This window comes from Roseovarius sp. 10 (assembly GCF_033100315.1).
Taxonomy (GTDB): Bacteria; Pseudomonadota; Alphaproteobacteria; order Rhodobacterales; family Rhodobacteraceae; genus M30B80.
The window spans coordinates 10,001-120,987 of sequence record NZ_JAWLVH010000003.1 but is presented as its reverse complement, the minus strand read 5'-3'; the positions used below and the strand labels follow the sequence as shown (position 1 = coordinate 120,987).

The 110,987-nt window shown below is 55.7% G+C and carries 115 protein-coding genes, 3 tRNA genes and 1 pseudogene (2 of these 119 running past the window's edge); 54 read left to right on the top strand and 65 right to left on the bottom strand.

What is annotated here, in order from left to right; genetic code table 11:
* A protein-coding gene (locus RYZ18_RS11045) for an L-malyl-CoA/beta-methylmalyl-CoA lyase (protein ID WP_317656828.1) crosses the window boundary here: on the bottom strand, window positions 1-666 show its 5' portion. Its footprint begins 294 nt before the window's first position; 666 of the gene's 960 nt are visible here — the first part of the coding sequence; its start codon is at window positions 664-666; its stop codon lies off the left edge, out of view.
* A gap of 212 nt (window positions 667-878) precedes the next feature.
* Between RYZ18_RS11045 and RYZ18_RS11040 the strand changes: the two genes are divergently transcribed.
* Window positions 879-1,775, top strand: coding sequence for a DMT family transporter (locus tag RYZ18_RS11040; protein WP_317656827.1), 897 nt, complete (start codon window positions 879-881; stop codon window positions 1,773-1,775).
* Here RYZ18_RS11040 and RYZ18_RS11035 read toward each other — a convergent pair whose 3' ends face one another.
* A complete protein-coding gene (locus RYZ18_RS11035) occupies window positions 1,776-2,945 on the bottom strand; it encodes a MalY/PatB family protein (protein WP_317656826.1) in 1,170 nt (389 codons plus the stop codon).
* Between the two features lie 237 nt (window positions 2,946-3,182).
* Between RYZ18_RS11035 and def the strand changes: the two genes are divergently transcribed.
* Window positions 3,183-3,707 carry a peptide deformylase gene (gene def, locus RYZ18_RS11030; protein WP_317657294.1) on the top strand — a complete coding sequence of 175 codons (525 nt, stop codon included), beginning with the start codon at window positions 3,183-3,185 and terminating at the stop codon, window positions 3,705-3,707.
* Between the two features lie 2 nt (window positions 3,708-3,709).
* A complete protein-coding gene (gene fmt / locus RYZ18_RS11025) occupies window positions 3,710-4,627 on the top strand; it encodes a methionyl-tRNA formyltransferase (RefSeq protein ID WP_317656825.1) in 918 nt (305 codons plus the stop codon).
* On the opposite strand, the gene rnhA is transcribed toward fmt, so the two are convergent.
* Both rnhA and RYZ18_RS11015 read right to left on the bottom strand, forming a co-directional pair.
* Window positions 4,628-5,077, bottom strand: a complete 450-nt coding sequence (gene rnhA, locus RYZ18_RS11020; protein ID WP_317656824.1) for a ribonuclease HI — start codon at window positions 5,075-5,077, stop codon at window positions 4,628-4,630.
* Window positions 5,070-5,534, bottom strand: a complete 465-nt coding sequence (locus RYZ18_RS11015) for a DUF3429 domain-containing protein (RefSeq protein ID WP_317656823.1) — start codon at window positions 5,532-5,534, stop codon at window positions 5,070-5,072. The genes rnhA and RYZ18_RS11015 overlap by 8 nt, the downstream gene beginning before the upstream one ends.
* A 240-nt stretch (window positions 5,535-5,774) precedes the next feature.
* Between RYZ18_RS11015 and mscL the strand changes: the two genes are divergently transcribed.
* Window positions 5,775-6,200 carry a large conductance mechanosensitive channel protein MscL gene (gene mscL / locus RYZ18_RS11010; RefSeq protein WP_317656822.1) on the top strand — a complete coding sequence of 142 codons (426 nt, stop codon included), beginning with the start codon at window positions 5,775-5,777 and terminating at the stop codon, window positions 6,198-6,200.
* 64 nt (window positions 6,201-6,264) lie between these two features.
* On the top strand, window positions 6,265-6,729 hold the full coding sequence (locus RYZ18_RS11005) for an Lrp/AsnC family transcriptional regulator (protein WP_317656821.1): 465 nt from the start codon (window positions 6,265-6,267) through the stop codon (window positions 6,727-6,729).
* On the opposite strand, the gene RYZ18_RS11000 is transcribed toward RYZ18_RS11005, so the two are convergent.
* Window positions 6,726-7,058, bottom strand: a complete 333-nt coding sequence (locus RYZ18_RS11000) for an AzlD domain-containing protein (protein ID WP_317656820.1) — start codon at window positions 7,056-7,058, stop codon at window positions 6,726-6,728. The two genes, RYZ18_RS11005 and RYZ18_RS11000, sit on opposite strands and share 4 nt — an antisense overlap.
* Window positions 7,055-7,774 (bottom strand): AzlC family ABC transporter permease, encoded by a 720-nt coding sequence (locus RYZ18_RS10995; protein ID WP_317656819.1) that lies wholly within the window; start codon window positions 7,772-7,774, stop codon window positions 7,055-7,057. Before RYZ18_RS10995 ends, RYZ18_RS11000 begins: the two co-directional genes overlap by 4 nt.
* Before the next feature lie 66 nt (window positions 7,775-7,840).
* On the opposite strand from RYZ18_RS10995, the gene mobA reads away from it, so the two are divergent.
* Entirely contained in the window at window positions 7,841-8,443 is a 603-nt protein-coding gene (gene mobA, locus RYZ18_RS10990; RefSeq protein ID WP_317656818.1) for a molybdenum cofactor guanylyltransferase MobA, read from the top strand.
* Entirely contained in the window at window positions 8,440-9,315 is an 876-nt protein-coding gene (locus tag RYZ18_RS10985; protein ID WP_317656817.1) for a molybdopterin guanine dinucleotide synthesis, read from the top strand. The genes mobA and RYZ18_RS10985 overlap by 4 nt, the downstream gene beginning before the upstream one ends.
* Here RYZ18_RS10985 and RYZ18_RS10980 read toward each other — a convergent pair.
* The 4 genes from RYZ18_RS10980 to argH all read right to left on the bottom strand — a co-directional run bounded on the left by RYZ18_RS10980 (window position 9,312) and on the right by argH (window position 12,517).
* Entirely contained in the window at window positions 9,312-10,373 is a 1,062-nt protein-coding gene (locus RYZ18_RS10980; RefSeq protein WP_317656816.1) for a hypothetical protein, read from the bottom strand. The genes RYZ18_RS10985 and RYZ18_RS10980 overlap by 4 nt on opposite strands.
* The gene (gene greA / locus RYZ18_RS10975) at window positions 10,373-10,843 is read right to left on the bottom strand and encodes a transcription elongation factor GreA (protein ID WP_317656815.1); all 471 of its coding nucleotides are present in this window, start codon (window positions 10,841-10,843) and stop codon (window positions 10,373-10,375) included. Before greA ends, RYZ18_RS10980 begins: the two co-directional genes overlap by 1 nt.
* Before the next feature lie 157 nt (window positions 10,844-11,000).
* Window positions 11,001-11,126: a hypothetical protein gene (locus RYZ18_RS10970; protein ID WP_317656814.1), complete on the bottom strand. Its 126-nt coding sequence runs from the start codon at window positions 11,124-11,126 to the stop codon at window positions 11,001-11,003.
* Window positions 11,126-12,517 (bottom strand): argininosuccinate lyase, encoded by a 1,392-nt coding sequence (gene argH / locus RYZ18_RS10965; protein ID WP_317656813.1) that lies wholly within the window; start codon window positions 12,515-12,517, stop codon window positions 11,126-11,128. Before argH ends, RYZ18_RS10970 begins: the two co-directional genes overlap by 1 nt.
* A 41-nt stretch (window positions 12,518-12,558) precedes the next feature.
* Between argH and RYZ18_RS10960 the strand changes: the two genes are divergently transcribed.
* Window positions 12,559-13,119, top strand: a complete 561-nt coding sequence (locus RYZ18_RS10960; protein ID WP_317656812.1) for a TlpA disulfide reductase family protein — start codon at window positions 12,559-12,561, stop codon at window positions 13,117-13,119.
* Here the strand turns inward: RYZ18_RS10960 and mtaB are convergent.
* The 4 genes from mtaB to RYZ18_RS10940 all read right to left on the bottom strand — a co-directional run bounded on the left by mtaB (window position 13,116) and on the right by RYZ18_RS10940 (window position 16,678).
* Window positions 13,116-14,375 (bottom strand): tRNA (N(6)-L-threonylcarbamoyladenosine(37)-C(2))-methylthiotransferase MtaB, encoded by a 1,260-nt coding sequence (mtaB, locus tag RYZ18_RS10955; RefSeq protein ID WP_317656811.1) that lies wholly within the window; start codon window positions 14,373-14,375, stop codon window positions 13,116-13,118. The two genes, RYZ18_RS10960 and mtaB, sit on opposite strands and share 4 nt — an antisense overlap.
* Entirely contained in the window at window positions 14,372-15,217 is an 846-nt protein-coding gene (dapF, locus tag RYZ18_RS10950; RefSeq protein WP_317656810.1) for a diaminopimelate epimerase, read from the bottom strand. The genes mtaB and dapF overlap by 4 nt, the downstream gene beginning before the upstream one ends.
* Before the next feature lie 54 nt (window positions 15,218-15,271).
* Complete coding sequence (locus tag RYZ18_RS10945) at window positions 15,272-15,745, bottom strand: acyloxyacyl hydrolase (RefSeq protein ID WP_317656809.1); 474 nt, start codon at window positions 15,743-15,745, stop codon at window positions 15,272-15,274.
* A 108-nt stretch (window positions 15,746-15,853) separates the two neighbouring features.
* A complete protein-coding gene (locus RYZ18_RS10940; RefSeq protein ID WP_317656808.1) occupies window positions 15,854-16,678 on the bottom strand; it encodes a porin in 825 nt (274 codons plus the stop codon).
* 140 nt (window positions 16,679-16,818) lie between these two features.
* Between RYZ18_RS10940 and RYZ18_RS10935 the strand changes: the two genes are divergently transcribed.
* Window positions 16,819-17,775 carry a site-specific integrase gene (locus RYZ18_RS10935; protein WP_317656807.1) on the top strand — a complete coding sequence of 319 codons (957 nt, stop codon included), beginning with the start codon at window positions 16,819-16,821 and terminating at the stop codon, window positions 17,773-17,775.
* Window positions 17,776-17,787: 12 nt separating this feature from the next.
* On the opposite strand, the gene RYZ18_RS10930 is transcribed toward RYZ18_RS10935, so the two are convergent.
* From RYZ18_RS10930 to RYZ18_RS10915, 4 genes are all read right to left on the bottom strand, one after another.
* On the bottom strand, window positions 17,788-19,167 hold the full coding sequence (locus RYZ18_RS10930; protein ID WP_317656805.1) for a hypothetical protein: 1,380 nt from the start codon (window positions 19,165-19,167) through the stop codon (window positions 17,788-17,790).
* Window positions 19,160-20,854, bottom strand: a complete 1,695-nt coding sequence (locus RYZ18_RS10925; RefSeq protein WP_317656803.1) for a hypothetical protein — start codon at window positions 20,852-20,854, stop codon at window positions 19,160-19,162. The genes RYZ18_RS10930 and RYZ18_RS10925 overlap by 8 nt, the downstream gene beginning before the upstream one ends.
* Before the next feature lie 83 nt (window positions 20,855-20,937).
* A complete protein-coding gene (locus RYZ18_RS10920; protein ID WP_317656801.1) occupies window positions 20,938-21,087 on the bottom strand; it encodes a hypothetical protein in 150 nt (49 codons plus the stop codon).
* Window positions 21,084-21,404 (bottom strand): DUF6626 family protein, encoded by a 321-nt coding sequence (locus RYZ18_RS10915; protein WP_317656799.1) that lies wholly within the window; start codon window positions 21,402-21,404, stop codon window positions 21,084-21,086. Before RYZ18_RS10915 ends, RYZ18_RS10920 begins: the two co-directional genes overlap by 4 nt.
* 741 nt (window positions 21,405-22,145) lie before the next feature.
* On the opposite strand from RYZ18_RS10915, the gene RYZ18_RS10910 reads away from it, so the two are divergent.
* The gene (locus tag RYZ18_RS10910; protein ID WP_317656798.1) at window positions 22,146-22,706 is read left to right on the top strand and encodes a site-specific integrase; all 561 of its coding nucleotides are present in this window, start codon (window positions 22,146-22,148) and stop codon (window positions 22,704-22,706) included.
* Between the two features lie 151 nt (window positions 22,707-22,857).
* Here RYZ18_RS10910 and RYZ18_RS10905 read toward each other — a convergent pair whose 3' ends face one another.
* Window positions 22,858-23,334 (bottom strand): acyloxyacyl hydrolase, encoded by a 477-nt coding sequence (locus tag RYZ18_RS10905; protein WP_317656797.1) that lies wholly within the window; start codon window positions 23,332-23,334, stop codon window positions 22,858-22,860.
* Between the two features lie 90 nt (window positions 23,335-23,424).
* On the bottom strand, window positions 23,425-24,279 hold the full coding sequence (locus RYZ18_RS10900; RefSeq protein WP_317656795.1) for a porin: 855 nt from the start codon (window positions 24,277-24,279) through the stop codon (window positions 23,425-23,427).
* Between the two features lie 298 nt (window positions 24,280-24,577).
* Between RYZ18_RS10900 and RYZ18_RS10895 the strand changes: the two genes are divergently transcribed.
* The 3 genes from RYZ18_RS10895 to holA all read left to right on the top strand — a co-directional run bounded on the left by RYZ18_RS10895 (window position 24,578) and on the right by holA (window position 28,876).
* Window positions 24,578-25,066, top strand: coding sequence for a DUF3576 domain-containing protein (locus RYZ18_RS10895; RefSeq protein ID WP_317656793.1), 489 nt, complete (start codon window positions 24,578-24,580; stop codon window positions 25,064-25,066).
* 91 nt (window positions 25,067-25,157) lie between these two features.
* Window positions 25,158-27,836 (top strand): leucine--tRNA ligase, encoded by a 2,679-nt coding sequence (gene leuS / locus RYZ18_RS10890; protein ID WP_411567111.1) that lies wholly within the window; start codon window positions 25,158-25,160, stop codon window positions 27,834-27,836.
* A 14-nt stretch (window positions 27,837-27,850) separates the two neighbouring features.
* Window positions 27,851-28,876, top strand: coding sequence for a DNA polymerase III subunit delta (gene holA, locus RYZ18_RS10885; protein WP_317656791.1), 1,026 nt, complete (start codon window positions 27,851-27,853; stop codon window positions 28,874-28,876).
* On the opposite strand, the gene RYZ18_RS10880 is transcribed toward holA, so the two are convergent.
* The 3 genes from RYZ18_RS10880 to RYZ18_RS10870 are packed head-to-tail and all read right to left on the bottom strand — an operon-like array spanning window position 28,873 to window position 31,509.
* Window positions 28,873-30,069: a TIGR03862 family flavoprotein gene (locus RYZ18_RS10880; RefSeq protein WP_317656790.1), complete on the bottom strand. Its 1,197-nt coding sequence runs from the start codon at window positions 30,067-30,069 to the stop codon at window positions 28,873-28,875. The genes holA and RYZ18_RS10880 overlap by 4 nt on opposite strands.
* A complete protein-coding gene (locus RYZ18_RS10875; protein WP_317656789.1) occupies window positions 30,066-30,722 on the bottom strand; it encodes an enoyl-CoA hydratase/isomerase family protein in 657 nt (218 codons plus the stop codon). Before RYZ18_RS10875 ends, RYZ18_RS10880 begins: the two co-directional genes overlap by 4 nt.
* 19 nt (window positions 30,723-30,741) lie before the next feature.
* Window positions 30,742-31,509: an SDR family oxidoreductase gene (locus RYZ18_RS10870; RefSeq protein WP_317656788.1), complete on the bottom strand. Its 768-nt coding sequence runs from the start codon at window positions 31,507-31,509 to the stop codon at window positions 30,742-30,744.
* Window positions 31,510-31,614: 105 nt separating this feature from the next.
* Between RYZ18_RS10870 and RYZ18_RS10865 the strand changes: the two genes are divergently transcribed.
* The 6 genes from RYZ18_RS10865 to lpxK all read left to right on the top strand — a co-directional run bounded on the left by RYZ18_RS10865 (window position 31,615) and on the right by lpxK (window position 37,864).
* On the top strand, window positions 31,615-33,015 hold the full coding sequence (locus RYZ18_RS10865) for a hypothetical protein (RefSeq protein WP_317656787.1): 1,401 nt from the start codon (window positions 31,615-31,617) through the stop codon (window positions 33,013-33,015).
* A gap of 89 nt (window positions 33,016-33,104) precedes the next feature.
* Window positions 33,105-34,469 (top strand): TldD/PmbA family protein, encoded by a 1,365-nt coding sequence (locus RYZ18_RS10860; protein WP_317656786.1) that lies wholly within the window; start codon window positions 33,105-33,107, stop codon window positions 34,467-34,469.
* Window positions 34,456-35,268 carry a 3'(2'),5'-bisphosphate nucleotidase CysQ gene (locus RYZ18_RS10855; RefSeq protein ID WP_317656785.1) on the top strand — a complete coding sequence of 271 codons (813 nt, stop codon included), beginning with the start codon at window positions 34,456-34,458 and terminating at the stop codon, window positions 35,266-35,268. Before RYZ18_RS10860 ends, RYZ18_RS10855 begins: the two co-directional genes overlap by 14 nt.
* 56 nt (window positions 35,269-35,324) lie before the next feature.
* The gene (locus tag RYZ18_RS10850) at window positions 35,325-35,561 is read left to right on the top strand and encodes a DUF4170 domain-containing protein (RefSeq protein ID WP_317656784.1); all 237 of its coding nucleotides are present in this window, start codon (window positions 35,325-35,327) and stop codon (window positions 35,559-35,561) included.
* 13 nt (window positions 35,562-35,574) lie between these two features.
* Window positions 35,575-36,885, top strand: coding sequence for a 3-deoxy-D-manno-octulosonic acid transferase (locus RYZ18_RS10845; protein ID WP_317656783.1), 1,311 nt, complete (start codon window positions 35,575-35,577; stop codon window positions 36,883-36,885).
* Entirely contained in the window at window positions 36,872-37,864 is a 993-nt protein-coding gene (gene lpxK, locus RYZ18_RS10840) for a tetraacyldisaccharide 4'-kinase (RefSeq protein ID WP_317656782.1), read from the top strand. The genes RYZ18_RS10845 and lpxK overlap by 14 nt, the downstream gene beginning before the upstream one ends.
* On the opposite strand, the gene RYZ18_RS10835 is transcribed toward lpxK, so the two are convergent.
* From RYZ18_RS10835 to RYZ18_RS10825, 3 genes are read right to left on the bottom strand one after another with little or no spacing between them, the layout of a single operon-like run.
* Window positions 37,836-38,981: a CaiB/BaiF CoA transferase family protein gene (locus RYZ18_RS10835; RefSeq protein ID WP_317656781.1), complete on the bottom strand. Its 1,146-nt coding sequence runs from the start codon at window positions 38,979-38,981 to the stop codon at window positions 37,836-37,838. The two genes, lpxK and RYZ18_RS10835, sit on opposite strands and share 29 nt — an antisense overlap.
* Window positions 38,978-39,601: a DsbA family protein gene (locus RYZ18_RS10830; protein WP_317656780.1), complete on the bottom strand. Its 624-nt coding sequence runs from the start codon at window positions 39,599-39,601 to the stop codon at window positions 38,978-38,980. Before RYZ18_RS10830 ends, RYZ18_RS10835 begins: the two co-directional genes overlap by 4 nt.
* A 19-nt stretch (window positions 39,602-39,620) precedes the next feature.
* Window positions 39,621-40,151, bottom strand: a complete 531-nt coding sequence (locus RYZ18_RS10825; protein ID WP_317656779.1) for a DUF721 domain-containing protein — start codon at window positions 40,149-40,151, stop codon at window positions 39,621-39,623.
* Window positions 40,152-40,217: 66 nt separating this feature from the next.
* On the opposite strand from RYZ18_RS10825, the gene mutY reads away from it, so the two are divergent.
* Both mutY and RYZ18_RS10815 read left to right on the top strand, forming a co-directional pair.
* Window positions 40,218-41,318, top strand: coding sequence for an A/G-specific adenine glycosylase (gene mutY / locus RYZ18_RS10820; protein WP_317656778.1), 1,101 nt, complete (start codon window positions 40,218-40,220; stop codon window positions 41,316-41,318).
* A 78-nt stretch (window positions 41,319-41,396) separates the two neighbouring features.
* Complete coding sequence (locus RYZ18_RS10815; protein WP_317656777.1) at window positions 41,397-42,530, top strand: alkane 1-monooxygenase; 1,134 nt, start codon at window positions 41,397-41,399, stop codon at window positions 42,528-42,530.
* 95 nt (window positions 42,531-42,625) lie between these two features.
* Here RYZ18_RS10815 and RYZ18_RS10810 read toward each other — a convergent pair whose 3' ends face one another.
* From RYZ18_RS10810 to RYZ18_RS10790, 5 genes are all read right to left on the bottom strand, one after another.
* Window positions 42,626-43,732 carry a site-specific DNA-methyltransferase gene (locus RYZ18_RS10810; RefSeq protein ID WP_317656776.1) on the bottom strand — a complete coding sequence of 369 codons (1,107 nt, stop codon included), beginning with the start codon at window positions 43,730-43,732 and terminating at the stop codon, window positions 42,626-42,628.
* A gap of 100 nt (window positions 43,733-43,832) precedes the next feature.
* Complete coding sequence (locus tag RYZ18_RS10805) at window positions 43,833-44,465, bottom strand: ribonuclease HII (protein ID WP_317656775.1); 633 nt, start codon at window positions 44,463-44,465, stop codon at window positions 43,833-43,835.
* A 10-nt stretch (window positions 44,466-44,475) separates the two neighbouring features.
* A complete protein-coding gene (locus tag RYZ18_RS10800) occupies window positions 44,476-45,717 on the bottom strand; it encodes a Coenzyme F420 hydrogenase/dehydrogenase, beta subunit C-terminal domain (RefSeq protein WP_411567120.1) in 1,242 nt (413 codons plus the stop codon).
* An 81-nt stretch (window positions 45,718-45,798) separates the two neighbouring features.
* Window positions 45,799-45,875 (bottom strand) — tRNA-Arg (locus RYZ18_RS10795).
* A 50-nt stretch (window positions 45,876-45,925) separates the two neighbouring features.
* Window positions 45,926-46,861 (bottom strand): site-specific integrase, encoded by a 936-nt coding sequence (locus tag RYZ18_RS10790; RefSeq protein ID WP_317656773.1) that lies wholly within the window; start codon window positions 46,859-46,861, stop codon window positions 45,926-45,928.
* Between the two features lie 162 nt (window positions 46,862-47,023).
* Between RYZ18_RS10790 and RYZ18_RS10785 the strand changes: the two genes are divergently transcribed.
* Both RYZ18_RS10785 and RYZ18_RS10780 read left to right on the top strand, forming a co-directional pair.
* Window positions 47,024-47,839 carry a porin gene (locus RYZ18_RS10785; protein ID WP_317657293.1) on the top strand — a complete coding sequence of 272 codons (816 nt, stop codon included), beginning with the start codon at window positions 47,024-47,026 and terminating at the stop codon, window positions 47,837-47,839.
* Window positions 47,840-48,020: 181 nt separating this feature from the next.
* The gene (locus RYZ18_RS10780; protein WP_317657292.1) at window positions 48,021-49,010 is read left to right on the top strand and encodes a LacI family DNA-binding transcriptional regulator; all 990 of its coding nucleotides are present in this window, start codon (window positions 48,021-48,023) and stop codon (window positions 49,008-49,010) included.
* Between the two features lie 6 nt (window positions 49,011-49,016).
* On the opposite strand, the gene RYZ18_RS10775 is transcribed toward RYZ18_RS10780, so the two are convergent.
* Window positions 49,017-50,429, bottom strand: coding sequence for an L-serine ammonia-lyase (locus tag RYZ18_RS10775; protein WP_317656772.1), 1,413 nt, complete (start codon window positions 50,427-50,429; stop codon window positions 49,017-49,019).
* A 384-nt stretch (window positions 50,430-50,813) separates the two neighbouring features.
* A tRNA-Lys gene (locus RYZ18_RS10770) sits at window positions 50,814-50,888 on the bottom strand.
* Window positions 50,889-51,141: 253 nt separating this feature from the next.
* On the opposite strand from RYZ18_RS10770, the gene RYZ18_RS10765 reads away from it, so the two are divergent.
* Entirely contained in the window at window positions 51,142-51,801 is a 660-nt protein-coding gene (locus RYZ18_RS10765) for a YggS family pyridoxal phosphate-dependent enzyme (RefSeq protein ID WP_317656771.1), read from the top strand.
* Here the strand turns inward: RYZ18_RS10765 and RYZ18_RS10760 are convergent.
* Window positions 51,792-52,259: a L,D-transpeptidase gene (locus RYZ18_RS10760; RefSeq protein ID WP_317657291.1), complete on the bottom strand. Its 468-nt coding sequence runs from the start codon at window positions 52,257-52,259 to the stop codon at window positions 51,792-51,794. The genes RYZ18_RS10765 and RYZ18_RS10760 overlap by 10 nt on opposite strands.
* Window positions 52,260-52,309: 50 nt before the next feature.
* Window positions 52,310-53,407 (bottom strand): GTP cyclohydrolase II, encoded by a 1,098-nt coding sequence (ribA, locus tag RYZ18_RS10755; RefSeq protein WP_317656770.1) that lies wholly within the window; start codon window positions 53,405-53,407, stop codon window positions 52,310-52,312.
* A 173-nt stretch (window positions 53,408-53,580) separates the two neighbouring features.
* Between ribA and RYZ18_RS10750 the strand changes: the two genes are divergently transcribed.
* The 5 genes from RYZ18_RS10750 to RYZ18_RS10730 all read left to right on the top strand — a co-directional run bounded on the left by RYZ18_RS10750 (window position 53,581) and on the right by RYZ18_RS10730 (window position 57,081).
* Window positions 53,581-54,267, top strand: coding sequence for a response regulator transcription factor (locus tag RYZ18_RS10750; RefSeq protein ID WP_317656769.1), 687 nt, complete (start codon window positions 53,581-53,583; stop codon window positions 54,265-54,267).
* A 194-nt stretch (window positions 54,268-54,461) separates the two neighbouring features.
* Entirely contained in the window at window positions 54,462-55,250 is a 789-nt protein-coding gene (locus RYZ18_RS10745; RefSeq protein ID WP_317656768.1) for an exodeoxyribonuclease III, read from the top strand.
* A 71-nt stretch (window positions 55,251-55,321) separates the two neighbouring features.
* Window positions 55,322-56,224, top strand: coding sequence for a co-chaperone YbbN (locus tag RYZ18_RS10740; protein ID WP_317656767.1), 903 nt, complete (start codon window positions 55,322-55,324; stop codon window positions 56,222-56,224).
* Between the two features lie 27 nt (window positions 56,225-56,251).
* Window positions 56,252-56,896 (top strand): LON peptidase substrate-binding domain-containing protein, encoded by a 645-nt coding sequence (locus RYZ18_RS10735; protein WP_317656766.1) that lies wholly within the window; start codon window positions 56,252-56,254, stop codon window positions 56,894-56,896.
* On the top strand, window positions 56,893-57,081 hold the full coding sequence (locus RYZ18_RS10730; RefSeq protein WP_317656765.1) for a Trm112 family protein: 189 nt from the start codon (window positions 56,893-56,895) through the stop codon (window positions 57,079-57,081). Before RYZ18_RS10735 ends, RYZ18_RS10730 begins: the two co-directional genes overlap by 4 nt.
* Here RYZ18_RS10730 and RYZ18_RS10725 read toward each other — a convergent pair.
* Window positions 57,078-58,304, bottom strand: a complete 1,227-nt coding sequence (locus RYZ18_RS10725; protein ID WP_317656764.1) for a UbiH/UbiF/VisC/COQ6 family ubiquinone biosynthesis hydroxylase — start codon at window positions 58,302-58,304, stop codon at window positions 57,078-57,080. The two genes, RYZ18_RS10730 and RYZ18_RS10725, sit on opposite strands and share 4 nt — an antisense overlap.
* 91 nt (window positions 58,305-58,395) lie before the next feature.
* Between RYZ18_RS10725 and RYZ18_RS10720 the strand changes: the two genes are divergently transcribed.
* From RYZ18_RS10720 to RYZ18_RS10705, 4 genes are all read left to right on the top strand, one after another.
* Window positions 58,396-59,748: an amidase gene (locus RYZ18_RS10720; protein ID WP_317656763.1), complete on the top strand. Its 1,353-nt coding sequence runs from the start codon at window positions 58,396-58,398 to the stop codon at window positions 59,746-59,748.
* Between the two features lie 82 nt (window positions 59,749-59,830).
* Window positions 59,831-61,012: an aminotransferase class I/II-fold pyridoxal phosphate-dependent enzyme gene (locus RYZ18_RS10715; protein WP_317656762.1), complete on the top strand. Its 1,182-nt coding sequence runs from the start codon at window positions 59,831-59,833 to the stop codon at window positions 61,010-61,012.
* 8 nt (window positions 61,013-61,020) lie between these two features.
* Window positions 61,021-63,906 (top strand): DNA translocase FtsK, encoded by a 2,886-nt coding sequence (locus tag RYZ18_RS10710; protein ID WP_317656761.1) that lies wholly within the window; start codon window positions 61,021-61,023, stop codon window positions 63,904-63,906.
* Window positions 63,907-63,961: 55 nt separating this feature from the next.
* Window positions 63,962-64,561 (top strand): outer membrane lipoprotein carrier protein LolA, encoded by a 600-nt coding sequence (locus RYZ18_RS10705; protein WP_317656760.1) that lies wholly within the window; start codon window positions 63,962-63,964, stop codon window positions 64,559-64,561.
* Here the strand turns inward: RYZ18_RS10705 and RYZ18_RS10700 are convergent.
* Window positions 64,558-65,142 carry a lytic transglycosylase gene (locus tag RYZ18_RS10700; RefSeq protein WP_317656759.1) on the bottom strand — a complete coding sequence of 195 codons (585 nt, stop codon included), beginning with the start codon at window positions 65,140-65,142 and terminating at the stop codon, window positions 64,558-64,560. The two genes, RYZ18_RS10705 and RYZ18_RS10700, sit on opposite strands and share 4 nt — an antisense overlap.
* Before the next feature lie 191 nt (window positions 65,143-65,333).
* Between RYZ18_RS10700 and hspQ the strand changes: the two genes are divergently transcribed.
* Window positions 65,334-65,660, top strand: a complete 327-nt coding sequence (gene hspQ, locus RYZ18_RS10695) for a heat shock protein HspQ (protein ID WP_317656758.1) — start codon at window positions 65,334-65,336, stop codon at window positions 65,658-65,660.
* Window positions 65,661-65,662: 2 nt separating this feature from the next.
* Here the strand turns inward: hspQ and RYZ18_RS10690 are convergent, their stop codons facing one another.
* From RYZ18_RS10690 to RYZ18_RS10680, 3 genes are all read right to left on the bottom strand, one after another.
* Entirely contained in the window at window positions 65,663-67,243 is a 1,581-nt protein-coding gene (locus RYZ18_RS10690) for a gamma-glutamyltransferase family protein (RefSeq protein WP_317657290.1), read from the bottom strand.
* A 211-nt stretch (window positions 67,244-67,454) separates the two neighbouring features.
* A complete protein-coding gene (locus tag RYZ18_RS10685) occupies window positions 67,455-67,907 on the bottom strand; it encodes an ATP-binding protein (RefSeq protein WP_317656757.1) in 453 nt (150 codons plus the stop codon).
* 40 nt (window positions 67,908-67,947) lie between these two features.
* Entirely contained in the window at window positions 67,948-68,292 is a 345-nt protein-coding gene (locus RYZ18_RS10680; protein ID WP_317656756.1) for an STAS domain-containing protein, read from the bottom strand.
* Window positions 68,293-68,421: 129 nt separating this feature from the next.
* Between RYZ18_RS10680 and RYZ18_RS10675 the strand changes: the two genes are divergently transcribed.
* Window positions 68,422-68,871, top strand: a complete 450-nt coding sequence (locus RYZ18_RS10675) for a GAF domain-containing protein (protein ID WP_317656755.1) — start codon at window positions 68,422-68,424, stop codon at window positions 68,869-68,871.
* A 1-nt stretch (window position 68,872) separates the two neighbouring features.
* Here the strand turns inward: RYZ18_RS10675 and RYZ18_RS10670 are convergent, their stop codons facing one another.
* The 9 genes from RYZ18_RS10670 to RYZ18_RS10630 form a co-directional block, all read right to left on the bottom strand.
* Complete coding sequence (locus RYZ18_RS10670) at window positions 68,873-70,012, bottom strand: DNA recombination protein RmuC (RefSeq protein WP_317656754.1); 1,140 nt, start codon at window positions 70,010-70,012, stop codon at window positions 68,873-68,875.
* A gap of 3 nt (window positions 70,013-70,015) precedes the next feature.
* Window positions 70,016-71,887 (bottom strand): DNA mismatch repair endonuclease MutL, encoded by a 1,872-nt coding sequence (gene mutL, locus RYZ18_RS10665; protein ID WP_317656753.1) that lies wholly within the window; start codon window positions 71,885-71,887, stop codon window positions 70,016-70,018.
* A gap of 48 nt (window positions 71,888-71,935) precedes the next feature.
* Window positions 71,936-73,255 carry a M16 family metallopeptidase gene (locus RYZ18_RS10660; RefSeq protein WP_317656752.1) on the bottom strand — a complete coding sequence of 440 codons (1,320 nt, stop codon included), beginning with the start codon at window positions 73,253-73,255 and terminating at the stop codon, window positions 71,936-71,938.
* A gap of 2 nt (window positions 73,256-73,257) precedes the next feature.
* Window positions 73,258-74,601, bottom strand: coding sequence for a M16 family metallopeptidase (locus RYZ18_RS10655; protein WP_317656751.1), 1,344 nt, complete (start codon window positions 74,599-74,601; stop codon window positions 73,258-73,260).
* Window positions 74,602-74,708: 107 nt separating this feature from the next.
* Complete coding sequence (locus RYZ18_RS10650) at window positions 74,709-75,224, bottom strand: DUF3035 domain-containing protein (RefSeq protein ID WP_317656750.1); 516 nt, start codon at window positions 75,222-75,224, stop codon at window positions 74,709-74,711.
* Window positions 75,225-75,269: 45 nt separating this feature from the next.
* Entirely contained in the window at window positions 75,270-75,743 is a 474-nt protein-coding gene (lspA, locus tag RYZ18_RS10645; RefSeq protein ID WP_317656749.1) for a signal peptidase II, read from the bottom strand.
* Between the two features lie 10 nt (window positions 75,744-75,753).
* Window positions 75,754-77,343 carry a bifunctional phosphoribosylaminoimidazolecarboxamide formyltransferase/IMP cyclohydrolase gene (purH, locus tag RYZ18_RS10640; protein WP_317656748.1) on the bottom strand — a complete coding sequence of 530 codons (1,590 nt, stop codon included), beginning with the start codon at window positions 77,341-77,343 and terminating at the stop codon, window positions 75,754-75,756.
* A 51-nt stretch (window positions 77,344-77,394) separates the two neighbouring features.
* Complete coding sequence (locus RYZ18_RS10635) at window positions 77,395-79,074, bottom strand: heparinase II/III family protein (protein WP_317656747.1); 1,680 nt, start codon at window positions 79,072-79,074, stop codon at window positions 77,395-77,397.
* A gap of 103 nt (window positions 79,075-79,177) precedes the next feature.
* Entirely contained in the window at window positions 79,178-80,461 is a 1,284-nt protein-coding gene (locus RYZ18_RS10630) for an RsmB/NOP family class I SAM-dependent RNA methyltransferase (RefSeq protein WP_317656746.1), read from the bottom strand.
* A gap of 91 nt (window positions 80,462-80,552) precedes the next feature.
* Here RYZ18_RS10630 and RYZ18_RS10625 point away from each other — a divergent pair, with 91 nt between their 5' ends.
* Window positions 80,553-80,738, top strand: coding sequence for a DUF1674 domain-containing protein (locus RYZ18_RS10625; protein ID WP_317656745.1), 186 nt, complete (start codon window positions 80,553-80,555; stop codon window positions 80,736-80,738).
* Between the two features lie 15 nt (window positions 80,739-80,753).
* On the opposite strand, the gene RYZ18_RS10620 is transcribed toward RYZ18_RS10625, so the two are convergent.
* Both RYZ18_RS10620 and dapB read right to left on the bottom strand, forming a co-directional pair.
* Window positions 80,754-81,116 (bottom strand): dihydrodipicolinate reductase, encoded by a 363-nt coding sequence (locus RYZ18_RS10620; protein WP_317656744.1) that lies wholly within the window; start codon window positions 81,114-81,116, stop codon window positions 80,754-80,756.
* A gap of 56 nt (window positions 81,117-81,172) precedes the next feature.
* Window positions 81,173-81,982: a 4-hydroxy-tetrahydrodipicolinate reductase gene (dapB, locus tag RYZ18_RS10615; protein ID WP_317656743.1), complete on the bottom strand. Its 810-nt coding sequence runs from the start codon at window positions 81,980-81,982 to the stop codon at window positions 81,173-81,175.
* 112 nt (window positions 81,983-82,094) lie between these two features.
* On the opposite strand from dapB, the gene rbfA reads away from it, so the two are divergent.
* The 5 genes from rbfA to RYZ18_RS10590 are packed head-to-tail and all read left to right on the top strand — an operon-like array spanning window position 82,095 to window position 85,627.
* Window positions 82,095-82,514, top strand: coding sequence for a 30S ribosome-binding factor RbfA (gene rbfA, locus RYZ18_RS10610; protein ID WP_317656742.1), 420 nt, complete (start codon window positions 82,095-82,097; stop codon window positions 82,512-82,514).
* Window positions 82,498-83,277, top strand: coding sequence for a phosphodiester glycosidase family protein (locus RYZ18_RS10605; RefSeq protein ID WP_317656741.1), 780 nt, complete (start codon window positions 82,498-82,500; stop codon window positions 83,275-83,277). Before rbfA ends, RYZ18_RS10605 begins: the two co-directional genes overlap by 17 nt.
* 33 nt (window positions 83,278-83,310) lie before the next feature.
* Window positions 83,311-84,216, top strand: a complete 906-nt coding sequence (gene truB / locus RYZ18_RS10600; protein WP_317656740.1) for a tRNA pseudouridine(55) synthase TruB — start codon at window positions 83,311-83,313, stop codon at window positions 84,214-84,216.
* Entirely contained in the window at window positions 84,213-84,719 is a 507-nt protein-coding gene (locus tag RYZ18_RS10595) for a DUF1643 domain-containing protein (RefSeq protein WP_317656739.1), read from the top strand. The genes truB and RYZ18_RS10595 overlap by 4 nt, the downstream gene beginning before the upstream one ends.
* A 14-nt stretch (window positions 84,720-84,733) precedes the next feature.
* Window positions 84,734-85,627, top strand: a complete 894-nt coding sequence (locus RYZ18_RS10590) for an alpha/beta fold hydrolase (RefSeq protein WP_317656738.1) — start codon at window positions 84,734-84,736, stop codon at window positions 85,625-85,627.
* On the opposite strand, the gene RYZ18_RS10585 is transcribed toward RYZ18_RS10590, so the two are convergent.
* Complete coding sequence (locus RYZ18_RS10585; protein ID WP_317656737.1) at window positions 85,624-87,120, bottom strand: calcium-binding protein; 1,497 nt, start codon at window positions 87,118-87,120, stop codon at window positions 85,624-85,626. The genes RYZ18_RS10590 and RYZ18_RS10585 overlap by 4 nt on opposite strands.
* Before the next feature lie 354 nt (window positions 87,121-87,474).
* On the opposite strand from RYZ18_RS10585, the gene rpsO reads away from it, so the two are divergent.
* The 3 genes from rpsO (at window position 87,475) to RYZ18_RS10570 (ending at window position 90,936) form a co-directional block, all read left to right on the top strand.
* Window positions 87,475-87,744 (top strand): 30S ribosomal protein S15, encoded by a 270-nt coding sequence (gene rpsO / locus RYZ18_RS10580; RefSeq protein ID WP_317656736.1) that lies wholly within the window; start codon window positions 87,475-87,477, stop codon window positions 87,742-87,744.
* 252 nt (window positions 87,745-87,996) lie between these two features.
* Window positions 87,997-90,132: a polyribonucleotide nucleotidyltransferase gene (gene pnp, locus RYZ18_RS10575; protein ID WP_317656735.1), complete on the top strand. Its 2,136-nt coding sequence runs from the start codon at window positions 87,997-87,999 to the stop codon at window positions 90,130-90,132.
* A gap of 168 nt (window positions 90,133-90,300) precedes the next feature.
* Window positions 90,301-90,936 (top strand): L,D-transpeptidase, encoded by a 636-nt coding sequence (locus RYZ18_RS10570; RefSeq protein ID WP_317656734.1) that lies wholly within the window; start codon window positions 90,301-90,303, stop codon window positions 90,934-90,936.
* A gap of 35 nt (window positions 90,937-90,971) precedes the next feature.
* Here RYZ18_RS10570 and RYZ18_RS10565 read toward each other — a convergent pair whose 3' ends face one another.
* From RYZ18_RS10565 to RYZ18_RS10540, 6 genes are all read right to left on the bottom strand, one after another.
* Window positions 90,972-91,625, bottom strand: coding sequence for a peroxiredoxin (locus RYZ18_RS10565; RefSeq protein ID WP_317656733.1), 654 nt, complete (start codon window positions 91,623-91,625; stop codon window positions 90,972-90,974).
* 114 nt (window positions 91,626-91,739) lie between these two features.
* The gene (locus tag RYZ18_RS10560) at window positions 91,740-92,390 is read right to left on the bottom strand and encodes an RluA family pseudouridine synthase (protein WP_317656732.1); all 651 of its coding nucleotides are present in this window, start codon (window positions 92,388-92,390) and stop codon (window positions 91,740-91,742) included.
* Between the two features lie 7 nt (window positions 92,391-92,397).
* Window positions 92,398-92,613, bottom strand: coding sequence for a hypothetical protein (locus RYZ18_RS10555; protein ID WP_317656731.1), 216 nt, complete (start codon window positions 92,611-92,613; stop codon window positions 92,398-92,400).
* A complete protein-coding gene (locus tag RYZ18_RS10550; protein ID WP_317656730.1) occupies window positions 92,610-93,476 on the bottom strand; it encodes an MBL fold metallo-hydrolase in 867 nt (288 codons plus the stop codon). The genes RYZ18_RS10555 and RYZ18_RS10550 overlap by 4 nt, the downstream gene beginning before the upstream one ends.
* Before the next feature lie 70 nt (window positions 93,477-93,546).
* Window positions 93,547-94,206 carry a ChrR family anti-sigma-E factor gene (locus RYZ18_RS10545; protein WP_317656729.1) on the bottom strand — a complete coding sequence of 220 codons (660 nt, stop codon included), beginning with the start codon at window positions 94,204-94,206 and terminating at the stop codon, window positions 93,547-93,549.
* Window positions 94,203-94,718 carry a sigma-70 family RNA polymerase sigma factor gene (locus tag RYZ18_RS10540; RefSeq protein WP_411567119.1) on the bottom strand — a complete coding sequence of 172 codons (516 nt, stop codon included), beginning with the start codon at window positions 94,716-94,718 and terminating at the stop codon, window positions 94,203-94,205. The genes RYZ18_RS10545 and RYZ18_RS10540 overlap by 4 nt, the downstream gene beginning before the upstream one ends.
* A 337-nt stretch (window positions 94,719-95,055) precedes the next feature.
* On the opposite strand from RYZ18_RS10540, the gene RYZ18_RS10535 reads away from it, so the two are divergent.
* The 4 genes and pseudogenes from RYZ18_RS10535 to RYZ18_RS10520 all read left to right on the top strand — a co-directional run bounded on the left by RYZ18_RS10535 (window position 95,056) and on the right by RYZ18_RS10520 (window position 99,121).
* Window positions 95,056-96,348, top strand: a complete 1,293-nt coding sequence (locus RYZ18_RS10535) for an NAD(P)/FAD-dependent oxidoreductase (RefSeq protein ID WP_317656727.1) — start codon at window positions 95,056-95,058, stop codon at window positions 96,346-96,348.
* A 12-nt stretch (window positions 96,349-96,360) separates the two neighbouring features.
* Window positions 96,361-97,125 (top strand): DUF1365 domain-containing protein, encoded by a 765-nt coding sequence (locus tag RYZ18_RS10530; RefSeq protein ID WP_317656726.1) that lies wholly within the window; start codon window positions 96,361-96,363, stop codon window positions 97,123-97,125.
* Window positions 97,125-98,362: pseudogene (locus RYZ18_RS10525) on the top strand (MFS transporter). The gene RYZ18_RS10530 and the pseudogene RYZ18_RS10525 overlap by 1 nt, the downstream one beginning before the upstream one ends.
* A 30-nt stretch (window positions 98,363-98,392) precedes the next feature.
* The gene (locus RYZ18_RS10520) at window positions 98,393-99,121 is read left to right on the top strand and encodes an SDR family NAD(P)-dependent oxidoreductase (RefSeq protein WP_317656725.1); all 729 of its coding nucleotides are present in this window, start codon (window positions 98,393-98,395) and stop codon (window positions 99,119-99,121) included.
* Here RYZ18_RS10520 and RYZ18_RS10515 read toward each other — a convergent pair.
* The gene (locus RYZ18_RS10515; RefSeq protein WP_317656724.1) at window positions 99,118-100,260 is read right to left on the bottom strand and encodes a saccharopine dehydrogenase family protein; all 1,143 of its coding nucleotides are present in this window, start codon (window positions 100,258-100,260) and stop codon (window positions 99,118-99,120) included. The genes RYZ18_RS10520 and RYZ18_RS10515 overlap by 4 nt on opposite strands.
* 13 nt (window positions 100,261-100,273) lie before the next feature.
* Window positions 100,274-101,317 (bottom strand): saccharopine dehydrogenase, encoded by a 1,044-nt coding sequence (locus RYZ18_RS10510; protein ID WP_317656723.1) that lies wholly within the window; start codon window positions 101,315-101,317, stop codon window positions 100,274-100,276.
* Between the two features lie 267 nt (window positions 101,318-101,584).
* Here RYZ18_RS10510 and RYZ18_RS10505 point away from each other — a divergent pair, with 267 nt between their 5' ends.
* Window positions 101,585-102,112, top strand: coding sequence for a DUF4329 domain-containing protein (locus RYZ18_RS10505; RefSeq protein WP_317656722.1), 528 nt, complete (start codon window positions 101,585-101,587; stop codon window positions 102,110-102,112).
* Between the two features lie 69 nt (window positions 102,113-102,181).
* On the opposite strand, the gene ykgO is transcribed toward RYZ18_RS10505, so the two are convergent.
* Window positions 102,182-102,307, bottom strand: a complete 126-nt coding sequence (gene ykgO, locus RYZ18_RS10500) for a type B 50S ribosomal protein L36 (protein ID WP_012177066.1) — start codon at window positions 102,305-102,307, stop codon at window positions 102,182-102,184.
* Window positions 102,308-102,370: 63 nt separating this feature from the next.
* Window positions 102,371-102,445: transfer RNA gene (locus RYZ18_RS10495), tRNA-Val, on the bottom strand.
* Between the two features lie 174 nt (window positions 102,446-102,619).
* Between RYZ18_RS10495 and RYZ18_RS10490 the strand changes: the two genes are divergently transcribed.
* On the top strand, window positions 102,620-103,504 hold the full coding sequence (locus tag RYZ18_RS10490; RefSeq protein WP_317656721.1) for an N-formylglutamate amidohydrolase: 885 nt from the start codon (window positions 102,620-102,622) through the stop codon (window positions 103,502-103,504).
* Here RYZ18_RS10490 and RYZ18_RS10485 read toward each other — a convergent pair whose 3' ends face one another.
* Together RYZ18_RS10485 and pyrF are read right to left on the bottom strand one after the other, a co-directional pair.
* Window positions 103,505-104,758: a DNA polymerase IV gene (locus RYZ18_RS10485; RefSeq protein ID WP_317656720.1), complete on the bottom strand. Its 1,254-nt coding sequence runs from the start codon at window positions 104,756-104,758 to the stop codon at window positions 103,505-103,507. It abuts the gene before it with no gap.
* Between the two features lie 11 nt (window positions 104,759-104,769).
* The gene (pyrF, locus tag RYZ18_RS10480) at window positions 104,770-105,465 is read right to left on the bottom strand and encodes an orotidine-5'-phosphate decarboxylase (RefSeq protein WP_317656719.1); all 696 of its coding nucleotides are present in this window, start codon (window positions 105,463-105,465) and stop codon (window positions 104,770-104,772) included.
* A 144-nt stretch (window positions 105,466-105,609) separates the two neighbouring features.
* On the opposite strand from pyrF, the gene RYZ18_RS10475 reads away from it, so the two are divergent.
* Both RYZ18_RS10475 and clpB read left to right on the top strand, forming a co-directional pair.
* Window positions 105,610-106,383, top strand: a complete 774-nt coding sequence (locus RYZ18_RS10475) for a hypothetical protein (RefSeq protein ID WP_317656718.1) — start codon at window positions 105,610-105,612, stop codon at window positions 106,381-106,383.
* 117 nt (window positions 106,384-106,500) lie between these two features.
* Window positions 106,501-109,116, top strand: a complete 2,616-nt coding sequence (clpB, locus tag RYZ18_RS10470; RefSeq protein ID WP_317656717.1) for an ATP-dependent chaperone ClpB — start codon at window positions 106,501-106,503, stop codon at window positions 109,114-109,116.
* Window positions 109,117-109,174: 58 nt separating this feature from the next.
* Here clpB and RYZ18_RS10465 read toward each other — a convergent pair whose 3' ends face one another.
* Complete coding sequence (locus RYZ18_RS10465) at window positions 109,175-109,657, bottom strand: fasciclin domain-containing protein (protein ID WP_317656716.1); 483 nt, start codon at window positions 109,655-109,657, stop codon at window positions 109,175-109,177.
* Window positions 109,658-109,961: 304 nt separating this feature from the next.
* Between RYZ18_RS10465 and msrP the strand changes: the two genes are divergently transcribed.
* Complete coding sequence (gene msrP / locus RYZ18_RS10460; RefSeq protein WP_317656715.1) at window positions 109,962-110,867, top strand: protein-methionine-sulfoxide reductase catalytic subunit MsrP; 906 nt, start codon at window positions 109,962-109,964, stop codon at window positions 110,865-110,867.
* 1 nt (window position 110,868) lies between these two features.
* Window positions 110,869-110,987: the 5' end (the start) of a protein-methionine-sulfoxide reductase heme-binding subunit MsrQ gene (gene msrQ, locus RYZ18_RS10455; protein WP_317656714.1), read on the top strand. Its footprint extends 493 nt past the window's final position; only the first 119 of its 612 coding nucleotides appear in the window; it begins with the start codon at window positions 110,869-110,871; the stop codon falls past the right edge of the window.

Sequence of the window (110,987 nt, the reverse complement as noted above, 5' to 3'; positions counted from 1 at the left end):
CCCATCTACGGGCAAGACGCCATGGGTGCGGCAGGCGGCGACAATCGCGGTCTGTGCCCAATGCCAAGGATCAGAATAGTGCCGCGCCCCATCGTGCAGCATATAGTAATTTTCCTGCGTGCCGCCGATGCCTGTGGTCTGCATGCCCATCGAGGCCGCGAAGTCCGCAGCCCCTAGGCTCATGGCTACAAGGCGGGGCGATGCGGCGGCGATTTCTTCGACATGAGCAATGCCTGCCGCAGATTCGATGATCACCTCGAAATTGATCCGCTTTTGGCGGCCTTTGGCGGATTCAATTGCCGAAACAAGCGCATCGACCGCGTAAATATCAGCGGCATTTCCCACCTTTGGGATCATGATCTGATCCAGACGGTCAGACGCGTTTTCCAGCAGATCAACCACCTCCCGATACCAATAGGGCGTATCAAGCCCGTTGATCCGCACGCTGAGGGTCTTTTTGCCCCACTCAACTGCACCGATGGCCTCGATCACATTCGCACGGGCCGCCTCTTTGTCACTGGGGGCAACGGAATCTTCGAGATCCAAGTTGATGACATCCGCTGCTGAGGCCGCCATTTTCTCAAAAAGTTTCACATTCGAGCCAGGCCCGAAAAGCTGACAACGGTTTGGGCGGGCCACAGGTTGGGGCTGGAGACGGAAGCTCATCAGATGTTCCTTCGGCGGATAATGCGCTAGGGTCGCGCAAGGAAGTTTCGTTTTTTGCTGATCTTTGGGTATGATATTACGCGGAGTTTCGCAAGTGCTGCACTGCGGCAAAATAGAAATTTCTGGAAATTAGACCCCGTTTGCCCCCGTGCCGTTGCCGCTGACCCCGATCAGGCCTATAGCGGCGAAGTAAAGATTTTGCGGAGCCACCTATGAAACAGCATCCTGCATATGGCTTATTGCTTGCACTGACGGGCGCGTTGATCATCGCGCCTGATACGTTGCTGATGCGCTTGTCTGGTATGGGTGGGTTCGAGATGTTGGGCTGGCGCGGCACCGCGATGGGTTTGGTGCTGATTGCGGCTTGGTTTATCGCCGCGCGTGGGCGGCATCTTGTTGAAGTGTCAGCCCTTGCCACGGGCGCAGGCGCTTTGTTGGTTTTGTGTCAGGCGTTGAATGGGGCGCTTTTCAGCGTGGCCATCGCGGTGTCCCCTGTCACTGTGGTATTGATGGGCGTGGCGACCGTCCCGATTTTCTCGGCGGTGTTGTCTCATTTGATGTTGGGCGAGCCTACGACCCGCGCCACATGGTTGACGATTGCGGCGGTTCTTTTCGGGATTGCTCTGGCGATATTCGGCAAATCCGATGCAGGCCTGCCCTTTGATTTAGCCACGCTTTGGGGCGGCTTGATGGGCCTGTCTATGGGTGGGTTTCTGGCCATGACCTTTGTTCTGATCCGCAAACACCATCAATTGCCGATTTTACTCGGTATGGGCCTTGGGGCTTTTGTGTCGGGCATGGTGGGGTGGGCCTTTGGCGTGCCAAGCGGGGCAAGCAGCTTTGATGTGTTTTTGATCTTGGTGACGGGCGCGGTGATTTTGCCTGCCAGTTTCTTCCTGCTTACGCTGGCAAACCGATATACGGCATCGGCCAATGTCAGCCTTTTGATGCTGTTAGAAACTGTGCTTGGCCCGATCCTTGTCTGGGTTGGCGTGGGCGAGGCACCGACCCCTTTGATGATGGTGGGCGGTGCGATTGTGGTGGCCTCACTGGCAACATATTTGCTGCATATGCGCTTTGCGCGGGGGCGTGCGGCCCGCGCTGCGTGACTATTGCAAATCAGCAAAAGCCTTTTGCATCCGCGCAACCGCCTCTTCAATCTGCGCATGGGGCATGGCGAGATTAAATCGCAGGAATGGCGCGCCACCCAAGCCGAAGCTTGACCCGTAATTGGTGGCGATCCGCGCGTCCCCTTCCACACGGGCTATGGATTCTTCATGGCTCATGCCAGTTCCCGAAAAGTCGACCCATGACAAATAGGTCGCCTCTAATTTCATGGGCTTTAGGCCTGGAATTTTGGCGATGCCTGCATCAAAGGTTTCTGCGTTTTTTGCGAGATAGGCGCAAAGTGCATCGACCCATTCTGCACCTTCGGGGCTATAGGCCGCCTCGGCCATTGCGAGGCCAAAGGAATTGGCCGAAATCCCCAAAGCGCCCATGCGCGCGGCAAAGTGTTTGCGCAGCTCCGCGTCAGGGATGATCACATTGCCCGAATGGCCACCCGCAATGTTAAAGGTTTTGGTGGTCGCGGTCATCATCACCAAACGATCCATGATCCCGTCAATTTTCGCCATTGGCGTATGGGTATGGCCTGGCATGATCAGGTCATGGTGGATTTCATCTGAAACCAAGATCAGATCATGTCTCCGCGCGAAATCGGCAATTGCCTGCAATTCTTCAACAGTCCAAACCCTGCCGCCTGGATTATGGGGGGAGCAGAGGATCAGCATTTTTTCGCGCCCTGTCATCGCCGCATCCCATGCGGGGATGTCGAGGTGATATTTGCCTTCAATCAGTGCAAGCGGGCATTCGACCACCTGACGATTGGCGGCGCGGATCACACGGGCAAAGGCATGATAGACGGGCGTCATTAGAACCACGCCATCCCCCTCTTGCGTATAGGTATCCACGCAAAGGGCCGTTCCGTTCACCAGACCATGGGTGGTGAAGATCCAGTCGGGCTCAATCTCCCAACCGTGGCGGTTTGCCATCCACCATCCAATGGCGGCGCGATAGGCGCGTTCATCGCCGTAATAGCCGTAAATGCCATGATCGAGCATGTTTTGCAGCGCGGTTTGCACAGATTGAGGGGGGCGGAAATCCATATCTGCCACCCACATGGACAACCCATCTTCTGGGCCAATCCCATAAATTGACGACATCATATCCCATTTCATTGAATGGGTGTTTTGGCGATTGATGATTTCGTCAAAGTTCATCGGTGTTATCCATTCTTTGGCGCATATGCTGCGCGTTCTTTGATATACCATATAAATGGACATATGTTCCAAATCAATAAAATTTACTAGAACAATGTCTTTATATTTCGCATATTGTTAGAACTTTCGTTCTGCATTTATAGGATTTCTCACATGAGCCTATCAGGCGCGCCTGCCCTGTGCAAATCCCAGCCGCGCTGGTTGCGCGGGGCGCAGAATTCGCTTATGGCACAGGCCATGATTTACCCAATATTAATCCATCCTGATCCTCGTCTGAAAAAGGTCGCACAAGATGTGCCCGACCTCTCGGATGAGTTGCGCGCTCTTGCAGATGATATGCTCAAGACGATGTATCACGCGCCCGGTATTGGTCTGGCTGCGCCACAGATTGGGATTGATCAGCGCGTGATCGTGATGGATTGCGTCAAAGAGGAAGGGGCAACACCCCGCCCGACCGCGATGTTCAACCCCAAGATCGTGGAATCCTCGGATGAAAAAAACATCCACGAGGAAGGCTGTTTGTCGATCCCAGATGTTTATGCTGATGTCGAGCGTCCGCGCGATGTGACCGTGGAATGGTTGGATCGCGATGGCGTTTTGCAGCGCGAGACATTTACGGGGCTATGGGCCACTTGCGTGCAGCATGAGATTGACCACCTCGATGGGGTTCTCTTTATCGATTATCTCAAGCCCTTGAAGCGGCAATTGATTACTCGAAAGATGCAAAAGCTTAAGCGCGACATCGCGCGCGATAAGGTGTAGATTTGCGTATTGTTTTCATGGGCTCGCCCGAATTTTCTTGTGCGCCTTTGCGCGCCTTGATTGCGGCGGGGCATGAGATTGCTGCGGTCTATTGTCAGCCCCCCCGTCCCGCAGGGCGCGGCAAAAAACCCCGCGCGACCCCTGTTCAGGCTTTGGCCGAAGATCTGCACGTGCCGGTGCGCCATCCCGAAACCTTGCGCAATGCCGAGGCACAGGCCGAATTCACGGCATGGGCTGCCGATATTGCCGTGGTTGTGGCTTATGGTTTGATCTTGCCTCAGGCGGTGCTTGACGCGCCGCGCTTGGGCTGTGTGAATATCCATGCTTCGCTTTTGCCGCGTTGGCGTGGCGCGGCCCCTATTCATCGCGCGATTATGGCGGGGGATGATGAGACAGGCATTTCCATTATGCAAATGGAAGCGGGGCTTGATACGGGGCCAGTTTTATTGACCCGCACCCTGCCAATCGGCGCGGAGGATACCACCGCCGCACTGCATGATCGTCTTTCGCAGCTTGGCGCTGAGGCGATTGTTGCCGCGCTTGCCGATTTTGACAGTCTCACCCCTGTTCCGCAGCCGCAAGAGGGCGTGACCTATGCCGAAAAGATCGACAAGGCCGAGGCTGCCATAGACTGGTCGAATGATGCCGCAGAGATTGACCGCCAAATTCGCGGCCTTTCACCCTTGCCTGGTGCATGGACAACGCATTCGGGGCGGCGGTTAAAATTCCTTGCCTGCCGAAGGGCGCAGGCGCGGCCCGATGGGGCTGTGGCAGGGTCGGTCATTGATGGCCTGACAATCGCGTGCGGCAGGGGCGCGATTGAGATCACCGAACTGCAACCCGAGGGCAAGCCGCGCATGGCCGCTGCCGATTTCTTGCGTGGCACAGACCTGCCTGCAGGGACAATTTTGGGCTTGTGATTATTTGAAGGGGGCCATGCCCGCACGGGCCAAGGCATCCGCGCGTTCGTTCTCGGGATGGCCTGCATGGCCCTTGACCCATGTCCACGTTACCTGATGGCGCGCTGCCGCCTCATCCAAACGCCGCCAAAGGTCTTCGTTTTTGACAGGCTTTTTTGTGGCGGTGCGCCAATTATTGCGTTTCCAACTGCGCAGCCATTCGGTGATGCCGCCTTTGACATAGGCGCTGTCTGTCACCACAGTGATCGTGCTTGGACGCTCCAGCGCCTCAAGCGCGTTAATCGCGGCTAAAAGCTCCATTCGATTATTGGTGGTGTCTGCTTCACCGCCTTTGAGCTCGCGTTCCTTGACAACGGTATGGCCAGCCTTGGCCTGCAGCAGCGCACCCCATCCACCAGGGCCAGGGTTGCCTGAACAGGCCCCATCCGTATAGGCGAATAGCTCAGGCATAGAGCACGCCCAGTGTTAGGCACAAAATGACAAGGCTGCTCAAAAGCCCGCGCAATCGCAGCCACCAGTTCGGTGCAAGGCCCGCACGCATCGCCCATGCATCAAGGGGCAAAAGCGCCAAGAAGCCCATGATCAGGATGGGCAAAGCCTGATGGGTTGGGCCAAATCCAAGGAAAAACGCCACCAATGCGGGGATCGTGGATGCCGCAAAGCCATATCCCATCATCTGCGGTGATGGCGCATGCACAGCAAAGCCCCATATGACCCCCGCCATAAAACACAGGATCACGATCCCATAATTGCGCAGCAGTATATCGGGTGCGAAATTCGGCAGAAGCCAGTCGCCAAGGGGAGCGGCGGAAGGGACGATCAAGCACAGCGCGGCGTAGGCAAAGGGCAAAACCCCCGCCAAGCCTAAATATAATGCCGCCTTTGGTATGTGATCCCTGCTGCTCATATCTCAGCTTGTCCCGCATCTTTGCGCAGCGCGCAAGCGCATTTGGGCCATCTATGGCTGAGCATTCGATTGCCAGTGGCGGGCATCGCGCAGCTTTTGGAATTCTTTGAAACTTTGAACAAACCCATTGTTCCATCGGCACCGCTGTCTCTAATCTGACCCTATCTGCCGAACGCTTATGCGGCGGCGTGATGGGTTCAAAATCGGAGAGGGCGCTCTGCGCCCAAGAAGGGGAAAGATATGTTTGCAGAATTCAAAAGCTTCATTGCCCGTGGCAATGTTATGGATATGGCTGTGGGGATTATCATCGGGGCAGCCTTTACCGCGATTGTAACGTCACTCGTGGGCGACTTGATCAATCCATTGATCGCTATCTTCACGGGCGGGATTGATTTCTCAGGTTGGTTCTACGCCTTAGACGGAAATGACTATGCCTCGCTTGCCGTGGCGCTCGAAGCAGGCGCGCCTGTTTTTGCGATTGGGAAATTTGTGATGGCGGTCATCAATTTCTTGATCGTAGCTTTTGTGGTTTTCATGCTGGTGCGTTTGGTCAACCGCATCAAATCTATGACAGAAGCAGAGAAGGAAGAAGCCGCTTCAGCCCCCGCAGGCCCAAGCGAATTGGACATTCTGATTGAAATCCGTGATGCTCTGGCCAAGAAGTAAGCACGAATAAAACATGCGTCCCCGTCACCATGGCGGGGCGCAAGCCGTTTTAGCGAGAGATGATATGGGTTTTGAGTTGGACATCACGGATCGCAAAATCTTGGAAGTTTTGCAAAAGAACGGCCGCATCACCAATGCGGAGCTATCCGAACAGGTGAATTTGTCCGCCTCGTCCTGTCATCGGCGGATCGCGCGCTTGGAGCAGGAGGGAATCATCCGAGATTATGTCGCCTTGGTGGATCACCGTGCGATTGGTCGGATGACAACCGTCTTTGTGGAAATTAGCCTGTCAGGACAGGCGGACGAGGTTTTGCAGGCCTTCGAGCAGGCTGTGAAGCGGGTGCCAGATGTGTTGGAATGCCATCTTATGGCAGGCAGCGCGGATTATCTTCTAAAGGTGGTGGCACGCGACAGCGAAGATTTCGCCCGCGTGCATCGCGAATATCTGGCCCGTTTGCCGGGGGTTTCGAAGATGCAATCCAGCTTTGCTCTGAAAAACGTATTTTCAACAACTGCCTTGCCGATTTAGCCGAGGAAATAACCCACGCCGTATAGCGTTGCCATGCCCGCAAAGACAGCTGCAATGGCATTTTTGCGCCAGACCCCCACGCTCAAGGCCACGATTGCCGCACTCAATCGGGGGGCATCTAGCGCGCCGCCTGTCGCTTGCGGCCATAGCACCAAGGGCGTGATCAATGCGGGCAGGATCGCCACGGGCGTATAGCGCAAATGGCGCAAGACCCATTCTGGCAGATCGCGGTTGCCCAAAATCCCCAAAAAAGACAGCCGCACAAGATAAGTGCCGCAGCCAAGCGCAGCGATGATCAGCCAGACCGTGGTTTCGGAATAGGCGCTCATGTCAGCTTCGCCTTTGCAAGGCTCATGCGCCGTTCCACCTCTGCGCCAACGATCATGGCGGAGATCCCTGCGACCATCAACCAAAGGTTATAGGGCATCCAATTTAGCAAGACCGCCATAACCACCGAGGTCATTGCCGCCGCGATATGCGCAAGTGTGCGCAAGGCGGGGGCCACCAATGCAAGAAAGGTAATCGGAACTGCGAAATCGAGTGCAAATTCAGGTGGTATGGTTGCTCCTAAGACTGCGCCTGCATAGGTCGCGCCATACCACAGGGGGCAGATCGGGGTCGCGAGTCCGAAGAAATAGACCACTTTCCATCTGACCGAGCGTTCAGGCTGTGCCTCATAGGTTTGCATGGCCATTGCATAGGTTTGGTCGACCAACATGTAGGATAACAGCGCGCGCTGCCATAAAGGCGCGGCCCCTAAATGTGGGGTGATCGAGGCTGAATACATCGCCATGCGCAGATTAACAGCCAAAGCAGAGGCCAAAACCACGAGGACGGGTGCATTTTCCGTCATCAGCTGCAGCGCGGTGAATTGGGCTGAGCCCGCAATGACAAGGAAAGAAAATCCCATGACTTGCGACAGGGGCAGACCCGCTTCTGTGCCAAGAACCCCAAATAAAAGACCAAATGGCAGGAGCACCAACAGGAACGGCAATCCACCAATGATCCCAGAGAGATAGGCCGAGTCTGAAGGGGTTTTGCGCATCTTGCACCATTGTCGTTTCTGCTCATGCGATCTAGCCTTGATGGGCGAAGGATGCAATCTGCGCGGATGGATAAGGGCAAAGCAATGATCTGTGGCGTGATCTTGGCAGGCGGGGAAGCGCGCCGTATGGGCGGGCAAGACAAGGGACGGCTGCTGCTGCGGGGACAAAGCCTCTATGCGCATGTTATTGCGCGCGCGCGCCCGCAGGTGGATCATTTGATCCTCTCCGCCAATGGCGACCCCGCGCTTTATGCGGATCTTGGACTTGATGTGGTTGCTGATGGCGCATTCGCCGCGATGGGGCCACTTGGCGGCGTTTTGGCGGCCTTGCGCGCAGCCAAGATGCTTGGGGCGCAGCGGGTGATGAGCTTTGCCTCGGACAGCCCGTTTTTTCCAAGCGATATCGTGGCGCACTTATGCGCCGCACAAGGGCATGACGCATTGGTTTTTGCTGAGGATCAAAGCGGGGGCATACATCCAACATTTGCGCTTTGGGATGTGGATTTGGCCGATCCATTGGCAGCAGAATTGCGGGGGGGTGGCCGCAAAATGCGCGAAGTCATGGCGCGATTGGGCGGGGTTTCTGCCCCTCTCAATGCACCTGAACAGGCGTTCTTCAACATCAACACAAAGGCTGATTTGGAACAGGCCGCTGAGATGGCCTTATGAGCGCGGGACGCTTTGATCATATTGTGGTGGTCGATTGGTCGGCACGAGCCACCCCAAGCCCCAAAGCCCCCACGAAGGACGCGATTTTCATTGCTCATTCGGCGCATGGTGCAACGCCACAGGTGAGCTATTATCGCACGCGCGCTGATGCGATGGCCGCGCTTGAGCAGGTGATGACAGACACCCTTATGCGGGATGAACGTATCTTGGCGACCTTTGACTTTTCCTTCGCCTATCCTGCGGGCTTTGCACAGCATCTGACAGGCAAGGCCGATGCGCTATCGGTTTGGCCGCTTTTTGCGCAGATGGTTAAGGATGGGCCAGACAATGCGAATAATCGGTTCGATGTGGCCCGCGCGCTTAATCGCCGTTTTCCAGGGGTTGGCCCCTTTTGGTGCGTGCCCAAAACACAGGCCTGCCCTGATCTGCCCGCGCGCGACCTGCGCCACGGACATCATCTGCCAGAACGGCGCAAAGTTGAATTGGCCTATGGCAAAATGCAGCCGGGGTGGAAGCTTTACACCACGGGATCTGTGGGATCACAGGCGATCCTTGGGATCGCAAGATTGCAGTCCTTGCGCGGGCGGTTTGGGTCGGCGCTTGCCGTGGCACCTTATGACGGGATCGAGCGGCCTATTGTTTTGGCAGAATGTTGGCCTTCGTTGATGGCGAAAGAGATCGCACATTATGCTTTGGCGGGCGAAATCCCAGATGCCGCACAAGTGCGGGTGATTGCCGCGGGTTTGGCCGCTTTGGCCCCTGATGATCTTGCAAAAATGCTTGTCGATGGTGATGCCGAGGAGGGCGGTGTTTTGGGTGCGGGGCATGAGGCACTGTTGCGCTCTGCGATCCATGCGGCCTTGGGGCCTTAGTCAAAAATCCCAGTCACACGCCCGAGCAACATAAAGGCCCGCGCGCTGCGGGTGGCACTGAGTTTGACAATATCTTCATCGGTTGCAGCCTGCTCGAACTGACAGAAAACGCGATCAAATTCGCGCAAATACTGATGAACAGCTTCGCGGAAGGCTGTGTCTTGCCGCATCCGGCCAGTGGAAAGCGCGATGGAAGACCGATCTCGAATACCGCCAAGCGATGCAATCGCGCGGCCCCGCTCGCCTTTCGCGAATTTGCGCCAAATCTCAGGGCGGGCGCGGTCTGGATTGAGATCATCCATGAAAATCCCGTCTTGCGAGAGCAGGGTCAACACATCTTGTGCAGCGCGGATCAAAGGACGGGTTGCAGGGTCTTCTAGGGCCGCGCGAAGGGCGCGAAAGCCCTCCTTGTCCTGATCATTATTCGGGAAATGGAGCGCACGAATAAAGTCAGCGGGCGTGACCGGATGGTTCAAGGCGGGCTCGGCTGCGATAAGCGATAAATCCGATTGTGGCCGATCTGGGGCAGGGGGCGGGCTTAGGGGCACAGCCGCCCGCAGGTCAGGGTCTTGCAGGCGCAAAGATGTAAAACTTGCGAGCTTGGTATCGGTGGCCAATTGTGCCTCTGCCAAAGCCTCTATGCGGTTTTGTGTCTCTCGCAAATCAGCAGGCACAGCCCCGCCGTGAAGCGCGTCCTCAATATTGTTGAGCCTCAGGCGCAGATCTTGGGCCTGAAGACGCAGGCTTTGCGTGATGCGCAGGAGGCTTAGAACAATCCATAACAAAACAAGCGGCAAGATTGCCCCAACCGCAACCATGAGCCCGCTCAGCATCTCGGCCATATTCGGGGTGTCACCGCCAAAGCCCAACGCCGTGAGGCTGAGTGCCCCAATCCAAAGCAAGGCCAAGGCCAGCGCGATGCCTTCGCGCAGTCCAAAGGACATCGCGCCATCGGCGCACTGAAGAAAACCAACCGCACGGCCTACCCAAATCTGCTTGTCCCGCGTGAAGCGATGCGCAAGCGTCAATCTGGGGTGAGGCAATGCTGCGGGGATCATCACACGTAGGTCACCTTCGTGATCTCGTAATCCTTGCTGCCACCGGGCGTTTTGACCTCTACGCTATCGCCTTCATCTTTACCGATCAAAGCGCGGGCCAAGGGCGATTTGATATTGAGCAAACCTTTTTCGATATCGGCCTCAGATTCGCCGACAATCTGGTAGGTTTTTTCTTCCTCGGTATCCTCATCAATCAACACAACCGTGGCGCCGAATTTAATCGGGCCAGACAGGGTCTTGGGGTCGATGACCTGTGCAAGGCCCAAAATCCCCTCTAATTCCTTGATGCGACCTTCGATGAAGGACTGTTTTTCGCGGGCCGAGTGATATTCGGCATTCTCCGACAAATCCCCATGCTCGCGCGCTTCAGCAATCGCCTTGATGACAGAAGGGCGCTCAACACTACGCAGATGCTTCAGCTCGGCATCAAGGGCGCTATACCCTGTCGGGGTCATCGGTATTTTTTCCATTGGAACTCGGGGCCTCAAACTTAGGTCTTGGAATGGTCAATCGTCTTAAAATGAGCAGTCTGACCCCAGACGTTAGGGGCTCTTTGCCCCAGTTTCAACGGGCAAGACGCAGAACGCCACACGCGGTGCAAGAAAATGACCCAAACGCCACGCAGGCTTAGTAGGTCACTGCATTTTCGCTTGGCGGTTCAGGCGGGCCATCTGCGCCGCAGGCGGCCAAAGTTCCACCCAAAGTCAGGGCCAATAGCCCCAGCTTAATCCATGATGCAAAAGAGCGCCCCATCACGCCAACCTTTCTTTCCATCGTGCAATTTGCAGGCGCACCTGATCGGGTGCGGTGCCGCCGTAGGATTGACGCGAGGCAACCGAGTTGTGAACCCCCAAAACATCAAACACGGCCGCAGTGATGTTGGATTGCACTGTTTGCATATCCGCAAGGCTGAGATCAGGTAAATCACAGCCCCGATCTTCGGCCATTTTGACAAGCGCGCCTGTTACATGATGCGCTTCACGGAATGGCAGACCCAATTCGCGCACCAACCAATCGGCGAGATCAGTTGCGGTTGAAAAGCCAGATGCGGCGGCGCGCTCTAGTGCGTCTTTATTGGCGCTCATGTCGCCGAGCATCCCCGCCATTGCGGCCATTGCGATCATGAGGTTGTCGGCGGCATCAAAGACTTGCTCCTTGTCTTCCTGCATATCCTTGGAATAGGCCAAGGGCAGACCTTTCATGACCGTCATCAAGGCCACATTCGCCCCCATGATCCGCCCGATTTTGGCGCGGATCAATTCCGCCGCATCAGGGTTTTTCTTTTGCGGCATGATGGAGGAGCCTGTTGAAAACCGATCCGACAGGGTCACAAAGCGGAATTGTGCCGAAGACCAGATCACCAATTCTTCAGCCAATCGCGACAGATGCATCGCGCAAATGGAGGCCGCCCCGAGATAGTCTAGGGCGAAATCGCGGTCTGAAACGGCATCCAAGGAATTCGCCATAGGCCGATCGAAACCTAGGGCTTCTGCAGTCATGTGGCGGTCAATTGGAAAAGATGTGCCTGCAAGGGCGGCCGCACCAAGCGGGCATTCATTCATCCGCGCGCGCGCATCTTGAAAACGCGATAAATCGCGGGCGAACATCTCGACATAGGCCATCATGTGATGCCCCCATGTTACGGGCTGCGCGGTTTGAAGATGGGTAAAGCCAGGCATCACCCAATCAGCGCCCGCTTCGGCCTGCGCCAATGCCGCGCGGATCAAGGCCTGCAGCCCCTCAATGGCCGCATCCATTTGATCCCGCACCCATAGGCGAAAATCGGTGGCGACCTGATCATTGCGTGACCGCGCCGTATGGAGACGTCCTGCGGGCTCACCAATCAGGGTTTTAAGCCGCGCTTCGATATTCATGTGAATATCCTCAAGGGCGGTGGAAAATTCGAATGTGCCGCTCTCAATTTCTGACAAGATCGTGAGCAGGCCTTCCCTGATCGTCTCGGCATCTTTACTGCTTATGATGCCTTGGGCGGCGAGCATTGCAGCATGGGCGCGTGAGCCAGTGACATCTTGCGCGCTGAGCCTTTGGTCAAAGCCGATAGATGCGTTAATCGCCTCCATCAAAGCATCTGGCCCTGCGGCGAAGCGACCGCCCCACATTGCGTTTGAAGATTTCTGTGCCATGTTCTGTTTTATCCGCCGATCAAAGAAAGGATGCCGCTAGGATGCTCCCGCGCCGTATCATTGCTCTGCTCTACATTGCCTTGGGTTTCTGTGCAAATGCCGCCTTTGCGCAAGATCTTTCGCAGCTGCCCCGTGATGGGGATATGCGCGGTCTGGTGATCGCCTCAGAGCCTGTGCCTGTGTCGGATTTGCCTTTTGTTGATGAGGATGAAGTTGAAGGGCGCTTGAGCGATTATCGCGGGAAATATGTGGTTCTCAATTTTTGGGCCACGTGGTGCGCGCCCTGCCGTGAAGAAATGCCAAGCCTAGAGGCATTGCAACGTCAGTTTGGCTCAGATCAGTTTGAAGTGGTCACGCTCGCCACGGGGCGCAATTCCCCGCAGGCGATCCGCAGGTTTTTTGAGGAAATTGGCGTAGAACATCTCCCGATGTATCGTGACATCAACCAACAGATTGCGCGCGAAATGTCGGTGATGGGCTTGCCGATTACGCTGGTGATTGATCCCGAAGGACGCGAGATTGCGCGGCTGATGGGGGATGCCCATTGGGACAGCCCCGAGGCATTTGCCTTTTTCGAGGCACTTTTGGCGGAAGCAATCTAGGCTAAAAGCCGTCCGTCTTTGTGGCCTGAAATTGTAGCAGTGATGATCTGACCTGTTTCTTGCGCCTCATTGAGGCTGACTTCAGTGAAGTCTTCGGTGCGGCCAAGATGGGGATTTTCCATCAAAATCTGATGGGTTTTGCCAATCTCGCCCGATAAATGTTGGGCGAGGGCCCGATCCCCAGCGGCGCGCAATCGTGCCGCGCGGTCTTTGATGGTGGCGCTTTGCAATTGTGGCATCCGTGCCGCTGGCGTGCCTTGGCGCGGTGAGAACGGAAACACATGGAGCCATGTTAGCCCGCACTCCTCAACCAATTTGAGGGAATTTTCGAAATGTGTTTCGGTTTCTGTCGGGAAACCTGCAATGATATCTGCGCCAAATTTGATCTCAGGCCGCAGGCGGCGCGCCTCCTCGCAAAAGGCAATGGCATCTTCGCGCGCATGGCGGCGCTTCATACGCTTGAGGATCAAATTATCGCCATGTTGAAGGCTCAGATGCAGATGAGGCATCAGGCGGGGTTCGTTGGCGATGGCCTCCATCAACATCGGATCAGCTTCGATGGAGTCGATAGAGGAAATCCGCAGGCGCGCCAGATCAGGAACAAGTTTCAAGATACGCATGACCAAATCGCCCAAATGGGGGGCTTGCGGGAGATCCGCCCCCCATGAGGTCAGATCAACCCCCGTGAGCACCACCTCTAAATAGCCGCGGTCGACCAAGCGTTTGATTTGATCCACTACCACACCCGCAGGCACGGAGCGTGAATTACCGCGCCCAAATGGGATGATGCAAAAGGTGCAGCGATGATCACAGCCATTTTGAACCTGCACATAGGCGCGCGCGCGGGTGCCAAAGCCGTCAATCAGATGCTCGGCTGTTTCGCGCACGGACATGATGTCATCGACCATGACCTTTTCGGTTTGGCCGATGAAATCAGGGCCGCTGAGTTTGGCCCATGTTGCAGGTTCCATCTTTTCGCGATTGCCAATGATGAGGTCAACTTCGCCCATTGCGGCAAAGGTTTCGGGCTCGGTCTGTGCTGCGCAGCCCGTCACCACGATCCGCGCGCTTGGATTGTCGCGCTTCACCTTGCGGATTTCTTGGCGCGCTTTGCGCACGGCCTCGGCCGTTACGGCGCAGGTGTTAATGATCACCGCATCCCTGAGGCCCGCTGCGGTGGCCATATCGGTCATCGCTTCGGTTTCATAGGCATTGAGCCGACACCCAAGCGTTCGAAATTCAGGTGGCTTTGTCATGGGTTTTGTAGGCGACTTATGAAATCTGCGGTCAATTCAGCGGTGAACACATGGGCCGTTGGCCCTGTCATCCAAACGCCATCCTCGCGCCACTCAATCCAAATATCACCCCCATCAAGGGTCAGTTTCACTGCACGACCTGTCAGGCCCCGCCGCGCCGCGGCAACCGCCACCGCACAAGAGGATGATCCTGAGGCAAGCGTGATGCCCGTTCCCCGTTCCCAGACCCGCATCCTCAGATGATCTGGCCCGATGAGTGAGGCGAATTGCACATTGGTGCGCGCAGGGAACAGCGGATGATGTTCCACTTCGGGGCCGCGGGCAGCCAAATCCACCGCTTCGGCATCGTCCACAAAGAAACTGCAATGAGGGTTACCCATGCCTGTCCCAACAGGATCCCCGTCTAGGGGCAGATGCAGCGTGTCCATCGCCGTGGCTAAAGGGATATCTTGCCACTCCAACAGCGGGGCCCCCATATTCACAGCGGTCAGGCCGTTGCCGCGATCCTGCGCAACCAGAATCCCGCGTTCTGTGCGCAGGCGGATCTGATTAAGGCCCTGTGCCGCCATTTCATAGGCAGCGATGCAGCGTGTGGCATTGCCACAGGTTGCAGAGAGGGATCCATCGGCATTGTAAAAGGTCAGTGCTAAATCCGCCTCGTTATCGTTTTGGATCAAGGCCAATTGGTCAAACCCCACCCCACGATGACGATCTGCAAGCGCGCGCGCCAAATCAGCGGTCACGGTGACCTCGCGCTTGCGCGCGTCCATGACGACAAAATCATTGCCAAGCCCGTGCATTTTCATGAAGGGCAGGCCGATATATGTGTGCGGCTCAGACATGGATGCGCCTATAGCGCAAGCGCGCGGTGAATGGGACTCGAATCTTTGTGCGGATTAGTAGCGGCGGGTCAAACGCAGCATGACCATATCCATTCCAGGGTTGCGATCATTTAGGCCACCGTTTGAGATATGGCTGAACGCGAATGAAAGCGCAGCGCTGTCGGTGATCTTGGTGCCAATCCCAAGGGTGCTGCGAAAATGCATATGGCCCCCCAAATCAACGTCACCCTCTTTGTAATATCCAGGCATAAAGCTGGCCTCGATGAAATTTTGACCGCTGATCTGATATTCCGCAGAGACGCCAAACCCCACAAACCCGTTGTGATTGTTATCGGCCAAAACTGAAGTAGCCCAACCTGCGGTAAAGCGATCACCCTCGGCTAACGCGCCTGTCCAATGATACTCGGCCACAATGCCTGAGCCTCTGTTCGTGCCGTCACGCGTCAGCCCGATCACAGAACTATCCGCTAGGGCCGATCCAGGCAGACCAAGGCCACAGGCGAGTAATGAAATGAGGTGCCGTTTCATATCTGCCCCTAGATTATTATGTTATTTATTTATGATAAATAAACGCATTTTTCAAAAGAAAAGAGCGAGCCGAAGCCCGCTCTTTCCCAAGCAAGTAATCCGTGAGGATTAGAAGCTCATGTTCAGACCCAAGTCCCACTTCGTGTCGTCGCCTGCGGAGCCTACACCGCCAGCGAGGCTCAAGCCGCCGCCGAGGTTCATGCTTGCGCCCAAGCCGTAAGCGGCTTCGACTGCAGTGTCGTTGTCGGCGTAAACAGCAGTGATGGTGGTTGCATCGTCAAGCGCGAACGAAGCAGACAGGCCGAAGCTGTCGGTTTCAGTGTTGCTGCCGTCATCGTCAAATACGCTGTAGTATGCAGTCAGACCAACACCGTTTACGTTTGTGCTTGCCTGAATTGCAGTTGTTGTGTCGGTGTCGGCTGCGCCGTTGCGATCGTTTGCAACACCCAAGGACAATGCAACTGTGCCTACGTCAAAGCTGAGGCGTGCAGATGTGTCTTCGTTCACAGAGCTGTAACCAACCAAGATGCTCAGACCGTTTACCGAGTATGCCCAGTTTACGTCTGCGGAACCGATTGCTTTGTTGAGTTCTGCAACGTCATCAATGCCGATGCCCTGATGACCCGCGTCAGCGATACCCATGCCATCGGTTGCTGGGTCAACGCTGCCCATGGTGAGCGTGCCGAAAGAGCCAGAAACGAATGCAGTTGCGTCTTCGGCTGGGCCAGTCGCTGTGCCAGTTTCGCCGTTAACCTGGTTATCAACACCGACTTTAGCGCCGAATGTCCAACCATTGTCTGCAGTGCCGGAGCCAACGATGTTGAAGTCTAGTTCAACGTCATTAACGGTCTGGTCATTCGCGTGGGTCAGACCCATGGAAGCAGAGCCAGTCAAAGTGATGTCTGCAGATGCAACGCCTGCGGTTGCAATCAAAGCAGTAGTAGCGAAGAGCCCTTAGTAATGGTGCCGATCATCGTAGTCGATGATGCTATGTCACTAATATCATGGTATTTTCTGGTCGCAGCTTGAGCGTAGAGATAGTAAATTTATGCGTATAACATGGAGTAGATCACATGTTCGCCGCATTCAAAAGCAGACAGAAGCAACAGCAGAACAATCATCGAAGCCAACAGTCAATCACGCTAAATTGTTTCTTCGATGAGCACTATTTCCCTCATGTAAAAGCAACCAAGCGCAATACCAAAGACACTTGGAGCGCATACAACACGCACCTTCGTGATCAGTTTGGGCGATATAGGCTTGATGAACTTAGCAATCCCTTATTCGATATATGGGTGCGTGAACAGATTGTAGCTGGCTACCAGCGCAGCACCGTCAACAAGCACATATTTCTCGTCAATCGTATGCTCAATTTAGCACGCCACTGGGGCTATATTGATCGTAGTAAAGACCTCAGCAACATTCAGAGGCTTGTGCTGGGTGATTACAAACAACGCTTTCTCACCGAAGCAGAAATTGCACTGATACTCAAACACGCACAGCGCACTACGCATCCTCATATCTACAACGTCATCAGGCTGCTTCTACTTACAGGGGCACGCAAGGGTGAAGCACGGCTGGCGCGGTGGTGTGATATAGACAAGAACAAGCGTGTGTGGACTGTGCCGCGCAGTAAATCAGGGCGCAGCCGCCGCATTATATTAAACACTGCCGCTATGGCGGTGTTGGATGATTGCATAGAGAATGCTGAACGGCTTGGACTGGGAGCTGATGGATCGGCATATGTGTTCACAAACCCCCGCACATATACAGCTTATCACAGCTTTTATGCAGCATGGCACCTAATACGAGAGGCAGCGGGACTGCCAGATGTGCGCATACATGATCTTCGCCATACGTATGCCAGTCTGCTTATCAACAAAGGCGTTAGCCTCTATGAAGTTCAAACGCTGTTGGGGCACAGTAGCGCACAGATGACGCAACGATATGCGCATCTACAGCCAAATTTACTGCATCAAAGAGCGGAGATTGTGGGTGGCATTGTGGGAAAAAATGCGCAGTTTGGTTAGTTGCTTGTACGCTTACTGTAGCTGCTGCAGTTGCTCTTCTTTTTTATTTTGGCGCATATATGGCTCCATCAGCAGGGCAAATTTGGCTTCGACTTCTCCAGCATTTTCACCCGCAAAATAGTCATCCATCAAATCAACAATTTCCAGCAAGTCTTCAGGTACTTTGGTATGATCGCGTTTGTGAGGGTCGAACACCAAATCGCACGCTTGAATGCTGTATTGATGATATGTGTACAGATTGTGGTTTGTTAAAATGTGCTCGCTCCAAGTGTCAGTGAAAAAATCACTATCATCAATGTCGTGGGCATAAAGATCGTGTGCACTCAAGTATTTTTCTAAAGGTGGTGCTAAACTAAATTCTGCGTGCTTTTCTCGTCTCGCAATACGGATGTCTTGCGGCATAGAAAAGCTGCTGATTTTCCATGTATCTCTGTCGCATGTGAAGTTGGGCATCAATGCCAGACTTCGTTGTTTCCCTGCCATCTGAAACGGGCTGCTGCTATCAAAACTGATCGTAAAATTATCTCTGCCCAACAACTTGCGTAGTGAGCGTTGTGCCGCAGTGTATACAACGCTGTTTACAGGTGGCGACTTCATGAGCAAATGCACCCATTCACTTTTGTCTAAATTTTTGTCGTTCAGTATGCGTCTCAGCCACTTCATACTGGCAAGCATACCACCAACTTCACCGCCTAAGCTCCAACCCTCAAAGTTAAAACTTTTTACCGCATCGTACCACGCATCGCCAGTTCCGTTACCTATGTCTTGCAAAACACTCAAAAATTTTGTGCTCGTGCTGCCACGTCCTCGATTGTCCGAAAAATAGCGCAGGTTATCCACGCTCAAATCTATGAGCTGTTGAACAGTTAATTTGCGTAACTGACTGTCTACAGTGTTGCTTTGTCCGTACTCCTCAGCAGCCCAAAGCACCATGTCCAGCGTCATTGCATAGTCAGTGTACTTTTCCAACCAGCGCAAAGTGCGGGCACGAAAATCACAATGTTGCCAATTATTATACTGAGCGACAGGATCGCTCTTATATAGTTCTAAGTGATCCCGTTCAGGTCCATTCGGAAGTTTGCCAGTGCCAAGCTGATAACCGCCACTATCTCCAACAATAATGGTTTTGTTAGGATTACGCTCAGCAACTATGTCTGGTGCACTTATACGCCTGCTTTTAAATTGCCCACTGCTATAAAGTACGTGCTGGCAGTGCCAAAGCTTGCTGTTGTCATCCAAAAAGTTCAGCCAGCGGTTATCGAAATTCTTGGGTATGCAGCTTTTTCTTGAAGTTTCACTATTCCGTTTTATCGCATGCTCAGCATAGTACTTTTGCAGTGACGGCAGGTATAAGGCGTACCCAGTATATCGCTTGGTTAAGTTCTCACTCATTGGGCACATACTTTTTGAAGAATTTTGAGCTGCGTTGCCCTGTTTGGGAGGCGCCAGGTATGTAAATATGAACTTGGGCTAAGTCAGTCTCATACGCAATGTACAACAAATCTGCATTGCCACTGATCGTAATTTTGTTTCCCTTCACGGCTTGCTTTGAAAGTGCTTCAAGCACAGCCAGCATGTCTGTTGGCGCAAAGCTTGTCTTACCGCAGCCTTTTGTGGCTGCATCATCGCCAAAGCTTGTGAGATAACGTATGCCAGTTTGTTCAAAGCACTGTTCTGCTTTGTTCCATTTTTTCTCACACATGATGCCGTCATCAGTGACATCAAATGCGAATACTTTATTGTTTTTTGTATGCAGTCGATGCTTCACACGATGTTGCCAACCATTGAAGTGTTGGTCGTACAAGCGTCGAAAAAACCGCGTGTTGCCTTCAACTACCCAGTCATAATCAATGTTGCTGTCAACGATAGTCGGCTGAAACATAGTCGCGTCATCAATGCGACTGAAGTCATAGAAATATATGCTTCTGTTGTGTTTATAAACAGTGTTGCTTAATGTAATTTGCTTTACTGCTTGAAGCTTTGGGTTTTTTTGATCTTGCAACGCGCCGCTTTGATACAGTGCTATTTCGCCATCATTCAAAAGCTCAGTTTCTATCCAGTGCCTATCACTACCCCGAAGCCACAAGTCTTCGTCGAGCAAACACTTTTCATGTGGAATATGCAGGGTTGTAAGGCTTGCTTTGCTGGATGACTTGGACGTCAAGATCGTACCGTTTCGCTGCAGAACAACACGTGTATTTTCAGATATTGTCGATTTAACGCCATTATCTTCAATTATAAATTTTGTTTTGTTATAGAAGTTCTTTCGACTGCCACTATAATTCTGAAGCTCTTTTGTGATGGTATTGATGTTTATTGCATCACACAGCAAACGCATATCTTTGGAAATGCCATCATGTGTTAAATCGCTGATTTGCATAACCGCTTCGTCAACAAGTGTTTGTTGAGCTGTAGCGCCCACTACTTTCAAGTCGGTGCCATTGCCAGTGGATTTTGCAAGGACAACAATCATGTCATCCTCGCCGGTTCCCACATGTCCAATGTTTATGGTTTGATCGATTTTGGATTTCCCAACAGCAATCTTTTTGAGTGCCAACAGCTCCATGCGCATTCTTTTCTTGCGCGCACTTTCAATTTTTTTAGATTTTGCCTTTGGTTTGCCGACGCCTTTTGGGTCGTAGCCGTTGTATTCGACTTCTTCTTTTTTAGTTCCTGTAATGCCTCTTAAGCCGCCTGTTTCGTATATCCAATCAACCAGTTCGGCAACCACATCTCGATTTATGTAGCGATGGCTGTTGCGGATGTACTCATCATCAATAGCATTCATGGCGGTGGCAAAATTGGAAATTTGAACTCGCTTTGTGGGCTGAACACGCATTGCCAAGCGCACAACTGGGGCAAAATTAGGTCGGTTGAGCTTGTTGCTGTATTTAATGTTTTCTTCGGCAAAACGCTTTTCCAAGTATCCAGGCTTTTGTGATGCTTCCCTCCACCACAAGTATGTTTCTACAAGCGTTTGATGCAGCAATTCTCGGGCTGATTGATAAAACTCGTTCTGAGTTTCGCTTAATCCTCGAAGCCGCGCGAGCCCTTCGTTTAAAACCTGTTCTGTCGTCATAGGATCCTCACCAGAAATGAGTTTGTACGAAAAGGTTAAAAGTTTTTACTCACATAGCAACTATTGTGTTGTGAGAGTTTCAGTTATTGCTGTGTCAGTGCTTGCCGCGCCTTTTGTAGCTTGATCTGCTTTTTTTGCTGCTTGATGCGATCTTGCTGCTGCCGCAGTGCTTTGAGCCTTGCATCCAATGCATCCACTCGCTCGGTCAACTGTCTTTGATTTGGTTGCTTCAATGTATGCTGTGTCCTTGCCACTTGCTTTGCGCTGCCTTGCGAAGTTCATCTTCACAAAGCCGCTGCAGAGCTTGCAAATTGCGCCCTGTGTGCACGGAATAGGGTCTATCACTGGCTAAGAACGCATCAGCGTAAAAACCCAGCTTATTAGCGCACACAGCAAGCGCATCAGCACTGGGTTGCAAGCCCCTAAACCGCAAAGTGCGCATATAACCTTCACCTCTGCACAGCCAACGCTCACAAAAGTCTTGTTCGTTTTCAGCCAAACCCTCAGCAATAACGAGGTTGCAAATGTTTTCGATGATCAGTTTTGACAATGTTTTTGGTCTCCGTTGATAAATAAACACGTGATGCGGATGGGATTAGTCGACCCAACGTATTTATCAACGACAGGCTCTGATGTGTCGTAAGACACTCTGCAGAAGCGAACACAGGTCATGCTGTAGGCGCTGGAGGTGGATAGCCAAGCAGTCAACGTTGAGCTGCAAGACCGACGCCAAGCCATCAATGCGTCCAATAAGTTAGATGGCAGGAGTGGGACCACAAGGCTCGAGAGAGATACCCCACGCCTGTGTGCATTGTCAGCCATAGCTTTGCACACGTAAGGTGCGCTGCTGAAAAGGTGGCGAGTAAAGCTGACACGGCAACCCCAGCTTCCTGTAAAAAGGTTTCGCTTATGGCAGACGGAGCAACTCGTATGATGCCGTCGATACCAAGGCTGCGGATAGCCTTGGTATGACATCACAATCTGTATGATCAGTCGTCATTAGAAATCATTCTCGATCATCCACATTAAAATAAATGACATGAAGCATTACTGCAGAGTGAAGCGATGCAGTAATGCTGAAGTGGCACTTGGGCTGTGCCCAAGATTGAACCTGACTGAAATGTGCTAATGAATACCCATGAGCAAAATATCATAGAATGCATATAGTCTTAGATTATCAGCTAACCGCTTGATCTCATTGAACACATAGTGACCTCTGATTTCGGTCGTCCTGCCAATATCTCATCTCGTAAACTCAAATCACACAGAACATGAGATTATTGGGTGCAACATGCGACAAGCAAAGATCGTCACAGAGGCAGAACTAAAACGAGTGATGGCGTATTTGAGCACTCGCCGCCACGCCTTGAGGGATCAAACAATCTTCGCTGTCAGCTTCAATGCTGGTCTGCGAGCCATGGAGATCGCAGCCCTCAAAATAGAGGATGTTTATACTGCAGAAGGTGGTGTGCGCGAGATCATTCAGCTGCACACAACCAAAGGCGATCAGCCACGTCGTGTATTTGTCAACAAACGCCTCAATGCTGCGCTCCGGCGATACTATCCGACTATAAGCGTCAAAAAACCCTGCACTGCACTGTTCCCCAGTCAAAAGGGTGGGCATTTCTCAGGCAACACCATCGCGCAGCTGTTTTTAGAGGTATACGCTGCTTGCAGGATTGATGGTGCAAGCAGTCACAGTGGTAGACGCACCATGATCACACGTCTCGCAGATCAGGGCATCAGCGTGCATGTGCTGGCAGCTATTGCAGGACACCGCAACATAGCCATCACACAGCGATACTTAACTGTAAACGATGCGCTGATAGCACGTGCAGTAGAGTTGGCATAATGGCTGCACGGGGTCAGCTGGCATTACAACGACAGCTTGAGCGTGAGATCAAACACAGGTCCTGGTTAGAAGCCAACATGGCAGGCAGTGCGCTATTGGAGCAGTGCAAGGTGAGGATAGAGCAGCTTAGACGCTCTCTAAGCAGCTACGATCAATAACGCCGTAGCAAGCGCAGCATCACCATGTCAGTGCCAGGGTTCCAAGCTTCAATACTGCCGTTAGACCAGTGGCTCACTGCTACGGATACGGCGTAAGCATTAGAAACCGCATAGCCAATGCCAACGGTAGTTCTAAAGTGCAGATTGCCACCCAAGTCAGTTGCGCCCTCGCTGTAGTAGCCAGGCATAAAGCTTGCTTCTACGAACACACTGTCAGTCAAGCCATATTCAGCACTGACACCAAAGCCAATCCAACGATCATCGTCAGCTTCTGTGTGTGCAGCACCAGCCCAACCTGCACTCCAATTGGGTTTTGCAGCTAGTGTTTCAGTCCAGTGATACTCAATCATGCCGCCATAGCCACCGCGATGTATGTCGCGCACTGCCCCAACAACTGCAGTGTCTGCGCTAGCAGCGGTCGTCGTGAACAGTAGGGCGATAGTTGCAGCAGAGGCAGGATTAAAGCGCATATTACAGCTCATTTTTGTAAAACGGTGCCTTAATTAAAAGAAAAGAGCGAGCCGAAGCCCGCTCTTTCCCAAGCAAGTAATCCGTTAGGATTAGAAGCTCATGTTCAGACCCAAGTCCCACTTGGTGTCGTCGCCTGCGGAGCCTACACCGCCGGCGAGGCTCAAGCCGCCGCCGAGGTTCATGCTTGCGCCCAAGCCGTAAGCGGCTTCTGTCGCGGTGTCATTGTCACCATAAACAGCAGTAATGGTTGTCGCATCGTCCAGAGCGAAAGATGCTGCCAAGCCAAAGCTGTCGGTTTCAGTGTTCGCGCTGTCATCGTCGAAAACGCTGTAGTAAGCAGTCAGACCAACACCGTTTACGTTTGTGCTTGCCTGAATTGCAGTTGTTGTGTCGGTGTCGGCTGCGCCGTTGCGATCGTTAGCAACACCCAAGGACAATGCAACTGTGCCTACGTCAAAGCTGAGGCGTGCAGATGTGTCTTCGTTCACAGAACTGTAACCAACCAAGATGCTCAGACCGTTTACCGAGTATGCCCAGTTTACGTCTGCGGAACCGATTGCTTTGTTGAGTTCTGCAACGTCATCGATGCCGATGCCTTGGTGACCCGCGTCAGCGATACCCATGCCATCGGTTGCTGGGTCAACGCTGCCCATGGTGAGCGTGCCGAAAGAGCCCGAAACGAATGCAGTTGCATCTTCTGCAGGACCAGTCGCTGTGCCAGTTTCGCCATTAACCTGGTTATCAACACCGACTTTAGCGCCGAATGTCCAACCATTGTCTGCAGTGCCGGAGCCAACGATGTTGAAGTCTAGTTCAACGTCATTAACGGTCTGGTCGTTCGCGTGGGTAAGCCCCATAGCAGCAGAGCCAGTCAAAGTGATGTCTGCAGATGCAACGCCTGCGGTTGCAATCAAAGCAGTAGTAGCGAAGAGAACCTTTTTCATGGTTTTTCCCTCGTAATTGATTTCTAAGGTGCACCTCAAGACGGGGAAGTCCGAATTGAGTATGCCTTTCTCTCTCGCATCAAGCCGCGCATTGCAACGAAGCCGTGACAGACATCTTCATCTTGGGCCAACTCTGATGCACAGATGCCACAGTGTGTTATTTAGGTCTAATTTGACGATAATATCAAAGTCCTTGCCGCAATGGCGGGGCTAAGTTACCAAGAGGCACGCAACGGGCGCAGTCATTTGCCCCCCGCGTTGCACGCAGTGCGCAATATGGACGAAAGGGCAAAGTCACATGGCATTTTCGAGCTTTGGCAAAGCTATCTTGGTTGTTGCGACCGCACTGGCGCTTGCGTCTTGCGGGCGGTTGGGTGGCAGCTTGGGCGGGTCTGAGGCCGCCGAAGAACAGCGCGCCGCGCTAGACGCACAAGAGCCACAGCGCGAAACCATCTGGGATTTGTTCCAGAACGTGGATGACCCGAATGTCACCGTTGAAGTCAATCGATACATCTGGAACGCCACGCTTGAAGTGTTGGACTTCTTGCCGATTGAATCAGCTGATCCATTCTCAGGCGTGATTGATTTTGGCTATGGCACGCCACCAGGCGGCGGCACAGCCTATCGCGCAACCGTCTATGTCAGTGACCCCGCATTGGATGCGCGTGCGCTGCGCGTTGCATTGGCCACGCGCGGTGGCCCTGTCAGCCGCGAAACCACGCGTCAGATCGAAGATGCGATCTTGACCCGCGCCCGCCAATTGCGCATCCGCGACTCGGGCCTGTAATCAGGCGGCGAATTCACGCCATACCCCTAGACCTCTTCAAGCGGGCGGCTTAAACACGCGCCCGACTATACCCGTTTGGCCCGAAAGCCCCATGTTTCAGGAGTTCGCAATGTCGCGCTACGATCCGTCCCAGATTGAAGAGAAATGGCAGCAGGCATGGGATGCGGCCGCAATCTTTCAGGCCAAGCGCGATCCTGCGCGTGAAAAATACTATGTGCTTGAGATGTTCCCTTACCCATCGGGGCGCATCCATATCGGCCATGTGCGCAATTACACGATGGGTGATGTGATCGCACGCTTCAAATCCTCCACTGGATTTAACGTGCTGCATCCTATGGGGTGGGATGCCTTTGGGATGCCTGCCGAAAATGCCGCAATGGAAAATGGCGGCCACCCTGCCGATTGGACATATCAAAACATCGATACAATGCGCGGCCAGATGAAACCCTTGGGCCTGTCGATTGATTGGGATCGGGAATTTGCCACCTGTGACCCTGAATATTACGGACAGCAACAAGCGCTGTTTCTTGATATGCTGGAGCAGGGTTTGGTCTACCGAAAAAACGCGGTGGTGAATTGGGATCCGGTCGATATGACGGTTCTTGCCAATGAACAGGTCATCGATGGCAAAGGCTGGCGTTCGGGTGCTGACGTAGAACGGCGCGAGTTGACGCAATGGTTCTTTAAAATCTCCGACATGGCCGATGATTTGCTTGGCGCGCTGGATGGTTTAGACGATTGGCCCGAAAAAGTGCGCCTGATGCAAGCGAATTGGATCGGCAAATCCCGCGGGCTGCAATTTGGCTTTGAGCTGACCGCACCTGCGCATGGTCACAGCACGATTGATGTTTACACCACCCGCCCTGATACGCTGATGGGGGCCAGTTTTGTGGGTATCTCCCCCGATCATCCCTTGGCCAAAGCACTCGAAGCAGAAAACGCCGAGATTGCGGCATTCTGCCAAGACTGCCGCAAAGGTGGAACAACTGCCGAAGCCTTGGAAAAGGCCGAGAAAAAGGGCCGCGATACGGGCCTGCGTGTACGCCACCCGCTTGATCCGTCTTGGGAATTGCCCGTTTGGATCGCGAATTTTATTTTGATGGATTATGGCACGGGCGCAATTTTCGGCTGCCCTGCCCATGACCAGCGCGATTTTGAATTTGCGCGCAAGTTCGATCTGCCGATCACCCCTGTTTTTGTGGCCGAGGGCGCGGAAGAAGCCCACTTGGCCGAAGCCTTCGTGCCAACCAAAGCCGAGCGTGTGCGCTATATTCGCGGCTTTGCAGGCGAGGCAGTGCAAACAGGTGACACCGCAGTGGATGCCGCAATTGATCTCGCTGAGGCGAGGGGTTGGGGCCAAGGCGTAACCAAGTTCCGACTGCGCGACTGGGGTTTGAGCCGCCAACGTTATTGGGGCTGTCCAATCCCTGTGGTGCATTGTGCCACCTGCGGGGTTGTTCCAGAGAAAAAGGAAAACCTGCCCATCGAACTGCCGCGCGATGTCAGTTTCGACATTCCAGGCAACCCGCTGGATCGTCACCCGACTTGGCGCGATTGCGCCTGCCCTAGCTGCGGTGCGCCTGCGCAGCGTGAAACCGACACGATGGACACATTCGTGGACAGCTCGTGGTATTACGCCCGCTTCACCGCGCCGCGCGCGGCAACGCCCACCGATGCCGCCGAGGCCGAATATTGGATGAATGTAGATCAATATATCGGCGGGATTGAGCACGCGATTTTGCACCTTCTTTATTCGCGCTTCTTCGCGCGTGCGATGCAAAAGACGGGGCATTTGCCCGCAAAATGCGCCGAGCCGTTCAACGCACTGTTCACGCAGGGGATGGTGACGCATGCAATTTACAAAATAAAGCGTGTGCAGGGTGACTTAAAGGAGCCTGGCGCTAAATTGCGTAGCGAATATCTTTATCCAGAAGAGGTAATCCTGTTCAACGATTCCGGAAAGGAACGAGCAGTAGAACGGAAATTTGCTGAAGACCTAGGGTTGTCCGATAGCCTACCGGAAGCACACAGGATTGCCGTAAAGAACGGCCGCGAGGTTGAGATCATCCCTTCCGCCAAAATGTCGAAATCGAAACGCAACGTGGTCGATCCTGTGGCGATCATAGCCCAATATGGCGCCGATACCGCGCGGTGGTTCGTCCTCTCTGACAGCCCGCCCGAGCGTGATGTGGAATGGACGGCTGCGGGGGCCGAAGCCGCATTTAAACATTTGGGCCGTGTCTGGGCCTTGAGCGAAAAAATCGCGGATATGCCGAAAGATGCGGCAGGCTCAGGCGATCAAGACCTACTGCGCGCCATGCATCGCGCCATTGTTGATGTGACAAACGGCATTGAAAGCTTTGGCTTTAATGCGGCGATCGCCAAACTTTATGCCTTTACCAACACTTTGGCGAAATCGAACGCCTCGGCCGCCGCACAGCGTGAGGCGATCCTGACCTTGGCGCAGCTCATGTCACCAATGACCCCACATTTGGCCGAAGAAATTTGGGCGCGTCAGGGCGGGTCTGGTTTGGTAGCTACCGCACCGTGGCCCAAAGCCGATGAGGCGATGTTGGTGTCCGATACCGTCACCTTACCCATCCAGATCAACGGCAAACGCCGCTCGGAACTGACTGTTGCGAAAGATATGCCGCAACAAGAGGTTGAAAAATTGGTTCTGGCGGATGAGGCTGTGGCGAAGGCGCTTGAAGGTCGCGCGCCCCGCAAGCTGATTGTTGTGCCAGGGCGGATTGTGAATGTCGTTATTTAAGGCAATGTAACCCGATGAAGCTTTCCACCTCAGAGGCGGCGCGGTTTATCACCCGCCCCGATACAGGGGCGGCAGGCGTTCTGATTTATGGGGCAGATGCGATGCGGGTGGCGATTAAGCGCCAAGACCTGCTTGCCAATCTTTTGGGGCCAGATGCCGAAGGCGAAATGCGCCTTACCCGTATGATGGGGGCATCTTTGCGCAGTGATCCTGCGGCTCTTTTGGACGCGATTAAGGCGACAGGGTTCTTTCCAGGCCCGCGCGCTGTCTTTGTCGAAGATGCAACAGATGCCGCCGCCGCCGCAATCACAAGCGCCATAAACGAATGGGCTGCAGGTGACGCCCAAATCATTGTGACGGCGGGGCAACTGACACCACGCTCGGCGCTGAGAAAATTGTTTGAAACCCAAAAATCGGCTTTTTGTATCGCCGTTTATGATGATCCGCCCAGTCAGGCTGAGGTCGAGGCCGAATTGAAAAAGGCGGGGCTATCTGCAATCGCGCAAGATGCCTCTCGTGACTTGGCCGCCCTCGCCCGCGCGCTTGATCCTGGCGATTTCAGGCAGCTCTTGGAAAAGCTAGCCCTTTATAAACTAGGCGATGAGAGCCCTCTCTCTTCGGCGGAGGTGGCAGCATTGGCGCCTGCCACGATTGATGCGGAGATTGACGAAATCTTACACGCCGCTGCCGAAGGCGCCCATGCGCGTGTTGGTGCCCTGATGGCAAGGCTTGGTGGTCAGGGGGTCACGGCGGTTGCACTTTGTATCGCGGCCTTGCGCCATTTTCGCACGCTCCATATGGCCGCCTGTCATCCACAGGGGCCAGCGGCTGGGTTTTCCCCGAAAACAGGGGTCTTTGGCCCGCGCAGGGATCGCATGGTCAAACAAGCGCAGGCTTGGGGCGTTACACGCCTTGAGGATGCGGTGCAAAGCCTGATCGAGACGGATTTGACCCTCCGCTCAAGTTCACAAGCCCCGCAATTGGCAGTGATGGAGCGCAGTCTCATCCGCTTGGCCATGATGCCGCGCAACGCCCGCTAGGCTGCTGCACGCGCCGCCCAAAGGCCCGTAGCAAAACAGGCTGTCAGCAAATAGCCACCCGTAGGCGCATCCCAATCGACCATCTCGCCGATACAATAGACATTTGGTAGGGCGCGAAGCTGCAAAGTCTCGTCTAGCGCAGACCATGCGACCCCGCCCGAACTAGAGATTGCGCGGTCCAATCCAAACGGGCCGCTATGGGGGATGGGCAAGGCTTTGATGCGCTCTGCCAACGCTTTCGGCGCAGTGGGCAGGGATTTGCACATTTCGAACAAAACTGCGCGCTTTGCCCCGTCTATCCCAAGGGATTTGCGCAGGATATTCGACAAACTGTCCTTGCGCCTGCCCCCTTTCCCAAGACGCGCCGCAACATCGTCCAGACTGCGGTCAGGGCAGAGGTCAAGGCTGAGCATCGCCCCCTCTCGCATCTCGCGCGAGAGGGCGTAAACCCCGCCGCCCTCAATACCTTTGGCGGTGATCACGATCTCACCCGCCACAGATTTTTCGCCCACGCGCAAGATCAAGGATTTGAGCGGATGACCAAAATGCGGGCGCATATGGTCTGACCATTTGATATGAAACCCCATATTCATTGGCTGAAACGGAACCGTTTCGACCCCGCGCGCGCTCAGATATTCAAGCCATTCGCCGCGCCCGCCTAAATTCGGCCAGCTTGCCCCCCCAAGGGCCAAGAGTGTTGTGGTGGCTGTGATCTCGCGCGGCCCTTCTGCTGTAGAAAAACGAAACGCCCCGTCTGGCCCCCATCCATCCCATGTGAAATTGCGCCAAATCTCCACGCCTCGCCCGCCCAAGCGCTGCAACCAGGCGCGCAGCATGGGTGAGGCTTTCATCGCCTTGGGGAATACACGCCGTGAGCTGCCTGTAAAGATCGGCTGCCCTAATGTATCGCGGGTAAAGCGTATAACTTCTTCAGGGCCAAACGCGCGGATCATCGGCGCAAGCGGCGCAGCCGAAGGCCCATAGGCCGCAAGAAACGCCTCAAGCGGTTCGTCCATTGTGAGGTTCAACCCTGACTTTCCCGCCATGAGAAACTTACGCGCAGGGGAGGCTTTGCCCTCCATCAAAACAACCCGCCGCCCAGCATGGGCCAAATAATCGGCAGCCATCAGCGCGCTCGGCCCCGCGCCGATGATCATCACGTCCAATGTGATAGGGTCGCGTCCGCCCGTCATGCCGTGCCGTCAGGGATCATCGCCTTGATGGCGCGCAGCACCTCGGCTTTGCCCGAAATCGCGGCTTCGGCCATATTTTGCGCCTCCTGCCAAAGCGCCTCTTGCGGCACGATCTTGTCAATCAGCCCAAAGGACAGGGCCTCTTTTGCGGTAAATTTTGCGCCTGACAGCAGCAGCAATTTTGTGCGCGCAGGGCCTATGAGCGCCGTCAGACGTTTGGGGTCTGAGGGCTGCGGCAAAAACCCAAGCTTTGCGACTGGGTAAAAAAATGAGGCGCGATCAACGCTGAGGCGCAGATCACAGGCCAATGCCATCCCCATAGCGCCGCCTGCCAATGTGCCATTCAGAGCCGCAATCGTCAGGCAGGGCAGCGCGGCAATCGCGCCTGACAACGCCTCCCACAGGGGCGAGTTGGCCAGACCCGCGCGGGCCGCGTCCAAATCCGCACCCGCACAAAAGACCTTTTCGCCCGCCCCTGTAATAACCAACGCGCGCAAGTTTGGGTGCGCCTGTGCCTGTTTGGCGATGCTGACCAAGGTGGCAAGCATATCTTCGGTCAGGGCATTCGCTTTGTCGGGACGATCAAGCGTCACGCGCCACAGCGGTGCTTGGCTTTGGGGCATGCTTTCTGGGAAACTCTCTAACCTGATCATCGCAAAATTCCTTTTCGCCTCACACAAGCCCCAGTTTGCTCCGCAAAGCGGGATCGCGCAGGCTGATATCTTGGCCCAGATGCCCATCCGCTTCGGATGTGGTCATCCACAAGAGCGCGCGCGCCACCCAATGCGGCGCGATATGGTCAGCCCAATCAATCTGCGACACGGGGTTCATCCCACTTGCCCGAATATCGCGTTGCATCTGCGTGGCGACAGTCCCCGGTGACAGCCCAAGCGCACGGATACCTGCATCACGATATTCCAAATCAAGGCTTTGTGTCAGCATCGCCACAGCCGCTTTTGACGCACAATAGGCACTCCACCCCTCATAGGCATTTTTCGCAGCCCCTGACGAAATATTGATGACGGTGCCTACGCCGCGCGCCACCATATCGGGCAAACAGGCCTGTGTGGTTGCAAATAACCCTGTGACATTCACCCGCATCAGATTATCCCACGCTTGCAAATCTGCCTCCCCCATGCGGGCGATGGGCGCAATCAGCGCGCCATTGTTGATCAAGATATCAATGTGGCCAAGCTCGGCTTTGATCTCGTCAAAGAGCGGGGCAATCTTGCCTATCTCACCTAAATCACAGGGATAGGCCCGCGCCCCTTCACCGATTGAGTTTGCCACGTTTTTTAAATCCGCCCCTGAGCGCGCCAATAATGCAACTTTTGCGCCTGACTGCGCAAAGAGCGCGGCCGTTTCTGCCCCAATCCCACGGCTTGCGCCTGTGATTGCAACGGTTTTTCCCGATAGGTCGGTTTCAAAGAGATGAGACATGATCGCGGGGCTTTCTATTTCTTGGGCAGGCGGATCGGCGCTTGACCTTAAGCGCAGGGGACGAAACATTGGGACATACTGTCGGTGTCGCCGTTGGGCCTGTGAATGTCAAAGATGAATTCAAAATATATTTGGCGTCCAGCTCTATCTTTGGCTTTTGTCCTGTCCTCTCTGCCTGCCTTTGCACAAAGCCTCGCGCCCGTTGACATGGCGCTTGAGACCTTCCGCGAAATCGCCGCAGATGCAGGGCATGAGTTCCGCTTTGACGCGCCACAGGTAATCGGCACACAGGTGTTGATAGAGAACCTGCAAATTATCGAAGTGGATGATCCACATTCGACCGTAGATACAAGCATAAGAACGGCCCGCGCTTTTTTTGCCCTAAACGCGGAAGGTGATGTGGTGATCACGCTGCCTGAGGCGATTGTGATCGCGCTGACCCCTACAGAACGGCCCGCGCGGGATCTGGTGGTGGATCTGCCTGCATTGCCTGAGGTGACGGTGCAAAGTGCAAACGGCATCACGCTAACGTGGGATGCAGAAACAGAAGAATTGGCCTTTCAGGCTTTGGGCGGCGTGTTGATCCAAGCGGGTGAATTTGCCCTGCGCAGCAGCACTTTTGAAGGACAATCTGTATTTTCGGCAACACCCATTGCGCATCGTTTTGGCCTTGGCACAGTGCAAGGCGCAATCGCGGAAGGGGCTTTGGCCCAATTCGCGCTTGAGGGGGCTGCGCTTACCCTTGATGGCTGGGGCGAGACAGCTTCACTTGGGTTTGAGGCGGCCAATGGACTGGTGGCCACCGATCCGATTTCTGCTTTTGCAAAGCCGATGGGGCTGGATCAAGCAGGGCGGCTTGGCTTCGCGCTTGGGGCGGGCAATCTCAGCTACAGGGAAACAGACGAAAGTCTTGGCGCAAGCCTCAGCACCGATAGCGTGCTTTTGGGGGCCGAATTTGGCGAAGATATTCCCATTTTGTGGCGCATTGGGCCAAGCCGCTTGGCCGCTAATCTGCCATTATTGAACCGTGAGGGCGGGCCGTTTGCCATCACACTGTCGGTGGCAGATGCCATGCCCGAACCCCCCGTTTGGGATTGGATAGATCGCGCAGGTCTTTTGCCCCGCGAAACTGGTGCGATTGATCTCGATCTTGCAGGTGATCTGGGGCCTGCCCCCGAAACGGGAATGCGTCTGCCTTTGTCATTGGCTCGGCTGCAAATCAACAGGGCCACCCTCACGGGTGCAGGCCTTGATTTCCGTGCGACAGGTGGGCTTGATCTGACATCTGGCGCAGGGCCATCGCGGGTGGATATCAGCGCGCGCGGCCTTTTCACCTTTCTAGAGGCGATGACCCAGTCGGGCCATCTTGATCCAAGCCAATTTGCGATGATCGCAGGCGCAATTGACCTTTTCGCCACCCGAACCGAAGGCCAAGATCAGCTTGAAAGCGCAATTGATCTGACCCAAGAGGGAAAGATCATGATTGGCGGAATGCCTTTGCAATAAAGGTTAAGGGTTCTTGCGCTGCGTCCTTGCAGCGCTTAGGTCACGCATAGCCCCTGACGGGCTGTTTTGGCCAGAAAGGATGCTTTGCGATGACAGACAGCCCTTCGAACACAGCGGCGCTGCGGGATCTGGCGGAACAGATTTTGGACATTGCCAAATCTGCGGGTGCGGATGCGGCAGATGCGATGGTGGTGCAAGGGATCTCGCAAACAGTGAGCTTGCGCAATGGCGCGTTAGAGCAGGCAGAACGATCCGAGGGCACGGAAATGGGCCTTCGTGTCATGGTGGGCCAACGGCAGGCTTGTGTTTCGGCAGCAGATTTACGCCCAGACACACTACGTGACATGGCCGCGCGCGCGGTGACTATGGCGCGGCTTGCCCCCGAAGACCCAACCGTTGGCTTGGCCGATCCCGCGCAACTCAGCTCAATGCGCGATGCATCAGGTCTTGAGTTGAGCGATGACGGCGCGGCACCTCTGCCCGCCGAGATGGAGGATGAAGCCCGCCGCGCCGAGGCTGCGGCCCGCGCCGTTGCCAAAGTCACCCAAATTCAGTCCTCAAATGCAGGCTACAGCCACCGCACGATCTTTCTTGCGGGCAGCAACGGGTTTGCAGGCGGCTACGCCCGCAGTGATTATGGCCTTTCCTGCGTGGCAATTTCAGGGGAAGGCACAGGCATGGAGCGGGATTACTACGGGGATGGCCGTATTTTCCGCAGTGATCTGATTAGCCCCGAAGAAATAGGGCGCGAAGCTGGGATGCGTGCTGCTGCGCGCGCAGGGGCGCGGAAGCCAAAAACAGGGAAATATCCCGTTTTCTTTGATGAACGTGTCTCCTCAACCCTCATCGGTCACATCTTGGCCGCGATCAATGGCAGCGCGATTGCACGCGGGTCGAGTTGGTTGCGCGATGCATTGGGTGAGGCGGTTTTGCCTGTTGGGTTTGATCTGCTGGAAGACCCTTTGCGCAAGCGTGCAGGCGGCTCGCGCCCCTTTGACGCCGAAGGTTTGGCGGCACAAAAGCGCGCCTTCATACAAGATGGCAAACTGGCCTCATGGGTGCTTGATCTGGCGACTGCGCGAAAATTGGGTCTGGAAAGCACCGCCAATGCCGCGCGCGGGCTCACTAGCCCGCCTTCGCCAAGCGTTGGAAATCTCGCCTTGGTCGGGCCAAAGGTCGAACGTGAGACGCTGTTGCGTGAGATGGGAACGGGGCTATTGGTGACATCCTTGATCGGCAGTTCCATCAACCCAACCACAGGGGATTATTCGCGTGGCGCGTCAGGGTTTTGGGTTGAAAACGGCGAAATCACCTATGCGGTCAATGAATGCACCATTGCAGGAAATTTGCGCGACATGCTTGGCACGATCCGTGCAGCAAATGATGCGCGCTCGCATCTGTCGCGGGTTATCCCCTCGCTTCTGGTAGAGGAGATGACGCTTGCAGGGGCCTGAGCGGCAAGATCGCGAAGATCTGACCCTATTGGTAGAAGCGGCCCGTGCCGCAGGCGAGATTGCCCTGCGCTATTGGCAAAATGACCCCAAGGCGTGGGAAAAATCCGAAGGGGCAGGCCCCGTCACAGAAGCGGACTTGGAAATCGACAAGATGTTGGCGCGCGATCTTCAGGCCGCGCGTCCCAGTTACGGGTGGTTGTCGGAAGAAAGCCAAGATGACCCCGCCCGTCTGGCCGCGAAGCGGGGTTTCATCATTGATCCCATCGATGGCACCCGTGCCTTTATGGATGGCTCTGGTGATTTCTCGCATGCATTGGCCGTTGTGGAAGATGGGCTCGTGCGTGCGGCGGTGGTCTATCTGCCTGCTGTCGGCAGGCTTTATGCCGCTGCGCGCGATGGGGGGGCGCTGTGCAATGAAACGCCCTTGCGCATTTCAGGTCATGCCGAAGAAGCGGGCGCGCGCATCCTGACCACCAAGGTCAATTTTGAACCGCGCTATTGGCCACATGGCGCGCCACCTGTGAGCCGCCATTTTCGTTCCTCTCTCGCCTATCGTTTGGCCCTTGTGGGCGAAGGGCGCTATGATGGAATGCTGACCTTTCGCCCAACTTGGGAATGGGACAGCGCCGCAGGCAGTCTTATTGCCGCCGAGGCAGGTGCCAAGGTCTGCGACCGAGAGGGGCAGGATTTGCGCTTTAACCGCCCCGACCCGCGAAGTGCGGGCGTTTTTGCAGGATCACGCGCCTTGGTGGATAAATTCATGGCGCGGCTTTCGGGTCAAACTGGCTTGACCGCCTGAGCCAAAACCTTAGGGTGCGCGCAGGTTTTCAAGGCTTCTTGTTAAGGAAATAATCTATGGCACAGCGTCTGCATTTGGTGTTCGGGGGCGAATTGGTCGACCCTGCCCGCACGGAGTTTCGCGATGTGAACGATATTCATATCGTGGGAATTTTCCCTGATTATGACAGCGCCTATAACGCATGGAAATCTGAAGCGCAGCGCACAGTAGACAATGCGCATATGCGCTACTTCATCGCCCATTTGCATCGCCTGCGCGATGAGGAACAGGCCAATTCCGCGCAAAGCGAGTAAGGGATTGCATCGGATGCGGTCACGCTCCTTGCTGCTTTGGCTTTATCTTCTGTTTTCGCGTCATGCTACGGGTTTGGCGGAACGGATTTTGGCGGGCCGTTTGGCGCGCGGCAAAGAGGACGCAGCGCGTATCAATGAGCGGCGCGGTATTGCCAGTCAAGCGCGGCCCGATGGGCCATTGGTTTGGTTTCATGCGGCCTCTGTCGGCGAGGCGCTTTCCCTTCTTGAGCTGATCCGCCGTATCCGTGAAGAGCGCGAAGATCTCACGATTCTGGTTACGACAGGCACCGTGACATCTGCGGCTGTCATGGGGCGGCGTTTGCCTGCTGATGTAATCCATCAATTCGTGCCTTTGGATATTATAGGTTTTGTTCAATCTTTTCTGAACCATTGGCAGCCAGACCTCGCCATCTGGACAGAGTCCGAATTGTGGCCTGCCATGGTCGTTGAGACGCATCGGCAAGGATGCCCGATGATGTTGCTCAATGCGCGCATCTCGCAAGGGTCAGCGCGCAATTGGCGGTGGTTGGGCGGAATGGCCCGCGCGCTGCTGTCGCGCTTTGATTTGGTGCAAGCGCAAGATGATCTGACCGCCTCTCGATTGCGGTGTTTGGGCTTGTTGCCATCTCGCATCGAAGTGACAGGCACCCTCAAGGAAGGTGCGGCGGCGCTTCCGCATGATGAGGCGCAGCGCCAAGATCTTTCGCAGCGCCTTGGCACCCGCCCCGCTTGGGTGGCGGCCTCCACCCATGCGGGCGAAGAGGACTTGGTCTTGGCCGCGCATCGGGCCGTGTTGCGGTCAAACCCGCGGGCCATTCTGTTGCTCGTGCCACGCCATCCTGAGCGTGGCGCAGATATTGCGAAACTCTTAGAAAGCGATGGCTGGACATTTGCGCAGCGCAGCACTGGCGCTCTGCCTGATCGCGACACCCAAGTGTATCTTGCCGATAGTTTGGGCGAGTTGGGCCTTTGGTATCGACTTGCCCCGATTTCCTTTTTGGGGGGCTCTTTGGTTGATATCGGGGGCCATAATCCATTTGAACCTGCGGCCCTTGGGTCGGCCATTCTCTATGGGCCATATGTCAGCAATTTCACCGATATTTTCGATCGCTTGCAGGCGGTCGATGCCGCGCGGCAGGTGCGCGATTCCGAAAGCCTCGCCCGTGCAGTGGATGAGTTGATGAACCCAGAACGGGCAGCCGCTATGGCCAATGCCGCATGGGAAGTATCCTCAACAGGGGCTGCGGTGACGGATCGTGCCCTCAATGCTATCCTAGAGCGGTTGGAACAACGCGAAGCGGATCAGCGCAATGCAAGCACCTAGATTTTGGTATCGCGCGCAGCCTAATGCAGTGGCCTATGCCTTGCGCCCACTGAGCGCGCTTTATGCGGCAGGCACGGCGCGCAAATTGGCAACAGGCGCTCGGACGAAACTTGGCGTGCCTGTGGTCTGTGTTGGCAATTTGACCGCAGGCGGAACTGGGAAAACGCCCACAGTGATTGCCCTATGGGAAATCCTAGCAGGGCTTGGCGCCACCCCCCACATCCTCAGCCGTGGGTATGGTGGAACACTCACCCAAACAACACGCGTAGACCCGACCCGTCACAGCGCAGCTGACTGTGGTGATGAACCCTTGCTTTTGTCAGCTTTTGCGCCTGTATGGGTGGGCCAAGATCGTCTGCAAAGTGCCAAATCGGCCATTGCGGCGGGGGCCGATATTTTGATCCTTGATGACGGGTTTCAAAATGCAAGTCTGGCTTATGATCTGTCCTTGATTGTGGTGGATGCCGCGCGTGGATTTGGCAATGGTCTGGTCATTCCCGCAGGCCCGCTGCGTGAGCCGATTGCAACAGGCCTTGCGCGTGCGGATTTTGTTCTATCCATTGGCGAGGCAGATCAGCAGGCGGCGTTTTCAATGCGCCATCCAGACCTTCCTTGCCCCCATCTTACGGGCCATCTGGCGCCGTTAAATATGGGGATGTCCTTCCAAGATATGCCCGTTTTGGCCTTTGCAGGGATCGGTCATCCTGAAAAGTTCTTTGCCACATTGCGCAAAATGGGGGCGCGTATATTGCGGGCTGAGGCCCTCAGCGACCACCAACCTTTAAGCGATGCCTTGATGGCGCGGATTTTGCGCGATGCGCAAAGCCTTGGGGCGCAGCCTGTCACAACCGAAAAAGATGCGGTGCGCCTGCCTGATGCGCTGCGGCGTGAGGTGTTGACGGTGCCCGTGCGCCTGCGATTAGACCAAGACCACGCTTTGCGGGATCGCCTTAGCGGGATTTTTTCGAAAAGCCCGTGATACTATCATCCTCGCCCAATTTTGGCGCGGGACGTTCAAGCGCCAAATCAGCCCCCGAAAAATGAAAAGGCGGCCGCGTGCTTGGCACGCCCTCAAGATCAAGGCGAAACCCGCGCGCCACGGCCTGTGGATCGGCGAAGGTTTCTGCAAGTGAATTGATCGGCCCCGCAGGCACAGATTTCACTTCGCACGCCTCCAATAGGGCAGATTTGCTGAAGCTGCGCGTCTTAGGTTCAAGCGCGGCGTTCAGGCTGTCACGGTTCTTCACACGATCTGCATTGGTGCGATATCGCGGATCCTGTCCCAACTCCGCACAGTCCAAAATCTCGCATAGTTTTTGAAATTGCCCATCATTGCCAACCGCGATGATGATCCAGCCATCCGCGCATGGAAAGGTTTGATAAGGCGCGAGATTGGGATGGGCATTGCCCATACGATTGGGGGCTTGCCCCGTTGCTAAATAATTCATGGCTTGATTGGCCATCATCGCGGTCGCGGCATCAAAAAGCGCCATATCAATATGCTGCCCTTGGCCTGTGCGCGCGCGCATATGTAACGCTGCCAAAATGGCGTTTGAGGCATAAAGACCTGTGACAATATCCGTAACGGCAACGCCAACCTTTTGGGGATGATCCTCGGGGTCGCCTGTGACAGACATTAGGCCAGACATGCCTTGGATGATGTAATCATAGCCCGCGCGATGCGCATAAGGCCCATTTTGGCCGAACCCCGTGATCGAGCAATAAATCAATGCAGGGTTTTCGCGGGCCAGACTTGGGTAATCGAGGCCAAATTTGGCCAAGCCACCAAGTTTGAAATTCTCAATCAAAACATCCGCTTCGCGCGCCAAAGCAATCACGCGATCGCGGTCTTTGGCAGATTTAAAGTCCGCGATGATGGATTTTTTGCCGCGATTGGTGCCATGAAAATAAGCCGCGCTTTCATCCCCCTCACGAGAGATAAAGGGCGGGCCCCAATGGCGCGTATCATCACCATCGGGGCTTTCGACCTTGATCACTTCGGCGCCCAAATCTGCCAAAACCTGCCCTGCCCATGGCCCTGCCAAAATACGGGCAAGCTCTAGAACTTTGACACCTGCAAGGGGGGTGCTGTTCATTGGTTACGGGCAAGCGCGTCTTCGATCCGCGCCGCGATGTCCTCATAGGCCATATTGCCATACAGCGTGCCATCAATGACCAAGGCGGGTGTGCCCTCAATCGGATATTCTACGCGATTGGCTTCGTAATTATCGATCATGGCCTGCGCGGTTTCGGCATCCTGCATGCAGGCGTCCAATTCTGCATCCGTCAAACCCGCAGAAAGACCTATGCGCCGCAGATTGCCCGCGATGGTCGCAGCATCACCTTGGGTCCATTCCCGCTGCGTGCGGTAAACAATATCGGCCACGCCAAAATAGCGCATTTCGCCTGCACAACGCGCCACCATGGCCGCCCACAAGCCTGGGCGGTCAAAGTAAACTTCACGATAAACCAATCGCACTTTGCCTGTTTCAATGTAATCGCGCTTTAGCTGAGGCAAAACTTGTAGGTGAAAAGTGGCGCAATGCGGACAGGTGAATGAGGCATATTCGATCAACTCGACAGGCGCATTCGGATCACCAAGAGCAAAATCCACAATCTCAGGGGCGGCGCTTGCGTCTTGAGCCATACCAAATCTGGGAAGGGCGGATACAAAAGCCGCTGCGGATGCTGCGATCAAGGCCTGTCTGCGATCCATAATATTCTCTCTCTGTAAATTAGGATGTCTGTTTTCTTATGACGCGCTGCGCCAGACGTTCAAGAGCATCGCGCAACCCCTCATCGGTGATGTGCGCTGCGGCGGCCTTGGCCTTGGCGTTCACGATTTCTATTGCCTCTTGGGGCAATTCTGACCGGGGGCGTGGTGCGATGAAGTCACGCGCAAGGCTCTGTCCCGCCGTTTGGGTCAAGGATATTTTGGACACAGCATTATAACCATAAGCCGCGTTTACCTTTGTTCTGATATCTTCTTTGCGCATCTCAAGAATTGGGGCATGCGCCCCGCTCGTCAAAAGCACTAAGGTGGCTCCAAACCCATCACGCCCATGCGAAAGTTTTACAGGGCGCGCGATATCTGCAATCTCAGGCCCCATGATCTCCCGCCACTGGGTGATCAGCCGTGCCTCTGCGAAACCACGCCGTTCTGCGGGGCTTTTTATTTGCGCCATAACAAGCTTGGCCGCGGGTTCAAACCCACGGTTACGGCGGCTTGCCTCTTTGGGCGGGATATGATCGCTTGCTTTTCTCATCTGCGGGTCAATTTAGGGGGTATGAAACAGATTGACCAATCAAAACCGAAGACAGGGTGATAAAGCTTGCGTGACGAGATTGAAATAACGGATGACCTCTCGCGTGACTTGTTGGCGTGGTATGATGACCATGCGCGCGATATGCCGTGGCGGGTCGAGCCCGCGGCGCGAAAATCAGGGCAGCGGCCAAACCCATACCATGTGTGGTTGTCTGAGGTGATGCTACAGCAAACAACTGTGGCGGCTGTGCGTGACTACTTTACCAAGTTCATCTCTCTCTGGCCTCGGATTGAGGATCTTGCCGCAGCGCAAGATGCGGATGTCATGGCGGCTTGGGCGGGGCTTGGCTATTACGCAAGGGCGCGCAACCTGCTCAAATGCGCGCGCGTGGTTACTGATCAACACGCGGGGATATTCCCGACAACCGAAGAGGCGCTTTTGACGCTTCCCGGAATTGGCCCTTACACCGCAGCTGCGATCGCGGCGATTGCCTTTGACCGCCGCGCAGTCGTCATGGATGGCAATGTCGAGCGTGTCATGGCGCGCCTCTTCGCCGTGGAAACCCCGCTGCCCCGTTCAAAGCCAGTGTTGAAAGCCCATGCCGGCGCCCTCACCCCTGCGCAGCGGGCGGGGGATTACGCGCAAGCCGTCATGGATTTGGGTGCCACGATTTGCACACCACGCAGCCCTGCCTGTGGCATTTGCCCGATCATGACCCAATGCGCCGCCCGCAAAGCGGGCATTGCGGCGGACTTGCCACGCAAGGAGCCAAAACAGCCCAAACCAACGCGGGTTGGTCATATTTACTTGGCCTTTCGGCCCGATGGTGCGGTTTTGGTCGAGCAACGCCCCGAAACGGGTCTTTTGGGGGGGATGCTTGGCTTTGTCACCAGCCCTTGGGTGGGGGTGGATCATCCCGCGGCGCCCATTGTGGCGGCGCTTGCGCCTCCCGTTGAGGGCGAATGGCAGGACACGGGCCAAGAGGTGCGCCATACCTTTACCCATTTTCACCTGCGCCTGCGCGTGCATCTGTGCCATGCCTCTAAAAACGCGAGCCCGCAGCAAGGTTATTTCCTGCCCCGCGCCAAGTTCCGCGTTGCGGATATGCCAACAGTGATGCGCAAAGCGTTTGACCTTTGCCGCATCGACTCGCGGCCTTCACCCTGAGTCTAGTTATATATTTTCATGTATAATATTTCGCCATATCTACGTTTAGGATGACAGAATGAGCTGTGAGGTAGAGGCATGTTCGGGTCAAATTATTTGGCATCGCTTCGTGATGTAGCCCCGTTTTGGGTCTCGCTTCTGCTTATCCCTCTCATGGTCGCAGTCAGCCAATGGGGCGGGTGGAGCATCCTTTTGGTGCTTGCGGCCACATGGTGGTTGTTTCCGCTGTTGGATCAAGTATTCGGCCGCGATCCAACCAACCCTGATGAGGCCGCGCGTCTCAACTCGCTGTTTTGGTATCGCGCAATCACCTTGATTTGGACACCTTTACAATTCGGATTGGTCTTTGGGTTGATTGCATATCTCGCCACCAATCCTGAACATCTGACGCTTACCGAGCAATTCGGGTTGGCCGCCTCTTTGGGTGTTGTCACGGGAATGATTGGCATCAATTACAGCCATGAATTGATGCACCGCCCCACGCGGTTGGAACGTGGCTTGGCCGATATCCTACTGGCGATGACGCTTTATTCGCATTTCAAAACCGAACATCTTTTGGTGCATCATATCCATGTGGCCACCCCGCGTGACCCTGCTTCTGCGCGATATAATGAGGGGTTTCACCGCTTTTTCCCGCGTGTTTTGATCCAGTCGTTCAAATCTGCATGGCGGGCCGAAGCGCAGCGCCTCGAAAAGCGCAGGCTTGCACTATGGCATAGAAGCAATCCGTTCTGGCGTTACGGGGGATTGCAGGCGGGCATGATGGGATTGGCCTATGCCATTGGCGGGAAATGGGGCCTTGCATTCTTCGCTGTGCAGGCCTTTGTTGCGGTGTTCCATTTGGAAATCACAAATTACATCGAACATTACGGCCTCACGCGGGCCTACAAAGGCGCGGGAAAATATGAACATGTCAAACCCCGCCATTCGTGGAATGCGGATCATCGGGCCACGAATTGGTTGCTGATCAACTTGCAGCGTCACTCAGACCATCATTATCGTCCAGATCGGGCCTATCCGCTGTTACAAACCTATGATCACGATGCCGCGCCGCAACTGCCTTATGGCTATCCCGTGATGGGGATTTTGGCCCTCTGCCCGCCTGTGTGGCGGCGGGTTATGAACCCCAAGGTGCGCGCTTGGCGCAAGCAACATTATCCGCAAGTCAAGGATTGGACGCCCTATTCGAAAGGGCTGCTTCAAACGGAATAAAAAACCCCCGCCCGATGGGCGAGGGTAAGGTGCGTGCCCCCGAGGCAAAAGCCACAGGCACGGGCGGTATATCGAAAGCTGTCTTGGAGGTGGCGTTACTCGCCCAACTCGGAACGCAATTGTTGACGAAGGTGATCAATAGGCACGGTTTTCCCGTCACGGCGGAAATGCCAATATGTCCACCCGTTGCACGAAGGTGCGCCTTCAAGTTTCGCCCCCACTTGGTGGATCGACCCTTTGGTGTCCAAAGCGACAAGCGTACCATCGGCGCGAATTTTTGCACGATGGCGGCCATTACCGCTGTGCAATTCCTCACCAGGCCGCAGCAAGCCCCGCTCGACCAATTGACCGAAGGGAATACGCGGTTCTGATCTTTTGCTGAGGCTGGTTTCAAGCGCATCACTGTCAAAACGGCGCGTGTTGGCGATACGCTTTTCTGCGATGTCGCGATACTCTTCCTCACGCTCGATGCCGATGAAATCGCGCCCCAATTTCTTTGCAACGGCGCCCGTTGTCCCAGTGCCAAAGAAGGGATCAAGAACCACATCACCTGGATTTGTTGAGGCAATCAAAATGCGGTGCAGCAGCGATTCAGGCTTTTGCGTTGGATGTGCTTTTTCGCCCCGCGCGTTCTTCAAACGCTCACCGCCATTACAAATCGGCAAAAGCCAATCAGAGCGCATTTGAATCCCCTCATTTAGGGATTTGAGCGCCTCATAATTGAACGTGTATTTCGCAGTTTCAGATTTCGAAGCCCAGATCATCGTCTCATGGGCATTTGTCAAACGCTTGCCGCGGAAATTGGGCATCGGATTGGATTTGCGCCAAACAACATCATTCAGCAACCAATAGCCTTGGTTTTGCAGTTCGGCCCCCACGCGGAAAATGTTGTGATACGAGCCAATCACCCAAATCGCGCCATTCGGCTTGAGGATACGGCGCGCCGCAGCAAGCCAGTTTTCCGTGAATTCGTCATAGGCACGGAAGCTATCGAATTGATCCCAATGATCATCCACCGCATCTACAAGCGAATTGTCGGGGCGATGTAAATCACCCTTGAGCTGAAGATTGTAAGGCGGGTCGGCGAAAATCAGATCGACCGAACCTTCAGGAAGGCTGTTCATCACATCAATGCAATCACCAGCCAATATCTGGTTAAGCGGCAGGGCATGCGCCCCCGCGGGATTGGTTTTCGTCTTCATTACTGCCTCTGACTTTTAATCGTCACGGCGCCATTTTTTGACGCTCATCTTGAGGTCTAAGATGAGTCGAAACTGATTCGCCGTCAATTTATTTTTTGAATCAACGACTTATAAGATGACGTTGATACAAGATATTGTGGACGGGCTTGAAGGAACGTCTATGGTGCGGGGTCACCCCAATATCTTGAAGGGCTTGAAGATGGGCTTTTGAGGGGTAGCCCGCGTTTTTCTCCCAGCCGTAGCCCGCAAACTGTTGCGATAATGTCACCATCAGCCGATCCCGTGTTACCTTGGCCATGATAGAAGCCGCCGAAATCGAAACAGAACGGGCATCACCTTTGATGATTGCAGTGGCAGGGCAGGGCAAATCAGGAGGAATGGCATTGCCGTCAATCAGCGCATGATCTGGACAGCGGGAGAGACCAAGCACCGCACGGCGCATGGCCAAAAAAGTGGCGTTGCGAATATTCAACTCATCAATCTCGGCAACGCTCGCCTCTGCGATACTGACCTCTGCCCGCGCGGCGATCTCATCGAACAGCGCCTCGCGCCGCTTTTGGCTGAGGGTTTTGGAATCATGCAAACCTTCGGGAATATCGCTTGGGTTTAGGATAACGGCTGCGGCCATAACAGGCCCAGCCAACGGGCCGCGCCCCACCTCATCCACGCCCGCGACAAGGCCGCCGATCTGCGTCTCAAAACTGAAATCTGGCGCGAGATTGGGTTTGGTCATAGTCGCGAGATTACGGATTACGATCCTCGCGCGCAATCTCGGATGATTTGGGGCCCAACCCATAGCGCGCGGCAAGGTGCCAGACATGGGCGGGAACCATATTCTTCATCTTGGCAGGATGACTGCGGCGCAAATGCAAGATGGTTTCAATCGCCTTCATCTCGACCCGCGCGCGGGCAAATTCCAAGCCACGCGGCCCAAGACGAGGCTGCAGATAAGCCACCAATGGCCGCAGCCAGTTGGGCATCCTCCGCAGGGGCAAACCGCCCGCCGCGCGCTCCGTATTGGCCAAAAACCCTTTGACCGCGCTTGTGCGATCCCCCTTATCGGTCAAGGGCGACAGGCAGATCCGATCTTCGATGCCATCAAGCATCTCTGCGCCACGGGCATTGCGCACCAAAATCCACTGCGCCCCATCGCCGCCCATATAGCCCACCGTGATATCGGCCAAGCGGTTCGTGTAATCGACACAGGTCTTGCAGGTCATCGGAAAGAAATCCGCAGGCAATTGCGAGATTGGCAATTTCAAAAAAGGTATGAAACGGGGCGGGCGCCCATCTGAAAAGCGCAGCTCGACTGAGTAATCCGCGCGAAACTCAAGATAACTGATGCTATTTGGCTTGGCGTCAAGCAGCGCAAGGAAATCATGAAATCGCGCGGTTGTGGTGTTGTCCGAACAGGGCGTGCCGATGACATAAAGCCGCTCGAACCCATACTCGGCCTCAAGCGCACGCAGGGCATAGGTCTGACAGGGGATGCCGATAAAGGCCAAGCGCGTGATCCCGCGCGCCTTTGCGAGTTCTAACAAGGCCACGCTTGGGGCAAAGCCCATGCGCATCCCGCGGCAGGCGGATAAGTCGTCTGGTTCGGTGACCAACACAGGCACAGGGCGCCACTGATCGTCTGGGTCAGGCGCCACTGTGATGACCGCCTCAATCGCCCCCGCCCGCAATAAGGTTTCCGCGAGCGCCGTGGTAATGCCCGTCCACTGCGCGCCTTCGGCCACAGGGGTCAGCCTTGCGCGATACATCGCTTCGGTCACACCAAAAAACGCTTCTTCATGACGCGCAGGGTCACTGATACGCCCATGAATGCGGGCTTCGGCGTGCGGATAATCTGGGGCGATAAACTGACAGGCCCGCCCGCAGGCGCGATCATCAGACATGCGACTGACCCCGCAATCGGTGCAAAGCCCTGCACGCGGCCCTTTACCAAGTTTAGGCGCGAGTGTTCCCCGCTGCGCATCCAACATGATTTTGGTCAACTTTCCTTTGGTCCAAGATCAATGATCAGACGCGACAGCTAGACTGTCAATCAAAATAGACATATTGCATGGTGACCCCGACAGGACTCGAACCTGTAACCTATCCCTTAGGAGGGGATTGCTCTATCCAGTTGAGCCACGGGGCCACAGCCCGATAGCTATCACACTCGTCAGAATTGGCAATTTCAAAGCCACTCTAACGCTTTAGGATGTTGGACATGATTTCCGTGTGCTGCTGTAAGAGATTGGGCTGAAGATGCGCGTAGCGTTGCGTCATCTGCAATGAGCTATGCCCGAGCAGCGTCTGCACCTCGTAAAGACTGACGCCCTGATTGATCAAGTGGCTGGCATAGGTATGGCGCAGATCATGGAACCGCAAATTCTCAAGCCCTGCGCGATCGCGCACCTTATACCAAGCATTGTAAAAGTTGTCATAGGGCTTCTGGGTCTGTGGATTTGTGAACAGATAGGCCAGGTTATCTGTATGGGGATGATAATTAACGTCCTGCAACTTTATATCCCGCAACACCTGAAGTGCAGCTGAATTCAAAATGATCCGCCGCGAGCGGCCATTTTTACTTTTGGGGACGATCCACAGCTTTTTCTCAACATCGATATGCTGCCATTTTGCTAAACGCGCCTCACTGTTGCGCGCGCCTGTCAGCAAAAGAAAACGAACGAAGAGCGACAGATAAGGGTGATCTGATTTTGCGCATTCTGTGAGAAGGGTTTGGATCTCATCCTCGGATAGAAATCGCTGCGCGTAATCACCAAGACGGAGCGGTTCAAGCTCTTCAAGATGCGCGCTGTGGGGGGGAAGAAAACTCCAACGCTTTGCGAGGCCGATCACCCGATTGATGGCGAAAATATGCTTGTTAATTGTGCCTGGCTTAAGGCCTTTTTTTCGCTGGCCAGCGATCCGACGATCCAAATCTTGGTTCGCCAAATCCACAAGCTGCACAGAGCCGATTTCATAGCGAATATTGTTATTGAAAATCGAGATGATCGTGTTGTCGGGGCTCTTTGCATTCAAATATGGCACGACTTGCTCATCGAAAAACTGGTTGAGGGTAGGCCCGCTGCTCTGCCCCTTCGATTCGCGGAAAAAGAGCCAATTTAACACTTTATTCATTGCTATTTCCTCCCCCCATCAGTGGATTATCACTGTTTATTTCAAGGGCTATGCTACCATTAGGGCGCAAAAAATGAAATAAGTTTCAATATGAAACTTATTGCCCAATAATTCATCAATCGGTGAAAAACCTATCACAGAAGTCTCTTCGCTACTTCTGCACTGGTTGCCTCCGCAGGCATCGCATCTGCAGACGTCACTCTATCTGGCTCCGCACAGATGGGTGTAATCTACGTTGAAAATGACGCAACTGACACCGATTGGCAGGTTCAGCGCGAAGTCGATTTGGGCGTTGCAATGTCTGGCACAACTGACGCTGGCTTGGCATTTGGCGCGGACTTCAACATCGCTGGAGACGGCGGTGTTAATGAAGACGCGAACGTGCACATTTCTGGCTCTTTCGGCACACTCACCATCGGTGGTGGTATCACCGAAGCCAACGAGTTGGGTGGCATTGGTGACGTAGGTTACGACGGCTTGGGTGTTGACGACGCTGTGGAAGGCAACGCCGCAATTACTAATCCAAACGTACACTACACCCTCTCTGTTGGTTCTCTGACAGTGCATGCGTCCATGTTGAGCGATACAAATGAGGCAGCGCCTTATGCGTTGGGCGCATCGTATTCGGTAAACGGCTTCGACATCAACGTTGGTATCGCTAATGAAGATGACGCTGCAGACACCAACACTACATTGTTGGCAGTTGGTTACACTGCTGGTGCATTGACGCTTGACGCCATCATGACCACAAGCGAAACCAACAATGTTGAAACCGAAGCAACCGGTGTTTCGGTAGCATACGCAATGGATGCTGCAACAACAATCACGGTTGCCGCTTCAGACATTGACGGTAGCGCAGACAGCTCCATCGGTCTTGGCGTCGCTTACGATTTGGGCGGTGGCGCAACATTCCAGGCAGGTGCGGCATCTGTAAACGATGTAAGCAAAGCTTCTGCCGGCATCGCAATGGCATTCTAATCCTAACGGATTATTTGCTAAGGGAAGGGCGCACTTCGGTGCGCTCTTTTCTCGTTTTGGGCGGTGCCCTGATCGCAACGCTTGGCAAGTGGTGATGGTTCGGCGTATCAATAGGAACCGGACGACCGAAGACAGGATACCAGACGTGCGCGGACGCAATCCCTTTGATGGCAAACCCCAGATGACCTTGCGCGATGTGGCTGAGGCAGCGGGGGTGTCGGAAATGACCGTCAGCCGCGTCTTGCGCAATCGGGGGGATGTCTCCGAGCGCACGCGCAGCAAGGTTTTTGAAGCTGCCCGCACCTTGGGATATGTGCCCAATAAAATCGCGGGCGCTTTGGCATCGAACCGCGTCAATCTGGTTGGCGTGGTGATCCCATCTCTGTCCAACATGGTTTTCCCAGATGTGCTTACAGGCATTGGTGAGGGCCTGCATGAAACGGATTTGCAGCCCGTTGTTGGCACCTCAAATTATGATTTGGAGCAGGAAGAAAAAGTCATTTTCGAAATGCTCTCATGGCGGCCCTCTGGTCTGATCGTGGCGGGTTTGGAACATACAGATGCCGCGCGGAAGATGATGGAGAATGCGGGGATTCCTGTTGTCGAGGTGATGGACATTGACGGCCCAAGTGTGGCGGCCCGCGTAGGTATCTCACATGTGGCAGCAGGGCGCGCCATGGCCGAAGAAATCCTTGCCCGTGGCTATCGCAAAATTGGGTATTTGGGTTCTAGCTCTTTGCGCGATTTTCGGTCGCAAAAGCGGCAGCAGGGCTTTGAGGATGCGCTGAAGGAGGCGGGTCTTTCCTTGGCGGATAAGATTTTTTATGCAGGCCCCTCGGGTTTTGGCACAGGCCGCGCGATGACCGAAGATTTGCTAAGCCGCAGCCCTGATCTTGATTTCCTCTATTATAATACGGATATGAACGCGGCGGGCGGCCTGCTTTATCTGTTGGAAAAGGGGTATGATATTCCCAATCAAATTGGCATTGCAGGGTTCAATTCCTTTGCCATTTTGGACGGGCTGCCCTTGCGCATTGCCACCATGGACAGCCGCCGCGCAGATATTGGACGTGAGGCGGCCAAAATCATTGCAGGGCGCGCGCTTTCGGGGGCCGATATCGGATTGTCGCCAGAATTCTTGGCGGGTGACACCGTGCGTAAGCGCGGCTGACCCGCCTTAGCATTCAGGCAGATTGACGGCCAAGCCCCCAAGCGAAGTTTCTTTATATTTCAGGTTCATATCATGGCCCGTTTGCCGCATGGCTTCGATACAATTATCAAGCGGCATGAAATGGGTGCCATCGCCCCGCAGCGCCAATGAAGCGGCCGATACAGCCTTGATCGCACCGAGGCCGTTGCGTTCGATGCACGGCACCTGAACCAATCCTGCCACGGGGTCACAGGTCATGCCTAAGTGATGTTCAAGCGCGATTTCAGCAGCGTTTTCAATCTGTTCGTTGGTGCCGCCAAGTGCCGCGCAAAGCCCCGCTGCGGCCATGGCTGCGGCTGATCCGACCTCGCCCTGACAGCCAACTTCGGCCCCAGAGATCGAGGCATTATGCTTGATCAACCCGCCAATTGCCGCCGCGACCATCAAGAAATCCAACCCGCCCTTTTCGGTCGCGCCGATGCAATGAGTTAGATAATAATGCAAAACTGCTGGAACCACGCCTGCCGCCCCATTGGTGGGGGCGGTAACCACTCGGCCCCCTGCCGCGTTTTCTTCGTTCACGGCCATTGCATAGACCGAAAGCCAATCGTTGATTGTATGGGGTTGGGTGATGTTGCGCCCCGCCTCGGCCTGTAACTGATCATGGATCGCCTTTGCCCGGCGCTTGACCCGCAAACCGCCGGGCAATTCACCCTCCATCCGCAAGCCGCGCTCAATGCAGGACAGCATCGCATCTCGGATTGCCTCAAGGCGCTTTTGCACCTCGGCGCGCGGCGCGCCGTGGCATTCATTCTCCCATTTCATCTGCGCAATAGATTTCTGCGCCTTTGCCCCCATAATCAACATTTCTTCAGCTGTGCCAAAGGGATAGGGGTATCCTGCATCCGCCTTTTGGGCGGCGAGTGAATTCTTGCGGGCGGCTTTGGCCGCTTGTAATTCTTTCGCGGTCATTACGAAGCCACCACCGATGGAGTAAAAGACTTCCTCCATATAGAGTGCCCCGTTGGCGTCATAAGCGCGGAGGATCATACCATTGGCATGCCCCACTAGGGCGGGGCCATAGTCAAAGATGATATCTTCCTCTGGGTTGAGGCGCAGTTGCGGCAGCCCGTTAGGGGTAACATGCCCTGCTGATTTGATCGCTGCAATGGCGCGATCCGCCTGGTCTGGGTCAAGTTTATCGGGGCGAAACCCAGCAAGGCCCAAAATTACAGCGCGGTCAGTGGCATGACCTTTGCCAGTAAAGGCAAGCGATCCGTGCAAATGACATGACAAGGCCGCCACCTCACCGGCGCCGGGCTCTCGAGTGCCATGGCGCAAGCGGTCGAGAAATTGCGCGGCGGCATTCATTGGCCCAATCGTATGGGAGGAGGAGGGGCCAATCCCAATTTTGAAAATATCAAAAACTGACAGAAACATACTGCAAGTGCCCCGATCTGTGCTGCGCCTTGGATCAAGATATGCGATTTTTTCTGATTTCTATGGTGATAAATCCGACTCGTTTCTCACGCTGCGCGACCAATCGCTAAGGCGTGTGATCAGAAATCATGCCCCGCCCGCTCATAGCGCTGCGATGGGGACGCAAGCCTATGAGCGCATCCGCTTTGTCAGAGGCCCAGCCTCTAGCAAGGCAGTGGGCTGCACCTACGGTTTTTGTTTGGAGGCATCAACTTTAAACCAATTGAGAGCGACCAGACGGGAAATACGCCGGCCAACACATCAATTTTCGTGAGATGAACTGCGCACACTAATGCGGCTGACTGTCTGGATTGGGGGTAGCAGATACGCGTCATATCTGGCTATTGGTGAGCCCGGGAGGATTCGAACCTCCGACCAATTGATTAAAAGTCAACTGCTCTACCACTGAGCTACGGGCCCGCCTGAGGCTCGCGTAATATAAACGAGACTGTCCCCCGTCAAGCCAAAAACCTGAATAATTGTCATTATAATAATCAGCCTACAATTTCTATGCTATTGCGCGGGCGGTTTTGTTCAAATTGGTGTGTACTGCGTCTACTGCAATACAGCAGATTTCGGTCTGACATTCAGCTTCTAATCCTCTCGGATTATCTGCTAGGGAAAGAGCGGGCTTTGGCCCGCTCTTTTTCATTTGGTGACGGGTGAGGGTAAAATGGCGCTTGAGGATATTCAGGCAGATGTTGCGCGAATTTTGACCGAAGCGGGGCGCGCGCCTGACGCGGCAAAACTAATCGCTGTCTCGAAAGTCCAGCCAAACGCACGGGTTGAGGCGGTGTTGCAAGCGGGCCATCGCAGTTTCGGTGAAAACCGCGTGCAAGAAGCGCAGGGCAAATGGCCCGATTTCAAAGCCCAATTTGAGGGGGTGGATTTGCACCTGATTGGCCCATTGCAAAGCAATAAGGTGCGCCCCGCGATGGAGCTGTTTGACGCGATCCACACAGTCGACCGCGAAAAACTGGCGCGCCGCATCGCCGATATAGCCCAAGAATTGGGCCGTTGTCCCGATCTGTTCATTCAGGTCAACACAGGCGCCGAGCCGCAAAAGGCGGGCATCCTACCTGCCGATGCAGATGCCTTTATCCAAACTGCGCGCGCGATGGATTTGCCGCTGAAAGGTTTGATGTGCATCCCGCCCGTGGACGAGGAACCAAGCCTGCATTTCGCCCTTTTGGGCAAGATTGCTGCGCGAAACGGGCTTCCGGAATTGTCGATGGGAATGAGCGCAGATTATGAAACAGCGCTGCGGTTAGGGGCCACGCATATTCGTGTGGGCTCTGCCATATTCGGCGCGCGTGTCGCCCCTCACGGATAGCTTTTCGCGTCCCGCACGATCAAACGTGTTTCGTAGGAAATGCGTGCAGTGATCCATCGCAAATCTGCACGGGAGAACGCAACACATCCTTCGGTCGGATAGCCCGCGCGCCGCCATTGGTGGATGAAAATCGCAGAGCCACGCCCGCGCTCCGCATAGGGCCAGTTCCAATCGGTGATCAGCACCAAATCATAAAGCGGGTCTGCGCGCCGCAGTTTCTCGTGGCTGTGCGCGTAGGGCGCACGCACCATGAGGTTATAGTCTTCATCGCGCGGATCATCTGACCACAGATTACGCGGCCCAATTTTGAGGGCCCAATCACAAGGGCGCGCCATGCGGTCGGCGCGATAGAGGCAGCCAACGATGCGGTGAATGCCGACTGGGGTGGCCCCATCGCCCTCGCGCTTGCTGCGGCTCATCCCGCCGCGCCCGATGCTGCAGGGAAAGCGCCGTCCCATAAACTGCGCACCCTGATGGGTGATCACAAGGTCTTCGGGGTGGGGCAGGGTCACAGCAAATGTCCTGATTTCGCGGCCTTGGTCGCCAAGTAATGCGCATTATGCGCGTTTTGGCCGACATGGAGCGCCACGCGTTCTGTGACCTCTATGCCTGATTGGCGCATCATCTCAACTTTTCGAGGGTTGTTGGTCATCAGGCGCACCGAGGCAAAACCCAATTTTTGCAGCAATTCTGCCCCAAGGCGAAAATCGCGCTCATCATCTTCAAACCCAAGACGATGATTGGCTTCGACTGTGTCGAACCCTTGATCCTGAAGGCTATAGGCGCGCATTTTATTGGCCAGACCAATCCCGCGCCCCTCTTGATTGAGGTAGAGAAGGATACCCGCGCCGTCTTGGCCCATTTGTGCCAATGCCGCGTGAAGTTGAGGGCCGCAGTCACATTTGAGACTGCCCAATACATCGCCCGTAAAGCAGGCAGAGTGCAGACGCGCCAAAACGGGTTTCTCCCGATCAGGGCGACCAATTTCAATGGCGTAATGCTCGGCGCTGCCATCATCGGGCCGAAACACATGAAGGCGCCCCGCCTCAGAGGCAACCATCGGCAGGCGTGCGGCGGCTACGGCATGAAAGGGTTGGCTTTCTGCCAATTGTGACCGCGCCACAGAGAATGGCAGAACGGTCAGCCCATGTTCCCGCGCAATCGCCACGGCGTCATCCCGAAACACGCAAAGCATCGCGGGCAAAAGCTGTGCCGACTTAGCGAAATGAATGGCGGTGCGCGCATCATCCGCCGAGCCGTGTTCTGGCCCTTGAAGGCTTTGGAACGGGCCTTTCATCGGGCGATCCAAATCATCTTTCGGGTCGGCCAGTGCCTTTAGGATGCGGCTGCCTGCATCTTTGGGCAATGCGATACGCGCGATATCGCCCTCATAAAGTGGCAGATTCAAGGTGCGCGCCCGCCAATCGGACAGCACGATAAAGGGCGCGCCAAGCGCGCGGAAATCTTCTACCCGATCCGTGCTTGCTGTCTCCGAGGCCAATGCGATCAACCCCTTTGCGCCATCGCTAAACACCACAGGCAAGCCTGCGCGCAAATCAGCGCGGGCGCGGGCGGCGATTTCATTGGCGGTTGGCGCAAGGCTCATCTTGTCCGTCCTGATCTTATGGTCTGGGCATTAGCTTTAGCCCCGATTGTCAGAATTTGAAACAATTGGCCACAGAACAACACAGAGCCGTGAGGATATTTTTCAAACCCTTTTCAAATAGGGTATATCACACCCATGTGAGACGGGCACAATTTTGCCTTTGGAGGGCTGACATGGCGAACCTGAAAAAAATCCTACTTGTCGATGATGACGAAGATATCCGCGAGGCGTTGTCAGAACAGCTCGTGATGACTGAGGATTTCGATGTGTTCGAGGCGGGCACGGGCGCGCAAGCGATGGAAAAGGCCAAGCAGGAAATTTACGATCTGGTGATTTTGGATGTGGGCCTGCCCGATACGGATGGCCGCGATTTGTGCCGCTTGATGCGCAAGCAAGGGATCAAATGCCCGATCATCATGCTCACAGGCCATGACAGCGATGCTGATACGATCTTGGGCCTCGATGCGGGCGCAAATGATTATGTCACCAAGCCGTTCAAGTTTTCGGTGTTGCAAGCGCGCATTCGCGCGCAATTGCGCCAACACGAACAATCCGAAGATGCGATTTTCCAACTTGGGCCATATACCTTTAAGCCCGCGATGAAATTGCTCGAGACGGAAGATAAAAAGAAAATCCGCCTCACGGAAAAAGAAACGAATATCCTGAAATTCCTCTATCGCGCACAGGAGGGGGTTGTGGCCCGTGATGTGCTGCTGCACGAGGTTTGGGGGTATAATGCGGGGGTCACCACGCATACGTTGGAAACCCATATCTACCGCTTGCGTCAAAAGATCGAACCCGATCCCAGCAATGTGCAGCTTTTGGTCACCGAAGGCGGCGGTTACCGATTGGTTGCCTAACTTGGCATCAGATTTGCACCTGTGATGTCACACGGGGAACCTTACGGGATTGCCCAAGCCCCCGCGCGCCCCGTGGTTTCTCCCTGTTGGACTGGCCCCTGCATAAGCGGGGGCCTTTTTCAGTTTCCTTCGCATTGCACCATGCTCCTCAAGCCCTTAGGAGGGGGACAGGTTTCATCAAAGGGCATGGCAAAATGGCGTTCACACTTGCAACATGGAACATCAACTCGGTGCGATTGCGCGAAGAATTGGTGCTGAAACTGCTGCGTGAAGAAGCGCCAGATGTTTTGTGCTTGCAAGAATGCAAAAGCCCCGTTGAAAAAATCCCCACCGAAGGCTTTGCGGCGCTGGGCTACACCCACATGGTCGCGCGTGGTCAGAAAGGGTATAATGGCGTGGCGATCCTGTCCAAGCTGCCGCTTGAAGAGGCGGGCGCGCGGGACTGGGCTGGGCTTGGTCATGCTCGCCATGTGGCGGCGCGCCTCCCCAATGGGGTGGTCATCCATAATTTCTACATTCCCGCAGGGGGCGATATTGCCGATCGGGAGGTCAACGAAAAATTTGGCCAAAAGCTCGACTTTCTGACGGAGATGCGCGATGCGTTTCGTGCGGATGCCCCGCAAAAATCTATCCTTGTGGGCGATTTGAATATTGCGCCGCGTGAAGACGATGTTTGGAGCCACAAACAGCTGTTAAAGGTAGTCAGTCACACGCCGATTGAGGTGGATCATCTGGCCCAAGTGCAAAAGGCGGGGAATTGGGTGGATGTCATCCGCAAGGATATACCCGAAGGGTTGCTCTATAGTTGGTGGTCGTATCGCGCTCGTGATTGGGACGAGGCGGATAAAGGCCGCCGTTTGGATCACATCTGGGCCACCGCAGATATTGCCAACGCTGCGCATTCAAGCCGTATCCTGCGCGCCGCTCGCGGGTGGGAGCAGCCATCGGATCACGCCCCTGTTTTTGCGACAATTGATCTCTGACCCCTTGGAGAATGGGCCCGAAGCGCGCATATAGAGGGCGCGCGCAGATCTCATCAGTGACGGAGAAATAAATGTTGGAATTTGGTCAAGCACAGCCCGCAGGCGCGGATGTCATCAAGGATGTCACCGATCAGACCTTTATGGCCGATGTCGTTGAGGCCAGCCGCGAGGTTCCTGTCATCGTAGATTTCTGGGCGCCATGGTGCGGCCCTTGCAAGACGCTTGGGCCACAGCTTGAGGCGGCGGTGCAGGCCAAAAAGGGCGCGGTGCGCATGGCCAAGGTCAATGTTGATGAGAATCAGATGATCGCGGGCCAATTGCAGGTGCAGTCTATTCCTACCGTTTACGCGTTTTGGCAGGGCCAACCCGTGGACGGGTTCCAAGGGGCGCTTTCGCAAGGGGATGTGCAGCGTTTCGTTGAAAAAATCGCCGCCCTCGCAGGCGATGGTGGCTTGGGCGAGGCGCTTGAGGCCGCTGAAGAAATGCTTGCTCAAGGGGCCGTTGCCGATGCGGCGCAGACCTTTGCGGCGATTTTGGGTGAAGAACCTGAAAATGCAGCCGCCATGGGTGGCTTGGCGCGCGCTCATATCGTGATGGGCGATTTGGACACGGCGGAGGCCTTGCTGAATAACGCCGCCCCCGCAATCGCCGCCGCGCCCGAGATTGAGGCCGCACGCGCTCAGATCGCCTTGGCGCGCCAAGCCGATGAGGCAGGGCCCTTGGCCGAGTTGCAATCCGCCGTGGCGGCCAACCCTGATGATCTGCAAGCGCGGTTCGATTATGCAAAGGCGCTCTATGCGGCAGGGCAGGCAGAGGCGGCGATTGAAGAATTGCTTGATCTCTTCCGCCGTGATCGCGAATGGAATGACGGGGCTGCCAAGGCGCAGCTCTTTACAATCTTCGATGCGCTTAAGCCCACGGATCCTTTGGTGCAAAAGGGCCGCAGAAGATTGTCATCGATGATATTTGCCTGATCGCATTTGGCCGCTATTTCATACTTCATGATTCATCACAGCGACCTGCCTGATACGATACCGCTCTTTCCACTTCCCGGCGCGTTGCTGCTGCCGCGGGCGCGATTGCCATTGCACATTTTTGAGCCACGCTATTTGGCCATGCTGCAAGATTGCATGCGCACGCCCGACCGATTGATTGGTATGATCCAACCGCTTGAGGTGCCCAAAGGCAGCGCTAAGCGGTTGCACAGCATTGGCTGCGCAGGTCGTCTGACCCAATTTTCGGAAACCGAGGATGGGCGGTATATGATTACGCTGACGGGAATTTCGCGCTTTCGCCTGCAACGCGAACAGTCAGGCTTTACCCCCTATCTCAAAGGTGATGTCGATTGGGCCGGCTTCGAGAATGATTTGGGCAAGGTCGAGCAGGATCAGGGCTTTGATCGTCCCGTCTTTATGGATCTGTTGGAGCGCTATTTTGCGGCCATGTCACTGTCGACCGATTGGGACAGTATGAAAGATGCCGAGGATGAATTGCTGATCAATTCGCTGTCAATGCTATGCCCCTTTGACCCAGAAGAAAAGCAAGCCTTGCTTGAGGCGCCCTCCCTGTCTACGCGGCGCGAGACGCTTGTAACCTTGATCGAATTTGCCTTGCGGGGTGGATCATCCGATGAGGCCATGCAATGAGCGCAGACAGCCCCGTGTTTGACAGACATATGCTTGAGGCATTGGTGTGCCCTTTGACCAAAGGGAGCCTGCGCTATGATGCAGAGCGTCAAGAATTGATCTCCGAAAAAGCAAAATTGGCCTTTCCGATTAAGGAAGGCATTCCAATCATGCTAGAGAACGAAGCCCGCGAGATTGAGGGTTAAAGCACCTCGCCCTGCAAGAGGCGTGGCAAATCCCCCGTTAGACCTGCCGCCTGCCGCATGAACCCACGCCGTAATGCGGGCGTTGCACTGACAAGGCCCATGCCGATATCGCGGATCAGCCGAAGGGCAGGATTGTCATTTGAGAACAGGCGATTGACTGTGTCCATCCCAAGCGCAAGCGCGGTGGTGTCGAAGCGCCGCCATTGCTGATACCGCTCCAACACCAGTTCCGAGGCGATATCTTCGCCATGCAGTCGTGCCTCGTGGAGCACTTCGGTCAATGCCCCAATGTCCCGAAAGCCCAGGTTAAGCCCCTGACCTGCGATAGGATGCACGCCATGCGCCGCATCGCCAACAAGGGCAAGGCGCGGGACAATGAATTGCTCGGCCAAGGTGAGCTTCAGCGGATAGCTGAACCGCACGCCCGCCAATTCGATCTCACCCAGAAAGTCACCGAATGCGGGGCGCAATGCCTTGAGAAACTCAGCGTCATTTGCGCGCGCAATTTGGGCGGCGCGGGCGGTTTTTTCGCTCCAGACAATAGAGCAACGATTGTCAGGCAAAGGTAGGATCGCCAAAGGCCCCGATGGCATGAAGAACTGATGTGCAATGCCGTTATGGGGCAATTCATGTTTGACGGCGCAGACAAGGGCGGTTTGCCCATAATCCCAACCTTGGCGGCGAATGCCAGCGCGTGCTGCCACACCTGACGCGCGACCATCCGCGCCAATCAAAATTCGCCCCTGTAAACGCTGACCATCGGCCAATGTGACCTCGGCCAGAGCCCCATCGGTGCTTTGATCTACGACCATGCTGTCGCTGAGATGCGTGATCTTATCATTGGCCTCCATCGCCGCGATCAGCGCGCGGCGGAGGTAGCGGTCTTCAAGCATATAGCCCATAGGGCCTTCTTCCATCTCCGCCGCTTGGAAGTGTAGGAAGTGCGGCGCTGCCCCGCGCCCTGCATGACCGTCTGAGGCTTTGATTTCGGAAATGGCCTGCGCCTGTTTTGCGACAGCGTCCCACAAGCCCAAAGCCGCCAACATTTTTTGCGAGGCACGGGCCAAAGCATAGGCGCGGCCATCGAACGTATCCGCCTCGCGCTTAGGGCGGGAATTTGCATCAATCACGATGCTTCGAAACCCTGACTGCGCGAGCGCAAGCGCAAGGGTCGGCCCGTTCAGCCCGCCACCTACAATCAAAATATCTGTGTCACATGTCATGCAGGTTATGATGAGCTAATTTATGGAATTGTCCACGCGGCATAGCGTCATTACTCTGCCCATGCGAGACAAAAGCGGCAAAGGGATGAAGATGCGCGAATGGTTGACACGCACGGCAAGTGAACAAGGGCGCGCGATTGGCGAAGGCTCGATTGATCCAGTGGGCCTGACCGAAACCTATTTGAGCGCGATAAAAACACATCCCGCAGGCGCGCGTATTTATGCCCGCCTGACCGAGGCCCGCGCCCTAGCCGAGGCCGAAGCAGCCCGATCTCGGGCGCGCAACGGAGTGCGGCGGGGTATTCTGGATGGGGTGCCCGTCTCGTGGAAAGATCTATTTGATAGCGCCCATGTCGCGACTGAGGCCAGTTCGCGCTTGCTTGCGGGGCGCGTTCCAACACGAGATGCCGATGTTTTGGCCCGCGCCACGCAGGCGGGGGGCGTATGTTTGGGCAAAACCCATATGTCAGAATTGGCGTTTTCTGGCCTTGGGTTGAACCCGATGTTTGGCGAAGGGCTTGATCCTTTGCCTGCAACGCCGCCCAACATCAATGACCCAGACGCCGTGCCGGGTGGCTCTAGTTCTGGTGCCGCCGCTTCGGTGGCCTTTGGGTTGGCTGCGGTTGCCATTGGGTCTGACACGGGCGGTTCTGTGCGGGTGCCTGCTGCGTTCAACGATTTGGTTGGCTTGAAAACGAGCCATGGACGCCTGTCCAATCGTGGGGTTGTTCCGCTTTGCGCGAAATTCGACACAGTTGGGCCGCTTGCGCGCTCGGTCGAAGATTGCGCCGAGGTGTTCGCCGTTCTGGCAGGCGCGCGCGCCGTTGATCTCGAGAACGCAAGCCTTGCAGGGCGGCGGCTTTTGGTGATGGACCCATATGCGGAGGATGTGCGCGATGCGCCCGCCGCAGGCTTTGCTCGTGCGCTTGAAGCCTTTGCTGCGGCAGGGGCGCAGATTGTGCGGCATAAATCAGCGGCACTTGACGCGGCGATGGCGCTTTCGCCCATTCTTTTTGCCGCTGAGGCCTATGCGACTTGGCGCGAAATGATTGAGGCCAATCCTGAAAAGATGTTTGGCCCTATATTGCAGCGCTTCCGTGGCGGAGCGGATGTTTTGGCGGGTGATTATATCGCAGCTTGGCAAAAGCTTGAGGCTTTGCGCGAAGATTTCCATCGTGAGACGGCGGGGTATGACGCGGTGATTGCGCCCACTGTCGCGATTTTGCCTCCCAATATCGCGCGGTTAATGGTGGACGAGGAGTGTTATGTCACCGAAAATCTACTGGCTTTGCGCAACACGCGAATTGGCAATTTGATGGGGTCTTGCGGCCTTACATTGCCCACTGGGGTGCCCTCTACGGGGGTAATGCTGCTTTGTCCCGCAGGTCAGGAGGAACGGCTTCTGCGTCTTGGGGCGGCGGCAGAGGCCGCATTGCAAGCTTGATCCTTTTTCTGGACGTTTGCGTCATAAGAGGTTAATTTGACTGTCAAAGGGGCGAAAACAGACCCCGATATTTGAGGCAGTCATGGTGTTTCCCGAGCGGTTTTCGAACCTGCCAGAATACGCCTTTCCGCGTTTGCGGAAATTGCTTGACGTCCATCAGGCGGGCGGCGATCCGATTAACATGTCTATCGGTGAGCCGCGTCATCCGTTCCCTGAGTTCATCGGACGCGCGATTTCTGAGGCGCTTGAGGGTTTTGGCCGTTACCCCCCCAATGAGGGGGGCGAAGATTTGCGCGCGGCGATTGTGGCTTGGATCGCGCGCCGCTACGGTGTTCACCTTGACGCAGATCAGCATATCCTCGCCCTGAACGGCACGCGTGAGGGGTTGTTCAATGCGGCTCTTGCGCTTGGGGTTGAGGAAAAGGCGGGGCAAAAACCCGCTGTTTTGATGCCAAACCCGTTTTATCAGGTTTATGCGGTGGCAAGCCTCGCGATTAATGCAGAGCCAATCTATGTGCCTGCAACCGCTGAAACGGGCGATTTGCCTGATTATGCCGCGCTGCCTGCGGCCCTCCTTGATCGCGTGACCATTGCCTATCTTTGTTCGCCGGCCAATCCGCAAGGTGCGGTTGCCACTGAGGCCTATTGGCGTGATCTGATTGCCTTGGCCGAGAAACATGATTTCCGAATTTTAGCGGATGAATGTTACAGCGAGATTTATCGCAACACCCCCCCTGTGGGCGCTTTGCAGGTAGCCCACGACATGGGCGCAGACCCTGATCGGGTTGTGGTGTTTCATTCGCTGTCCAAACGCTCAAACCTTCCAGGATTGCGATCGGGCTTTGCCGCATCGGGTTCTGGTAATATCGCAGCGATGAAGCAGTTGAAGAATTACACAGGCGCCCCTTTGCCTTTGCCCCTGCAAGCGGCGGCTGCCCTTGCATGGCGCGATGAGGCCCATGTGGAAGAAAACCGCGCCATCTATCGCCGCAAATACCAAATGGCTGATGAGATTTTTGGCAATGTCGTAGGGTATCAGCCGCTTGAGGCGGGGTTTTTCCTTTGGCTGCCTGTTGAGAATGATGAGGCCGCAGCCTTGAAACTGTGGCGCGAGGCGGGCGTGCGCTGCTTGCCTGGATCGTATTTGTCGCGCGCTGTTGCGGGTCAGGCCATAGGCCAAGATCGCCTGCGCGTGGCTTTGGTGGCAGAAGAACAAGAATTACAGCGCGGGCTTTTGCGCCTGCATGGCTGTTTGTATCAGTGAGGTGAAGAATGGCGTATCAAACCAGACAACGTGACCCCCTTCTGGACGCCCCGATGCAAGAGGCATTGGAACGGCGTGGCAAGGAACTGCTTGGCCTTATGTTGGTGCTTGCAGGGCTTGCGGTTGGGGCCATGTTGGTCAGCTATACGCCAAATGACCCAAATTGGATGGTCGCAACAGATACGCCGCCACAGAACCTGCTGGGCCGCTTTGGGGCGTCCATGTCTGCAATTCTGATCATGATTGTTGGCTATGCATCCTATTTGATGGCGGTGGGTTTGGTTGTTTGGGGTCTGCGCTTGACCCTGCACAAAGGCGAAGAGCGCGCGCTGTCGCGCTTGATCATGCTGCCATTTGCGATTGCTGCCTGTTCTGTATTCATGGTCAGCTTCCCCCCTGGTTCGGGATGGCAGCACAGCTTTAGTTTGGGCGGGCTGTTTGGCGACACTGTGATGGGGGTTTTGGTCAATATCCTGCCCGTTTCGATGAATATGTCTATCGCCGTTTTGGGGATTGCTATGGGTGTGGCAAGCCTTGGTTTGTCAGGTTATGCGCTTGGGGTGACGCGCTCTGAATTGCGCCTCTTTACCCGTGGTGGATTGATTGCGCTTTTCCACGCCAGCAATGGCGCTTCGGGAATGGCGGCAGGTATCGGTCGCGGCGTCAGCCAAATGAGCGGCCAAATCGGCGGGCGCATGCGCGCGCCAAGTCCGCGTAGCGCGGCGCAATATTCCTCCAATGATCTGTTGGTGGATGACGATGATGCGCTGCAGGTGCCATTTTCGACCCCTCAAGCCGCAGCGCCCGAAGCCCCTGCGCAACAAGGATTGTTTGACCGCGTGCCCATTTTGCGCGCCATCCGCGGTGGCGAAGATCGCACCGCAGATGTGGCGCAGCAACCGCCCCTTGCGACCGATGAGAATGCGCGCCTGCGCGAAAAAATCTCAAACGCGGTGCGCAATCGTGCGACCTCTGCGCGGCCTGAGGCGTTGCGGGTCACCGATGGCATTCCCAATCCCGCCAAGCGCGTGGCGCCACCATTGACCGCACAAAGCCCCTCGCAAATTGCAGGCGAGATTTATCGCGAGGTTCCTCCGCTTTCTACCTCTGCGCGTGTGGCTGATCCACAGATTGCGCAAGACTATGACCCTTATGCCGATGAGGATGACAGCGACAATATTTTCGCCGATGGTTTTGACGATGATGAAAGCTTCAGCGTGTCGCCGCAAGATGAGGACTATACGCCTGTTGCTACGCATCCTGTCCGCACTGGGGCAGAAGCGCGGCGCGTGGTGCAGCACGGCCCCAAAAAGGCCGCCGCGCCCTCTCGTCAGGCAATGGCGGATGCGCAGCCCTCCTTGCCCTTAGAGGCGCGCGAGATGGAATATGAATTCCCGCCACTCTCTTTGTTGTCCAGCCCGACCACCATTGAACGCTTTCATTTGTCCGATGAGGCCCTCGAAGAAAACGCACGGATGTTGGAAAACGTGTTGGATGATTACGGCGTCAAAGGTGAGATTGTCAGCGTCCGCCCCGGCCCAGTTGTTACGATGTATGAGTTGGAGCCCGCACCAGGCCTAAAGGCCAGCCGCGTGATCGGTCTGGCTGATGATATTGCCCGCTCAATGTCGGCGCTCTCTGCGCGGGTCTCAACCGTTCCAGGTCGCTCTGTGATCGGGATCGAATTGCCCAATTCGCACCGCGAAAAAGTGGTTTTGCGCGAAATCTTGTCGAGCCGTGATTTTGGCGATGGCAATCACAAGCTGCCTTTGGCTTTGGGTAAGGAAATCGGTGGCGAGCCTGTTGTGGCCAATCTCGCCAAGATGCCGCATTTGCTGATTGCGGGCACGACAGGCTCGGGGAAATCGGTGGCGATTAACACCATGATCCTCTCGCTGCTGTATAAATTGCGCCCTGAAGAATGTCGCATGATCATGATTGACCCCAAGATGTTGGAATTGTCGGTTTATGACGGCATTCCGCATCTTCTCAGCCCCGTTGTGACTGACCCCAAGAAGGCTGTTGTCGCTTTGAAATGGGTCGTGGGTGAGATGGAAGAGCGCTATCGCAAAATGTCGAAAATGGGGGTGCGCAATATCGAAGGCTATAATGGCCGCGTGCGCGATGCTCTGTCCAAAGGCGAAATGTTCAAGCGCACTGTCCAAACGGGCTTTGACGAGGATACGGGTGAGCCCATCTTCGAAACCGAAGAGTTCAAGCCCGAGGTCATGCCGTTCATTGTCGTGATCGTGGACGAAATGGCCGATCTGATGATGGTTGCAGGCAAAGAGATCGAAGCTTGCATTCAACGCCTTGCACAAATGGCGCGGGCAAGCGGCATTCATTTGATCATGGCGACACAACGCCCTTCGGTGGATGTGATTACAGGCACGATCAAAGCCAATTTCCCAACGCGTATTTCCTTCCATGTGACCTCAAAAATCGACAGCCGCACCATTTTGGGCGAGATGGGCGCTGAGCAGCTTTTGGGTATGGGCGATATGCTTTACATGGCGGGCGGTTCCAAAATCACCCGCGTTCATGGCCCCTTTGTCAGTGACGAAGAGGTTGAGGAAATCGTGCGTCATCTGAAATCCTTTGGCCCTCCCGCCTACGCGGCCAGCGTTTTGGATGGCCCTGATGAGGACAAGGAAAGCGATATTGATCTGGTGCTTGGTCTTGGCGGCAATACGGACGGCGAAGATGCGCTGTATGATCAGGCTGTGGCCGTGGTGGTGCGCGATCGGAAATGCTCGACCTCCTACATCCAACGCAAGCTTGGAATTGGCTATAACAAGGCCGCACGCTTGGTCGAACAGATGGAGGAGGCAGGTCTTGTCTCAACCGCCAACCATGTCGGCAAGCGTGAGATTTTAGTGCCTGAACAGGGCTGAGCCCTCGCTGAAATGTGACGTGTCATTGAGGGTGCTTTCGCGCTATGGATGGGGCATGAAAAAACCATTTGTGACCATGGCCGTTTTGGCCGCGCTCTTTGCCCTGCCCGCGGCGGCGGCCCCGATTTCCTTGGCAGATTTGTCGGCTTATTTTGCAGGTATTCGCACAGCGGAAGCACCATTCACGCAGTATAACGCCGATGGCACCGAGGTGACGGGGCGTCTCTTCATGCACCGCCCAGGGCGGGCGCGATTTGAGTATGACAATAGTGATGTTCTGGTCGTTGTGGGCGGCGGGCAAGTTGCAATTTTTGAAGACCTGACCGATGCGCAGCCCTTGCAATATCCGTTAAGCGTCACCCCGCTTGATTTGATTTTGGGTCGCAACGTGTCTCTCGCGACTTCGGATTTGGTGGTTGATCATCGAGAAGCCGAAGATGGCACCACCCGCGTGGTGGCCCGTGATCAAGACCGCCCAGAGGCAGGGGAATTGACGCTGGTCTTTGCGGATGCGCCTGTGCGCCTTGTGCAATGGATGACCCGCAATGAATATGGTGAGACTGTTGTGGTCGCGCTGGGTGATTTCATCTTTGGGCAGGATTATTCGAATTTCCTGTTCAGCCCGACCTTTGAGGCGGAACAGCGCAGCCGTTAGCCTTGGGTCGCGGTGCAGCTTGCCAATTGCCGATCATAGAGCGCGGCGCGCGCTTCGACACGATCTGCCACGCGCATAAGCCATGCTTTGTTGCGATAGGTGCCGCGTGAATAACCACGATGGCCTTCATGATAGGCCAAATATTGGTTGCGCGCATCCGTCAGAGCGATGCCGTTTCGTTCGCGCGAGCGGTTCATATACCACCCCATGAAATCGGTCGCATCGGAGATATCGGTGCGTCTGGCAAACCGCCGACCTGTGTCATTGCGGTATTCATCCCATGTCCCATCAAGGGCTTGGCTGTAACCGAACGCTGAGCTTTGTCGTCCTGCTGGGATGACCCCAAGCGCATAGCGGCGCGGGGTTCGTGCGTTGCTGACGAAACTACTTTCATGGTAGATCGTGGCCATCTGAACCGCGACAGGGACGCCCCAATTGGCCTCGGTGGCCTGCATGGCGCTTAGATAATAGGGGCGTTCTTCAATGATTGCGCAGGCATTTTCCACATTGCGTGGTGGGGTGGCTGATCCCACGCAGGCGCCGAGCGCCAACACCAGCGGAAGCAACGCAAAGCGGTTCATATGCCTGATCCTTTATTGGACTGCTCTCTTTTTATGGCGAAATCATACGCCAGTTGCGCCGAAATGAAAATAAATTCCCGCATGATCCGCATCCTTTGTTTCAACAATCTGTTTCGCCTGATCTGCATTGCGGGTCATGGACAAATAAGGGCGACAGGATTACGGTGCGCGTTGGATCATAGGGGGTCTAGATGCTCAAACGGCATGCTAAATTCAATCTTGGGCAGGTCGTGCGCCACAAGAAGCACCCGTTTCGCGGGGTGATCTTTGATATCGACACCCAGTTTTCGAATACTGAGGAATGGTATAACTCCATCCCCGAGGACAAGCGGCCGATCAAGGAGCAGCCATTTTACCACCTTCTGGCGGAAAATGATCATAGCTACTACGTGGCCTATGTTTCCGAACAAAACCTTGAGATTGACGATACAGGCGAACCCGTGGATCACCCCGATCTGCCCGAATTGTTCGGTGAGTTTCAGAACGGGGCCTATCCTTTGGATTACCAGCTGAATTGATCTCAATACCCCAAGGCAAGACCGTCTTTACGGGGATCCGAACCTGCGATCAAAAGCCCTGAGCTTGCGTCAATTTTAATAGCTTGCGCGCCGCCAATGGCCCGATAGGGGTCGACCACTTCATGTCCTAATTTGCGTAAATCATCGGCCACATGTGGGCTATATCCCCGCTCAAGCTGCAATTTGCCCTGATCCGCAAAGCTGCGCGCACCATCAATCGCAGTTTGAACATCCATCCCATAGTCGATGATATTGGTGATCAGGCGTGCGTGGCCCGTGGCCTGATACGCGCCGCCCATGACCCCGAAGGGCATCAAACTTTGGTCAGGGTAGCGTAAGAAGGCGGGAATGATGGTATGCAAGGGACGCTTTCCGCCCATGGCTTCATTCGGGTGCCCCTCTTGTAGCGAGAAGCCCGCACCACGGTTTTGATACAAAATACCGAACTTATCAGAAGCATAGCCCGAGCCAAAGGAATGGAAGATCGAATAGATCATTGAGACGGCCATGCGGTTTTTATCAACCACGCTGAGATAAACCGTATCCTTATGCACCGCGCCTGAGGCCTGATGTGGGTCAGCCATCGCGCGCGTGGGATCAATCAAGCCTGCCAAGGCCTGTGCGGTTTGATCTGACAGCATATGATCCAAACGGGTCAGGTGATCAGGATCAGAGATAAATCGATTGCGTGCATCATAGGCCAGTTTGGTTGCTTCGGCCTCGATATGGGCGCGGGCTGCACCGAAAGGATCCATTGCGCCGAGTTCAAACTGGGAAAGGATATTGGCCAACAACAGCGCGGTTGCACCCTGACCATTGGGTGGCAATTCAATCAAGTCATGATCACGATAGCGGGTCGAGATTGGGGTGACGTAATCGCAAGCTGTGGTCGCGAAATCCTCTAGGCTGTGGCTGCCGCCAAGGGCACGCAGGGAGTTAACCAAATCCTCGGCCACTTCGCCTTCGTAGAACCCTGCGCGACCTTCGCGCGCGATGCGGCGCAGCACCTCAGCCTGCCCCTTGGCCGTGAACAGCGCGCCAATTTGGGGCGGTTGGTCGTTCCACATATACATGTCGCGGGCCCGACCGCGGAGCGTATCGCGTGCCTCGTCCCAATCGAAAGCCACGCGCGGTGCAACGGGAATGCCATGTTCAGCATAGAAGATCGAAGGGGCGAGGATGTCTTCAAGCGGCAATGTCCCATGATCTTGGTGAAGGCGGCAAAACCCATCAACGGCCCCTGGCACGGTGACAGCATTGATATTGTCGAGCGGAATAGAGCGATGCCCTGCCGCACGCAGCGCTGCCGCATCCAACGCCTTTGGCGCGCGGCCCGATGCATTTAGGCCAATAATATCCTTCTGACCCTCATAGGACACCATAGCGAATAAATCGCCGCCAAGCCCTGTTGATTGTGGCTCGCAGAGCCCCAGAAGGATCGCTGTGGCAATGGCCGCATCCATCGCATTGCCGCCCTGTTCCAAGATTTGCACGCCCACTTTGGCGGCGAGCGGGTGCGAGGTTGCAACCGCCCCTTGGGTGGTAATCAAGGCTGAGCGCCCTTGCTTCTGGAAATCACGCATCATTGTCCCTGCTCCTGCCGAAAGGATTTTAGCAAAACTAGCGGGAATGGGGGGCGCTGCAAGTGGTCAAGAACCCCGATGATGCGTAACAAGTGGGGGCGATAAAAACGCACCATCGGGGGAAGCATAAGCGCTACACTGCTTTAATGGCTGCGAATTTGGCCGCGGCTATGATCAGACCAAGGTGATTTTGTGGCAGTGTTGGCCAAATTTAGACAAGTCTACAGGCCAATTGCGGGCTTTGTTCCAACTCAGCTGCAATGGTTAGGAAAAGATGATTTTCTAAATCGCGCCGTTCATATTGGACGTCTTGCGCAATCGCGCGGATCAGGCCCCAGCCAAATCCACCTTCGGGCAGTTCATCAAAGGCAAAGCTGTCGGGGTCGCGGAACCCACCGAGAGGGGGTGTCAGGTTCGGCATCGCGCGCCCTTTATCGGTGATATGACATTGCACATCTGCGCCCCGACAGGAAATCGCCGTTAAAATGCGTCCATCATCGGCCCCTGCATAAGCGTGTTCGCAAATGTTGTTCAGCGCTTCCGCCAAGACCAATTCAACATTTAAGCACTGGCCTTCATCAAGGTCGCATTCGCGCAGATAGGTGCAAATTTGTGCCAATGTTTGCCGCACTGACTGGGGATGGCTTGTCAAACTCCACATCATATCGTTGCGCCCCCGCATGCTTGAATATCTGTCCCTGTTGTCATGCGCTTTGGTTCAGCGCTGCGGTCTTATTTGGGTGAATTGCAAAGACTTTATCCATCGCCGTCAGGCGCAGAACCTTATCCACCAAGGGGGAGAGGCTTGTCAGTTCAAGTTGCCGATCCTGCCCAAGGGATTTGCGCATGGCGACAAGCGTGCCAAGACCGCTGGAATCTAGGAATGTCACATCTTCCATATCCAAAATGACCCGCGCACCTTCGGTTTTTGCGGTGGCTTGTCGAAAGGCATCACGGAAGGCCAAGGCAGCGGCAGCATCCACCCGACTGGAGCAAACCTTTACGATCAACCCGTCAGGGATGGGTTCAATATCCAGACGCACATCCATTTCATCACCTATGGAGAGGGCAACACAACCAAAAGGCTAGTCCGAATTCCTTGCTGAAAGGTTACCAAGCGCAGCTTTCTTCGCCGCGCAGGATGGCCTATATCGAGGCGAAGTATTAAGAGGCCCCCAATGGATTACCCGACCCTAGCCGCAACGATTGACAGCCTGACCCATGGCGAAACCGATCAGATCGCCCTGATGGCCACCATCGCCTGCGAGGTGTATCACGCCGATGCGCGGTTTGATTGGGTTGGTTTTTACCGCGTCACCGCGCCCGAAACCCTTAAAATTGGCCCCTATCAGGGGGGGCATGGGTGCTTGGTGATCCCGTTTTCGCGCGGGGTCTGCGGGGCCTGCGCGCGCAGTCGCGCCCCGCAATTGGTTGCAGATGTGAATGCGTTTCCAGATCACATTGCGTGTTCAAGCAGCACCTTATCCGAACTGGTCTTGCCCGTTTTTGATGCCAAGGGCGCGTTAATTGCGGTTTTTGATATCGACAGCGATCAGGCGGATGCCTTTACCGAAACGGATGTGAAGGAATTAAGCAAAATTCTCGCCCATGTTTTCGCGCGGAGCTGACCTATTTATCGGGAAGCGGTGGCATTGGGTCAGGGGCGATTTCCTCAAAATCGAAATTATCAAGCTTGATCGCCCGTTTGCCTGCGCGTTCTGCGGCGATTGAAATGTCATCAATATCTTTGCGCGCCTGCCCGAAATGGGTGTTCAACTTATTCACCCGCTCAAACACCAGTTCCACATCACGATGTAAAAGGCCCAGTTGCTTGCGGATCGCGCCCGCTTGCTCGCGCATCCGTGCATCTTTGAGAACCGCCCGCATCGTGTTGAGCGTGGCCATGCAGGTGGTGGGGGATACAATCCAGACCCGCGCCGCGAATCCTTCGCGGACAATCTCAGGGAAATTGGCGTGCAATTCGGCATAAACCGCTTCGGATGGCAGGAACATCAGCGCGCCATCGGCGGTTTCGCCCTCAAGAATATAGCGCTCAGAAATTGCCTTGATATGGCCGCGCACAGATGTGCGAAAGGCGCGGGCGGCGTCTTGGGTTTCTTGTGCGGTCTTTGCTGCGCGCAATGCCTCATAGGCCTCTAGCGGGAATTTGCTGTCGATCACAATCGGGCCAGGGGGTTTGGGCAGATGGATCAAGCAATCGGCGCGCTTGCCGTTTGAGAGGGTCGCTTGGAACGCGTAGCTGTCACTGGGCAGCGCCTTTGAGACAATATCATTGAGCTGAATTTCGCCAAATGCGCCGCGCGTTTGCTTGTTTGAAAGAATGTCCTGAAGGCCCAAAACATCGCCTGACAGTTTCTCAATCTTGGCCTGCGCGCGGTCGATTTGTTCGAGCTTCTGCTGCAATTCCCCAAGGCTGCGGGCTGTGCGCGTTGATGTGCCGTGCAGCGTCTCACTCATGCCCTTTTGCACTTCCTCAAGGCGGCGCTCCATGGCCTGCAACATCTGTGCTTGGGTCTTGGATTGCAGATCAACCACCTGCGCAAGTCCACCCGATAGTTGCTGTTGCCCATCGGAAAGAGATTGAACCCGTGCTTCAAGACCGCCAAGGTTGCGGGCCAAGGGTTCCATCATTGCAGCCGATCGATTGGCCGCTTTCACCCCTGCAAGGGTCACCCAAAAAAGGGCGATGAGGATCACCCCTCCAATGAGTGCGCCAAGGATTATTGGATTGGACAGATCAAGCTGCATCACTCACCTGCGGCCAAAAAGTTTTTCAATATCGCTCAAGGCAAGTTCCACATATGTGGGGCGGCCATGGTTGCATTGACCAGAATGCGGGGTGGCCTCCATTTCGCGCAAAAGCGCGTTCATCTCTTCCACGCGCATTGCACGCCCCGAACGGATGGATCCGTGACAGGCCACGCGTGACAAGATCGCCTCAATCCGAGCCTGCACCATTTGGCTTTCGCCCATATCGGCAATCTCGTCCAAAATATCGCGCAGCAGTGCCTCGCTGTTGACCGCACCCAGAATGGCAGGGGTTTCGCGCACGGCAAGTGCGCCTTCGCCAAAGGGCTCAATGATCAGACCAAATTGCGCAAGACTGTCAGCGTGATCCAGAAGAATGGCGGCATCAGGCCCAAGGGTCACAATATCAGGGATTAGCAAAGTCTGCCGCGCCACGCCGTTGGTGGCCATCTGTTTTTTCAGCCGCTCATAAACCAAGCGTTCATGGGCGGCGTGTTGATCCACGATCACAAGGCCCGTGGCGGTTTGGGCGATGATGTAATTCTCATGCAGTTGTGCCGCGGCCGCCCCCAAAGGATGGCTGTTTTCGGCAAAAGAGGGCGCGATTTCAGAATCTGCCACGCGGTGGGATGGGGCGTCAAATTGGGGGGCTGCTTCAGAGAGGCCAACCTGTTCGGGCGCTTGAAACGCATAGGCGCTGCGATAGGTGCTGGGCCGCGTTTGTGGTGCCGAGTAACCACCTTGATAGACCTGCTGCGGCGCGCCACCCTCGGGGCGCATGGCGCCCAAGGTTTCTGCGGCCACGGTGCTTGATGCGCGATGGCCCGCCTCGGCCAAGGCATGGCGCAAGCTAGAGACAATCAACCCCCGCACGACACCCGCCTCGCGGAACCGCACTTCTGCCTTTGCAGGATGCACATTCACATCCACCCGTTCAGGCGGGCATTCGATGAAGAGCGCCGCAGCAGGGTGGCGATCGCGGCTAAGGAAATCGGCATAAGCCCCACGCAGCGCCCCGATCAAAAGCTTGTCGCGCACGGGGCGACCATTGACGAAAAGATATTGTGCCACCGCAGAGCCACGAGAATAGGTTGGCAGGGCTGCCAGACCGATGAGACGGATTTCCTCGCGGGTTGCGTCAATCTGAAGGGCGTTATCCACAAAATCGCGGCCCATTACTTGGCCCAATCGACTGGAAAGCGCATCAAAGAGATCCCCTGTTTCGGGATCAACGGAAAACAGAGTGCGGCGGCCATCGCTGCAATCAATCAATTGGAACCCAACGCTGGGCTCGGCCATGGCGAGGCGTTTGACGACATCGGTGATTGCTTGGGTTTCGGCGCGTTCGGTCTTGAGGAATTTCAGTCGCGCGGGGGTTGCGAAAAACAGATCGCGCAATTCCACCACCGTGCCAAGTGACATAGAGGCGGGCTTGATCCGCTCTTGCCGTCCACCCGAGACAGAGATCTCATGACCATCCTCACCAGCTGCGCGGCTGGTGATGGTCAGGCGGCCAACCGCGCCCAAACTGGGCAGCGCCTCGCCACGAAAGCCGAAACTTTGAATATTCAACAGGTCTGAGCCGTCAATCTTAGATGTCGCATGGCGGGAGAGGGCCATGGGCAAATCTTCAGGGCCCATGCCGCAGCCATCATCACTGACGCGGATCAAGGTTTTGCCGCCATGTGCGATTTCTACTGTGATCCGCCGTGCCCCTGCATCTATCGCGTTTTCCACCAATTCCTTGACCGCGGAGGCGGGCCGCTCCACGACTTCGCCTGCCGCGATTCGGTTGATTGCCGCTTCATCAAGCTGGCGGATCACCGGCCGCGCTACGGCTTCATTGGCATTTATGTTGTGGTCAGGCTTTCCCATGCCACTATCAGTAGCACGCGACTGCACGATTCGGAAATGGAACGCGCGTTAGGGGGCGGTGTTCAGCCCCTCGGGCTGCCCCACAACCACGGTCAGCATTTTATCAATATCCAAAAGCCGTTTTGCGACACGGGCGATGTCCTCAGATGTGACCGCCTCAACGAAGGCATTGCGGTTGGCGATATAGTCAATCGGCATCCCGCTTTGCTGCATCCCTGCCATGATCCCTGCAATGGATCCATTTCCGTCAAAGCGAAGGGGGTAGGCCCCCGTCATATAGCGTTTGGCGCGCAGTAATTCTTCGTCAGTTACACCATTTTCCGCGACATCGCGCAGGATTTGATCGACCAGCTCTAATGCTTGGCCAACTGTGGCGTTTGATGAGGAGAATTGTCCCAGCCACATGGGCTGCCAATCGGCTGTCGAGAGGCTTGTGCCAACCCCATAGGTCAACCCACGCTTTACGCGCAGTTCTTCCATCAGCCGCGCGCGGAACCCGCCCCCAATGATTTCATTCAACACGAAGGCAGGGAAAAAATCGGGGTCATCCATCGCAATCCCTTCCATCCCAAAGAGGATCACGGATTGTGGGCTTGGATAGTCAATTACGGCTTGGCGCGTGTTTGGTGAAAACCCTGCCATGCTCGGCAAGGCAGGCCCTGTTTGTGGCAACCCCTCAAGAAGGCGGTCAATGAGATCGCCCAATTCCTCGGCAGTGATGTCGCCCGATGCGCCAATGGACACCCTTGATGTGACCAAAGCATTGCGATGGGCCGTGATCAGATCATCGCGGGTCAAGGACGCAATGCTGTCTGGGGTGCCTTCTTCGGCGGATGCATAAGGGTGGTCGCCAAAGGCCAAGGCATTAAATGTTTGGCCTGCAATTGCATTTGGGTCTTGCGCTTGGCTTGCCAGTATTGACTGAATTTGAGCCCGCACCCGTTCAATGGCATCGGCATCAAAGCGAGGATTGCTTAACGCCTCGTGCAAAAGTGCAGCCGCCGCATCGCGATTTTCCGTCAGCATGCGCGCGCTGATGGCCACAGTATCGCGATAGGATGAGAATGAAAATTCTGCGGCCAAGCCCTGCACAGCCTCGGCAAAACCCTGTGCCGTGAGATCGCCTGCGCCTTCCTCAAGCAGGCCTGTCATCATATAGGTCGCCCCGCGTTTGCCGGGTTCATCCAAATTCGTGCCGCCCTCAAAACGAATATCAAGCGCCACAAAGGGGATCGAATGATCTTCAACCAACCATGCGCTATGGCCATTGGGGCTGAGGACAGGCTGAATTTGAATTTCCGCACGCAGCGGTGTGACGAGGGAGATAACAGCAAAAAGTGCGGCAGAGATATGTTTGACAAAAGGCATGATCAATTCTCCGCCGCCTGTGCTTGGGTCAAATAGCCTGTCACGCGCGGCGCATCTGCAAACAGCGCCCGCGCCGCATCCATAACATCGTCCATCGTGGTGGCCGCAATCACATCTGGCCAGTTTTGGACATCTTCCACCTCAAGCCCTGAGGTCAGGGCCATTCCGTAAAGCCGCGCAAGCCCCGAAGCATTGTCGCGCGCATAGATATCCGAGGCCTCATATAGAAATTTGATCCGTTCAAACTGGTTTGGATCAATCCCGCGCTCTAGAAACTCTGCAATGACTTCATCTAGATCGGCTTCCGCCTCTGCAAGGGTGACGCCCGCGCTTGGCATATTGATCAAGGTGAATTGCGTGTCGTCAAGGCTGAGGCCCGAGTAATAGGCAGTCGCAAAGACCGAGCGCTGTGTGTCGAATTGCAAGGCGCGCCCCAAGACGGAGGTAGAAGGGGCACCCCCCAAGATCTCAGCCAATAGGCTGAGGGCTGCGGCGTCCTCCTGCGCGCCATGGTCGCGCTCTGGCGCGCGATAGCTGCGCATCACATAAGGCTGCGCGACACGTTCATCGGCAAATTCAAATCGTTGATCTTGTGGAAGGGTGGTATCTTCGACCCGCGCGCGGGCGGGCAATTCTGCAGAAGCGAGCGGGCCGTAATAGGTTTGCGCCAGTCTGCGCACCTCCTCAGGGGTCACATCACCTGCCACAACAAGGATCGCGTTATTTGGGGCGTAATAGGTTTCGTAAAAGGCCAACGCATCTTCGCGGCTGAGCGTCTCCATTTCCGTGCGCCACCCGATGACCGGAATGCCGTAAGGGTGGCTTGGATAGGCCAATTGGCGGAATTCTTCGTTAAACAGCGCGCCTGGATTGCTATCTGTGCGCTGTGCGCGTTCTTCTAATATCACGCTGCGCTCGGTCTCCACCTCATCAGGGTTGAGGCGCAGATTGGCCATGCGATCGGCCTCAAGCTCCATCATCAAAGGCAAGCGGTCAGCGGCCACACGTTGGAAATAGGCCGTATAATCCCACGAGGTGAACGCGTTATCATCGCCGCCATTTTCTTCGACAATGCGCGAAAACTCTCCGCTTTCGCGGGTTTCAGTTTCTTTGAACATCAAATGTTCAAGGAAATGCGCGATGCCTGATTTGCCTTCAGGTTCATCGGCCGCGCCAGTGCGATACCAGACCATATGCACAACGGCGGGGCTGCGGTGATCTTCGATCACAACCACATCCATGCCATTGTCCAAGGTAAAGCTCGTCACATCGCCAGAGGTTTGCGCGTAGCCTGTGCCGATTGGCAGCAATGCAAGCCCCACTAAAGCCGCAATGATCCTGCGCATAATTCCTCCTAGGTTGGCCTATGTGCAAAAACAGATAGGCCGCCGCTGCACAGGGTTCAATCAGCCGCGCGCAAGGGCGCGGTCACAAAGTGATGATCAATGCGGGCTCACTGCGGCTGCGGCTCGGGGGGTGCGGCGGGGGTGCGAATGCCCGCACGGCGCAGACGCTCAAGTTCGGCATAACGATCCAAGGAAATCGGGCGATAGGCGCGGTAATAGACATTCACGCCAAAGACCCGCTCCAAGAGCCGCCCATCATTGTCACGGCGGAAGGCCAAATCTTCCGCAGCCAATTGGTCGCGGATACCCTCTTCAATACCAAAGCGTGTCGCATGGGCCAAAAGGCTGTTGGTTACACCACCGGCGCGCGCTGCATTTCCGCCAAGCGCGGCAATCGCATCTGCCTCAGGGGTTGGGTCGGTGCGGTTTGTGCCACCGGGTGTTGGTTCAGGCAGCGCCGCCAAATCCGTTGGGATTTCAATGGGGCGTGTTGGCAAAATGGCAAATTCATCTGGGCCAGATTGGTTGGCGCGTAAATTCATCAAAGATGGGTCGCCTTGTGAACAGGCGGCAAGGCCCATCAGGGCGCATAAGGTCAGGAGAATATGCGGTTTGCGGCTCATAAAATCCTCCATGGCACAAAGCACCACGTCATGCCAAGGTTTCTCTCACACCTTGGGCTTTTCGTCATTCGAAAACAAGAGCAACCCGAACACACCCGCAAATATACCGATATCTGCGATATTAAACGTATAGGGGTTATTGATCCCGCAGCAGGACATGTTCAGGAAATCCACAACCGCCCCGTGATAGAGGCGGTCAAACGCATTTCCCAAAGCCCCACCTGCCACTGAGCCCGCCGCAAACGCGCTGAGTTTGCTCTGGCTGTTGCGGCCCAGCTGGATCATCCACGCGGAAACCGCAAGCGCCAAAGCAATCAAACCATAACGCAGAAGGTCGGGGCTGTTGGCGAAGAGGCCAAAATTTATCCCGCGGTTCCAACCCATGATGAAATTCAGATAGGGCGGCATGACCAAGACCTGTCCGACACGATCCAGATCAAGGACCAAAAGCATGATCCACTTGCTGGCCTGATCAAGGATGATCCAAAACAGTGCGGCAATAAGTGTTAAACGGGTCATCATGGCCCCCTTAGTGACGGAAATGGCGCATTCCTGTAAAGACCATCGCAAGGCCTGCCTCATCGGCGGCAGCGATCACCTCGTCATCGCGCATGGAGCCGCCTGGTTGGATGACCGCCTTGGCCCCTGCCTCTGCAGCCGAAAGCAGACCATCGGGGAAGGGGAAGAAAGCGTCAGAGGCCAAAACTGAACCAATCGCAGGACTTTGCGCAAGACCAAGGATGTCGGCCATATCCTGCGCCTTGCGCGCGGCAATGCGCGAACTGTCGACACGGCTCATCTGGCCTGCGCCGATGCCAACAGTGGCGCCGTCTTTGACATAGACAATCGCGTTCGATTTGACGTGCTTGGCCACTTTCCATGCGAACAGCAAATCAGTGAGCTGCGCATCGGATGGTTTAAGTTTGGTCACGACTTTCAGATCGCTCAGATCAATTTGGCCATTGTCTTTGTCTTGCACCAGATACCCGCCTGAAACTTGGCGGATGGTCATTGCCGCTGCTTTTGGGTCTGCAAGCGCATCCGTGGTCAAGAGGCGCAGATTTTTCTTGGCGGCGAAAATGGCGCGCGCTTCCTCATCTGCACCGGGGGCAATAACAACCTCGGTGAAGATCTTTGTGATTTCCTCTGCAGTCGCGCCATCAAGCGGTTGGTTGAAGGCGATAATCCCCCCAAAGGCCGATGTGCGGTCGCAGTCAAAGGCCCGCAAATAGGCTTCGGTCAGGCTTGCGCCACGGGCAACGCCACAGGGATTGGCATGTTTGATAATCGCACAGGCAGGGCCGCCCTCGGGCAAGAACTCGCTGACCAATTCAAAGGCTGCGTCTGTGTCGTTGATGTTATTGTAGGATAGCTCTTTGCCTTGGTGCTGTTTCGCGGTGGCAACGCCCGCACGGCCTGTGCCATCGGTATAAAAGGCCGCCGCTTGATGTGGGTTTTCGCCGTAACGCAAAGACTGCACCAAACGCCCTGCCACAGCACGGCGGCGCGGTGCGGGATCGCCCAAAGCATTGGCCATCCAAGTGGAGACAGCCGCATCATAGGCGGCGGTGCGGGCATAGGCGGTCTGCGCCAAAGTTTGGCGGAAGCGCAGCGTGGTTTGGCCGTTTTGCGCATCCAACTCGGCCAGAAGGGCGGCATAATCTTCGGGATCAGTCACAACGCTGACAAAACCGTGGTTCTTTGCGGCAGCGCGGATCATCGCGGGCCCGCCGATGTCGATATTTTCAACGCAATCTTCGTAGCTTGCCCCTTTGGCGACAGTCGCCTCGAACGGGTAGAGATTGACCACCAATAGATCAATCGGCGCGATGTTATGCTCGGCCATGGCGGCTTGGTGATCAGGATTGTCACGCAAAGCTAGCAAGCCGCCATGAACCATCGGATGCAGGGTTTTGACGCGGCCATCCATCATTTCAGGAAATTTTGTAACCTCGGAGACATCACGCACCGCAAGACCTGCCTCGCGCAGGGCTTTGGCTGTGCCACCTGTCGACAAAAGATCAACCCCCCGTGCGGCTAAGGCCGTGGCAAACTCAATCAGACCTGTCTTGTCAGAAACAGAGATCAGGGCGCGGGAGAGGGGGGCGAGATCGGTCATGGGGTTTCCTTGGCATTTGCATCAATCACGGGGTCGCATGATGCCCCCGTGCTATTGCGCGCGCAGAAAACACCATCCGATGGCGCCCCCATAATCTGCTAGCGTGGAAAAGAGAACCACCTGTTTTGTCGCGCGTGGATTTCGATGGTCGGGATCAAAGTAAACCGAAGGGCGCAAAACAAGCTCTGCGCCTTCGCTTGGCCGCAAGACCCAAACTTGCCCATCTGGCAATAGGAACGAGGCGGCCCGTCCGCCCATGTCGCTTTGTGCTGTGATCGTGGGATGCACGTGGAAATGGAGGCTAAAGCCCAAACTGCCCCTAGGGGTTTGGGCCATGCGGGCCGCAAAAATGACACGATCTTCCTCATTGCGCGGCGCAAATGCATCTTCACCCCCAAGGCGCATCCCATCATGGGATAGGGTCAGGGCACGAATGTGGTGCAGGCCCCAATCTGCTTGCCACGCATTATGAGAAACCGCCACGCGCTCGGCGCCGTGGGTGGGTTTTGAGCTTTGAGCGACCTGTGTCGCCCCCCCAATCAAGGTTGCACCATCCAATCCCGCCGAGGAGCGACCCGCGAGACAGGCGGTGGAGTGGCTTTGTGTGGCGCGGCCCGCGCGCATCCAATCTGGCCCGAACCCCGCCCCTGTCCCGCAGGAGGTGATAAAGGCCAAGCGGTTGACGCTGAATTCCATTGTATTCGTGCTTGCATGGGCCATATCCCCTTCCCTTTTGAGGGGGGGTGGGCTTGCGTCCAATATCAGGCAAGACGCGGCGCAGCTGAGGCGAATATAGCCTGCTGCATGGCTGAAACGGGGTAGGGCTGCGGGCTTACGCCCCTCATCAGCCCGATCTTGGATTTGAGACAAAAGGGCAGGTGCGCCCCCATCGCACCCATGAAATCGAGCCAAAGCGCCGTGCGGTGGGCGCAGAACACTGACGCAATCAGAGAGGCGCGTGATGGCCTGCTGCACCGCCTGAGGGGTTGCGGCACGACCGAGAACCGCGCGCATCCAAACCAAATCCGCTAAGGCCGAAGCAAGTCTTGCAGGATTGCGGGGAAGATCGGCCTCAGGCGCAGTGCTAAGCTGAGCGGCCGCTTTCTCAAGGCACTGTATCGCTTTGGGTCGCACCCCCTCCATTCCCATGAGGCTTGAAGTCGAAAATACCCAAGCGGTTGCGCCGTGTAGTCGCGCGACAGGGTCAGGGCAGCGTGTCACCTCATGGCGAAGCCATGCCGTTTGGCGCGCCAAAAGTTTGAACATCGCCTTGCGATCAGCGGTGTTTTGTCCAGCCATTAAAAAATGCGCATGGGTCAATAGGCTGATCTGGCGCGCAGAGATGGCCTCTAATGTCCAAGCCTTGCCTTGGCGCGCAAAGGGGCGGTCATGGTCGCGGATCCAAAGGGCAAGCCACCCCTGCGCCAGATCGCGGGCGGGGCGATTGCCCAAGCTAGCAAGGTCATCAAGCCAGTCAAACCCATGCGCGGAAATCTCTGTGGCGTGCTGCCATGGGGCGTGACCTGCCAAGGCAATCAATCCGTTCGCGCCTGCGTAATTGCCCGCCAAAATCTGCTGCCCCCGCAGTGGATTGGGCAGGGAAAAAGGCGCGGGCTGCCAAATGATACCAAGGGCCTTGGGGCTGAGCAGCCATCGCAAATCCGCGATGCTGAGCCCCAAATGAACACGGCCCGCAGCCTGATGAGGTTGCGAAACGGGTAAGGCAGGCACCGATTGCGATCCCCTGATCGGGAGCGGGAGTGATGTCATTATGCGTATAATTCAAGCAGCTGGCCAAGCGTCCTGTCTTGTGTAGCGGCTTGAACCTGCGCTGTCACCGCTTTTGCAAAAGCGCCATGTAAAATCCGTCAATTCCGCCACGATCTTGCCAGTAATGCGGCAAGATACGCAGACCGCCTTCGGCACTGATCCATGCGGGATCAACCCCAAGTGCTGTGGGATCAAGTGGCAAGACGGCGAGGTTAGGGTGTCGTTTCAGCGCGGCTTTGATTTGGTTTTCACCCTCATTGGGCAAGAGCGAGCAGGTGCAAAACACCATGCGCCCGCCTGTGTCCAAAAGCGATATAGCATGATCAAGCATTTGCATTTGCAGCTTTGTCAGCGCTTCCACTTCACGGGCGGATTTGACGAAGGGCAGGTCGGGGTGCCGTCTTATTGTTCCTGTCGCCGAGCAGGGCGCATCAAGCACGATGATGGGCCAAGGGCCACTGTTGAATTCCAACGCGTCAGCCGTGACCATATCCGCCGACAGGCCCGTGCGGCGTAGATTGTCACGCACGCGGCCCATACGGTGTTTCGACAAATCAAGAGCGGTGACCTTCGCCCCTGCTGCTGCAAGCTGCATGGTCTTGCCGCCAGGTGCTGCGCATAGATCAAGCACAGGTTTCCCTGACACATCGCCTAAGAGTTTCACAGGAAGGGCGGCGGCGGCATCTTGCACCCAAAACGTACCCGCCTCATAGCCGCCTAGCGTGGATATTTGGGTTTGGCGCGGCAATCGGATGCTGCCTGTGGGCAAGGGTTCACCTGCCTCGAAGGGGGCGCTTTGGTCGCGTAAGGTGATGTCAATTGGCGCACCTGCCTCATGCGCTGCTTCAATCGCGCGGGTTGCGGTTTCGCCCCATGCCCCCCCAACCGCTTTGCGCAACCAAACGGGCAAGGTTTGTGGGGCCAGTTGCGCCCATCTTGCACGCCCTTCTTGATCAACCTTACGCAGGACAGCGTTGATCAAACCAGCCGCGCCGCCTGTTGCGCGGCCTTGTTTGGCGATGGCAACAGCCGCGTTGACCACGCCATAGGCTTCGGCTTCATCAAGCAACAATTCTGCAACCCCAAGGCGCAAAATATTTTGGGCCAATGGGTGTGGACGGCGCTCGAGATAGGCTGACAGCAAGGTGTCAATGCGGCCTGTGTGGCGCAGCACCGTTTGGGCCAAACGCTCGGCGCGGGCGCGATCCTCGGGGGCAAGACCGCGCGGTTGGTCGAGATGAGCGACCATCTGGCGGTCAAGATAAACCGCGCGCAAAATGGCCAATGCGGCCTTGCGGGGGCCTAAACCTTGGGTGTCTTGGCGACCCTCTTCGCGTGTCCGCGCCATTTTCTATCCTTGTCTCTGGGTTTCGCTGCCGTATATCACGGGGGAGACAGAGATCAATCATGCAGCCCTTTTGCTGCGCTATGAGGCCGCTATGAGTGAGACTAAGACGGACAAGCGTGACCTGCCGCCCGCTGCACAGCGGGCCTTGGCGGAGGCGGAAGCCCGCCGCGCTGAGGCGGAAGCGGTAGAATTGCCCAAGGAGCTTGGGGGGCGCGATGGCCCCGAACCCGTGCGCTATGGCGATTGGGAGAAAAAAGGCATCGCCATTGATTTTTGATGCGGGCCCTGCCGCCTAGCGCAGTGTCAGGTCAGCATAGATGCCCGCACCCTCATCAGCCGTAAATCGCAGGGTGCCCTCCCGCTCCTCCACCAATTGGCAATTATATTCTAATGGCTCTGCGCCAAAGCTGAGATTGCGGCAGAAATAGCCATTTTGCCACGCCCAATCCCCCGTAACTGGGCGTCCAAAGGCGCGGCCCGTGATGTCGCCATCAGGCTCAACCGTCAATCGAATGCCAAAACGGGTGAGTTCGCGCCCTTCGATCAAAGAAACGAACCTTGCGCGATCCGTCACGGGCGTAAAGCCTTCCGCCGCTGCGGCATCCGCCACAATCAAGACACCAAGCATTGTGCCGAGCGCCAATCTGTTCAGCATAGTCTGCTCCGTAACCAACATCTATTGCTGTGTTACGAAAGATAGAGCGGCTTAGATCACAGTCCAAGCACATCCAGCATAGAAAATTCACCTGGGCCTTGGTCTTGTGCCCAAATAGCAGCCTTGAGGGCGCCGCGCGCAAAAATGGCGCGATCCGTTGCAATATGGCGCAGGACAAGACGTTCCCCTGCCGCCGCAAAGATCACATCATGCTCGCCGACAATATCGCCGCCTCGAATGGCGGAAAAACCTATTGCGCCCGCCTCCCGCGCGCCAGTGATCCCGTCACGGCCTGCATCGCGGACATCTGCAAGGGAAACCCCGCGCCCCTCTGCGGCGGCTTCGCCGAGCATGATGGCCGTGCCAGAAGGGGCATCAACCTTGCGGTTGTGATGCGCCTCCACGATTTCAATGTCGAAATCCTCATCCAATGCAGCGGCCACCTGTTTGGTGATCTGCACGAGCAGGTTGACCCCTAGGCTCATATTGCCTGCGCGCACGACGGTGGCATGGCGAGCGGCGGCCTTGAGTTTTGCAAGCGCTGCATCATCCATGCCCGTTGTGCCAATGACATGGGCCACACGGGCTTGGGCCGCCAAAACTGAATGCGCCACCGTGGCTTCAGGCGATGTGAAGTCGATGATGGCTTTGGCTTTGGGCAAAATTTCAAGAAGGTCGTCCACGACTGGCACACCCATCTCACCGCGCCCCATGGCTGCGCCCAAATCCTGACCGATCCATGTATGGCCCGGGCGTTCGGTGACGCCGACCAAATGGGTGGCGGGGTTGGCCTCTACGGTTTCGATCAACATCCGCCCCATGCGGCCTGATGCGCCTGTAATGATGATCCCGATTGACTCGCTCATGCCATCCTCCTGTGTTCCCTTCCCTCTACCGCAAGCGATGCAAATCGGAAAGCCCGCGCTTGCGAGGCGGGCCATGATCGCCTAGATGCGAGAGAGACTTAGGAGAGTGCGGATGGCAAAAAACAAGTTCCATGAGGGGCCAGGCCCATCACAGCGCCAGTTGCGCGTGGGCGAATTGATCCGCCGCACTCTGTCCGATGTGCTGAACCGCGGCGAAGTGCATGATGCCGAGCTTAATCGCCTGTCAATCACAGTGGGCGAAGTGCGCGCGACCCCAGACCTCAAAGTGGCGCATGTTTATGTGATGCCGTTGGGCGGTGGTCAGCGCGAGGAAGCCCTGACAGCGCTGCGGCGCAACACGGGCGAATTACGCCGCGCCATCAGTCGTGAGATGACGCTGAAATATGCACCTGACCTGCGGTTTTTGATTGATGAAACCTTTGATCGCATGGACGAGACGCGCCGTATGTTTGCCGATGAAAAAGTGCGCCGCGATGTCGAGGCCCCAGATCGCGATGACGGGGAAGATTAAATCACTGCTTTTGGGCGCCTTATGTGCGCTGGGCGGAGGCGGGCCTGCAGTCCTATGGGCGGATCAGGCGCCTGTATCTTGCGCGGATTTTCGCTTTGAAGAAACGCCTTTCACCGCGTGTGAAATTGATTTGACCCGCGCTCAGATGCGGCTCTTTCTACGCGATGGTGCGGGCGAGATTTTTGGTTCCTTCCTCAATGTGGCTGACAGCTTACCTGAAAATCAGGTTTTGGCCTTTGCAATGAATGGCGGGATGTATCACCCTGATCGCCGACCTGTCGGTCTTTATGTTGAGCAAGGCCAAGAGGAGATGCGGATCATCACATCTGATGGGCCAGGTAATTTTGGCCTTCTGCCAAATGGCGTGTTCTGCCTGAATGCAGGGAAGGCCGCGGTGATTGAGGCGCGCAGCTTTGAAGCCGCGCCACCCGTTTGCGAATATGCGACACAATCTGGCCCGATGTTGGTGATTGATGGTGCGTTGCATCCCGCCTTTTTGCCCGACAGCACATCGCGATATATTCGCAACGGCGTTGGCGTTCGGATGGATGGGACATCTGTTGTGGCGGTGATTTCGGATGCGCCTGTCACATTCCACCAATTTGCCCGCGTGTTTCGGGATCATTTCGCCATCAACAACGCGCTGTTTTTGGACGGAAACGTATCCCGCTTCTATGCGCCGCAATTGGGGCGCGCGGATTTCGGTTTGCCCCTTGGGCCGATCTTAGGGGCTGTGGTTGACGCGCAAACAGGCCTAGAGTAACGCGACCCCTCTTGGATTTTGGAAGGATCACGCATGGCACGGCGCAAACGGGGACGCGACATCTCAGGCTGGTTGATTGTCGATAAACCTGCGGGGGTGAGTTCCAACTTTGTGGTGAACAAAGTGAAATGGGCGTTGGATGCGAATAAAGCGGGCCATGCAGGCACGCTTGATCCTGAAGCGACAGGCCTTTTGGCGGTGGCGATTGGCGAAGCAACCAAGACGGTGCCTTACATCACCGATGCCCTCAAAGCCTATGAGTTTGAAGTCACCTTTGGCGCGGCGACCAATACTGATGATGCCGAAGGCGAGGTGATCGCGCGCTCTGACCTGAGGCCGAGTGATGACGATATTCGTGCGGGCCTAGCCGCGTTTCGGGGGCATATCACGCAAATTCCGCCGCAATATTCAGCTGTGAAAATAGATGGTCAGCGCGCCTATGCCTTGGCGCGGGCGGGCGAAGATGTGGAACTATCCGCGCGGCCGCTTTACGTTGAGACGCTTGATCTGGTTTCGCGCAAAAACCCTGAGTCTGCTGTCTTAGAGATGGTCTGCGGCAAGGGGGGTTATGTGCGCGCGATTGCGCGCGATTTGGGTGCCGCATTGGGCTGTTATGGCCATGTTGCGTGGTTGCGCCGTCTGTGGTCGGGGCCTTTTGACTTGGACGATGCTGTGAGCTTGGAACAGGTTGAATTGGCCGCAAAAACCACGGCGCTTGATGCGGCTCTCTTGCCACTCGAATATGCGTTGGACGGTTTGCCACATGTGCGCGCAACCTCAGAAGGCGCGCAGCGCCTGCGGGTTGGAAACCCTGGGCAGGTGATGGATGCTGCACCCAATTATGGTGATCAAGCATGGGCCAGTTTTGAGGGGCGGCCTGTTGCCATTGGGCGGTATATGGGGGGCGAGCTGCATCCAAGCCGCGTGTTCAACCTGTGATCCGCCGCGTGTTCCAAAAGGGTGATGCCGCGTCAGAGGCGGTCTATTCCGATTGTGAGGCCTATCGCTATAGCCTCACGCGGATTTGGGAGGGAGACGGCCAGCGCGTGGGGTTTGTGATGCTGAACCCCTCCACCGCGACCGAGACGCAAAACGACCCCACAGTCGAGCGCTGCGAACGCCGTGCCCGCGCGCTTGGGTTTGGCAGCTTCACAGTGGTGAATATTTTCGCATGGCGCGACACAGACCCCCGCGCGATGCGGGCCGCCGCTGATCCGATTGGGCCTGCCAATGATGATGCCATTTTAGAATGCGCAACTGCGGCGCATCAGATCATCTGTGCATGGGGGGCGCATGGGGCGTTTTTGGGGCGGGGGGCGCAGGTGGCGGCATTGCTGCGCCAAGTTGAAAAACCGCTTTACCATTTGGGATTGTCGAAGGAAGGTCATCCCAAACACCCGCTCTATATTCCCTATTCGACCACGCCAATTTTGTGGAATTGATCTTGGAGGCACCGATGGACAGCGCGATTTCAGGTTTTGTGAAGGAACAAATCAAAACCAACGGAATCACGCTTTCAGTGCATCATGGCGGTCATGGTGCGCCCTTGATTTTGCTGCATGGCTATCCTCAAAACCATATGTGCTGGTCAAAAGTCGCGCCCGATTTGGCCCGCGATTTTCATGTGATCATCCCTGATTTGCGCGGCTATGGTGAGAGTGAAGTTGTCGCCGCCGATGAAGAACATCGCATGTACTCCAAGCGTGAGATGGCTTTGGATGTGGCGGGCGTGATGGATCATTTCGGCATCGAAAAGGCCCATATTGCGGGGCATGATCGCGGCGCACGCGTGGCCTATCGCTTTGCTTTGGATCATCCTGATAGGCTTGAGCGTTTGGCGATTTTGGAAATCGTTCCGACCGTTGATTTTTGGGCGGCATGGGATGCGGAATTGGCGATGAAGGCCTATCACTGGACGTTCCTTGCGCAGCCCGCCCCTTTGCCCGAGCGGATGATCGCGACAGATGGGCCGGCCTATATGGATTGGACATTGGCCTCATGGACATATACCAAAGATCTAAGCGCCTTTTCTGACGCGGCTTTGGCCGCCTATCGCGCCCAAGCGGCTGATCCTGCGCGCATTGCAGCAATGTGCAACGATTACCGCGCGGGCGCATTTTTTGATCGCGGATTGGATGCAGAAGATCGGGCGGCGGGTCGGATGATCACGGCGCCCCTCTGCTTTCTCTGGGCTGAGGCAGGCTTTCCCGCGCGCACGGGTGATCCTTTGGGGATCTGGCGGGCATGGGCGGAAAACGTGACGGGGCAGGCCGTGGCCAATACAGGCCATTTCATGCCCGAAGAACAGCCTGAGGCGGTTTTGGCCGCCTTACGGGCGCATTTTCTTTAGGACGCGCCTCCAATCGCGCGCAGATGGATATTGTCGGGATTTAGACCCGTTATCTGGCTCAGCGATAGGGCGAGATTGCCATCAAGATAGACATCTGTCCTGCCATCTATTTCACGCAGTTCAAGGCTTGGGTCAGGGTTTGTGGTCGGATCATAGAGAAGTTCAATCCGATCCTCTTGAGGGTCGAAGTCTAGGATATGTGCAGCGGTGCCTGCCTGTTGCAGCAAGGGTGCCGCGATAATTAAATCTGCGCCACTGCCCGCGAATACGGTATCGCCCGCGCCTGCGATGATGGTGTCGTCACCCTCATCGCCTGATAAATCGTCAGCGCTGCCCCCTGCGGCCTCATCAACGATCCCATCAATGCGATCATTGCCAGCGCCGCCCAGAATGAGATCATGACCTGCCCCGCCCGTGAGGCTGTCATTGCCGAGGCCCGCGAGAATGATGTCATCGCCTTCACCGCCGAGGATGTAATCATCCCCCGTTTCACCGATCAGCGCATCATTGCCTTCGCCGCCGTCAATAAAGTCATTTCCCGCGCCGCCAAGGATACCATCATCGCCGCCATCCCCAACCAACTCATCCGCACCTTCCCCGCCTTGGAGGATGTCATTGCCGTCATTTCCAAATATTGCATCATTGCCAAGGCCGCCTGTGATTGTGTCATTCCCATCGCTGCCCGTTATTGCATCGTTTGAGACGGGGCCAAGATTGTCGGCCATGTCGGCGCGCGCCTCAACGGCGGGTGCGAGGCTTTCGTCAATCAAATCGGAGAGACTTGGGTCTGGGGTATTGGCCTCTGGCAGATTAAGTGTTGGGGACGAAACTGGCCCAGTGGGCGCAGGTGGCGTGTTCGGCGCAAGCAGATCGGGGAAACGCGGCGCAATGTCGGCGATGCTCACGCCATCGGGGAGATTAAATTCAAGATCATCAACGGATAGGTCGGAGATGTCGCTGAGAAATGCAACCGGCATATCATTGACATAGAGCGTGATATTTCCAGGAAGGGTGGTGTTGTCATAGGTGACGCTCGGGGCGCTGCCCCAGTCGCCTGCTAAATTCACCACCAATTTATCGGCGCCGCGGGAGAAATCAGCGATTTCTGGAAGCTGATCGGAGCCATTGAGCGGATCAATGGACAGCGCGAATGTATCTGCACCGAAGCCACCAAACGCCACATCATCGCGATCTAAACCAATCAGGTCATCGCCCGTGCCGCCATATAGAACGTCCCGTCCCATACCGCCGAGCAAAATGTCATCACCATCCTCGCCGAGAATTTCATCGTTACCATCGCTGCCGATCAATGCGTCAGGCTGTTCGCCCCCCATGATCAAAAACCCAAGCGGGGCAGAATTTAGGGTCAGGGGTGTGATCTGCGGATTATTTTCCGCAGGCCCGTCTTCGGCCTCATCCAATTGCAGGTCAAACATACCTGCAGCGGCATAGCCCGCCGCGATCAAACTGATCAAACCCGTAAGCGCAAGCATCACCCACTCCCGCACATTATGCGATACCCTCAAACGATCACCGGATTTGCGTGATGTGGCGCGAACCTTGCCCTAATAGCAAAATCTGATGCTATGGCAGCAGCAGATGCGTGATGCCAAGCGCCGATGAACGGCGTATGGCGAGGCCCGAAGATGCCATAAATCGCCGCGGTTTTGGATGAAAATTTGCGCTCAAGGTTAACGGGCCTGGGCGGCACAGGTCAAAAAAGCCTTTTCATTTCCGCGATTCCCCCCTATGTGGCCGCAATCCATGGCGCTTGCGCTTTGGGAAAATGGCCTTGCTGGACGACATCCCGGCCTGTGCTGCAACCCTCTAATGTAAAGGAGAGCCCGATGTCGATTACTGCTGAAGAAAAGAACCGTTTGGTCAAAGAATTTGCCACCAAAGAGGGCGACACTGGTTCCCCCGAGGTGCAGATCGCGATCCTGACATCGCGCATCACTACGCTGACTGAGCATTTTAAAACTCACGCAAAAGACAACCATTCGCGCCGCGGCTTGCTTAAGCTTGTTGCTCAGCGCCGTAAGTTGCTGGATTATGTGCGTGGGAAAGACGAAGCGCGTTACCAGTCGCTCCTCGAGCGTTTGGGCATCCGCCGCTAATCTTTGCCTTTATCAGTTTGAAGCGCCCGCTGATCCCGTCAGCGGGCGTTTTTCATTTGATCATTGGATATTTCAGGCGCGATTTCTGTCTATGCTTTTCATATCGCACAATCTGCGCTATGTGGCGCGCATCTGAGACGTGACGCAACGACCCCGGCGCATGGGATGATGAAGGGGGTCGGCGGCAATGGGGCCGCCAATGAAACGGAAGACCCGAGAAGGCTTGGGAGTGCTTCCACACAGGAAATGATGATGTTCAACGAAGTGAAAAAATCGATTCAATGGGGCGAGGAAACCCTCACCCTAGAAACGGGCAAGGTTGCCCGTCAGGCAGATGGCACAGTGATCGCAACGCTCGGGGAAACCAGCGTTATGGCAAATGTGACCTTCGCCAAAGAAGCTAAGCCAGGTCAGGATTTCTTTCCGCTGACTGTGCATTACCAAGAGAAATACTACGCCGCAGGCAAGGTGCCTGGTGGCTTTTTCAAGCGCGAAGCGCGTCCTACCGAAAAAGAGACGCTGACCGCGCGCTTGATCGACCGACCCATTCGCCCCTTGTTCGTTTCGGGCTTCAAGCACGAAGTTCTCGTGATGTGTACGGTTCTCAGCCATGATTTGGTGAATGATCCTGACATCGTTGCGATGATCGCCGCTTCTGCAGCGCTGACCATTTCGGGCGTGCCTTTCATGGGGCCGATTGCAGGCTGCCGCGTTGGCTTTGAGGATGGGGAATACATCCTGAACCCGACCGTTGACGATATGCAGGGTCTGCGCAACAACCCCGACCAGCGTTTGGATTTGGTTGTGGCGGGCACCAAAGACGCCGTGATGATGGTTGAATCCGAGGCCTATGAACTGACCGAGGATGAAATGCTCGGCGCGGTCACATTTGCCCATGAGCAAATGCAGCCCGTGCTTGATCTGATCATTGATCTGGCAGAAGTTGCGGCGAATGAGCCGTTTGATTTCACCCCACCCGATTACAGCGCGCTGTATGAAAAGGTGAAATCCTTGGGTGAAGCGCAGATGCGTGACGCCTATGCGATCCTTGATAAACAAGACCGCGTTGCCGCTGTATCCGCCGCAAAAGAAGCGATCAAAGCGCAGCTTTCCGAAGAAGAATTGGCAGATGAAAACCTTGGTTCGGCACTGAAGAAGCTGGAATCTTCGGTTCTGCGTGGTTCGGTTGTGAAAGACGGCAAGCGGATTGATGGCCGTGCCTTGGATGCGGTTCGTTCGATTGTCAGCGAAACGGGTCTTCTGCCCCGCACGCATGGCTCGGCGCTGTTCACCCGTGGTGAAACTCAGGCCTTGGTTGTGACCACGCTTGGCACAGGCGATGATGAGCAATTCATCGATGCGCTGCATGGCAATTTCAAAGAAAACTTCCTGCTGCATTACAACTTCCCCCCCTATTCTGTGGGCGAGGTTGGGCGTGTTGGCTCACCAGGTCGCCGTGAAATCGGCCATGGTAAGCTGGCTTGGCGTGCGTTGCAGGCGGTTCTGCCTGCGCCAACCGATTTCCCTTACACGATCCGCGTGGTTTCTGAGATCACAGAGTCGAACGGGTCTTCCTCAATGGCTTCGGTCTGTGGCGGTTCCTTGTCGATGATGGATGCAGGCGTGCCGTTGAAAGCCCCTGTTGCGGGTGTGGCCATGGGTCTGGTCTTGGAAGAAGATGGCTCCTACGCTATTTTGACCGATATCCTTGGTGATGAAGATCACCTTGGCGACATGGATTTCAAAGTGGCAGGCACTGAAGCGGGGATCACCTCGCTGCAGATGGACATCAAGGTTGCAGGGATCACCCCTGAAATCATGAAAAAGGCGCTTGCGCAGGCGAAAGCAGGGCGGATGCATATTCTTGGCGAAATGTCCAAGGCATTGTCTTCGGCCAATGCGTTCTCGGCACATGCCCCACGCATTGAGACCATGCAAATCCCAACCGACAAGATTCGCGAAGTGATCGGGTCTGGCGGTAAAGTGATCCGCGAGATCGTGGAAACCTCGGGCGCCAAGGTTGATATCAATGATGATGGCATCATCAAGATCGCAAGTGCGAACCAAGACGCCATCAAAGCGGCCTATGATATGATCTATTCCATCGTGGCTGAGCCTGAAGAAGGCAAGGTTTACAAAGGCAAAGTTGTCAAAATCGTTGATTTCGGTGCTTTCGTGAATTTCTTCGGCAAGCGCGATGGTCTCGTTCATGTCAGCCAGATCGAAAACCGCCGTCTGAACCATCCAAGCGATGTTCTTCAGGAGGGCCAAGAGGTCTGGGTGAAGCTCTTGGGCTTTGACGACCGCGGCAAAGTGCGTTTGGCCATGAAAATGGTTGACCAAGAGACTGGCGAAGAACGCAGCGAAGAAGAAGCATCAGCGGAGTAAGCCCCGCCTGAGACTAAGAAAACCCCCGCAGCTTTGGTTGCGGGGGTTTTTACCAAGGCGTCACTGACGCAAATGTTAACCGCCCCAATGCGTGATGTTCTTGTGTCATTAGGGGCAGTTGCGGCATATTTCGGCTAATAAATTGGCCCCATAACGATGGATTTTGCTATGGATCGCAGACAGTTTCTTGCAGGCAGCGCCGCTTTTCTTGCGACCCCAGCCGTGGCACAAGATGCCGTAGGCTTTGACGAGACGATTGAGCGCCCCGAACCACAAGGCCCAAACCCGTGGGGGTTACATCCCCGGCTGATGCCGACACGGATTGTGCATAAGGCTGGCATGGTGCCAGGTCATGTGCATGTCGACCCGATTGCAAAATATCTCTACCACATTCTCGATGATGGCACCGCTATGCGCTACGGCGTGGCTGTTGGCCGTTCGGGCCTGCAATCGCCTGGGCAATATACGATCCGCCGCAAGGTTGAATGGCCGAGTTGGCAACCGACAGCCGCGATGATTGCGCGCGAACCAGATCTTTACGCAGAATTTGCAAGCGGTGTCCCCGGTGGGCCTGAAAACCCATTGGGTGCGCGCGCGCTTTATCTTTATGACGGGGATCGCGATACCTATTTGCGCATTCATGGCACGCCACAGCCTTGGTCAATCGGCACCAGCGCGTCATCGGGCTGCGTGCGTATGGTCAACGCGCATGTCATCGAGCTTTATGAAAAATTGCCGATTGGCACGGTCGTGCATCTGCATAGGCCGAATTACGCCATCACAGGCAACGGCACTGCCGCGTAAAATAAAAAGCCCCCGAGTGTCGGAGGCTTTTTTGATTAGCTTGGCTGTTTCGTGGTGCGCAGGTAAGGCAATTTCACATCAATCTCGCCAAACTTTTCACGCGCTTGATCGTCATTGAGCGAGAGCGCCACGATCACATCTTGGCCATGTTGCCAATTTGCAGGTGTTGCAATTGGCTGCCCGAAGGTGGCTTGCAACGCATCCAGAGCGCGCAAAACTTCGGCAAAATTGCGCCCAACCGACATGGGGTAGGTCATGATCAATTGCACCTTCTTGTCAGGCGAAATGATGAAGACCGAGCGCACGCTTGCACTATCTGCGGCGGTGCGACCATCGGGCAGGTAGGCCTCGGCTGGCAGCATATCAAAGGCTTTGGACACGGTCAGATCAAGGTCTGCAATGATTGGAAATTCGGCCTTGGCGGAAGCAAAGCTTTCAATGTCTGATTTCCATTTGCCATGCTCTTCCACGCTGTCCACGGAAAGGCCAATAACTTTGGTGCCGCGCTTGGCCCATTCTGCGCCAAGCTGAGAGACTGCGCCGAATTCCGTGGTGCAGACGGGTGTGAAATCTTTGGGGTGAGAGAATAAAATGGCCCATTGATCGCCAATCCAGTCATGGAATTTAAAGGTGCCATGATCGGTGGTCAGTTCAAGATTGGGGACAATGTCATTGATACGTAAGCCCATGGGGGAGGTTCCTTTTTTTGCCGTTATCCCCTCGATATAGGAAAGCTAACTCGCGCCTTACAGGCCCAATCTTTAGAATTATTCTAATTATGACATGACAAAGCGCCGCAGGTCCTAGAACGGGTTTTTCGCTCGAAAGGTCATGCCACGCCCGCCATCAGGGTGGCGCAGACGCAGGGTTTCTGCATGCAACATGAGGCGCGGAAAGTCGCGTGCAGGCCCTGTAGCATAGAACGGATCGCCCAAAATTGGATGTCCCAATTCCCGCATATGGATACGCAATTGGTGCGAGCGGCCCGTTTGGGGGAACAGCCGCATCCGTGTGCTTGTCTCGTCATGCCGCAAGACCTTCCATTCCGTCACCGCCGCGCGGCCCGTCTCGTGGCAGACTTTTTGCAAGGGGCGGTTTGGCCAATCCACAATCAGGGGCAGATCAATCACGCCCTCTTTACCGTCAACTTGGCCCCAGACCAAGGCGAGGTAGGATTTCTTCATCATCCGCTTTTCGAATTGCAGCCCCAAATGGCGCTGTGCAGCGGGGGTGCGCGCGAAGACAATCACGCCAGAGGTATCCATATCCAGCCGATGCACCAATAGGGCCTCAGGAAAGGCGGCTTGCAGGCGGGTGATCAGGCAATCCTTCAGATGCTCCCCCTTGCCTGGAACAGATAAAAGACCTGCGGGCTTATTAACGACCAGCAGTTCATGATCCTCATGGATCAATTCAAGGGGCGTGTTTGGGGGGCTGTAGACGAATTCGGTCATGGGAGGCTTAGGGATGATCGCGCGTGATCAAACGCCATGCTGACCAAATCGCGCTGCCAATGAAAAACCCACCCGCAATTATACCAATCTCCGCCATTGCGGGGCCAGATGGCAGGCCACGATACGCGACAGCACCGCCAAGCGCGGCCACACCCACCAAGGAAAAGCAGAGGCGAAACCAAAGCTCGGCACGATCTGGCCCGAATTTGCGCTTTTTGCTCATGAGTTTGGCCCCTCTATCACACATCCATCGTAACCGATGATGATTTCGCCCGAGAACGCATCTGCACAGGCCGCGCGCCAGTGATCGGCTGTGATCTCGGGGTCATCTGCGGGCACAAGGTGGTGCAGGGCCAGACGCGGCACGCCAGCAGCTTGTGCGATTTCGGCAGCATCACGCGCCTCTGTATGGGCGCGCACAATATGCGCTTTGAGTTTTGCCCCATCGCCCGTGGTGCGGGCGACCAAGCGATCCACCCCTGCCTCAAGCATGGCTTCGTGGATCAAGAGATCACATCCACGGGCGAAATCGGCCAAAGGTGGGAAATATGCGGTATCGGCTGAAAAACAGACTGACCAGTCAGGGCTGTCAAAGCGTAGCGCAAAGCAATCAAGAATGGGGGGGTGATCAACCCGCAACGCGCGCACCACTAGGCCATTTGGCAGATTTGCCACGATGCCCTCATCATATTCGGCGATCGTCACCAACCCACGCAAATCGGGGCGGCCCTCATCATCAATGCGTAGGTCAATATCGAAGGCGAGGGACGCAAGGAACCCTTCCCATACTGCGCCAATGCCTTTGGGGCCGTAAACATGGACAGGGGTGGCAAGGCCAGATGTCCAAGCGGTGTGGATCAACCCTCCTAATTCCAAAATATGGTCTGAATGAAGATGGGTGATGAAAATCAGATCAAGCGATTTGAGCGAAAGCCCTGTCTGCACAAGCCCCTTGGACACACCAAGTCCGCAATCCACAACACAGCTGCGCCCTGCAATCTCAAGCAAGCTAGAGGTGGGCATTGGGCCATTGGGGCGAATTGCAGGCCCGCCTTTTACACCCATAAGCACGACTTTGTTGGACATGAGAGCGCCCTTTCGCCTGTTCACGCCCCTGCCTAGCCAAGCAGGGCGTGAATGGAAAGCGGCCAGTTGATCAGATGCGCAGGAATGTTTGCGCGATACGCGGCAACAGGCCTTCAAATTTCAGGCGCGCATCAGTGGCAATCAGACAAATGCAATCTTCGCCCGCCTCAGCCACAGGGGTGTGGTTCATGGTTTCATCACCAATTTCGATGTCACCACGCCCGAAACGGTCGGTTTCATCACGATAGGCCCCTTGAAGCACCAAGGTCATTTCGGTTCCGCGATGTGTGTGGCGGGGCATCGCCTGGCCCGCTGGAATGAACAAAAGCCGCGCGGTGGCGTCCTTGCCTTCGCTGATAATCGCTTGCTTGCAGCCCATTCCAATCGGGCGCCATTTCACATCTGCCAAATCGCACCCAATCATATCGCGCAGCGGGGCAGGGAAAATGCCATCTTCTGGCTGAGTTTGATTTTGCGAGCTGGCCGCGTCTGATGCGGCGTTTTCATTAATAAGGCTCAGGGTTTTGGAAAGGCTGTCCTGTGCAAGGGGGGCCTCGTCCATTTCGTCTAGGATGCAGCCGCCAACCGCATCAAAGGCATGCAGCCTTGCGCGGGCGTCATCACTGAGCGAGACATGAGTGGCGACAACAAGATCGAAAGCCGCAGGCAAACTGCCTGCCGCGTAGCCGATCAAAAAGTCGTCACTGATAAGGTGTTTTACTTCGGTCATTTGGTCGCTTGGCTCATGTTATGACGCAATCTCTCTAGCGCCAACCTAATTCTCGATTTGATCGTGCCAAGGGGCAGGCCAGTTTCTGTTGCAATCTCGCCATGGCTGAGATCCCCAAAATAGGCTTTTTCGATCAAAACTCTTTGTTTCTGAGGTAGTCTTTTAAGGGCTTCGGCCAGTTTGCGGCTCTCTTGTTGGAGGGCAAGAACATCTTCTTGGTCGGGTTCTGCCTCTGGCCCCCATGGTAAATCTTCTGGCTCTGGTCGTGCATATTTGCGCAACAGGTCAATCTTGCGGTTCCGCGCAATGGTGAAAATCCATGTCGCAACCGAGGCCCGTGCGGGATCAAACAGATGTGCTTTGCGCCACAAAGTGGCCATCACATCCTGCATGCATTCTTCCGCCAGCGTCTCATCCGCGCCTGACTTGATCAAAAAGGCCTTAACGCGTGGGGCGAAATGCCGAAACAAAGCAGCGAAGGCCGCTTGATCACGATCTTGCGCAATCGCCATCACTTCGGCGATCCATTCGCAGGACTGCGCCTTGAGGGGGGGAGGGGTCAGCGGTTTTGACATCAGCGGTTCCGCATCAGCGGGGGCTGACTCATGCCGACCTTGCGCGCAATGTGCATCGCGAGGGTTACCTGCCGTCAAATTATGAACATCAAGGTCGAGCATAACACGGTTACGCGCAGGTTACAGGGTTGGATCAAAAAATTATCGTGAGCGCCGTCCCCCCTTCGAACTTTGACGCACGCTTAGAAAAAATTGAGGCAATTTTTAATCCAAGGCGCGACAGGGGGCGTAAACTTGGCTAGACAGAGAAAGAACACTAACAAGGAAAACATCCGTGCCATTTGAAACACCTCCCGCCCCCCCTCGCACTGTGGCCGTCATCGGGGGAGGGATCTCAGGGATGGGGGCCGCTTATTACCTTGCGCCAAATGCCAAGGTAACCTTGTTTGAAGCGGAGCATCGCCTTGGGGGGCACGCGCGCACAGTGGTTGCAGGCCGCCACCGCGATCAGCCTGTTGATACGGGGTTCATCGTATTCAACTACGTCAACTATCCCAATTTGGTGCGTCTGTTCGAAGAGCTGCAGGTTCCTGTTGTCGAGAGTGACATGAGTTTTGCGGCCTCAATCGGGGGCGGGGCGATTGAATATGGCCTGCATTCGCTCAAGGCGCTTTTCGCGCAACGCAAAAACCTCATGCGGCCGCAATATCTGCGCATGTTGGCCGACATCATGCGCTTTAACGCGCAGGCGGCCAGTTTGGCCAATGACAGCTCACAAACCTTGGGCGAGTTCATGGATGAGTTGGGTATGGGCGCGTGGTTTCGCGATTACTATCTGACCCCAATTTCTGGCGCGATTTGGTCGACCCCGAAAGAGGAGATCATGGATTTCCCCGCCCAGGCCCTTGTGCGGTTTTTCCAAAACCACAACTTGCTGCAGGCGTCAGGCCAACACCAATGGTGGACTGTGCATGGCGGTTCTATTGAATATGTCACGCGGCTTGAGCGCGCGTTGAGCGAGCGCGGGGTGACCATCGTCACCAATGCAGGTGTGGACAAGGTCAAGCGCGTGGCGGGCGGTGTTGAGCTCCGCCGCGATGGCCAATGGCAGCGCTTTGACGAGGTGGTATTTGCAACACATTCTGATGACAGTTTGGCGCTCTTGGCCGATCCGACCACGCAAGAACAAGCCGCCCTTGGCGCAGTCCGCTATCAGCCCAATGAAATGGTGTTGCACGCAGATCGCCGCGCGATGCCATTACGCGAAGTCACATGGGCAAGTTGGAATTACACCGAGCGTGCAGGCCATAGCGGTGGCCCAATTGATCTGACCTATTGGATGAACCGCCTGCAACCTATCCCAAAATCTGACCCGCTGTTTGTGACATTGAACAGCCGCGGTGAAATTGCAGATGATTTGATCTATGACACAGCAACCTTCCGTCATCCCGTTTATGATTTGGCCGCACTAGCTGCGCAAGGCACAGTGCGGGCCATGAATGGCACCGGAAACACTTGGTTCTGCGGGGCGTGGATGAAAAATGGGTTCCACGAGGACGGGTTGGCCAGTGCGATTGATGTGGTCAATGCCATGGCCGAACGGGATCGCATGGTCGCGGCGGCCTGACGGGAGAAAGCAGTGTCATCATCGGTGGATTATATCGCAGGCGAAACGTTTCATGGCCGCAGGGGCGCTGTGGAAAATGCGTTTCGATATTCCATTGATTACGTGATGCTTGATGCAGAGGCGGATGATCTGATTGCCCCCGCATTGTTTGGCCGGAACAAGGGAAATCTTGCATCCCTACGGGATCTTGACCATGGCGGTGCGCCCAAAAACGGAGCGGGGGCCAGTTGGGCGCGCGCTGTTTTGGACGCGCATGGATTGGCCGAGCAGACCCAAGGGCAACTGATGCTTTTGGCGCAACCGCGTCTCTTGGGTCATGTGTTCAACCCTGTCAGTTTTTGGTTGGCCTATGATACCCAAGCGCGCCTGCGCGTTGTTATTGCCGAAGTTTCTAATACTTTCGGTGATCGGCATTCCTATCTTTGCCATCGCGAAGATCTCGAGGAAATCACCCGTCACGATATTCTGCGCGCGAAAAAGATCTTCCACGTCTCGCCCTTCCAAGAAATTGAGGGCGGTTATGAATTCCGCTTTGATATTCGTGCGGATCGGGTGGGGATTTTCATTGATTATGCCACGGGGAATGAGGGGCTTTATGCCACGCTGACCGGCGCGCGCCGTCCGTTGCGCAATGGCGATATCTTGCGCGCCTTATGGCGGCGGCCTTTTGGGTCGCGCAGGGTTTTGGGCCTGATCCATTGGCAGGCGCTGAAATTATGGATCAAGGGCGCGCCCTATCGTCCGCGCCCTGAGCCGCCCGAACGCGAGGTGTCTTGATGGTTGAGCGCAGCGCGCCCTTGGCGGGCTACGCAGTTTTTGCCGCCATGCTGTCGAGCGCGGGCCTGCCCATTTATATCCATGCTCCTAAATTCTATGTCGATGAATATGGCTTGGGCCTTGCGGCGCTGGGGGGCATCCTTTTCGGCTTGCGGTTATTTGATGTGGTGCAAGACCCCGCTTTGGGATGGTTGGCACGCACCACCCGCGCCTATCGGGGGGGCATGGTGGCTGGCGCTGTGACGATCCTTGCCGCCTCCATGTATGGCCTCTTTGCCATTGCGCCCCCGATTGCCCCGATGTGGTGGTTTGCGCTGACCTTAATCGGATTGTTCTCGTCTTTCTCCTTCCTCACGATCTGCTTTTACGCCGAGGGTGTGCAAACCGCCGAGCGGCTTGGAAAAGATGGTCATTTGCGCCTTGCCACATGGCGCGAAACGGGGGGGTTGTTGGGGGTATGCTTGGCGTCAGTTGCCCCGATTGCATTGGCAAGCTTCTTGCCCAACCCGTTTACGGGTTTTGCGATTGGCTTTGCGGGTCTTTGCGCCCTTGCCTATGTGTTGATGCGCCCTGACTGGGGGCAGGGGGCGGCGACACCGCCAACCGCCTTTGGCACAATCTTGCGCGATCAGACGGCGCGGCGTTTGTTGGGCATTGCTTTGATCAATGCCGCCCAGTCGCGGTGACCTCCACCCTTTTCCTGTTCTACGGTGAAGGGGTGTTGCAGGCTCTTGGATGGGAGGGGCCGCGTTTGTTGTTGTTCTTCCTCGCTGCCGCGCTTTCCGCCCCATTTTGGACACGGGCCGCCACGCGCTTCGGGGCCAAGCCTATATTGTTGTTTGGCATGGCTTTGTCGATTTTAGCCTTCGCCTTCACCCTCGCTTTGGGGGCGGGCGATGTGGTCGCTTTTGCTTTGATTTGTTTGGCTTCGGGCATGGCGCTTGGGGCAGATTTGACGATCCTACCTGCCATTTTCTCGCGTCATTTGTCCAAAATCGCACCTGAGGCGGGCGCAGCCTTCGGATTGTGGTCTTTCGCGACCAAATTCACCTTGGCCTTCGCCGCCGTTACCCTATTGCCCCTGTTGCAGGCCGCAGGGTTTGAGGCGGGCGCGACCAATCCCGAAGCGGCATTGTCGCGCTTGGTGCTGCTCTATGCGGCGGTTCCCTGCGCGCTCAAGCTGCTTGCGATCACGATTCTGAGCATCACACCTTTGCCACAAGAACGCGCGCGCTAGGTTTACCTTCGCGAGAGAGATGGGGATTTTATGCGAGATTTTGCAGGAAAGACATATTGGCTTGTCGGCGCATCCGAAGGGTTGGGTGCAGCCTTGGCTGAGAAATTATCTGGCGCGGGCGCGGAGGTGATCTTATCCGCCCGATCTGAGGCGCGGCTTGACGAGGTTGCTACACGCCTAAACGGCCCATCTCGGGTTGTGCCGATGGATGTCAGTGATGCGAAAAGCGTGGCTAAAGCCGCTAGGGATGTCGGCGATATAGATGGGATAGTCTATCTTGCAGGCGTTTATTGGCCGATGCATGCCAGCGCTTGGGATAGTGACCAAGTCTTGGCGATGATGGATATCAATGTCATGGGTGCGGCGCGCGTCTTGGGCCATGTCGTGCCGCAATTCGTGGCAAAGGATGCAGGTCATATCGTCATCACGGGCAGTCTATCGGGCTTTCGTGGCCTTCCTTCGGCCACGGGCTATGGCGCATCGAAGGCAGCGGTGATGCATATGGCGGAATCCCTGCGTGTGGATATGCGGCGCAGCAATGTTGCAGTGCAACTGGTCAACCCTGGTTTCATCCGCACAAGGCTGACCGATAAGAACAATTTTGCCATGCCGTTCATCATGGACGCCGCACCTGCGGCAGATATTTTCTTGCGCCATATGCGGCGCAAGAAATTCAGTTGCAGTTTTCCATGGGGCTTTGGGGCGTTTTTCAGGGTCAGTCAGTTCTTCCCCGATTGGCTTTATTACCGCATTTTCTAGGCGAGATGGTCGACCACAGACAGGCTTTGGGCAAGGGTTCCCACAACCTCCATCCAGTCGCGGACAAGCCCGATATCATGCGGCGCAGCGGATACGCCCGCAGGCACGGCCCCTGTGATTGCCGCTTTGACGGCCAGTGCGACAGGGGTTGAGACAAGCCGCGCCATCGCTGTGCCGCGCGCATCGCCCCATGCATCCATCACATAGGTTTTGTGCCACCGTGCAGTTCCCGCGACCTCAGCCTTGAGAGAGACGCATAAAACAACGCGGTCTGGCTCATCTGCCTCATAGGAATTTTCGCGCCAGAATTGGTCAGACATCTCGCGCAGCCGCGCATCGCCCGCCGCCCCCTCGAGGGTTTCGATTTCGCGGAACACGGGCGCCCATGCCTTAGACCACCCATCAAGTCGCAAAGTGCCGCGCACAAAGCGCTGCACATTCCAATCGGCTTCAAACCCGTATTCGGCCATGAAAGGCAGGCTATCGCGGTTTGGATAGACCTCAAATTCCTCTGGCGTTTCAAGGGGTGCGGTGTAGTGCGAAATCGCATCCCAAGGCCGCGAGACGTTCAATTCTTTGCCATCGGCAATGGAACGCGAAGGCGACCGCAGTGCCTTGAGAACGCCAAGCGGCGACCAGCTGAATTTGTAGCGAAACGGGTTCGGGATTTTGGGAATCCCGCCGCAATAAGAGATGAAATCATGCGCATTTTGCGGATCAAAAGCAGCACTGTTGCGATAGTCATGCATAAGGGCATGGGCCATCAAATGGTCAATGCCCGGGTCAAGGCCCACTTCATTGATCACGCGAACCCCAGCCTTGCGTGCCGCCTCATCCAATGCGCGCATCTCAGGTGCGATATAGGAGGAGGAGACAAAATGTGCCCCTGCCGCAATCGCCATTGTGGCCAGCGGCACATGCATATCGGCAGGCAGCATTGAGATTACCACATCGCCCTTTTTCGTGGCTTCGGCGAGGGCTGCCATATCAAACGCGCGGATGTCTTTTGCGATATCCCCCACAGCGGCCTTAGCTTTGTCGACACTGCGGTTCCACACGACCACATCGCCTTCGGTTTCAATCAGATGGCGCAGGCCTGGAATGGAGGACAGACCTGTTCCACACCAATGAATTGTCATGATCTAAACTCCCTTAAACTTGTGCGATATGGTGGTCAAAGCGGGCCTTGGCGCGGCCCCACACGCCTTGGGTTAAATCCCCTAACCCGTGCAAAGATGGCAAAAGCTGCGCGGCGTAATCTTCCGAACTTTCTAGCGGCAAGAGAGAGGGTAGATTGTCAATCGCCATGACATCCAATGGTGGCGCATCATGCACCCGCAACGCAGGTTTCCCCCATGTGGTGACATGATCATAGACCTTGATTGGCGAGAAATCGGAACTTGGATCGCAGGCAATATCCCCAATGACGCGCAATGCGCGCGGGGCCTCTTTGGCGCTTTGAGGCACAAATACGGGCACAGAAGGATCCGCGAGAATGCAATTGAGGAACATTTCATGATCCAGAATTTCTGGGAATGGCCCGCCTGATGCCGTTTCTGCCATGTCCCAAGCAGCCACTGGAATACCAAGTGCCGCGCAAAGATCGCGCGCGCCTGTCCCGACCCGCCCCAAGGCACCGATGATGATGGCGCGGGGCAGATCAATTGCTGTCATCTCACGCTGCAATTCGGCAATCAAAGCGTCTTTGTTGGGATAGCCTTGGATCGGCCCCATGACGTTGGGTTGTGCAATAAGCGCCTTCAGCGACACTGCCGCGCCCGCGAACCCCGCCCAATATCCAAAGGCGGCTACACGGCGGCCATTTTCATCGACCAGATATTCCAAATCGTAAAGCGTGCCGCCGCCCGCCTTGAATCGTTTCAACAACCTTTGTCCTGCAGGTTGGCCCTTATAGGCATGTCCGAACATGATGTGACGATGGTGCAGGGGTTGATCGGTTTCTGGCAATTCTTTGAGGCCGAAGATGATCGCATCTTGGGGGGCATCCGCCCACGAGGCAAAGGGTGCGGTTGCACAGCCTGCTTTGATATATCCCTCCAAAGGGATCACGCGCGCAGGGCTTTCTTCAACCGTAATTTTCATGCCTTTGGCGATCAGTGCGGCAGCGCCTTCTGGGGTTAGTCCCACCCGCTCCTCGCTTTCGCGTTCTTCGGCGCGCAGCCAGATATGTGTCATGCCCTCTTCCTTCCAAATGCGGATCTGTCTTTAGGCGAGCCAGCTTTTTGCGGCAACCGCGCTTTTGGCACAAAAGCGCATATGCGCGGGCGAGTTGCAAGACGGCGCAGCATCGTATCTGCGGCGGTCTTATTGTGTTTTTTATGCCTCTTTTTAGGGAATTGTGAGGCCGTTTGCTGTGCCGTGTCGCAGAAAACTTGCCCCATTTTGATGCGGGCCGCAAATTTGCGACAAGATGGGTTTCTTGGGGTTTTATGAAAAATGAAGATGCGGCACATAGTGATGCTTGGGGCTTTTGGCCTTTGTCCGATCATGGCCACGGCCCAACCTGCGGGCGAGATGGAGGCGGCGCGCGAGATATTGTTAGAACTGCAAAGCCGATCTTTCGCGGAGAATCGAGAATATTGCGGCTATATTGGCCTGATGCCCGATGGCACCTATATGGCGACCGAGGTGACACGGGGGACATCGGATTCCTGTCTGTCGCGTGGGGATGAAAGCCGCTTTGTCGAGGTTACGGCATCCTTCCACACCCATGCAGGCTATGACCCTGATGCCGATAGTGAGGTGCCGTCCGTTGAGGATCTCGCGGGCGACATAGACGAAGGCGTTAATGGATATGTCGCCACACCGGGTGGGCGGCTATGGTTCAATGACGGAGAGGATGGGGTTGCCTATCTGATCTGTGGGCCGAATTGCATGGGCCAAGATCCGCGTTATCGTGAGGATGTCTCAGATCAAATCCAAGACAGCTATAGTTTGGACGAATTAGAAGATCGCCAATCTGGTTGGTAGGCGCAAAGAAAAAAGCCGCCCCAAAAGAGGGCGGCGTTTTTCATTAGATCATAAGCTCTTGCGCTTGGCTTAGCCCTGACGGGCTTTGAAGCGGCGCTGCGTCTTGTTGATCACATAGACGCGGCCCTTGCGGCGCACGACGCGGCAATCGCGGTGACGCTGCTTGAGCGAACGGAGCGAATTCTTGACCTTCATGGGTCTTCTCCTTCTCGCGGCGCGGCGGTGCGCCTTTGTTCGTTTGGCACGGGATTGTGCCGATGGTGGGCGGTATAGGGATCGAACCAGTGACCCCTACGATGTCAACGTAGTGCTCTACCGCTGAGCTAACCGCCCGATGTCGTTACGGATCGCACCGCTTTTTCCACGCGGCCTTAAGGTAAAGCCAAATGAAACAGAAAAACGGACGTCACGAGCCAAGCCCGTTCCGCAGTAGCGCAGTCTTTAAAAGGAATCGCGGGGCGGTTCAAGGGCTTTTGGTATTTTCCAGAACTGGGCTATATCCAACACATGAGAAACGCACAAAATAGCAGTCCCGCCTATGATTTGACCTTGCCAGAGGTGCATCTGGCCCCTGTTGTTGTGGCTTCGCCGCATTCTGGTGATGTCTATCCCGCAGAGTTTCTGGGCGCGATTGATATTGATCCCCACCAAATCCGCAGTTCCGAAGATGCGTTTGTGCATCTTTTGGCGGAACGCACTGCTGAATTTGGGGTTCCGTTTTTAAAGGCTCGATTCCCGCGTGCCTATGTTGATCTCAATCGCAATGCGGATGAATTGGATCCCGCTGTCATCTTCGGGGTGGCGCGGGGGGCGGCATCGCCACGCATTGCGGCAGGGCTTGGGGTGATTCCGCGCGTGGTGGCCAATGGGCGAAGTATTTATCGCGGCAAGATCACCCGCGCTGAGGCTGAGGCGCGTCTGGCCCGTGTTTGGTATCCCTATCACGCCTGTCTGAGTGATTTGATGGCTGCTGCGCGCGCGCAATTTGGCCGCGCCATTTTGCTGGATATGCATTCCATGCCCCATGACGCCTTGGGCGCAGCTTTGGTGGGCAGCAAAACTAAGCGCCCCGATCTCATTCTGGGGGATCGGTTTGGTGGTGCCGCAGATCGTGAGATTGTTGATCTTGTCCATGCCGCATTTGAAGAGCAAGGGTTCACTGTGGCGCGCAACACGCCCTTTGCAGGGGCGTATATTGCCCAAGCCTATGGCAAGCCGAACCGCGGGCTTCATGCTGTGCAAATCGAAATTGACCGCGCTCTTTATATGGATGAGGCTGCGATTGCCCAAAATGAAGGGTTCGAAGATACCCGTCTGCGGGTCACAGCGGCTTTGGCTCAGGTCATTAAGGCCTTTAAGGAAACTGACGCGCAGCCCCTCGCCGCTGAGTGATCATCGCAGCGCGCGGCCCTTTACGATCGCTTGATCGCCAAATTTTTTGCGAATTTCATCCGAGGCGCGTTCCGCTTGGAGGCGTTTGGCCTCTTGTGGGTCAAGCAGATTGCCTGCGCGATCCCCCTGAGCTTCGGGGATCAAATCCCCCAGCCCCAAACCGATCAGTCGAAAGGGCGCAAATTTCAGATTAGCCGCAAGCAATTGCGCGGCTTGCGCATAAATGCGGTCTGCCATTTGCGTGCCATCGGGCAGAGCGGTCTGGCGGGTCAGCGTTTTGAAATCATGGGTTTTCAATTTCAACACCACAACACGCCCTGCAAGCCCCTGCGCTTTTGCCCGTGCCGATAGCTTTTCTGCCAGACGCCAGATATGTCCATCGAGCAAATCAGGATCACGGAGATCATTGGGAAAGGTGGTTTCGTTTGAGATTGATTTCACCTCGCGCGTAGCCGAGATTTTGCGGTTGTCCCGTCCGAAAGACAAATCATGCAGTCGCGCGCCCCATGCGCCGAAACGCGCGATCAATTCATCTTTGGGCCAACGGCGCAGATCACCGATTTTGTGAATGCCTGCCGCCTGCAAATTCGCCTGTGCGGCTGCGCCAATTCCCCACAGCATCGACACGGGCTTTTGAGTCAGGAAATCTTGTGTTTCCGCTTGGCCAATCACCGCAAAGCCCTGTGGCTTGTCGAGGTCAGAGGCGATTTTGGCCAGAAATTTATTATGGCTGAGGCCAATCGACCCCGTCAGCCCCAATTCGGTTTTCATTCGTTTGACCAAGCGCGCCAACATCACAGCGGGCGGGTGACCATGTAATTTGCCCGTGCCCGAGAGATCTAAAAAGGCCTCGTCAAGCGATAACGGCTCAATCGCGGGGGTCAGTTCGTTCATCAATGCGCGAATTTCGCGCGAGACTGCCGCGTAATGCGACATCCGCCCCCGCAGCACCACCGCGTCAGGGCAAAGTTTAAGAGCCTGAAACATCGGCATGGCAGAGCGCACGCCACGGATGCGGGCAATATAACAGGCAGTCGAGACGACACCACGCCGCCCGCCACCGATGATGAGGGGTTTATCCGCAAGATCGGGATTGTCCCGTTTTTCCACCGAAGCGTAAAATGCGTCACAATCCATATGCGCGATGGATAGATCGAACAGTTCAGGATGAGAGATCACATTTGGCCGCCCGCAGTCGGGGCAGCGGCTGCCTGCCTCAAACTCGCTCAGACAATCGCGGCAGAGGGCGGGCATGGGCGGCGCCCTTAGCCAATCTCCGCCAACACGGCGCGGGCGGCTGCAGCGGGGTCGGCGGCTTGCCAGATTGGGCGCCCCACCACGATGTGATCGGCCCCGTCAGAGATGGCTTGGGCTGGTGTGGCAACGCGCTTTTGGTCGCCAAGCGCGCTGCCTGCGGGGCGCACACCTGGGGTGACGATGAGGCGTCCTGCGGCCTCGGGCAGGGCGCGGATCATTGCGGCCTCCTGTGGTGAGGCGATAACCCCATCTGCGCCCGCTTCAAAGGCACGCGCAGCGCGGGTTGTGACTAGATCGGGAATGTCGCCTGCGGTGATCAGGCTTGCGTCTAAATCCGCGCGATCCAATGAGGTGAGGATGGTCACAGCCAGAATCTTGGTCTTGTGTCCAGAAGCCCCTTCTTTTGCCGCGCGCACGACATGGGGATCACCATGCACAGTCAGAAAATCGAGGTCGAATTGGGCAAGCCCGCGCACCGCCGCTTCGACTGTTGCGCCGATATCGAATAGCTTCATGTCGAGGAAGATGCGCTTGCCGTGTTCGTCTTTCAGCTCTTGCGCCAAGGCAAGCCCGCCGCCCGTCAGCATCCCCAAGCCGATTTTGTAAAAGCTGACTGCATTGCCAAGTTTGGCGGCCAATTCTAAACCCGCCACCGCATGTGGCACATCAAGGGCAACAATCAAGCGGTCAGATGCAGCGGTCATTGGACGTCCTTATTCATGGGTTGGGCTTCCGTCCCGTGGTAGCGATGCTTGGCCCGTGGGTCAATTGCCCGACCAAGGCAGCATTGACGCGCCCTTCTGCAACCTTCATTCTCAGAATAGCTAAACTGGACGGAACGTCAGATCATGAAATTGTCGATTGAAGTGTCGCGTGACGATGCAAAGCCCGAACAGGGCCCTGCGCGTGTGGGGTGGTTTTTGACCGAAGAAAAAGGCGCAGTGCTTTTTGATGCGCCCGAACGCGTGGCCTCTCGCGGGGCCAGCCGTGCGCATGCGAAATCAGCAGCGCGATGCCCTGCCGTGGTTCAGATGGAAAGCCGCTACTTTATGGTGCGCTGCCCCTATGATCTGCATTTAGGATTTGGGCGTGACAAAGATGGGAAGGCCGTCTTGATCAATCGCGCAGGCACGAGCAGCACAATCCGTGGCAATAAGATTGCCCAAGTGGTGACCTTGGTGTCCGAGGCGGAATGGCGCTATGCTGATCGCCCGACCATTCAGCTTGCACTGCCCTATTGCTTCATTGCGGATGAGCCCATCTATCTGACCCAACTGGCCGCTTTTGCCCATTACCGCACAGACCCCCTTCCGGGCACGATTTTTGGGGGGCGGTTTCCGCTGCATATTTGGCCGCGTCCGCTGATGTGGGCGTTCGAATGGCACCAAACGGGGAAAGATTTGGTGCTGAGGCGGGGGGAGCCTTTATTTTATGTCCAGTTTGAAACCCATGACCCCGCCCGTGCAGTTCAATTGGTTGAGGCGGCCCGCACAGCGGAATTGATGGGGTATATGAATGAGCTGGCCGCGGTGACGAATTACGTCAACCAAACATTCTCGCTCTTTGAGGCGGCGGAGCGATTGCGGCCCGCAAAACTTTTGTCAGAACGCATTCGTGATTGAGCCTTAACCCTTGAACAAGGCGCGCTGACCTCCCAAGTTTAAAGAGAAGGCCCGAAAGATGCATCATGCCGCAAAGCGGGTGGTGCGAGACGGGTGCTTAGATGAAGGAGACAGACGATGAACTTTGAAAAGTTCACAGACCGTGCGCGCGGGTTCATTCAGGCCGCTCAAACAGTGGCGCAGCGCGAAGATCACCAAAAATTGGCACCAGAGCATATGCTCAAAGCCCTGCTTGACGATGAGCAGGGTATGGCAGGCAATCTGATCACCAAGGCAGGGGGCGATGCGCGCGAGGTGCGCGCTGCTAATGATGCCGCCATGGTCAAATTACCCAAAGTCACAGGGGATGCGGGGCAGGTCTATATAGACAGCCAAACCGTAAAGGTTTTGGACGAAGCCGAAAAGCTTGCCACCAAAGCGGGCGATAGTTTCGTGCCTGTCGAGCGGATTTTGACCGCGTTGGCCCTTGTGAAATCGCCAGCGAAATCTGCGCTTGAGGCGGGCGGGGTCAATGCTCAATCCCTGAACGCTGCAATCAATGACATCCGTCAGGGTCGCACGGCTGATACGGCCTCGGCTGAAGATGGCTATGAGGCTCTCAAGAAATATGCGCGAGATCTGACGCAGGCTGCGCGGGACGGGAAGATTGACCCGATCATTGGGCGCGATGAGGAAATCCGCCGCGCGATGCAGGTTCTCAGCCGCCGCACCAAAAATAACCCCGTTCTGATTGGGGAGCCGGGTGTCGGGAAAACCGCGATTGCCGAAGGTCTTGCCTTGCGCATCATCAATGGTGACGTTCCCGAAAGCCTGCGCGACAAGCGTTTGATGGCTTTGGATATGGGCGCGCTGATTGCGGGTGCGAAATATCGCGGTGAATTCGAGGAACGGCTGAAGGCGATTTTGAAAGAAATCGAGGCTGCATCTGGTGAAATCATCCTCTTTATTGACGAGATGCACGTTCTGGTCGGGGCGGGCAAATCTGATGGTGCCATGGATGCGGCCAATCTGATCAAGCCTGCGCTTGCCCGTGGCGAGCTTCATTGCGTGGGTGCAACCACGCTCGATGAATATCGCAAATATGTTGAGAAAGATGCCGCTCTTGCGCGGCGGTTCCAACCTTTGATGGTCGAAGAACCTGGGGTGGAAGATACAATCTCTATCCTGCGCGGGATCAAAGAGAAGTATGAACTTCACCACGGGGTGCGGATCTCGGATGCGGCGCTTGTGTCCGCGGCTACCTTGTCGAACCGCTATATCACGGATCGATTCTTGCCCGATAAGGCGATTGACCTTGTTGATGAGGCTGCAAGCCGTTTGCGGATGGAGGTCGACAGTAAGCCCGAAGAATTAGACGCGCTTGATCGTCAAATCCTGCAAATGCAGATCGAAGCTGAGGCGCTCAAGAAAGAAGAAGACAGCGCCAGCCGTGAACGGTTGGAAAAGCTTGAGAAAGAATTGGCCAATTTGCAGGAGCAATCTGCGCAAATGACGGCACAGTGGCAGGGCGAGCGCGACAAGCTTGATGCAGCGCGCAAGCTGAAAGAGGCGCTTGATCAAGCGCGGGCTGAATTGGATCAGGCCAAACGGCGGGGCGATTTAGGTCGTGCAGGCGAATTGTCCTATGGGGTGATCCCTGATCTCGAGCGGCAATTGGCCGAGGCTGAGAATGCCGAAGAAGATGTCATGGTCGAAGAGGCTGTGCGCCCCGAGCAAATTGCCGCTGTGGTCGAGCGTTGGACGGGGATCCCCATGTCCAAAATGTTGGAAGGGGAGCGAGAAAAGCTTTTGCGGATGGAGGAGGAGCTTGGCCGCCGCGTCATCGGCCAGCGCGAGGCGGTTTCTGCCGTCAGTCGTGCGGTGCGCCGCGCGCGGGCAGGGCTTCAGGATGAAAATCGCCCGCTTGGGTCATTCCTATTCCTTGGGCCAACGGGTGTAGGGAAAACCGAATTGACCAAAGCCTTGGCTGAATATCTCTTTGACGATGATCAGGCCATGGTGCGGATTGATATGTCCGAATTCATGGAGAAACACGCGGTTGCCCGTTTGATCGGCGCGCCTCCGGGCTATGTCGGATATGACGAAGGCGGCGTTCTGACCGAAGCCGTGCGGCGCAGACCTTATCAGGTGATCCTCTTTGATGAGGTCGAAAAAGCACATCCCGAGGTGTTCAATGTCCTGTTGCAGGTCTTGGATGATGGCATCCTGACTGATGGCCAAGGGCGGCGCGTTGACTTCAAACAAACCTTGATTGTGTTGACGTCAAATTTGGGGGCGCAAGCGCTCAGTCAGTTGCCAGATGGTGGGGACATTGCAGGCGCCAAGCGCGATGTGATGGATGCGGTGCGGGCGCATTTCCGCCCCGAGTTCTTAAACCGCCTAGACGATATGATTGTGTTTGATCGTTTGGGCCGCGCCGATATGGGTGGGATTGTTGAAATCCAGCTTGGGCTTTTGGCGAAACGCCTCGCTGCGCGTAAAATAACCGTTGATCTGGATGATGCGGCCAAGGATTGGTTGGCCTCCGAAGGATATGATCCTGTCTTCGGGGCGCGGCCCTTGAAGCGGGTCATCCAACGCAGCCTGCAAGACCCGTTGGCAGAGATGATCTTGGCCGGTGAGGTCAAGGATGGCGCGCGGGTTGTTGTCAGTGCAGGTGCGGATGGCCTGATCATCGGTGACAGGGTGGCGGCCACAAATCGCCCCAAACCTGATGATGCCGTGGTGCATTAAGATCGAAAAAGGCCCCGCATCTTGCGGGGCCTTCTTTATGCGCAATCCGTGTTGCGGATTACATCGGAGGCATGATCACCTTGTCGATGACATGGATCACGCCGTTTGACGCTTCGATATCGGCGGTGACGACATTGGCGTCATTGACCATCACACCATTGTCGAGGTCGATGGTGATATCTGCGCCCTGAACGGTTGCGGCAGTCATGTCATCAGAAAGATCCCCAGACATCACCGCGCCTGCGATGACGTGATAGGTCAGGATCGCGACAAGCTGATCACGGTTTTCTGGCAAGAGCAGGGTTTCAACTGTGCCCTCGGGCAAGGCGGCAAACGCCTCGTCTGTTGGTGCGAACACGGTGAGAGGGCCTTCGCCTTTCAGCGTCTCAACCAGACCTGCGGCTTCGGCAGCAGCCAGAAGCGTGGTAAAGCTGCCTGCGGCTGCGGCCGTGTCAACGATATCCTTCGAGTGACCCATCGCAAAAGCCGAAGTGGCAAAAGCTGCGGTTGTGGCAAGTGCAAGTGCAGTGCGTTTGAACATGGTTAGCCTCGTAATCAATATGGGGTTAAAGTTCAGGTTGCCGTCTCGCTGCGAAATGGATGCAAAAATAGAGATAACAATAGTGCAGATGTGAATGCGCGTGACTTGACGCGCGGCGTATCGCGCCTAAGCGCGGGGCATTTTGATCTTCCAATAAATTTGATGTGATTGCGTGTGAGCCTATGTGAATGAAACTGCGATCACGCGTTGCAAACAGTTTCGTGAGATCGTGCAACAAGGCTTGGGAAATGGCGCATCCGCGTCCATGTTCGTCGCAAAACGTGACGACAGAAAGGGTAAGCTGATGGCAAGACGTTGGACAAATGATCTGAGCATTGCAGATGCCACGCCTTATGCGGCCTATATCAACCGCCGCCAAATCATGGCGGGTGCGGCAGGTTTGATTGGTGCAACCGCCCTTGGTCTTGGTCGGGCAAACGCGCAGGAGCTTGTCCCGAATTCTTGGGAAGAGATTACCTCTTATAACAACTACTACGAATTCGGCACGGGCAAAGAGGATCCTGCCAATAATGCAGGCAGCCTGACAACTTCGCCTTGGACGATTGAGGTGGATGGGTTGGTGGACAACCCTGGAACCTATGATCTGGCCGAGCTGATTGATGGTCTTGAGGTTGAAGAACGCATCTATCGCTTTCGCTGTGTCGAGGCGTGGTCGATGGTCATTCCATGGAATGGGATTGAACTTGCAGATATTCTGACACGGGTCGGTGTTCAGGAGGGCGCAAATTATGTGGCGTTTGAAACTGTCATGCGACCAGACGAGATGCCTGGCCTGCGCTACCCTGTTTTGGATTGGCCGTATCGCGAGGGTTTGCGCCTAGACGAGGCGATGCATCCGCTGACGATTATGGCCACGGGGATTTATGGCCGCCCTATCCCCAATCAGAACGGCGCGCCGATCCGTTTGGTGGTGCCATGGAAATATGGCTTCAAGTCGATCAAGTCGATTAGTCGGATCACCTTGACCCGCGATGAGCCGTTCGCCAGCTGGAATCGCGCCAATCCGCGTGAATATGGCTTCTATTCTAATGTGAACCCTGAGGTGGATCACCCGCGCTGGAGCCAAGCCACCGAACGGCGCGTGGGCGCAGGGTTGTTTGCAGGGCGGCAGCCAACACTGATGTTCAACGGATATGAGACCGAGGTGGCATCCCTTTACGAGGGAATGGATTTGGCGGCCTATTATTAAGATGCGCTTGCTTGATCTTAGTCGCGCCAATGGCGCGCTGCGGCGCGTCCCCACAGCAGCTATATATATAGTGAGCGCGTTGTGGGCGGCGTGGTTATTTTATCTGGCCGCAACGGGCGG

Excerpts from the sequence above, each read along its gene's own strand:
- RYZ18_RS11040 (WP_317656827.1), top strand. The coding sequence starts at position 879 with ATGAAACAGCATCCTGCATATGGCTTATTGCTTGCACTGACGGGCGCG.
- RYZ18_RS11035 (WP_317656826.1), bottom strand. The coding sequence starts at position 2,945 with ATGAACTTTGACGAAATCATCAATCGCCAAAACACCCATTCAATGAAA.
- def (WP_317657294.1), top strand. The coding sequence starts at position 3,183 with ATGATTTACCCAATATTAATCCATCCTGATCCTCGTCTGAAAAAGGTC.
- rnhA (WP_317656824.1), bottom strand. The coding sequence starts at position 5,077 with ATGCCTGAGCTATTCGCCTATACGGATGGGGCCTGTTCAGGCAACCCT.
- RYZ18_RS11015 (WP_317656823.1), bottom strand. The coding sequence starts at position 5,534 with ATGAGCAGCAGGGATCACATACCAAAGGCGGCATTATATTTAGGCTTG.
- mscL (WP_317656822.1), top strand. The coding sequence starts at position 5,775 with ATGTTTGCAGAATTCAAAAGCTTCATTGCCCGTGGCAATGTTATGGAT.
- RYZ18_RS11005 (WP_317656821.1), top strand. The coding sequence starts at position 6,265 with ATGGGTTTTGAGTTGGACATCACGGATCGCAAAATCTTGGAAGTTTTG.
- RYZ18_RS11000 (WP_317656820.1), bottom strand. The coding sequence starts at position 7,058 with ATGAGCGCCTATTCCGAAACCACGGTCTGGCTGATCATCGCTGCGCTT.
- RYZ18_RS10995 (WP_317656819.1), bottom strand. The coding sequence starts at position 7,774 with ATGCGCAAAACCCCTTCAGACTCGGCCTATCTCTCTGGGATCATTGGT.
- mobA (WP_317656818.1), top strand. The coding sequence starts at position 7,841 with ATGGATAAGGGCAAAGCAATGATCTGTGGCGTGATCTTGGCAGGCGGG.
- RYZ18_RS10985 (WP_317656817.1), top strand. The coding sequence starts at position 8,440 with ATGAGCGCGGGACGCTTTGATCATATTGTGGTGGTCGATTGGTCGGCA.
- RYZ18_RS10980 (WP_317656816.1), bottom strand. The coding sequence starts at position 10,373 with ATGATCCCCGCAGCATTGCCTCACCCCAGATTGACGCTTGCGCATCGC.
- greA (WP_317656815.1), bottom strand. The coding sequence starts at position 10,843 with ATGGAAAAAATACCGATGACCCCGACAGGGTATAGCGCCCTTGATGCC.
- RYZ18_RS10970 (WP_317656814.1), bottom strand. The coding sequence starts at position 11,126 with ATGGGGCGCTCTTTTGCATCATGGATTAAGCTGGGGCTATTGGCCCTG.
- argH (WP_317656813.1), bottom strand. The coding sequence starts at position 12,517 with ATGGCACAGAAATCTTCAAACGCAATGTGGGGCGGTCGCTTCGCCGCA.
- RYZ18_RS10960 (WP_317656812.1), top strand. The coding sequence starts at position 12,559 with ATGCTCCCGCGCCGTATCATTGCTCTGCTCTACATTGCCTTGGGTTTC.
- mtaB (WP_317656811.1), bottom strand. The coding sequence starts at position 14,375 with ATGACAAAGCCACCTGAATTTCGAACGCTTGGGTGTCGGCTCAATGCC.
- dapF (WP_317656810.1), bottom strand. The coding sequence starts at position 15,217 with ATGTCTGAGCCGCACACATATATCGGCCTGCCCTTCATGAAAATGCAC.
- RYZ18_RS10945 (WP_317656809.1), bottom strand. The coding sequence starts at position 15,745 with ATGAAACGGCACCTCATTTCATTACTCGCCTGTGGCCTTGGTCTGCCT.
- RYZ18_RS10935 (WP_317656807.1), top strand. The coding sequence starts at position 16,819 with ATGTTCGCCGCATTCAAAAGCAGACAGAAGCAACAGCAGAACAATCAT.
- RYZ18_RS10930 (WP_317656805.1), bottom strand. The coding sequence starts at position 19,167 with ATGAGTGAGAACTTAACCAAGCGATATACTGGGTACGCCTTATACCTG.
- RYZ18_RS10925 (WP_317656803.1), bottom strand. The coding sequence starts at position 20,854 with ATGACGACAGAACAGGTTTTAAACGAAGGGCTCGCGCGGCTTCGAGGA.
- RYZ18_RS10910 (WP_317656798.1), top strand. The coding sequence starts at position 22,146 with ATGCGACAAGCAAAGATCGTCACAGAGGCAGAACTAAAACGAGTGATG.
- RYZ18_RS10905 (WP_317656797.1), bottom strand. The coding sequence starts at position 23,334 with ATGCGCTTTAATCCTGCCTCTGCTGCAACTATCGCCCTACTGTTCACG.
- RYZ18_RS10900 (WP_317656795.1), bottom strand. The coding sequence starts at position 24,279 with ATGAAAAAGGTTCTCTTCGCTACTACTGCTTTGATTGCAACCGCAGGC.
- RYZ18_RS10895 (WP_317656793.1), top strand. The coding sequence starts at position 24,578 with ATGGCATTTTCGAGCTTTGGCAAAGCTATCTTGGTTGTTGCGACCGCA.
- leuS (WP_411567111.1), top strand. The coding sequence starts at position 25,158 with ATGTTTCAGGAGTTCGCAATGTCGCGCTACGATCCGTCCCAGATTGAA.
- holA (WP_317656791.1), top strand. The coding sequence starts at position 27,851 with ATGAAGCTTTCCACCTCAGAGGCGGCGCGGTTTATCACCCGCCCCGAT.
- RYZ18_RS10880 (WP_317656790.1), bottom strand. The coding sequence starts at position 30,069 with ATGACGGGCGGACGCGACCCTATCACATTGGACGTGATGATCATCGGC.
- RYZ18_RS10875 (WP_317656789.1), bottom strand. The coding sequence starts at position 30,722 with ATGATCAGGTTAGAGAGTTTCCCAGAAAGCATGCCCCAAAGCCAAGCA.
- RYZ18_RS10870 (WP_317656788.1), bottom strand. The coding sequence starts at position 31,509 with ATGTCTCATCTCTTTGAAACCGACCTATCGGGAAAAACCGTTGCAATC.
- RYZ18_RS10865 (WP_317656787.1), top strand. The coding sequence starts at position 31,615 with ATGTCAAAGATGAATTCAAAATATATTTGGCGTCCAGCTCTATCTTTG.
- RYZ18_RS10860 (WP_317656786.1), top strand. The coding sequence starts at position 33,105 with ATGACAGACAGCCCTTCGAACACAGCGGCGCTGCGGGATCTGGCGGAA.
- RYZ18_RS10850 (WP_317656784.1), top strand. The coding sequence starts at position 35,325 with ATGGCACAGCGTCTGCATTTGGTGTTCGGGGGCGAATTGGTCGACCCT.
- RYZ18_RS10845 (WP_317656783.1), top strand. The coding sequence starts at position 35,575 with ATGCGGTCACGCTCCTTGCTGCTTTGGCTTTATCTTCTGTTTTCGCGT.
- lpxK (WP_317656782.1), top strand. The coding sequence starts at position 36,872 with ATGCAAGCACCTAGATTTTGGTATCGCGCGCAGCCTAATGCAGTGGCC.
- RYZ18_RS10835 (WP_317656781.1), bottom strand. The coding sequence starts at position 38,981 with ATGAACAGCACCCCCCTTGCAGGTGTCAAAGTTCTAGAGCTTGCCCGT.
- RYZ18_RS10830 (WP_317656780.1), bottom strand. The coding sequence starts at position 39,601 with ATGGATCGCAGACAGGCCTTGATCGCAGCATCCGCAGCGGCTTTTGTA.
- RYZ18_RS10825 (WP_317656779.1), bottom strand. The coding sequence starts at position 40,151 with ATGAGAAAAGCAAGCGATCATATCCCGCCCAAAGAGGCAAGCCGCCGT.
- RYZ18_RS10815 (WP_317656777.1), top strand. The coding sequence starts at position 41,397 with ATGTTCGGGTCAAATTATTTGGCATCGCTTCGTGATGTAGCCCCGTTT.
- RYZ18_RS10810 (WP_317656776.1), bottom strand. The coding sequence starts at position 43,732 with ATGAAGACGAAAACCAATCCCGCGGGGGCGCATGCCCTGCCGCTTAAC.
- RYZ18_RS10805 (WP_317656775.1), bottom strand. The coding sequence starts at position 44,465 with ATGACCAAACCCAATCTCGCGCCAGATTTCAGTTTTGAGACGCAGATC.
- RYZ18_RS10800 (WP_411567120.1), bottom strand. The coding sequence starts at position 45,717 with ATGTTGGATGCGCAGCGGGGAACACTCGCGCCTAAACTTGGTAAAGGG.
- RYZ18_RS10790 (WP_317656773.1), bottom strand. The coding sequence starts at position 46,861 with ATGAATAAAGTGTTAAATTGGCTCTTTTTCCGCGAATCGAAGGGGCAG.
- RYZ18_RS10780 (WP_317657292.1), top strand. The coding sequence starts at position 48,021 with ATGACCTTGCGCGATGTGGCTGAGGCAGCGGGGGTGTCGGAAATGACC.
- RYZ18_RS10775 (WP_317656772.1), bottom strand. The coding sequence starts at position 50,429 with ATGTTTCTGTCAGTTTTTGATATTTTCAAAATTGGGATTGGCCCCTCC.
- RYZ18_RS10765 (WP_317656771.1), top strand. The coding sequence starts at position 51,142 with ATGGCGCTTGAGGATATTCAGGCAGATGTTGCGCGAATTTTGACCGAA.
- RYZ18_RS10760 (WP_317657291.1), bottom strand. The coding sequence starts at position 52,259 with ATGGGACGGCGCTTTCCCTGCAGCATCGGGCGCGGCGGGATGAGCCGC.
- ribA (WP_317656770.1), bottom strand. The coding sequence starts at position 53,407 with ATGAGCCTTGCGCCAACCGCCAATGAAATCGCCGCCCGCGCCCGCGCT.
- RYZ18_RS10750 (WP_317656769.1), top strand. The coding sequence starts at position 53,581 with ATGGCGAACCTGAAAAAAATCCTACTTGTCGATGATGACGAAGATATC.
- RYZ18_RS10745 (WP_317656768.1), top strand. The coding sequence starts at position 54,462 with ATGGCGTTCACACTTGCAACATGGAACATCAACTCGGTGCGATTGCGC.
- RYZ18_RS10740 (WP_317656767.1), top strand. The coding sequence starts at position 55,322 with ATGTTGGAATTTGGTCAAGCACAGCCCGCAGGCGCGGATGTCATCAAG.
- RYZ18_RS10735 (WP_317656766.1), top strand. The coding sequence starts at position 56,252 with ATGATTCATCACAGCGACCTGCCTGATACGATACCGCTCTTTCCACTT.
- RYZ18_RS10730 (WP_317656765.1), top strand. The coding sequence starts at position 56,893 with ATGAGCGCAGACAGCCCCGTGTTTGACAGACATATGCTTGAGGCATTG.
- RYZ18_RS10725 (WP_317656764.1), bottom strand. The coding sequence starts at position 58,304 with ATGACATGTGACACAGATATTTTGATTGTAGGTGGCGGGCTGAACGGG.
- RYZ18_RS10720 (WP_317656763.1), top strand. The coding sequence starts at position 58,396 with ATGCGCGAATGGTTGACACGCACGGCAAGTGAACAAGGGCGCGCGATT.
- RYZ18_RS10715 (WP_317656762.1), top strand. The coding sequence starts at position 59,831 with ATGGTGTTTCCCGAGCGGTTTTCGAACCTGCCAGAATACGCCTTTCCG.
- RYZ18_RS10710 (WP_317656761.1), top strand. The coding sequence starts at position 61,021 with ATGGCGTATCAAACCAGACAACGTGACCCCCTTCTGGACGCCCCGATG.
- RYZ18_RS10705 (WP_317656760.1), top strand. The coding sequence starts at position 63,962 with ATGAAAAAACCATTTGTGACCATGGCCGTTTTGGCCGCGCTCTTTGCC.
- RYZ18_RS10700 (WP_317656759.1), bottom strand. The coding sequence starts at position 65,142 with ATGAACCGCTTTGCGTTGCTTCCGCTGGTGTTGGCGCTCGGCGCCTGC.
- hspQ (WP_317656758.1), top strand. The coding sequence starts at position 65,334 with ATGCTCAAACGGCATGCTAAATTCAATCTTGGGCAGGTCGTGCGCCAC.
- RYZ18_RS10690 (WP_317657290.1), bottom strand. The coding sequence starts at position 67,243 with ATGCGTGATTTCCAGAAGCAAGGGCGCTCAGCCTTGATTACCACCCAA.
- RYZ18_RS10685 (WP_317656757.1), bottom strand. The coding sequence starts at position 67,907 with ATGATGTGGAGTTTGACAAGCCATCCCCAGTCAGTGCGGCAAACATTG.
- RYZ18_RS10680 (WP_317656756.1), bottom strand. The coding sequence starts at position 68,292 with ATGGATGTGCGTCTGGATATTGAACCCATCCCTGACGGGTTGATCGTA.
- RYZ18_RS10675 (WP_317656755.1), top strand. The coding sequence starts at position 68,422 with ATGGATTACCCGACCCTAGCCGCAACGATTGACAGCCTGACCCATGGC.
- RYZ18_RS10670 (WP_317656754.1), bottom strand. The coding sequence starts at position 70,012 with ATGCAGCTTGATCTGTCCAATCCAATAATCCTTGGCGCACTCATTGGA.
- mutL (WP_317656753.1), bottom strand. The coding sequence starts at position 71,887 with ATGGGAAAGCCTGACCACAACATAAATGCCAATGAAGCCGTAGCGCGG.
- RYZ18_RS10660 (WP_317656752.1), bottom strand. The coding sequence starts at position 73,255 with ATGCCTTTTGTCAAACATATCTCTGCCGCACTTTTTGCTGTTATCTCC.
- RYZ18_RS10655 (WP_317656751.1), bottom strand. The coding sequence starts at position 74,601 with ATGCGCAGGATCATTGCGGCTTTAGTGGGGCTTGCATTGCTGCCAATC.
- RYZ18_RS10650 (WP_317656750.1), bottom strand. The coding sequence starts at position 75,224 with ATGAGCCGCAAACCGCATATTCTCCTGACCTTATGCGCCCTGATGGGC.
- lspA (WP_317656749.1), bottom strand. The coding sequence starts at position 75,743 with ATGACCCGTTTAACACTTATTGCCGCACTGTTTTGGATCATCCTTGAT.
- purH (WP_317656748.1), bottom strand. The coding sequence starts at position 77,343 with ATGACCGATCTCGCCCCCCTCTCCCGCGCCCTGATCTCTGTTTCTGAC.
- RYZ18_RS10630 (WP_317656746.1), bottom strand. The coding sequence starts at position 80,461 with ATGGCGCGGACACGCGAAGAGGGTCGCCAAGACACCCAAGGTTTAGGC.
- RYZ18_RS10625 (WP_317656745.1), top strand. The coding sequence starts at position 80,553 with ATGAGTGAGACTAAGACGGACAAGCGTGACCTGCCGCCCGCTGCACAG.
- RYZ18_RS10620 (WP_317656744.1), bottom strand. The coding sequence starts at position 81,116 with ATGCTGAACAGATTGGCGCTCGGCACAATGCTTGGTGTCTTGATTGTG.
- dapB (WP_317656743.1), bottom strand. The coding sequence starts at position 81,982 with ATGAGCGAGTCAATCGGGATCATCATTACAGGCGCATCAGGCCGCATG.
- rbfA (WP_317656742.1), top strand. The coding sequence starts at position 82,095 with ATGGCAAAAAACAAGTTCCATGAGGGGCCAGGCCCATCACAGCGCCAG.
- RYZ18_RS10605 (WP_317656741.1), top strand. The coding sequence starts at position 82,498 with ATGACGGGGAAGATTAAATCACTGCTTTTGGGCGCCTTATGTGCGCTG.
- truB (WP_317656740.1), top strand. The coding sequence starts at position 83,311 with ATGGCACGGCGCAAACGGGGACGCGACATCTCAGGCTGGTTGATTGTC.
- RYZ18_RS10590 (WP_317656738.1), top strand. The coding sequence starts at position 84,734 with ATGGACAGCGCGATTTCAGGTTTTGTGAAGGAACAAATCAAAACCAAC.
- RYZ18_RS10585 (WP_317656737.1), bottom strand. The coding sequence starts at position 87,120 with ATGCTTGCGCTTACGGGTTTGATCAGTTTGATCGCGGCGGGCTATGCC.
- rpsO (WP_317656736.1), top strand. The coding sequence starts at position 87,475 with ATGTCGATTACTGCTGAAGAAAAGAACCGTTTGGTCAAAGAATTTGCC.
- pnp (WP_317656735.1), top strand. The coding sequence starts at position 87,997 with ATGTTCAACGAAGTGAAAAAATCGATTCAATGGGGCGAGGAAACCCTC.
- RYZ18_RS10570 (WP_317656734.1), top strand. The coding sequence starts at position 90,301 with ATGGATCGCAGACAGTTTCTTGCAGGCAGCGCCGCTTTTCTTGCGACC.
- RYZ18_RS10565 (WP_317656733.1), bottom strand. The coding sequence starts at position 91,625 with ATGGGCTTACGTATCAATGACATTGTCCCCAATCTTGAACTGACCACC.
- RYZ18_RS10560 (WP_317656732.1), bottom strand. The coding sequence starts at position 92,390 with ATGACCGAATTCGTCTACAGCCCCCCAAACACGCCCCTTGAATTGATC.
- RYZ18_RS10555 (WP_317656731.1), bottom strand. The coding sequence starts at position 92,613 with ATGAGCAAAAAGCGCAAATTCGGGCCAGATCGTGCCGAGCTTTGGTTT.
- RYZ18_RS10550 (WP_317656730.1), bottom strand. The coding sequence starts at position 93,476 with ATGTCCAACAAAGTCGTGCTTATGGGTGTAAAAGGCGGGCCTGCAATT.
- RYZ18_RS10545 (WP_317656729.1), bottom strand. The coding sequence starts at position 94,206 with ATGACCGAAGTAAAACACCTTATCAGTGACGACTTTTTGATCGGCTAC.
- RYZ18_RS10540 (WP_411567119.1), bottom strand. The coding sequence starts at position 94,718 with ATGGCGATTGCGCAAGATCGTGATCAAGCGGCCTTCGCTGCTTTGTTT.
- RYZ18_RS10520 (WP_317656725.1), top strand. The coding sequence starts at position 98,393 with ATGCGAGATTTTGCAGGAAAGACATATTGGCTTGTCGGCGCATCCGAA.
- RYZ18_RS10515 (WP_317656724.1), bottom strand. The coding sequence starts at position 100,260 with ATGACAATTCATTGGTGTGGAACAGGTCTGTCCTCCATTCCAGGCCTG.
- RYZ18_RS10510 (WP_317656723.1), bottom strand. The coding sequence starts at position 101,317 with ATGACACATATCTGGCTGCGCGCCGAAGAACGCGAAAGCGAGGAGCGG.
- RYZ18_RS10505 (WP_317656722.1), top strand. The coding sequence starts at position 101,585 with ATGCGGCACATAGTGATGCTTGGGGCTTTTGGCCTTTGTCCGATCATG.
- ykgO (WP_012177066.1), bottom strand. The coding sequence starts at position 102,307 with ATGAAGGTCAAGAATTCGCTCCGTTCGCTCAAGCAGCGTCACCGCGAT.
- RYZ18_RS10490 (WP_317656721.1), top strand. The coding sequence starts at position 102,620 with ATGAGAAACGCACAAAATAGCAGTCCCGCCTATGATTTGACCTTGCCA.
- RYZ18_RS10485 (WP_317656720.1), bottom strand. The coding sequence starts at position 104,758 with ATGCCCGCCCTCTGCCGCGATTGTCTGAGCGAGTTTGAGGCAGGCAGC.
- pyrF (WP_317656719.1), bottom strand. The coding sequence starts at position 105,465 with ATGACCGCTGCATCTGACCGCTTGATTGTTGCCCTTGATGTGCCACAT.
- RYZ18_RS10475 (WP_317656718.1), top strand. The coding sequence starts at position 105,610 with ATGAAATTGTCGATTGAAGTGTCGCGTGACGATGCAAAGCCCGAACAG.
- clpB (WP_317656717.1), top strand. The coding sequence starts at position 106,501 with ATGAACTTTGAAAAGTTCACAGACCGTGCGCGCGGGTTCATTCAGGCC.
- RYZ18_RS10465 (WP_317656716.1), bottom strand. The coding sequence starts at position 109,657 with ATGTTCAAACGCACTGCACTTGCACTTGCCACAACCGCAGCTTTTGCC.
- msrP (WP_317656715.1), top strand. The coding sequence starts at position 109,962 with ATGGCAAGACGTTGGACAAATGATCTGAGCATTGCAGATGCCACGCCT.